Consider the following 115343-nt stretch of genomic DNA (forward strand, 5'->3'; position numbering starts at 1 on the left):
TGTCATTGGTAAGTACAAAATAGCGGACAATTCCCGTATCTATAAAAGACAAATAATTCTCCAACTGACCGTTAGTTAGAATGAACTCGTTTGCAGAAAACTGACGTGTTTTGATACAGCTTAAAAACTCGGCGATATCCTTTTCTGAAAAGCCAAGTTTAGCAAAATACAATATTAATGAATTCATTTAAAGTGATTCAGTCTGATGTTTGTAGTAAAGATTCAAGTTTGTCAGGCATTTAAGTTATGCCGGTTCCCAAAGTTCAATTTTATTGCCTTCAGCATCCATAATGTGAACAAACTTTCCATAATCGTAGGTGGCAATATCATCAAGTACCGTTACACCGTTTTCTTTAAGCTGTTTGACAAGAGCTTCAATATGCTGCACTCTGTAATTAATCATAAACTCTTTTTTCGAAGGAGAGAAATACGCATCATCCTTCTTAAAAGGGCTCCATTGAAGAGATTCTACGACTTCAGGAGCATCTATTTTTCTGGATTCAAAAGTAGATCCCCAATCGTTAACTTCAAGTCCTAAGTTTTTGGCATACCAATCTCTGGTTTCCTTTGGGTTTTCTGAAAAAAAGAATATGCCTCCAACTCCCGTTACTTTTGGTGTCGGGTCAGAAGAGGAGGGATTGGTTTGATTTTTTTTGTCTTCCATGAGTTTTGTTTTTTATACTAAGATAAAACTATTCTTCTTTATTAAAACGGTTCCTACATCATCTTTAAAAAATTAGTCTTTCAATCCTTTTCCCTGAAGAATCTGATCCGTCATATTTTCTACCCTGGACGCTCTGGTTTTAGATTGTTTTGGGCTTGAAAAATACAGTAAGTAAGCCCGTTGACGACCTGGAGTTAAAGTGTTAAAAGCAATTTCAAGAGCCTTGTCTTCATCTAGTTTTTGTTGAAATTCTTCTGCAATCTCAAATTCGGATGTCTTCTTTAATTGTACTTTCAAACCGGCTTTTTCTATTTCAATGGCCTGATAAATATACGTTTTTAAGATTGCTTTCTGAGCTTTGATTTCGTCAAGACTCGTAAAACGAATTTGTCTTGCGGCCTGAACATTCTCGCTCTGCTGTATTAGAATTCCGTCCGTATCTTTCATTAAGGCTCCTTTAAAAAACAGAAAAGCACAATACTCTTTGAAAGAATGTATTAAAACAACATTATTGCCATGCAGCGTATAGCAGGCTGTTTCCCATTTTAATTCTTCTGTTAAATGGCAATCCAGCGCAATTTTTCGTAACTCTTCCAGTTCTTTTTGCCATTTTTCAGCATTCTCAAAGTAAAGATCAACTTTAGGGTTCATATGCTATTGTTATTAAAATTCATTAAACTCTCAAAGAGCCTCTAAAACCTCTGGCTGCATAATATGATTCAGCGCCATTATGATACACAAATACGGTATTGTAGCGAAAATCAGAAAACAATGCACCACCCAGTTTGCGAATTTCAGAAGGTGTAACAATCCAGCTTGAAGTTTTGGTATCAAACTTACCCAGTTTTTGAAGTTCTTTGTATTGTACTTCATCTAAAAGTTCAATTCCCATCTCTTCGGCCATATTTACAGCACTTCCGGCAGGTTTGTGTTCTTTTCTTTTTTCGAGTGCCTCATGATCAAAACACAGACTTCTTCGGCCTTTTGGACTTTCGGGAGAACAATCGAAGAAAATAAATTCTCCCGTTTTCTCGTCAAATCCAACAACATCCGGCTCGCCTTCGGTTCGTTCCATCTCATCGAGTGACCAGAGTTTCGCAGGATTTGCCTCCAGTTTTTGCTGAACATCATCCCACGCAAGACCTGTATGTCTCTTCATATTGTTCTCAAAACGGATTTGTAGTACTTTCAATAATTCTTCGCTTTGTTCTGTTGATAGTTTGTTTTTCATTTGGGTTTGATTTTTTAGAAGCTAAATGTTTTGATTGTAATAGTTTCACTGTTATGGATAGAAATTGACTAATTTGCTAAAATCGCTTTTCTTTCTAAAGGTCTGAAATACCAGGACACAATAGTCAAAACAATAAGCAATACCGGGCCAAATAGTTCTTTTGGATGATCTCCAACAACCAAATGCGAAAAAACAGCACCTGTCATGGTAAAGAAAAAGCCGGCATAGGCCCATTCTTTTAGTAATGGAAATTTAGGAATTAAGATAGCTGCGGCACCTAATAATTTCCAAATACCAATCAATGTTAAAAAATACACCGGAAACCCTAAATGCTGTATCATGCCTTCCTGTTCTTTTATTTTTAGCATTTGTACGATTCCTGTAGCAGTCATTCCTAACGCCAGCCATAATGTAGCAACCCAATAGATGATTTTGTCTCTTTTTTTCATGATTTTATAGTTTAGTTTAAGTTAGTTTAATTTAGTTTTTTGGAAGCGAATTCTTGTAATCTGTTGTGAGCCATATTGATTCCCTGAGCAAATGGCAGTTTTAGCATCTGATCTCTAAGTGCAGCAGATCTGTAAATAATATGCATTTTTAACTGACTGGTTTCTTCTGTTATCGCCTCAAATTCAAGAAACTCAAGTTGAACCGGAAAAGGAGAGTTCTCCATTTCAAATGTTCGCGTAATCTTCTGTTCCGGAAAAAACTCATGAACCACTCCATTAGCTTTAAAAACTACATTCCCTTTAGGGTCGGAAGTTTCAAATTGCCAGCTGCCATACTTCTTATTCTCAAGTTGTAGTACTTTGGTTCCCATCCATTGTTCAACAATTTCAGGCTCTGTATAAGCCATGAACAATAATTTTAGAGGAAGATCAAACTCTCTTGTAATTAATAAATCCTGTTGACCTTCTTCGGCAGTAATTTTCGTTTTTCGTTCCATAATTTGGTTATTCTTTCGGTTTATAGTTTTTCATGATATTTTCCAGTTTGTTAAAACGATCGTCCCACATTTGGCGGAACGGTTCTATAAAATCAGCAACTTCTTTCATTTTTCTGGCATTAGTAACGTAATAAATTTCCCTTCCATTTTGCGTTTGCTCCAGGAGTTCACATTCCGTTAATATTTGAATGTGTTTTGAAATAGTTTGTCTTGAAGAATTAAAATTCTCAGCAATAACTCCCGGAGTCATTGACTGGATAGCCACTAAGCTTAAGATTGCCCTTCGGGTAGGGTCGGCAATTGCCTGAAATACATCTCTACGAATTTCCATTGTGCAGTTATTTGACAGCAAATATAATGCAGTTATTTGACTGCGCAAAATTTTTGACACTATTTTTTAAAAATATTTTGTTGTAATGACAGTATTATCAATGTTTTATGGGCTTTCGGACGATGGAGTCGTAGAGTAGATAAGAAGTTAACGGCTCGCAATTTTAAATTCCATTCGGGCAAGAAAGAGTATAATTGCAATTTCCGCGAGAAAATAGAATACCGCTAAATAGGTTAGGTGGGTATAAAGATAGAGTAAGAGGCCTGCCGTGATACCACAGTACAACAGGTTTGCAAAAGCAATAATTTTTAGACAACCTCTCCAGTTCTCATTCGCAAACCAGTAACTCGCAAATGAAGATGCCATAAGCAAACAGGCTAAAACAGCAAGAAGATAAAGCGTTTTTTGGGGAACGCCGAAGTAGATTTCCAATTCAACCAATACTACGCCCAACAAAAGGGTAGAGAATAAAGCTCCTAAGCCGTCGATCAGAAATATTTTTTTCGAATTTAAAATCATAGGTTCTATTGGGGGCATTTGTTTTAGTTTATTAAAGCTAGGCTTAAAATATTAAATTACAATAGTTTGGCTCAAAAAAAAACCAAGTTAATGAAAGAATTCACTTTCAGAAGTGTTTGATTGCTTAAAAAGAGATTAGGGTATTACTCTAAATAAAAAACCACTCTTTCCGGTTTATAAAAGAGTGGTTTTACTGTTTTAAGGTGCAAAACATTATATTTTTTTGAGGGTAACTTTCATTTCTTTACTGTCTAGTGTCAGTTGATCTTCTGTTATGATACTTTCACAAGGGTAGGGAGTACCGGTTTCATCCTTTATTACTAAATTTTTACCACCTTTTGTTAAAGCATAAGTACCATTGTTAATTTCTTGAGTAAGATATCCGGTAACATGTCCGTCTTCCGTAAAGGTAAGTGTGCCTTGAGTTAGAATTACATTTTTCATAGAATCTGAAATCGGTAATTTAGGCTCTACAGCAGTAATTTTCCAGGAGTTCACTAATTTATTTCGACCTTTATGACATGAAATCATTAATACAGCCAGTAATGCAATTGCGAAGATAAATAATTTAGATTTTTTCATGATTTTGTGGTTATATGTTAAACTACAGAAAATTACAAAATTTATTCTAATTAAAAATCTAAAAATCAAATATTTATAAAATTACTATCACACATGAAAAAACCATAAATCTCAAGGGTTTTGTGCCTGAATAGCTTCAGAAAAACTAGTTTAAGGTGAGCTCTCCCAGAATTTCTTCGTACATAAAAGGGCCACCCGGATATTTGGCCGTATAGTCCAGGTTCATCCATACCTGTCCACGTTCGTCTATGTGGTAGTGAATTTTTTTACCATAACTTTCTTTTACAAAAAGCACATTTTTGATCAGGTAATTCACTTTTTCCAAGTCGATTGTTGAACCGATAAGTATTTCGGGGTAAATATGTCCTTTCGTATGAATCAATCGGGGAGTTCCGCCAATCGATCGAACTGCAGCGGCCATTAGTATAGAATGATCGTCGCAGTCGCCTGAAAAGTATTCTAAAGACTCACTCGCAGTTGCAATATAGTCCCCTTCTTTAGGATCATTAACATAATTCCAACGGCTGTTGATTTCTTTAAATACGGCAAAACACTGAATAATGGTTCTGTAGTCTGAATAACCTTTAAGGCCTTTAAAATGCTTAGAGGTAGCCATAATGGCAAAGTTTCGAACCTTTGGATTCTGATACTCTATCGCATTTATAATTTTGGATTTATTAGGAAACGGAAGTAGTTTTGCCACAATAATATCCTGTGGGAATGGATTGTCAGACATGGTGTAAATCATCGAATTGTAGTCTTCGGAGATTTCACTGAAGCCATAATTTCCAATAACCGACCCGTAGAACAATACTAATAAATATACTGCAATGCAGAGTATAATGATGGTTCTGAGCAACATTAGAAGAAAGAAAATTGCAGTAAAAACCAGTATAAAAATCAAAACACGATCTAAATTGAATGCCCATTGCAAATCGATTAGATTTTGATGCAATATGATAAAAATCGGAACCGTAATCAAAAGACTCAGCAGCATAATAATAATCCTGTCCCAGGGTGATTTCACCTGTAGTTTGGATTTTAACTGCGGAAAGTCAATTTTAGGAAATTTTATCATAAGATTCAAAAGCAGTTTTTACAGCGCTTTTACGGTTTCAACAAAAGTACTTTTTTTCTCAATAATTCCCAGATCAAATAACTGATTTTGAATTTTGATAAAAGCTTTCTCAGTCAGTTGCTTCTGAGACCATTGGGTTAATTTTAGCCACTCCTGAATGTCTTCTTGTTTTTGATTGAAAAGACTTGCCAGAGTTTTGTCAATATTTGGAATCTGAGCAAAATCCTGAGTTGTTCTATTGATTATCTCCAATATCTGCTCGACTATTTTGGGATTCTTTTTCAAAAACTCGTCTCTGATGGCAATTACAAACGATGGCCATGGCGTAGGGCAGTCACCAACTCTTCTAAAAATTCCTTTATCAACCAGGGGTTTCGTCATAAAACGCTCCCACATAAAATAATCGGCAGTTCCGTTAGTCAATGCTTCAACAGCGCCGTCTATCGTATTTATGATTTCAAACTGTAAATTATCGGTTTTCCATCCTTGCTCATGTGCATTGACATAAGCCATCAACTGTGATCCTGAACCCAATCGTGAAATGGCTGCTTTTTTATCTTTAAGATCTTTCACGGTCTCAAAAGTTGATTTTGCAGCAACATGAATCCCCCAAATCAAAGGTGATTGTACGTAGATCTGAACAATTTTACTTGGATTTCCTGCTGCAATATCTTTCAGAATACCTTCCGTCAGAATAACGGCAATGTCAGCTTCATCATTGCGAAGCATCTGACACATTTTACCGGTTCCTTCCGGAATGTCTTTCCATTGTAAATCAATATTTTCGGCTTCAAATTCACCATTTTCAATGCACATTTGCCATGGTAAATTGAAGTGCTCAGGAACACCTACAATTTTTACAGTTTTCATTCTAAGTTTAGTTTAAGTTGGTTAAGAGTATTCTAAGTGTATTGGGTGGGGTATTAATTTTTTAATAAATCGGTTCTGTGTTTGTCTGATAAACAAGGTTCGGCAAATTCAATTATAGCATTTGCTTCGTATTCTGATAATAAGTTTTTTACAATCGAATAATCGGTATTTTTTGCAATTTCGACTGCAAGAAAGGTATCGTTTAATGCTTCTGACAAACAATTGATTGCTTTTAATTTTTCGCGTATGATTTCTTTATCAAATTCTTTTTCAAGAATAAGAACCTGAACAATTGAGTTCCCTGAATGTTCTATGGTTTCTTTGTGAATAAAACACTTTTCATTTTCATCATATTCTGCTCTAAAGATATCATCTGTAGCAATTAAAGGACCGAAAAAGGGAATGTTATCCAGTTTAAAAAGACCTTTCTCTGAATCTAAAATTTCTGCCCACATGGTTTCCGACACTATTTCTTCCAGGTAAGTACTGTAGTATTTGAACAGTATTTTTTTATGTGTTTCTGCCATTATTTCATTTTATATTTTATTGCAACTTCTATTAATTGATCTGATCGATCACCGCTTTCAAAGGCGATATTACAATGCGATAACCGTCAGGATCTAAGAACATTTTTCCATTCTCGTTCCAGAAAGGGTTGGTTGCAGTTAAGATTGAGATGTTATTGCGTTCAATTCTGTCTATCAATTCGTTGTAGTCAATAATTGACTTTGGATAAAGCACAATTACATCATCTTCATCAAATGTATGATTTGCTTTTACTTTTGATTGTGTAAATTCAAAATGCCAGTCGGATTGTGGCATTCCAAGAAATACACCATCGTAATCTTTATGTTTCTCAAAGCTGCCCAAGAGTTCAAAACCAAGGACATTGATATAAAAATTAGCTATTTTTTCAATATTATCGGTATGTCGGGCAACTCTTAAAAACATAATTTTAGGATCTTATTTGATTAATATGATGTTCTAAATGTTCTACATAATCAGTCATTAAAAACTTTAAATCAATTACAGATGCATCGCTTAAAATGATCTCATAATTCAAAGCTTTTTCATCCACATTCTTCATGATCCTTACAATTTGACGGTTGATAGAAAACCAAAGTTGTGTGAGATCATTAATGTCCATGGTTTGATACTGATTTAAATTTACCAGATCCATTTGATTGTAAGGTCTGTGATAATAAGGTTTTTCCAGATAATTAATTTCTGTAAAACGAACCAGATTATGAATTCCTGAATCAACCAAATGTCCGATAACTTCTTTTTTTGACCATTTCCCGGGGTTTTTAGCTTCCAAAATTTCACTTTTCAGAGAAGGGAAATAAGCCGAATTATCCTTCAGTAATTTTTCAAACTTTAAAATAGCATTTTCCATGAATAATCTAATTTCTGAATGGATTATAGTATTGAATTAATTTCCTGCCAGTTTATCAAGGGTATACGCAATAAGTGCATCAACCGCTTTATAAGGATCCTCACTGAAAGTTCCCGAAGCACGATTGGCGATAATTGCATTTAACGAAAGCGCATTATGTCCTAAAAGAGCAGAAAGTCCGTATATCGCTGCAGTTTCCATTTCTAAATTGGTAATTCTTTGTTCGTCAAAACTAAAATTATCCATTTTACTATTTAATTCCTGATCCTGGATGTTCAAGCGTAAAACACGTCCTTGTGGTCCGTAAAAACCTCCGGCTGTAGCAGTGATTCCTTTGAACATTTGATCCGATTCAATAATTTTTTCCAGCTTTTCAGAACAAGCGATAGCATAAGGTTTTCCTTTTTTAGCATCCCAGTTCGTATGCTTGATGAAAGCTTCTTCGATATCAGCATTCGAAACTTCATCAATTAAGTAGGAGCGAAGCATGTTATCAAGTCCCAATCCGTATTTAGACATTACAAAACTGTCTACAGGAATATCGGTTTGTAAAGAACCTGAAGTTCCAATTCGTATAATATTCAAAGAAGTCAGATTTTCTTTTGGCTGACGTGTTTCAAAATCGATGTTTACCAAAGCATCAAGTTCGTTTATTACAATATCAATATTGTCAGGACCAATTCCCGTTGACATTACCGATATTCTTTTTCCTTTATAGATTCCGGTTTGGGTTTTAAATTCTCTTTTTTGTGTAGAATATTCAATAGAATCAAAAAACTGGGTGATTTTTTCAACTCTGTTTTGATCTCCTACGAAAATAATATCGTGCGCAATATGTTCAGGACGAAGGTTTAAATGGTAAACACTCCCGTCCGGATTAAGTATTAATTCTGAATTTTGTATCATTTTTTTTAAGGTTCTAAGTTTTTTTAAAGGTACTAAGACTCTAAGGTCCTGAGGTACTAAGTTTATTTGTTTCAAGTTTCAAGTTTCAGGTTGCTTTAACTTGAAACCTGAAACTTGAAACATTTCATCCGCCAACTCTTTTAGTTTTAAATCCTTTAGCTTTAAGGATTTCCATAATTTTATCCCGATAATCTCCCTGAATAATTATAGAGGCGTCTTTAAAAGTTCCGCCAACACTAAGTTTGGTTTTAATTTCTTTAGCCAATACTTTGAAATCTTCGTCTGATCCTTCGTAGCCTTCAATTATGGTAGTGGCTTTTCCTTTTCGTTTTTCGAATTTGCAAATCATAGGTTCCTTTTGGATATAAAGAACATGATCTTGTTCCTGAATCTCTTCAGGTTCATTGGATTCGACATGATCCGGAAACAAATTTTTTAATTGATCTTGTAAGTCCATAATTTTTATGCTAAAAAATAAATGCTAATTAAAGAAAGTATGTAAAAACCAAATTCCAAATCCCAATGATGAGTTTGGGATTTGGAATTTTTAAATTTTGGAATCTAATTTAGGTTTATTTCTTGATTAAACCTAAATCTACCAAGCGTTCGTATAAATAATCTCCAGCTGTAATATCTTCGAATTTCTTAGGATTCTCTGCATCAATACAGTTTTCCAAACAATCCAGCTTCATATCGCTTACCGGATGCATAAAAAACGGAATGGAATAACGAGAGGTTCCCCATAATTCTCTAGGTGGGTTAACTACCTGATGAATAGTTGATTTTAACTTGTTGTTTGTATGTCTTGATAACATATCTCCAACATTAATCACCAACTGATCGTCTTCAGCAATAGCATCAATCCATTCACCATCGTGATTCTGAACCTGTAATCCTTTACCCTGAGCACCCATTAATAAGGTAATTAAATTGATATCACCATGAGCAGCCGCGCGAATTGCATTTTCCGGCTCAGTAGTGATAGGCGGGTAGTGGATTGGTCTTAAAATAGAGTTTCCGTCTTTCGCATACTGATCGAAATAAAACTCATCCAGACCTAAATGTAAAGCTAAGGCTCTTAATACATAAACACCTGTTTTCTCAAGCATTTGATACGCCTCTTTACCTACAACATTAAAACGAGGTAATTCCGTAACATTTACGTTCTCAGGATACTCTGCTGCATATTTAGAAGAAGCATCCACGTACTGGCCAAAATGCCAGAATTCTTTTAAATCTCCCTCTTTGCGTCCTTTAGCATGTTCTTTTCCAAAAGATACATAACCTCTTTGTCCGCCAATACCGGGAATTTCATAATTATGCTTAGTTTCTACTGGCAAAGCGAAAAATTTTCTAATTTCGCTATAAAGCTCGTCTACCAACTGGTCGTCTAAAAAGTGACCTTTTAGGGCTACGAAGCCAATGTTTTCAAATGCACTGCCGATTTCATTTACAAATTTTTGTTTACGTTTCGGGTCGTCCGAAAGGAAATCACGTAAGTCTACACTAGGAATGTTTTGCATACTTTACATTTTTATTTAAAGATAAAAGGCGTTGTAAAACCTTTCAGTAACAAAGGTAGAGAATATTTTAGAATTCAATTTTAAAAGTTATACTAAAATTAAAATTTTCTAACAAAAAGCTATAAAATTGTTATATTTTTCTATATTTGAAATACTAAAAACTAACCGCTAATGATCTTTTACAGACAAGACCTAACTGACACTCAATTATTAGACTTATATAAAAAAATTCTCAAACCCCGATTAATCGAAGAAAAGATGCTCATCTTAATTCGTCAGGGGAAAGTTTCTAAATGGTTCTCCGGAATAGGGCAAGAGGCCATCGCAGTAGGAGTGACCTCTGTTTTAGATGATTCAGAATATGTGTTGCCTATGCACCGAAATCTAGGCGTTTTTACCAGCAGAAATATTCCGCTACATCGTTTATTCTCGCAATGGCAGGGAAAAGCAAACGGTTTTACAAAAGGAAGGGACCGCAGTTTTCACTTTGGCACTCAGGAATACAATATTATCGGTATGATTTCGCATTTGGGTCCGCAACTTGGAATCGCAGACGGAATTGCACTGGCGCATAAACTTAAAAAAGAGAATAAAATAACAGCAGTTTTTACAGGTGAAGGCGCTACCAGTGAAGGTGATTTTCATGAAGCGCTGAATATAGCTGCCGTGTGGAAACTACCTGTCATGTTTGTAATTGAAAACAACGGTTACGGGTTATCTACACCAACAAACGAGCAGTATTTTTGTGAAAACCTGGCAGATAAAGGAATAGGTTATGGTATAGAGAGTCATATTATTGATGGAAATAATATAGTGGAAATCTATAATAAACTGGCACAACTGAAAGAAGAAATGCAGAAAGATCCACATCCGGTTTTGCTGGAGTTTAAGACTTTCAGAATGCGTGGCCATGAAGAAGCGAGTGGTACCAAATATGTTCCGCAGGAGCTAATGGATGAATGGGCAGCCAAAGATCCCGTAGCGAATTACAAAAAGTATTTAATAGAAACCGGTGTTCTGACTACTGAATTTGACGAACAATTGCACAGTTCCCTTAAACAGGAAATTGATGAAAACTGGGCCATGGCAAATGCAGAGCCGGAAATCGTTCCGGATTATAGTGGTGAATTAGAAGATGTTTATAAACCTTTTGTTTATGAGGAAGTTAAATCTGATTCTGAAATAGCTAATATTAGATTTATTGATGCCATCAGCAGCAGTTTAAAACAATCGATGGAACGGCATGAGAATCTGGTGATAATGGGGCAGGATATCGCCGAATATGGCGGTGCCTTTAAAATTACGGATGGATTTGTGAAGTTGTTCGGGAAAGAACGTGTACGAAATACCCCAATTTGTGAGAGTGCAGTAGTTTCTGCCGGAATGGGACTGTCAATCAACGGCTGTAAGGCTATTGTCGAAATGCAGTTTGCCGATTTTGTTTCTACAGGTTTTAATCCGATCGTAAACTTGCTGGCCAAATCACATTATCGTTGGGGAGAAAAGGCCGATGTCGTGGTACGAATGCCATGTGGCGGTGGAACTCAGGCAGGACCTTTTCATTCACAGACCAATGAAGCATGGTTTACCAAAACTCCGGGACTGAAAGTTGTTTATCCGGCCTTTCCGTATGATGCAAAAGGATTATTGAATACTTCTATAAATGATCCAAATCCGGTACTGTTTTTCGAACACAAACAATTGTATCGCAGCGTTTATCAGGATGTTCCTGTAGATTATTACACTATCCCGTTAGGAAAAGCAGCTTTATTGAAAGAGGGGAACTCTGTTACTATTATTGCTTTTGGTGCCACGGTTCATTGGGCATTAGAAACGCTGAATAAAAATCCTGAAATAAAAGCGGATTTAATCGATTTAAGAACGTTACAGCCTTTGGATACCGAAACTATTTTTAATTCGGTTAAAAAGACAGGAAAAGTAATCATTTATCAGGAAGATACTTTGTTTGGAGGTATTGCGAGTGATATTTCGGCCTTGATTATGGAAGAATGCTTTGAACATTTAGACGGTCCTGTAAAAAGAGTAGCCAGTTTAGATTCACCTATTCCGTTTACCAAAGCATTGGAGGATCAGTTTTTAGCTAAAAATCGATTTGAAGATGTTTTATTAGAATTATTGAAATATTAATTACAAATAACAAATAGTTTTGCATAAAGAACATTTTTTTTATCTTTAAACCATAAAAAATATAACTTATGAAAAAACTGTTTGTTTCAATTTTTGCAATCACGGTACTTTTTTCCTGTAATAAGAATGGGAAGTCAGAGAGCGACAAAGCATTAGATACAAAATTCGACGCTTATAAGGATCGTTTTGTTACTGATTTATGGAAGATTAACCCGGGCTGGGCTTCGGCTGTTGGTTATCATAAACTGGATAGTGTTTTGGTTGTTCCGGATGCTGCTGAGGAAAAAAGACAACTTGATTTTGTTAATTCTGAATTGGATTCTTTAAAACAATTTAAACTTGAGGATTTGTCGGATAACAATAAGACAGATTTTCAAATGATAAAAAATCAGTTGGAAGCTACTGTTTTTAATATTAAAGAAGTAAAATCTTCTCAGTGGAATCCTTCTGAATATAATGTTTGTGGAGCTTTTGCGGAAATCTTAAATGGTAAATACGATTCATTAGAAGTTCGTTTACGTGCTTTCAACGCTAAAATGAATAATGTTCCTGCATTTTATGAAGCAGCCAAAAAGAATATTAAAAACCCAACAGTTGAACATACAGAGCTTGCTATAGCGCAAAATTTGGGCGGTTCTACCGTTTTTGACGTTGACTTGGCTGCGGCTCTGGAAAAAAGTAAATTAACTGCTGCCGAGAAAAAAGAAATGCTCGATAAGGGAATCGTTGCTAAAAAAGCAGTCGCAGATTATGCTGATTGGTTAAAGAAGCTAGACAACAAAACACCACGTTCTTTCAGACTTGGATCGGAATTGTTTGCTAAAAAGTTCAATTTCGATATCCAATCAAGCTATACAGCAGAGGAAATCTTCAAAGTTGCCGTAGATCATAAAAAAGATTTGCACGAAAAAATGTTTGTTTTGGCTGATAAACTTTGGAAAAAATACAAAGGAAATGAACCAAAGCCTGCTGATAAACTGGATTTAATCAAACAAGTAATTGATAAAATCTCTTTACAGCATACTACACCAGAGAAATTCCAGTCTGAAATTGAAAAACAAATTCCGGAATTAACAGCGTATGTTAAAGCAAAAGATTTACTGTATATCGATCCTTCAAAACCACTTGTAGTTCGTAAAGAGCCAGCTTATATGGCAGGAGTGGCAGGAGCTTCTATTTCGGCTCCCGGACCTTATGATAAAAATGCCAACACCTATTATAATGTGGGAAGCATGTCAGGCTGGACGGCTGAAAATTCAGAAAGTTACCTGCGTGAATACAACGATTATATCCTTCAAATTTTAAACATTCACGAAGCTGTTCCGGGACATTATACTCAATTGGTGTACAGCAATCAATCGCCAAGTATCATTAAATCTATTTTAGGAAATGGTGCTATGGTAGAAGGCTGGGCTGTGTATGCAGAGAAAATGATGTTGGAAAGCGGATATAAAAACTCTGATGAGATGTGGTTAATGTACTATAAATGGAACTTGAGAGCTACTTGTAATACCATTTTGGACATTAGTGTACATACTAAAAATATGTCTAAAGAAGCGGCTTTGGATTTATTAACTAAAGAAGCTTTCCAGCAACAAGCTGAGGCAGATGGGAAATGGAAACGTGTAACTTTATCACAAGTACAATTGTGTTCTTATTTTACAGGATACACCGAAATCTATAATTTAAGAGAAGAACTTAAAAAGAAAGAAGGAGATAAATTCAATTTGAAGAAGTTTCACGAGAAATTCTTGAGTTTTGGAAGTGCTCCGGTGAAATATATCAAAGAATTAATGTTGTCTGAGGAATAGACAGCAACAATTACGGCCGATTTTAAACTTATAGAATCGTCGTTTGTAAGATTTTGTTTTATTAAGTGTAAAACATTTTTTTGAGAACTGCGTCCTAATGGATGCAAAGTAAAAAGACTAACAGTTTATTTAACCGTTAGTCTTTTTTATTTTGAGGTTTAAATAGTAATTTATGTAAATCCGACAGGTTTTTAAAACCTGTCGGATTTGTTTTATAGGTTAAATTCTATTTTTATTTAAATTTTATTTCGACTTCGACTCTAATTCAAACAATTGCATCTGACTTTTCAAGCGGTCAATGAGTAAATTCATCATCCTTTTGTTGAGACTGGAGGAGTTTTGAATATAAGTTTCGTATTCTTCAAGGGTAAAAAGCGCCATTACGATTCCTTTTAGAGAATTTCTAAACTTAATATCTTTTTGAATGGAGTTTTCGATGGTTTGGAGTTTCTTTTCTACCGTGTACGAGTAAAAATCAGCTTTATTTTTGTTGACATAGTTAATGAAAACCGCAACAAATAAATCGTTCTGAAGTTTTAAAATGGGTCTAATGGTTTGATTTTGAAACAACTCATCCGCAGAAGATTGAGCACTTATGGTTCCTAAAGTTTCGCCTCTGAATTCTTTTAAAAAAGTGTCTCTTGCTTCCATGTTTTTTCTTTAAATTTAGAAAAAAATCCGATACAATTTTTTCTATTTAAGCTAAAAATGATGCAATTCCTTATTATTTTAAACTCCTGAACTTTGTTTGAAATGAATTTGCATTTTAAAACTTCAAAAATGATCAAAAAAATTATACTTTTTTCTTTATTGGCTCTTGTTCTAATTTCTTGTAATTCAAAAGAAAATAAAGAAGAGTACAAACATGCTGTTTATCGCGCGGTTCACAAAGGCGATACAGCAGTCTTAGACATTCGTATAAACAACAAGCGGTTTTTCGGCCGTTATGAAGTATTCTACCATAAAATTGGTAAAGATTCCGGGGATGTAAGAGGAGATATAAAAGGAGACACGTTAAGAGGGGATTATTTATTTAAATTTTATTTCGACTTCGACTCTAATTCAAACAATTGCATCTGACTTTTCAAGCGGTCAATGAGTAAATTCATCATCCTTTTGTTGAGACTGGAGGAGTTTTGAATATAAGTTTCGTATTCTTCAAGGGTAAAAAGCGCCATTACGATTCCTTTTAGAGAATTTCTAAACTTAATATCTTTTTGAATGGAGTTTTCGATGGTTTGGAGTTTCTTTTCTACCGTGTACGAGTAAAAATCAGCTTTATTTTTGTTGACATAGTTAATGAAAACCGCAACAAATAAATCGTTCTGAAGTTTTAAAATGGGTCTAATGGTTTGATTTTGAAACAACTCATCCGCAGAAGATTGAGCACTTATGGTTCCTAAAGTTTCGCCTCTGAATTCTTTTAAAAAAGTGTCTCTTGCTTCCATGTTTTTTCTTTAAATTTAGAAAAAAATCCGATACAATTTTTTCTATTTAAGCTAAAAATGATGCAATTCCTTATTATTTTAAACTCCTGAACTTTGTTTGAAATGAATTTGCATTTTAAAACTTCAAAAATGATCAAAAAAATTATACTTTTTTCTTTATTGGCTCTTGTTCTAATTTCTTGTAATTCAAAAGAAAATAAAGAAGAGTACAAACATGCTGTTTATCGCGCGGTTCACAAAGGCGATACAGCAGTCTTAGACATTCGTATAAACAACAAGCGGTTTTTCGGCCGTTATGAAGTATTCTACCATAAAATTGGTAAAGATTCCGGGGATGTAAGAGGAGATATAAAAGGAGACACGTTAAGAGGGGATTATCATTTTATCTCTAATGGCGGAAACTGGAAGAGAGTTCCTTTAGCCTTGCTAAAAAAAGACAATAAACTGTTCTTAGGAAAAGGAGTAATCGGAATTTATTTTAATCTTCCGCTTTTTATGCCTGAAGTACCAATCGAGTATGATGAGTCAGAATTTGTTTTTGAAAAAGTTAAGGAGTAGTTTTTTGTTTATTTGTTTCAGGTTTCAGGTTTCACGTTGTTATTAGGTTTATTGACGAAGTCAAAAACCTGAAACCTGAAACGTGAAACGTGAAACAAAACTTTTCTTAATCAAATCTACCAATCTTCGAAGGCAGTTCAAATATCTCAAGATCGAAATATTCTACAGATGCCATTACGTGATCAAAAATATCGGACATAATATATTCGTAATTGGCCCAGCGTTTATCGCTCGAAAAAGCATAAATTTCTAATGGAACTCCATTCGCAGTCGATTGCAGTTGACGGCACATCATGTGCATGTCTTTGTTTAAACCGGGATGTGTCACCAAATATTGCATGATATATTTGCGAAACAATCCTAAATTGGTCATGTTTCGGCCATTAAGTGCCAACGTTTTATCAACTCCGCGTATCTCATTGTATTTGTCGATTTCGGCTTGTCTGGTCTCGATATAAGAAGAAATCAATTGCACTTTTTTCATCTGATTCAAATCTTCGTCATTCAAAAAACGAATGCTGCTGCTTTTGATCAAAACGTGTCTTTTAATACGTCGACCGTCAGATTTCTGCATACCGCGCCAGTTCTGAAAAGAATCAGAACTCAAAGCGTAGGTTGGAATTGTGGTAATCGTGTTGTCAAAATTTCGAACCTTAACGGTTGTCAGGTTAATTTCGATTACATCACCATCAGCTCCGAATTTATCCATCGTAATCCAGTCGCCAATACGAACCATGTCATTTATCGCAACCTGAACGCTTGAAACAAACCCGAGAATAGTATCTCTGAAAATCAAGATAATAATAGCCGAAAGTGTCCCTAAGATAGTCAGTAATTCACCTTGTTTGATTCCGAATAACTTCGAAATAATAATGGCAACCCCAAAAATCCAGAGAACAATCATAATAACCTGAACAAAACTGTCGATTGGTTTGTCGCTGTATTCCGGTTTTTGCTTTAAATAATCACGTAAAGCATTAAAAATGGTGCGGGTAATCCACAATCCCAACAAAACGATATAAACGCCCACTATTTTTCCAAAAACAGACTCCCAATATTCATATTTGTCCAGAATAATCGGAACAGCCTTGTAAATAAAGAAAAACGGAATTAAATAGGCCGTGTATTTTGTGGTTTTATTGTGAATGAGGTAATCGTCAAATTTTGTTTTGGTACGCTGCGCAAAGACGGCGGTTAGCGTAACCAAAACAAACTTTGCAAAATAATAAATGGCATAAGCCAGTATTACCATAATCGCAATATTAAAGACTAGACTCACATAAGACGCAATATTACGGCTCATGCCCCAGTCTCTAAAAATAGGGTATAAAAAGTTGAATATTTTATCCAAAAGTCTAGGCATTATTCTCCAGGTATTTTTTCTCTATATAAAAAGTTCCAAACGGAATAAGTGACGCTATCTGTATAATTGCAAAAGTTTTTAAATCCCAGTTTTGAGGTTTTTTAAGTAAAATAGCCAACAATACATATCCGATAAACAAAACACCATGTGTCATTCCCAACGGACGTAATAAGGTATGATAAAGTTCAGGATTATTGGTTTTGATGAAAAGCATATTGGTAAACAATACTAAATAAGAGATTCCCTCTAAAATTGCAGTAACTTTGAAAATCTTGAGCATATTCTATTTTTTGAGTTTAATACTAGCAAAATTAAGTATTATCGTTGGTTTTTGCAGTATGAATCAGGAAAGTAATTTACTTTTACAATCTTAAACTTTGATAATGAGTAAACGCGATTTAAAAAAATATCTTGCCGAATTAGATAAGGAACAGCTCGAAGAGCAAATTATCGAATTGTATGAAAAGTTTAGTCCTGTAAAAGTGTACTACGATTTTGTCTTTAACCCTAAAGAAGATAAACTATTGCAGGAATGTAAAGTAAAGATTTCACACGAATACTTTCCGATCAAAAAAGCAGGAGCTAGGAAACGTCCGAAAGCAAAATTGAGACGTTCGGTAGCGCAGAAATACATCAAACATTTTATTTTGTTAGGAGTTGATCCTTTTGTTGTTGCTGATATTATGCTTTACAATATAGAAATAGCGCAAACTTATTCGTCTCAAAATCCGGTTAAGCAGGATTTATTCTGTAAAAGCATCTTCAATTCCTTTGAGCAGGCCGTGAATTTTTCGATTTCCAATGGAATTTTACCGGATTTTAAAGAAAGAATCATCACCATTCAACAAGAAACTCTTCAACAAAAATGGATAAATAGGTACGATTTTGAGGCAATTTTAGAGAAAATCGACTAATAAAGTGATTCTCATAAAAAATCTTATTTAAAAAAAACATTTATTTTAGGTTAAAATAAAGTGAAAAACTGTTTTTTCGGTGTATTTTTGCAAAAATCCAAAAATAAACAATGTCTCAAAACACTTTAGAAATAGAAAGAGAAGAGAAAAAAGAACTTTATGCATATCAAAAAGGCGATATTGATGCCATTTTTGATCGTTTAGACAACGCTCCTCCGAAACATCATTTATTATATCAATTGCCAACAGGTGGTGGAAAAACTGTGATTTTTTCCGAAATCGTTCGTCGTTATTTAGCTAATAATGATAAAAAAGTGGTGGTCCTGACACACCGTATCGAACTTTGTAAGCAAACCTCAAAAATGCTAAAAGGGTTTGGTGTTTCCAATAAAATCATTAACAGTAAAGTAAAAGAATTACCGGACCAAAACGATTTCTCTTGTTTTGTGGCCATGGTCGAGACTTTAAAAAACCGTATCAATGACGAAAAACTACATTTAGATAACATTGGTTTGGTTATTATTGATGAGGCACATTACAATTCATTCCGAAAATTATTAAACTCATTCAAAAATGCTTTTATTCTTGGAGTAACAGCGACGCCTTTGAGTTCAAATATAAAATTACCGATGCACCAGAGTTACAATGAACTTATTGTGGGTGATACCATTAGTTCATTGATTGACAAGGGATTTTTGGCTCGTGCAACAACCTATAGTTATGATGTTGGATTAACCTCTCTTAAAGTAGGTATTAACGGAGATTATACCGTAAAATCATCCGATGATTTGTATACGAATACCATCATGCAGGAAAAATTGCTGCACGCTTATACAGAACGCTCAATAGGTAAAAAGACCCTGATTTTTAATAATGGTATCCACACTTCGTTATATGTTTATGAAACATTTAGAGAAGCGGGTTATGACATCAGACACCTTGATAATACCAGCAGCTCAGAAGAGCGTAAGGATATTTTACAATGGTTCAAAAAAACACCGGATGCGATTCTGACTTCTGTGGGAATCTTAACAACAGGTTTTGATGAACCAACGGTTGAAACGATTATTTTGAACAGAGCGACTAAGTCATTAACGCTTTATTATCAGATGATTGGTCGTGGATCCCGTAAATTACCCGGAAAAGACGAATTTACAGTAATCGATCTGGGGAATAACGCTGCACGTTTTGGTTTATGGAGTGAGCCGGTAAACTGGCAGCACATCTTTAAATCGCCTGAATTTTATTTAGAGAATCTTCGTGATGATACTGAGATTGAAATGTACTTTAAATACAGTATGCCGCCGGAATTGCGTGCTAAATTCAGTAAAACCGCCGATGTAACTTTTGATGTTGATGAAGAGCACAAGTTAATTATCAAACAAAATTTACGTTCAAAAGTGGTTTTAGACAAATCATTAGAACAGCATGCTTCCATGTGTGTGGACAATACAGAAACGCTACAAGAAGCAAAATCATTAGGAAAAGAACTTGATGATGATATAGAATGCCGTATCAAACGTTTTGCAAAATGTTTGAGTCAGTGTAGTAAAAACTACCGCGAATGGCTTCTTGACGATTATAAAAAGAACCTGACGTTATTAATAGGTAAGAAGTATCGTGAAAAAATCATGAACGAGCCGGACGAATAGAAAAATTTTGTTTCAGGCTTAAGGTTTCAGGTTTTTTTGGAATCTAAACAAAATTATATTCTTAAAAGGAGAAATAGCATTTTAGAGTAATTCATTCTATTGCGATTTCTCCTTTGCAAATTACCAGAAACTCATTTTTAAGTTATCAAAGCAACCTGAAACTTGAAACCAATAAAAACAAAATAAACAAAATAAAAAGATGTCTAAACAATTCTCATCATTCGGAATTTCAGCACCAATTTTAAAAGCATTAGGCGAATTGAACATTGTCGAACCAACAGAAATTCAACAAAAAACAATTCCATTACTTCTGGCTGAAACTCAGGATGTAGTTGGTTTAGCCAAAACAGGAACCGGTAAAACCGCAGCTTTCGGATTGCCGTTGCTGCAGTTAGTTGATACTGAATCTCCTGTTGTTCAGGCTGTCATTTTAGTTCCAACGAGAGAACTTGGACAGCAAATCTTTAGAAATTTAGAAGATTTTGGAAAACATATTCCAAATATTTCTATTGCTTCAATTTGTGGAGGAATTCCAATAAAACCACAAATTGAGCGATTAACACAACCTACACAAATAGTTGTAGCTACACCGGGACGTTTAATTGATTTGATTCAGCGCAAAGCGATTGATTTAAAACAAACTTCTTATTTAGTGCTGGATGAAGCCGATGAAATGGTTTCGATACTTAAAGAAAGTTTGGACGAAATCATTGCTGAACTTCCCAAAAAACACCGTACTTTATTGTTTTCGGCTACTTTACCGGGAACAATCAAACAACTGATTCAGAACTATTTGAATAAAAATGTAGTTCAGGTTAGCGCAAATATGGAAACTGCAGGTAATCAAGGAATTGATCACGAATATATTGTAGTGGATCCAATTGAAAAACTGGATGTTTTAATGCATTTCCTGAATTCAAAAGAGGGAGAACGCGGTATTATTTTCTGTAAAACCAAAGCAGCAGTCAATAAATTGGCAAAGAATTTAGCGATCAATCGTTTTTCTTCAGGAGCACTTCACGGCAGTTTGTCGCAAGGAATACGTGACAGAATCATGGAGCAATTTCGTGAAGGACATATCAATATATTAGTGGCTACAGATTTGGCAGCCAGAGGAATTGATGTAAAAGAGATTTCTTATGTGGTGAATTATCACTTACCTGACACTTATGAAAACTACGTTCACCGAAGCGGAAGAACGGCAAGGGCAGGAGCAAAGGGGCTTTCACTAACGGTTTTGCAGGAGGAAGAAGTAGTAGAAATTCCCGAATTTGAAGCAGAATTAGGAATTAAATTTACCAAATTCCAAAAACCGTCGGCTTTAAGTCTTGAAGAAAACAATATGCTTTTATGGGCCAAGCAGATTTTCAAAACAAAGCCCAATCATGATATGTCAACCGATCTGAAAACGAAGGTAAAGACTGTTTTTCATCATCTGACTAAAGACGAATTAATTGAAAAATTGATGGCCAGTTATGTTTTACAGAACAAAGTTGAAGTCACCGAAAAACCTGTTAAAAAATTCAAAAAGTAATATTCCGGCCGATTAACTTTGCTAATTTATGTTGTATATTTATAAGGTAATTTCACTATAATCCCAGTTAATATACAGCATATATGAAGATAGTCATCATAGGAGGTGGTTTTGCAGGAATCAATCTTGCAAAAGAGCTTGTTAACCATCCTCAGATACAGGTAACTCTTGTAGATAAGAACAATTATAACTTTTTTCCACCACTTATATATCAGGTTGCTACGGCTTTTTTAGAACCCTCAAGTATCAGTTATCCGTTTAGAAAATTCTTTGCTGGTAAAAAGAATCTTGAGTTTCGTTTAGGAGAATTGCTTTCTGTGGTTCCGGCCGAGAATAAAATTATTCTGAACAACGGAGAATTAACATACGATCATTTAGTTTTTGCAACCGGTGCTGAAACGAGTTATTTTGGAATGGAAAATGTAATGAAAAACGCCATTCCGATGAAAACGCTAAACGATGCCATCGAAATGCGTAATGCACTGCTTAAAAACCTTGAAAAAGCAGCAATTACCAAAGACATGCGTAAACGACGCAAATTATTAACTATCGTTGTTGCTGGAGGAGGCCCGACAGGTGTGGAAGTATCCGGAATGTTTGCCGAAATGCGCAAAAGTATTCTGTTAAAAGAATATCCGGAATTAGAAACATCAGCCAGTAATGTGTATTTGGTCGATGGGGGAGACGCACTCCTTTCGCCTATGAGTAAAGCTTCTCAGGAGGATACTCTGGATGCACTTACCAAACTTGGTGTTGTGGTAAAACTTCAAACACGTGTTGTTGACTATGTTGATGATACCGTTCATTTTGCAAATGGAGAAACAATTAAAACCAAAAACCTGATTTGGGCTGCCGGAGTTTCTGCTAAAATTTTTGAAGGAATCCCGGCAGAAAGTTATGGACGTGGAAAACGTATGGCGACAGATCAGTACAATAAAGTAAATGGTTTGACAAATATTTACGCTATTGGTGACACAGCCATCACAGCCGGTGATAAAAATTTCCCGGACGGGCATCCGCAAGTAGCGCAGGTGGCTATTCAGCAAGGATTAAATTTAGCCAAGAACTTTAAAGCAATGGTTCAAAACAAACCTTTAAAAGCATTTATGTACAATGACAAAGGTTCTATGGCGATTATTGGAAAAAATAAAGCTGTTGTAGATTTACCAAGTCCAAAATGGCATTTTAAAGGATTCTTTGCCTGGTTTATTTGGTTATTTGTTCATTTGATGTCTTTGATTACCTATAGAAACAGATTGAATACCTTCTGGAACTGGATGATTGCTTATTTCGCAAAAGATCAGTCTCTAAGAATGATTATCAGACCGGATAAAAGATCTTAGAGAATAAATCCCAATCTTTTAAATTCCAAGGAGAAAAAAGATACAAACTATACTAAAATAAAAAGCCAGAATCATAATAGAATCTGGCTTTTTTATGCTCAATCAAATACTCACAATTCATTGAATTTGGAATTTAAAAATTGGAGTTTAATAATCTTTAGTGACCAATCGTAATATCATCTTCCTCGGACAATTCTACTTTTTGTTTGATAGAAGGTTTGCTGATATTTAAAAAAATAAAAGCGGTAAGAGTAGTAGTGGTCATAATAGCTACCATTGGAGCTACAGAATCTTTAACGAAAACTCCAACAGCAAACGAAGCCAAAGCCCCAATACCCAACTGAATAGCCCCCATTAATGCTGAAGCACTTCCAGTATTTTTAGCAAAAGGTGCCAGAGTAAGTCCGGCGGTATTTGGATTCGAAATTCCCAGACATGCCAGAAATAAAAACAACATTCCGATAGTTTGATACAATCCCAAAAGGTCATTTAAAGCCAGAATTAGAAAAAGGATACTAATAACAGACTGTGAAATCAATGCTCCAAAGATCATCTGTTCACTAGAATATTTCTTCAATAATAGGGAGTTTAACTGACTTGAGCCAATAAAACTTAACGACATAAAAGCAAAAATCCAACCGTAAGTCTTGGCATCAACGTGGTAAATGTCCATGAAAATGATAGGCGAGGCCGCAACGTATGAAAATAAGCCAGAAAAAGCGATTGCACCTGTAAAGGCGTAAGTGTAAAACTGAGGCTCTTTAAAAACGCTGATAAAATTAGTGATAATCGGTTTTGGCTTTAAAGATATTGAAGTATCAGGCTTGTAAGTATTTGGTAAACCAATTTGTGATGCAATTAATATAGCAATTCCCATACACATTAGGATAAAAAATACGGTATGCCAACCATAATCTTCTGTAACATAACCTCCAATTGTTGGTGCCAGCATAGGAGAAAGTCCAACAACAAGCATTAATAAAGAGAATACTTTTGGAATGTCTTTTACAGGAAACAAATCACGAACCATCGCTACAGAAGCCACTGTGGCAGCACAACTACCAATGGCCTGAACAAATCGTAAAAGGATAAACGAATCAATATTAGTTACATAAATACATCCCAAAGAAGCCAGAATATAAACCATCAAACCTATAAACAAAGGTTTTTTTCGGCCAAAACGATCCAATAATGGTCCGTATAATAATTGTCCTGCTGAAATTCCGATAAAATAACTGGATAAACTCATGGATACTTTTGCTACCGAAGTGTGCAAATCCTTTGCTATACCTGAGAAACCAGGAAGATACATGTCTATTGAAAATGGGCCGAGTGCTGTTAAAGAACCTAAAATAAGGATAAGGGTAATGTATTTTTTTGTTGTCATTTTCTTAAAAAATTGCTTTTCATTTTTTGCAAAGGTAAAGATTTCATATCTTGTAGTGTAATTTAAACGTTTTTTAATAAAACGTTTAATTAGGTTACGCATTAATTGAACTATAAAAAAGCATTATTAACACTAATCTTAAATCAAAAATTATGAAAAATTACATTTTAGTATTCGCGCTTATTTTTACCACAATTTCATTTGCACAAACCATTACGTCCAAAAAAGAAGAAGCAAATGTAGAGCAGTACGCATTGCTGCAAAAAGTAAACAAATATTACCCGGACATTACTTTAAACAAAACCGTTACCAATTTTTATGCAGATGGCAATATTATTGACACGCATCAGGAGTTTGATTTGACAACTTCAAAATTTTCTAGCTACAAAATCGGACTTGAGCCGGATAACAAAAAATTGCTGTTTGAATACGTTTCTGATGAAACCGGAAAAGTTTACGGAGACGTAACCATTTTTAAAGGAAATGCATTGCGAACTACTTTCAATGAAAAAAATAATGAAATTAGCGTATCGCTGAACGGAAAACCAGTTTACCTGAAAAAGATAAAACAAAACTAAAACAATAGATTTTAGACTAAAAATTTAAATCAAACAGAAGCATTCGCTACGGTGAATGCTTTTTTGTTTTATAGAGGCTGTCCCAATACCAAGTGACTAAAATTAGCCACAGATTAGAAAGATTTTCACAGATTTTTTTTAATTGCGTATAAAATAGGTGTGAATCTGTAAAATCAGTGGCAAAAAACATTCTTAATACGTGTAAAGGATAGTCATATTGTTTTATATTTGAAGCTGATTGAATTACAAATACTTTTAAATCAAAATGAAGAAAATTTTCGTATTCTTATTAATGATTGTTTCTATAGCGTCCTATTCGCAAACCAATCGATTTACCGGAACCTGGAGCACTGAAAATTGTAAAACCTGCAGCAAAGAATATGTCCTGAAAATTAATATGGCGCAATCCAATAATAAAATATTTGGAACGGCCGAGATTACGAGCGACAATCAGAAATTTGTAAGCGGTGTTATGGAAGTTACGGGTAATGTATACGCGCTTGGCGAAAAAGCTCAAATTACCATTAAAGGCAAAGACGGTTCCGCAGGTGCCGTTTTATTTGCAAAGGATGATGTTTTACAATTCTCAAAAAGAGGCGGTGACGACTTAGTTCCCAAAGAAACGGTTCTGACCAAGTTGTACGAGTAGAACTATTTACCACATAGTCCCGATGCATCGGGATATTTCTATAAAAGAGTATTAAAAGAAAAACGTTTCTTACACATAGTAGTCTTTGTATGTTTTAGATAAGTGAAACGTCTTTTATGAGAGTGTTAAACCTATGTTTTTTTGGGTACCATGAAGTGGAAGAGAATAATATTATGTAAAATAGAACGTGTGAAATTATTATGATACAAGAATTGAATAATTGAAAAAGTTGGAATTTCAAGATCGACATTTTATAGAAAGTTAAAGACAAAAACCTTTACGTTGGATGAAATCCCGGAAATTGCCAAAATTTCTTTGTCCGGATGAGTTTTATATGCTGGAATTAAAAACAGAAATTGAACAAGCTAAAAATGATATTGATGCTGGTCGAATAATTACACATGACAAAACGCTTCAAAAAATGAATGAAAGAAAGAATATTTTTTAAAGGATGTATCACAGGCTGTAAATTCAGTTTATAAAATTTAGAAGTTTAGTTGAGATAATCCTGTCAAATATTATGGATGTAATTTTGCAGTATTTGAAAAATAATTTTCAAAATAATATTTTACGAGGATCTCAGCAAACAGGAATTAGCATGATATTTTTTAAACGACGTATCATAGACTAAAATTATGTTTTATAGAATTTGCAAGTTTAGCTAATGATCTTGTTGAACAATATGGATGCAATTTTGCCGTATTTGAAAAATAAATTTCAAAATAATATTTTATGAGAATCTCAGCAAGCAGGGCTTAGCATGATATTGAAATTTTAGTTTCTGAATGTTTGCAATATTTACTAATGAGTATCATAGTCTGGCAACAAAGCAATTCATTAAAGAACCTGTAAAGGCTTTAAACGCCAATAAATTAGTGATTATTTATCCTATACAATTTGACCTATAATTTATATTATGTAAAATAGAAAATCTAGAGAATTACTCTACTGTGATTCATTATCCTTCGAATATTTTCGATAAAGATTATTCTAATGCAAAAGAATCGATTCTCAGTGCTACTCTGTGCATGTACTTTCACCAATCCATATAAATAACTAATTTAAATTGAGTTTCAAAATTGCAATGAGCTGTTTTAAAAGCTTTAAAATGGTTATATTTAAGATTTCTTTAAAATAATTATATTCTGTATGGGATGCTTTCATTCTAAGACATAATTTTCTTATTTTTACATTCGATACTTTAAAAAAAATATCAACCGTATGAATACAATTGCTGAGCATATTGCAGATTTTTTAAAAGAATACCCGCCATTTGATAATTTAACTTTTCAGGAATTATCAGATATTGCAACTAACATTCGTGTGATCAATTTAGAAAAACATGCAGTATTATTTCAAAACAATGACCTGCTTCATGACAGCTTTTATGTTGTTGCTTCAGGTATTGTAAATCTGACCACAATTGCTGATGCCGAGGAAACGATTATAAACAAATGTCATGAAGGAGATATTTTTGGCTTACGTCCGTTTTTTGCCAAGAATAACTATATGATGACGGCTAAAGCTCGTGAAGAAAGTATTATTTATGCTATTCCAATTGCAGTTTTCAGACCATTCGTAGCGAATAATTCGGATGTTTTGAATTTTCTCTTGGAGAGTTTTGCTGTAAATTCAAGACACGCAAAGGACAATGTACATTCTAACGGAAAATTAATTTCTGATACCGCTTTTTATGTAGATCAGCAATCTGAAATGCAATACATTCAGTCTTTGGCTTACAATAATTCGCCGTTAACAACTGAATCCAACCACATTATCAAAGATGTGGCTATTTTGATGACCGAATCATTGGTAGACAATATTGTGATCTGCGAAAAAAACAATCCAATTGGTATTGTAACCAATGCCGATTTATCGTCTAAAATTGCTACAGGCCGCTATCCTATCACTGAAACGATTGATAAGATTATGTCTTCGCCGGTAGTTACGGTTATTGAAAATGTTTCTTTGGCCGAAGCACAATTACTAATGTTGAAACACAACGTTACTCATTTATGTGTTACCAAAGACGGTACAAGTAAATCTGCTGTAAAAGGAATTATTTCCGAGCATGATCTAATTGTCGCACAAGCCAGTAATCCGGGTGTTTTGATTAAGGAAGTAAAACGTTCTCAATTACCAAAAGATCTAAAACAAATCCGCGATCGTTTGTCTGATTTAATTCAGAATTCGATTCAGAAAAATATTCCAATTTCGCATGTCAGCAATATTGCAAGCGAAATTAATCTGGCTATTATTAAACGTGCTGTCGAGCTGTCTATTTTAGATTTAGGCTCCCCTCCTGCTCGTTTTGCTTGGTTAAGTATTGGTAGTCAAGGGCGTAAGGAGCAGCTTTTACTTACGGATCAGGACAGTATTCTGATTTTTGAAGACGTGGCACCGGACAAGTACAGAGAGGTAAAAGATTACTTTTTAAGACTGGCTAAAAGAACAACTTCAATCTTAGAAAAAGTAGGTTACGAACTTTGTCCAAACGGACATATGGGGAGTAATATGCTTTGGTGTAAGTCATTGACTGATTGGACGAAACAATACAACAGCTGGATGAATACTCCAGGTGAAAATAGTAATGATTTGAGTAGTATTTTCTTTGATTATGAGATTGTTTTTGGAGAACCTAAAATTGAAGAAGTGATCGAAAACGTGATCTTTAAGAATGCGGTAAACAATACTTTGTTTTTTGATTTCTTAGGGAATGATGCTCTAAAACGCAATTCTCCTTTAAGTTTTTTCAAAAAGTTTATTATTGAAGAAGAAGGACCTCACAAAACAAAATTTGATATTAAAACCCGTGCATTAATGCCTTTAATTGATTCAGCTCGTTTGCTGATTTTGAATGCTAATATAAAGGGAATTAAAAATACTTATTTGAGATTTAAACAATTAGCGATTACAGATTCTAAAAATGCAGAGATTTATTTAAGCTGTGCTGAAGCTTTTCTAACTTTGTCTAAATTTAGAACTGTTGAAGGTTTGAAAAATGACGATTCCGGACAATATATTAATTTGAGGGAAATGTCGAAAACTGATAAAGAAAAGTTAAAAAATGCCTTAACCCCAATGAAAGACCTTGAGGAATTAATTAAGAGTAAATTTCAACTTACACAATTCTCATAAGTATGCTAGACTGGATTAAAAATATCAATAAAGAGTATCCGGACTTTTGGAAGGAATACTTAACGAAATTTGAAGTTAAACCGAACAGATTTGTGGTGTTATCTACAGAAACTTCAGGTTTAAATCCGAATAAAGATGTTATTTTGTCTTTAGGCGCATTTTCGGTTACGGATGACAGCATTGTGATTAAAGACAATTTTGAAGCTGTTTTGCTGCAGTACAAATTTTTGCAGGATAATGGACTTTCTAATGAATTCATCATCGAAAGCAAAATGATGAAGATGCCGGAACCTGATGCGATAGAAGCTCTGATTAATTTTATAGGAAACTCTGTTCTGGTTGGGCATCATATTAATTTTGATATCGAAATGCTGAATGCAGCATTAGAACGTCTGGATTGTGGAAGATTGAAAAATGAAGCACTAGATATCGATATGATGTACCGAAAATTGATGGATATTAATGACAAACAGTTTTCTCTGGACGATTTAAGTGAAATATTCAAAATTCCGAAAAGCGATAGAAATTCGTCTGCAGAAGATGCGTATAAAATTGGCCTATTATTCCTTAAACTGAAATCGAGATTAGGAATTAAATAGAATGAATGAATCAAAAACATGTTAAAAAGAAGTAAGGAAATCACTGAAAAGTATTTCCTTTTTTTGGCTAAACATATTTGATATATCCGAAATAAAGGATCACTAATGAATGTTATAAATCCGATAATCCCAAGGTTTGGGGTTGTCGGATTTGTTGTTTTAAAGGTTTTTTGTTAGGTGAATAGCTGTTAGACTAAGCGCAATCAAAGTTTTTTAGTTTTGTACGCCTTCGATTTTACTTGTTTTTCATAGCGGCAGAAAGAAATGACGTAAATCCCCCTATTGTTGTCATTTACGTACAGTATTGCCTTTTGTAAGTAATCGCATCTTTGTCTTGTTAGTTTGATTAAAAATTAACAGAAAAAGTAAAACAAAATGACAACTATAAATTCTCATCTGGCTTTTAGCGGTAATTGTCTTAAAGTAAAGACGTTCTGTAGAAAATGTCTGAAGAGTCAGATTATATTTCAGGCCATTGGTGAATCTCCGGGATGTTTAACTTCACCGAAAATCAAAATTAGAAATAAATATAAAGACCTTTTTAATTAACCAATTTAACAAAAATGAAAATGATATTCGTAAAAATAATAACGGTATTGATAGCTATAGTTTCAATAGCTTTAGTAGTAGCAATGTTTACTAAAAATAAATATACTATAAGGAGAGAAATAATCGTCCATAAACCCAAAGCGGAAGTTTTTGATTTTATAAAACTGAATCGGAATCAAAAATTGTACAGTAAATGGCTATTGCTGGATCCTGCTACAAAAATCGAGATAACAGGTACTGACGGAACTGCAGGTTCTGTTCTGACTTTTGAAAGCAAACACCATAAGACTGGTAAAGGAGAATGGGAAATAAAAAAAGTAGAAAATAGCAGAATCGATTTTGAACTTCGTTTTTTAGCACCTTATGTATTTACGGCAAATGGACATATGCAAACAGAAACGTTAGCCGGAAATCAAACAAAGCTTATCTGGATTTACAATAGCGGAATGAACTGGCCAAAGAATTTTATGCTTCTTTTCTTTGATATGGATAAAATAATTGGAGCTGATGTAGAAGAAAGCCTAACGAACATAAAAACGATTGTCGAGAAATAAACTATAACTATTAAAACTAAAAAATTATGTCATTTCAAGCTTATTTAACCAATATTAAAACAAAGACAGGAAAAGGTCCTGATGATTTTAAAAAACTTTCAGATGAAAAAGGATTTTCAGTCAGTGGAGAATTAAAACCTGAAGTAAAAGCAACCGAAATTGTTAGCTGGCTAAAAACGGATTTTGATTTAGGTCACGGACACGCAATGGCTATTTATGCACTTCTTAAAGGATTAAGGAAGTAAAAAAAAATAGATATAAAAAAGCTGTCGAATGGACAGCTTTTTTTATTTTGTGAAGATACTAGATCCTCCCTTTTGTAATTTCGTCAACAATTTCAGGGTTTAGCAAAGTTGAAGTATCTCCAAAATTAGAAAAATCGCCTTCTGCTATTTTACGTAAAATTCTACGCATAATTTTTCCTGAACGTGTTTTAGGCAAGCCTGAAACAAACTGAATTTTATCCAATTTTGCAATTGGTCCGATGTGATCAGAAATATATTGATTGATCTCACGGCTAAGATTAGATCGGTCTCTAACTTCTCCTGTTTCTTTTAAGATTACAAAACCATATAAGGCATTTCCTTTAATGTCATGTGGGAATCCAACGATAGCAGATTCAGCTACTGCAGGATGTTCGTTAATGGCATCTTCAATAGGAGCTGTTCCTAAGTTGTGACCGGATACAATCACAACATCATCTACTCTACCGGTAATTCTGTAATAACCAACTTCGTCTCTTAAGGCACCGTCTCCTGTAAAATATTTTCCCGGGAAAGCAGAGAAATAAGTGTCTTTGTAGCGTTGGTGGTCACCCCAGATTGTTCTGGCGATTCCTGGCCATGGAAATTTAATACATAAACTTCCAACAACCTGATTTCCTTCAATTTCATTGCGTTTTTCATCCATCAAAACAGGTTGAATTCCCGGTAGTGGCAAAGTCGCGTAGGTTGGTTTAGTTGGGGTTACAAAGGCAATTGGCGAAATCATGATTCCACCGGTTTCAGTCTGCCACCAGGTATCCACAACCGGACATCTTTTATCTCCAACGTGATCGTTGAACCAGTGCCAGGCTTCTTCGTTGATTGGCTCTCCAACTGATCCAATTACTTTAAGTGATTTTAGAGGATACTTTTGGATATAATCTAAACTTTCTTTTGCAAGTGAACGAATTGCAGTTGGTGCTGTATAAAATTGTGTGATTTTATGTTTTTCAATAATGTCCCAAAAACGGCTAAAGTCAGGATAAGAAGGAACTCCTTCAAAAATTACAGTTGTTCCTCCATTTAATAAAGGTCCGTATAAAATATAAGAGTGACCTGTAATCCAACCTATATCAGCAGTACACCAGAAAATATCATTTTCTTCGTGATTGAAAACATTCTTAAAGGTATAAGCCGTATAAACCATATATCCGGCTGTGGTATGTACCATTCCTTTTGGTTTGCCCGTAGAACCAGAGGTGTACAGAATGAATAACGGATCTTCAGCATCCATTATTTCCGCAACACTATTATCTAAGGCTTTATCTAATAGAGGCTGTAACCATTCGTCACGGCCGTCTCTCATTTTAACTTCGTTATTAGTTCTTTTTACAACTAAAACTTTAGTTACAGACGGGCAAGTTTCTAATGCCTCATCAACAATTCCTTTAAGGTCAATGTTTTTATTACCTCTGTATCCTCCATCAGAAGTAATAACCATTTTACATTCGCAATCAATTATTCTGGCAGACACAGCAGAAGCTGAAAACCCTGCAAAAACAACAGAATGAATGGCTCCGATTCTGGCACAGGCTAATACAGCTACAGCCAATTCCGGAATCATTGGTAAATAAATACAAACTCGGTCTCCTTTACGTACGCCTTGCTCGCGCAAAACATTCGCCATTTTTGAAACTCTTTCGTATAATTCGTTATACGTTATATGTAAAGCGCTTTCTGAGGGATCATTCGGTTCAAAAATGATAGCCGTTTTTTCTCCTCTTTTGCTTAAATGTCTGTCGATGCAATTTTTGGTGATGTTAACTTTTGCTTCTGTAAACCATTTTACTTCCGCATCAGCCATATTAAAATCAACTACTTTTTCCCATTGCTGGTACCAGGTAAAATTTTCCTCAGCTATTTTTCCCCAAAACTTTCTAGGCTCTCTAATTGACTTATTGTAATGTTTAAAATACTGTTCTAAATTTTCAATTTTATAATAACTCATACGTTTTTAGAATTTTTTTTTATAAATGTATTAAATATCAGTCTATTCTTAAAATTATTTAATTCATAAATAATAGGAAAAAAAAACAGATATTGAAAAAAATATTACTTTTTAATAAGTATAATATAAAAAATGGCTTTTTGATGAAAAAAGACATTTTGCAAAAAAGGCACGATAAATGAATACCATGCCTTTTTAATTTTAACAATTTCAATAACAATTAATTTTGTAATTCTGTATTACAATCTTCCGCACTATTTTTGAAAATAGAAGCAACTTTATTAATTAAAATGAAACTTCAACAAGTACATTTATTGCTAAATATACCCCCTTCATTAGGGATTAGCTTCACTTAACTTACAGTCTTACTTTCAGAAGTTAAGTGAATGCAATTTGCATCTATATCCATTTTTCTTAATAAGTGCTTACTAATTCAAAAATATTACATCAAACGGAGATACAGAGCAGATTCCACAACCGTACGTGTGGTAATTCCCAATTTATTATCCAATTTTTTTCATTGCTGTCATTGATTCTCTCAACCATGCTCCTACTTCTTCGATAGGGTGTTGACGAACTTCTTTGTTTACAGCAATTAAAGTAGCATTGTCAACTCCATTTGAAGTAGAAAATGGTTTACCTATTACATTTGTTTCCACTGTTTTCATAAATTCTGTTAACAACGGCTTGCAGGCATGGTCGAATAAATAACAGCCATATTCAGCAGTATCCGAGATCACACGGTTCATTTCAAATAATTTTTTTCTTGCAATCGTGTTTGCAATCAAAGGTAATTCGTGTAATGATTCGTAATAAGCTGATTCTTCGATGATTCCAGCCTCTGTCATGGTTTCGAAAGCCAATTCTACTCCCGCTTTTACCATTGCAATCATCAGTACTCCGTTATCAAAATATTCCTGCTCTGAAATTGGAGCTTCTTGTGGAGCTGTTTTCTCGAAATTAGTTTCTCCAGTTGCAGCTCTCCATTTTAGCAAGTTTACATCATCATTTGCCCAATCGATCATCATGGTTCTGGAGAATTCTCCTGAGATAATGTCATCCTGATGTTTTTGGAATAACGGCCTCATAATGTCTTTTAATTCTTCAGCAATTTCGTAAGCCTCAATTTTTGCAGGGTTGGAAAGACGATCCATCATATTGGTGATACCTCCATGTTTTAAGGCTTCTGTAATTGTCTCCCATCCATACTGAATCAATTTTGAAGCATAAGCTTTGTCGATTCCTTTTTCCACCATTTTATCGAAACATAAAATAGAACCGGTTTGTAATAACCCGCAAAGAATGGTTTGTTCTCCCATTAAATCTGATTTTACTTCGGCTACGAATGATGATTTCAGAACTCCCGCTTTATGTCCTCCGGTTGCTACAGCGTAAGCTTTAGCCTGGTCTAAACCAAAACCGTTTGGATCATTCTCCGGGTGAACAGCGATAAGTGTCGGAACACCAAATCCTCTTTTGTATTCTTCGCGAACCTCAGAACCAGGGCATTTTGGTGCGCACATAATTACGGTGATGTCTTTACGGATTTGCATTCCTTCTTCCACAATATTAAATCCGTGAGAATAAGATAATGTTGCTCCGTTTTTCATTAAAGGCATTATGGCAGTAACTACAGCAGTATGTTGTTTATCAGGAGTTAAGTTGCAAACTAAGTCGGCAGTTGGAATTAATTCTTCATAAGTACCTACTTTAAATCCGTTTTCAGTGGCATTTTTATACGATGCTCTTTTCTCTGCAATTGCATCTGCACGCAATGCGTATGAAATGTCTAAACCGGAATCTCTCATGTTTAAACCCTGATTCAGACCTTGTGCTCCACAGCCTACAATGACAACCTTTTTTCCTGCCAGAGCCGAAATTCCATCTGCAAATTCTGATTGCTCCATAAATTCGCAAACTCCTAATTGTTCTAATTGTAATCTAAGTGGTAATGTGTTGAAATAATTTGCCATTTTTTTTAAAAATATTTAATGAATGTTGTATTTAATAATTGGTTAATAGATGAAATAATCCTATTGAAATGCTTCTAACATTGTTGAAATTTCCATTTTTTCTTTTGAAACAGATATCCTTCCTGAGCGAACAAACTGCATAATGCCATAAGGTTTGAATTTGGCATACAAATCTTCGATTTCAGAACGTCTCCCCGATTTAGAAATCACAAAGAAATCGCGGGAAACTGTGACAATTGTTGACTGACTATCCTTGATGATGTTCTGAATTTGTTTTTCATCAAATAACAGGCTTGAAGCAATTTTAAATAGAGCGTTTTCCAGATAAATGGTTTCTTCATCGGTGTGATAAAATGCTTTTATAACTTCAATTTGTTTTTCGATTTGCCCAACAATATTTTTGACCCATTTCTCCGTTGTTTCCACAACAATAATAAATCTGGAAACACTTTCTATTTCTGATTCAGAAACGTTTAGGCTTAATATATTAATGTGACGCTTTAAGAATATTCCTGATATCCTGTTTAACAATCCTACATTATTTTCTGAGTATACCGATATGGTAAATGTTCTGTTTTCCATTGTTTTTAGTTTTTTTTGTTTCAAGTTTCAGGTTTCACGTTTTACAACTTGAAACTCAAAAAACTTGAAACATGAAACTTTAATTTTAGCTTAATCTAATTTCAGAAACACATGCTCCCGTTGGAATCATTGGGAATACGTTGTTTTCTTTTTCTACCATAACTTCTAAGAAATAAGAATCTTTTGAAGCCAGCATTTCGGCAACGGCTGCATCTAAATCTTCCCTTTGTGTTACTTTTTTAGATTTAATATAATATCCTTCAGCTATCGCTACAAAATTTGGATTGATCATTTTAGTAGAAGCATATCTGTTATCGAAAAATAGCTCCTGCCATTGGCGTACCATTCCCAAAAATTCATTGTTTAGAATGACAATCTTTACAGGCACCTTAGTCTGAAAAATGGTTCCCAATTCTTGTATGTTCATTTGAAAACCGCCATCACCAATTATAGCCACTACTTCACGATCCGGTTTTCCCATTTTGGCTCCGATGGCTGCGGGTAAAGCAAATCCCATTGTACCTAATCCACCTGAGGTAATGTTACTTTTGGTAGAATTGAATTTTGCATAACGGCAGGCAAACATTTGATGCTGCCCAACATCTGAGACGATAATAGCATCCCCTTTTGAGTGTTTGTTTATCATTTCTATGGTTTCACCCATTGAAATTCCTTTATTATTGGTTGGATTTAATTCTTCTTTTATAACGGAATCGTACTCGATTCTCTTTAGCTCTTTAAATTCGTTATGCCATAAATCATGTGATTTTGCTTCGATTAATGGTAATAAAGCGGTTAAGGCTTCTTTTACATCTCCAAGAACAGCTATTTCTGTTTTTACATTTTTATCGATTTCGGCAGGATCAATTTCGAAGTGAATTACTTTTGCCTGTTTGGCATAAGTATTCAGGTTTCCGGTAACACGGTCGTCAAAACGCATTCCGAAAGCAATTAAAACATCACATTCGTTGGTTAGCAAATTTGGGCCATAGTTCCCGTGCATTCCCAGCATTCCCACGTTTAAGGGATGGTCTGTTGGCAAGGCTGAAAGTCCTAAAATGGTCCAGGCGGCAGGAATTCCTGATTTTTCAAGTAAAGCTTTAAATTCGGCTTCCGCTTTTCCCAGAATAATACCCTGTCCAAAAACAATAAAAGGTTTTTTAGCGCTATTGATTAAAGCAGCAGCTTCGGCCACTTTATCTAATTTTAGTTTCGGAACCGGAGTATAACTTCTGATTCCGGTACATTTTTCATAACTAAAATCGAATTGGTCAAACTGAGCATTTTTTGTAATGTCAATCAATACGGGTCCCGGACGTCCGGAACGCGCTATGTAAAATGCTTTTGCAATAATTTCAGGGATTTCCGAAGCTTCAGTTACCTGATAATTCCATTTGGTTACCGGAGTCGAAATTCCGATGATATCCGTTTCCTGAAAAGCATCAGATCCTAACAAGTGCTTCCCTACCTGGCCTGTGATACAAACCATTGGGGTTGAGTCGATTTGGGCATCTGCAATTCCGGTAATTAAATTGGTTGCTCCCGGTCCTGAAGTTGCAATGGCTACCCCTACTTTTCCTGTAGCGCGGGCATATCCTTGTGCAGCATGTGTAGCACCTTGCTCGTGACGTACCAACACGTGATGTAACTGATCCTGAAATTTATATAATTCATCGTAAACCGGCATGATCGCTCCTCCCGGATAACCATAAAGTAAGTCTACTCCTTCTGCTAACAAACATCTTATAACGGCTTCTGCCCCTGATATTTTCATAGTATATTGTTTTTTCAATGTCAAAAATCAATTTCAAAATTCAATGGCAATGTTAAAATCAATTTCAAACTGATTCTTTATATTTCTACTTTTTATTGCAATTGAACTTTGCTATTTTATTGATATTGTCATTGTTTTTTGAAATTGTTATTGTAAAATTATTTATCGGTAACGCAACCTGTTGAAGCGCTTGAGACTGATCTGGCGTATTTCAGTAAAACTCCTCTGTTTACTTTTAAAGGAGGCTGAATCCAACTCTCTTTACGAGCGGCGAATTCTTCGTCAGATATTTTCAGGTTGATTGTATTTTTTACAGCATCAATAGCGATTAAATCACCATCTTTTACCAGTGCAATACCACCACCATCATAAGCCTCTGGTGTAATGTGTCCTACCACAAAGCCATGTGAACCTCCGGAAAACCTGCCGTCTGTAATAAGAGCACAACTGCTTCCTAATCCTGCTCCAATAATGGCTGATGTAGGTTTTAGCATCTCAGGCATTCCCGGACCACCTTTTGGTCCACAATACCTGATGACGACTACATTACCGGGTTTAATTTTTCCGGCTTCAAGACCTGGAATCACTTCAAACTCACCTTCAAAAACAACCGCAGGACCTTCAAAATACTCTCCTTCTTTTCCGCTGATTTTGGCAACAGCTCCTTCAGAAGCAAGATTTCCATATAAAACCTGAATGTTTCCGGTTGGTTTTAAAGCTTTTTGTATTTCATGAATTACTTGTTGTCCATCTTGTAAATCCGGAGTTGAAGCTAAGTTTTCTGCCACTGTTTTTCCGGTTACAGTTAAACAATCTCCATGAATTAGTCCTACTTTCAATAAGTATTTCATTACTGACGGAATACCTCCTGCTTCATGAATGTCTTCCATCATGTATTTACCGCTTGGTTTCATATCTGCAAGTATAGGAGTTCTGTCATTTATCGCTTGAAAATCATCAAGTGTAATTTCAATACCAACGGAATGTGCCATAGCGATCAAATGCATTACGGCATTGGTTGAACCTCCTAAAACGGCTACAATTGTAATGGCATTTTCAAAAGCTTTACGAGTCATAATGTCTCTAGGCTTAATATCTTTTTCCAATAATGTTCTAATGGCTTTACCAGCAGCAAGACATTCGTCTCTTTTCTCCTGACTTAAAGCGGGATTTGACGAACTGTATGGCAAACTCATTCCCAGGGCTTCAATTGCCGAAGACATGGTATTAGCCGTATACATTCCGCCACAGGCACCTGCTCCGGGACAAGCATTTTGAATAACTCCTTTAAAATCCTCCGGAGTAATTTCATTTTTCACTTTTTTTCCTAGGGCCTCAAAAGCTGAAACAATATTCAATGTTTCCCCTTTCCACTTTCCGGAATGGATAGATCCTCCGTATACCATCAAAGACGGACGGTTCAAACGTCCCATGGCGATCAGAGCACCAGGCATATTTTTATCACAACCAGGAATTGCAATGATGCTGTCGTACCACTGCGCACCCGCAACTGTTTCAATAGAATCGGCAATTACATCTCTGGAAACTAAGGAATAACGCATTCCTTCTGTACCGTTCGAAATTCCATCACTTACACCAATGGTATTAAAAATAAGTCCGACCAGATTTGCATCCCAAACACCTTTTTTAACGTCTTTTGCTAAATCATTCAGGTGCATGTTGCAAGTGTTACCATCGTACCCCATGCTCACAATACCTACCTGTGCTTTTTTCAAATCTTCTTCAGTTAAACCAATACCGTACAACATGGCTTGCGCTGCTGGTTGTGTTTGATCTTGAGTGATGGTTTTGCTGTACTTATTTAATTCCATTATTGTGTTATTTTTTTAATTTTAATTCAAAAAAAAACCTTCCAGTATTTGGAAGGTTTATAATATAGTTTTTCAATTATATTTATACCATTCCCCGTGCATATGTGATAATCACATTTACAATAATGACAGAAATAGTAATAATAATTGAGATTTGCATCTTTCTTTTTTTTAGTGAGACAAAAGTATGAAAACTTAAAGGACTAAAAAAATAAAATCTCAACATTTTACATACTTCTTGTTATTTATTCAATTTTTAACAAAAAATATTAAACAATTGTTGATTGTCCAATGTGAACGTTGTCATTATTAAAATAGAGTAAGTCGTCTTTACTGAAGATAAAATTGGATACAAAGTCCCCTACTTCGTTTGTGCCGAACTTTGAATCCGGTTTTAAATCAACGGTTACGACTTTAAATTCGATTGCTTTTTCGACTGCTTTATAGATCATAGCAGCTTCTTTAAATAGACCAAAATGTTCTAATAACATCGCCGCTGATAAAATGGAAGCAATCGGATTGGCGATGTTTTTTCCTTTCGCCTGAGGATAGGAACCGTGGATTGGCTCAAACAAAGCATTCTTTTCTCCTAAAGATGCTGAGGCTAATAAACCAATAGATCCCGTTATTACACTTGCTTCATCTGATAGAATATCTCCGAACAAATTTTCGGTCAAAATCACATCAAATTGTTTTGGATTTAAAATCAATTGCATCGCTGCGTTATCTACGAACAAAAAGTCTAAAGCAACATCAGGATAACTTTGGCCTACTTTCTGAACGACTTTTCTCCATAAACGGGAAGTTTCCAAAACGTTGGCTTTGTCTACCATCGTAAGTTTCTTGCGTCGGTTTTGTGCTGATTTAAAAGCCAAATGTGCAATTCTGGTGATTTCTTCTTCTGAATATTCACATAAATCTGAAGCGTGTGTACCTTCCTCATTTAAGGTTTTAGCTCCAAAGTATGCGCCTCCGGTTAATTCTCTGAAAATAGTAAAATCAGCACCATCGATAATTTCTCTTTTTAACGGAGAAGCATCAATGAGTGATTTATAAGGTTTTATCGGGCGAATGTTAGCGAACAATCCCAACTCCTTGCGCAGTTTCAATAATCCTTGCTCCGGACGCACTTTCGCTGATGGATTATTATCGTATTTAGGATCTCCAATGGCTCCAAACAATACAGCATCTGTATTTAAACAAAGGTTTAATGTCTGCTCCGGCAAAGGATTTCCTGTTTTATCAATGGCAATGGCTCCCATGAGCGCCTCTTCAAAAACAAATTCATGATTGTACACCTCACCAATAGCATGTAAAGCTTTCTTGGCTTGTAAAATTACCTCTGGTCCAATCCCGTCTCCTGGTAAAACTGCTATTTTCAAATTCATAACGTCTCGTTCTTTATGTATTTAAACCCTTTTTTCTTATTCTATTCTCTTTATTCTATTCTCTTAGATCTTTGCTCTATTGAACTAGTTTCTGATTAATTCTCCCTGAATTTTAGCCGCTTCGATAATTTGATGAATATCAGCATCAATTACTTCTTTTTTAATATCGGCGAATTTCAAAAATTCAACGTATACGATATCCAGTTGCACTTTAGTAAGTTCATAACCTACTTTTTTAGCGCGGTAAGCCAATGCAGCTCTTCCGCTTCTTGCTGTCAATATAATAGAGGACTCATTTACACCTACATCCAGCGGATCCATGATTTCATAAGTGGCTCTGTTTTTAATCACTCCATCCTGATGAATTCCGGAACTGTGTGCAAAAGCATTAGCTCCTACGATGGCTTTGTTTGGCTGCACAATCATTCCCATACTTTCAGAAACTAAACGGCTCATTTCGTTTAATTCTCTTGTATTGATATTGGTGTCCAGATTTAGGTAAGGATGTTGTTTGAAGATCATTACAACTTCTTCTAAAGCTGTATTTCCGGCTCTCTCCCCTATACCATTTATAGTACATTCAATTTGTCTTGCTCCGTTGATAGCTCCTGCAATGGAGTTTGCTGTAGCCATTCCTAAATCGTTATGACAGTGACAGGAAAGGGTTACGTTTTCAATACCTTTTACATTTTCTTTTAGGTATTTAATTTTTGCTCCGTATTCTTCAGGCAAACAATAGCCTGTTGTATCCGGAATATTCAATACTGTTGCTCCTGATTTTATTACTTCTTCGCAAACTTTCGCAAGGAAGGCATTATCGGTTCTTCCGGCATCTTCGGCATAGAATTCTACATCTTCTACGTAGGATTTGGCATGTGCTACAGCAAATTTTGCTCTTGCAATGATGTCTTCCGGAGTTGTGTTTAATTTATGGAGTATGTGAGATTGAGAGGTTCCGATTCCAGTATGGATTCTAGGTTTCTTAGCGTGCTTTAAGGCAGCTGCAGCAACATCAATGTCGTTTTTTACGGCTCTTGTCAGACCGCAAACAGTTGCATTTTCTACAATTTTACAAATCTCAGAAACCGATAAAAAATCGCCTGGACTTGACACTGGAAAACCTGCTTCGATAATGTCAACTCCCATTTTATCAAGTCGTTCTGCGATAACTAGTTTTTGTTTCGTATCTAACTTACATCCCGGGACCTGCTCTCCATCGCGCAAAGTGGTGTCAAAAATTTGAACTTTCTCTCTATTCATATTCGTTTATTTAATGTAATTTCACATCTTGATAACAAATATATATTGTACTTTGCCGGCACGAAATTCATTTTAATGAAATTATACTGTTCATAAAACATTTTAAAGCAGGTTAATTAACTAAAAATCAATAAGTTATATTATTATATTTTACAATGGCTAACCATCAAAAAGATTTCTTATTTGTATTAATAAAATCACTTTCTAAATCCGAAAAAAGGCAGTTTAAGATTTTTGCAAGTCGTTTAGAGACGAGTTCGAATACCAAATTCATCGAATTATTTAACATTTTGGATAAGTCTGAAACTTATGATGAAAAGCTGATTCTCAAGAGTGGTATTATTAAAAAGGTTCAGCTATCTAATTTAAAATCATACTTATACAAACAGATTTTAGTGAGTATTCGCTTGAATATTCCGAGTCAGAATATTCGTTATCAGTTGCGGGAACAAATCGATTTTGCGGTTATTTTATACAATAAAGGTTTGTACAAACAGAGTTTGAAGATTCTGGACAAAACAAAACAACTGGCGCTTGAGAATGATGAGAAATACATGGCGTATGAAATTGTAGAATTCGAAAAACTAATCGAATCACAATACATTACGCGAAGTATTCAGGGACGCGCTGACGAATTAGTGATTCAGGCCAAAGAACTGAATTATCGCAATACCATTTCAAGTAAATTATCGAATTTATCGCTGCAGTTGTACGGAATCATGCTAAAAACCGGCTATGTAAAAAGCGACGAAGAGTACAAATACATTGACGATTACTTCAATAAGCATATTTCAAAATTAGACGAAAGTAAGTTTGGTTTTAGGGAAAAGTATTGGTTTTACAATGCTAATCTTTGGCGTAGTTTTCTGGTTCAGGATTTCTTAGCGAGTTATAAATATGCCTACAAATGGGTGAGATTGTTTTATGATAATCCTAATATGATTTACCTGAACCCGGTCTTTTTCTTAAAGGGGAATCATTATTTTCTGGAATCGTTGTATATGTTGAAATACAAGTCGAATTTCAAAAAATACCTGACGCTTTTAGAAGAAACCATTGCCGATCCAAGGTTTCCGGTAAATGATAATATTGCATCGCTTTCTTTTCTGTACGTTTATAATAATAAGTTGAACCTTCACATACTGGAAGGAACTTTTGCTGAAAGTGAATATCTTATTCCGGAGATTCTGCAGAAAATAAAACTTCACAGCGAACATCTTGATGAGCATCACGAGATGTTGTTTTACTATAAAATTGCCTCTATTTATTTTGGTACTGAAAAGTACAATGAATCGATTAATTATTTGGATAAGATCATCAACAATAAAAATCTGTCGATGCGTGAAGATTTAATGTGCTTTGCAAGACTTTTGTCCTTGATTGCACATTACGAATTGGGTAAGGATTATTATTTGGAAAATCATTTGAAGAACACGTATAAGTTCCTCTTAAAAATGAATGATTTACATGAGGTTCAGAAAGAGATTATCAAGTTTATGAAAAACCTGAATAACTTCTACCCTGCCGATATTAAAAAGGAGTTTATCAAAATGAGAGCTCGCTTTATCGAACTGGAGAAGAATACTTATGAGAAAAGAGCCTTTTTATACCTTGATATTATTTCATGGCTGGAAAGTAAAATCGACAACAAAAAGATCGCCGATATTATTAAAGAAAAGGCGAAGTTGAATAGTCGATAATAACTTAGATGATTAGTCAATTTGATAATCATTTTATACTGACAAACTGGATAGGTTCTTAAAACTTATCCGCTTAATTTTAATTAGACACAAAAAATCCCAAATACCTTTAGATTGGAATTTGGGATTTTTTATTGAAATTTATCAATCTTTTATTCGACTATATTCGAAGTTGTTACATAGAAATCTTTATCTACTTCGACCTTTCTGTCTTCATTAGTAGTTTTTTCAGACTGCCATTCGGTTGTTGGTTTTAACCATGTTTCCACTCCGTTTAATTTTACTCTTACGGGCATATCAAATTTAGAAACGCAATTGGTCCAGTGGTAACCGAAAGTTCCGTTTTTAAACATGTACTCAAAAACCGGGATTTTTGTTGTGGTTAAATATTGAGCAAATACTCTATTAAAATTAATTCCGGATTGTGTGTTGATATAATCCTCGATTTGCTTGCTTGTCACAGTTTGGTGATAGAAAGTCTTATTTAAACCTCTTAAAATCGATTTCCATTTGGCATCATCATTTATAATCTGACGCATCATGTGCAGCATGTTGGCTCCTTTTGGATACATATCACCTGATCCCTCGTTGTTTACGTCATAATTACCAATGATAGGTTTGTCGTTCTGAATCCCTTTACGGCATCCAATTACGTACTCTGCAGCGGCATCTTTTCCGTAGTAGTACTCCAGGAAAAGACTTTCAGAGTAATTAGTAAAGCTCTCGTGAATCCACATATCCGCAATATCCTTGTACGTGATATTGTTGGCAAACCATTCGTGACCTGATTCATGGATAATGATAAAATCAAATTTTAATCCCCAGCCTGTTCCGCTTAAATCACGTCCTAAATAACCATTTTTATAGCCATTCCCGTAAGTCACGCTGCTTTGGTGTTCCATTCCCAGATAGGGTACTTCGACCAATTTGTAACTGTCTTCATAAAAAGGATAAGGTCCAAACCAGTTTTCAAAAGCTTTTAGCATTTTTGGTACATCTTTGAACTGTTCCTTTGCCAAAGCAAGATTGTCTCTTAAAACATAATAGTTACAATCTAAATCTCCTTTTTCGCCTTTGTATACTTCTGAGAAATTAACATAATCGCCGATATTGATGTTTACACCGTAGTTGTTAATGGGATTTGAAACATACCAGTTGAAGGTTTTTGTTCCATCCTTTTCCTTTTTAACGCTTTTTAATCTTCCGTTTGAAACCTCAGTAAGGTCACCGGGAACGTTTACGCTGATCAACATGTTTTCGACTTCATCATACATATGATCTTTGTTTGGCCACCATACACTTGCTCCCAATCCCTGACAGGATGAAGCGATAAAATCTTTACCATTTTTGTCCTTTTTCCAGCTGATTCCGCCGTCCCAAGGTGCCTTCACGGCTTCTCTTGGTTTTCCTGTAAAACTTACTATCACTTCTTTGATATCGCCTACTTTTTGCTTTTCAGTCAGCGTAATAAAAAAGGCATTTCCGTCTCTTTTAAACTGTAATTCTTTTCCATCTTGTGTTACTTTCGTAATTTGCATTGGTTCCTGCAAATCAATCTGCATCTTATCGTATGGGGTTAAAACAGTATAACGGATTGTATTTGAACCTGAAATTGTTCTCTCTTTTGGACTCACTTTTATATCAAGATGATAGTATTTTAAATCCCACCAGGCTCTTTCTTTTGTGATGCTTCCGCGTAAAGTGTCCTGATGTGTAAAAATAGTTTCTGACTTATTCAAAAGTCCTTGTGCATTGGCAGTAAAGCCAAATAGAAAGGCGATACAAACGCCACCGAAGTATTTTTTCATATGAAACAGATATTTTCTTTTAGTCGAAATTAAGAAGGCTTTTTGAGCCGTTTACACTTCAACAAATGTAAACATTCGAATCAAGTTTTGACTGATTTAATAGAGAGGATTCTAGAAATTAATGTTAAAATTCGTTTATTCTTCTGTATTTTAGCCAATCAAATCCATATATGTCATTTATGAGAATTCTTAAAATTGCTATCCTGCTCTGTTTGATGTGCTCGATCACAACTTATTCGCAAAATATTCTTATTCCAAGAACTATTCAAAAAGTTACTATTGATGGCAATTTATCAGATTGGAAGACTCCTTTTCTTGGACCATTTGTGGCTCATGATTCCGGAAAAAAGGCGACCCAGGATACGTATGTTTCTTTTGCATGGGATAATGATAACCTATATATCACCTATCGTTCGATTGATTCTAAAATTATGGGTAAGACACAGCAAAAAGACACTGAAATTTTTAATACTGATGATTTGGTTGAAATTTTTATTGATGCAGACGGTAATGGGGAAAACTATCTCGAAATTGGCGTGAACGCCTACTCTTCTTATTATGATTTACTGTTAAAGTGTATCTCACCAGCTTGTGGCGGATGGAACATGAATATAGCGTTTGATGTTTTGGGATTGGAAACACAAAGCAAAATAACAAACGAAGGATTCAATACCGAAATTAAAATTCCTTTCTCAAGTCTGAATACGATTAAAAACGGTAATTTTTCAACACCAAAAGTGGGAACTAAGTGGCGAGGAAATGCTTTTAGAATTGATTACGGTAATACCACTGAATATGTTGCTTTACAAGCTTATAAAAGTTCTAAATTTGGTTTTCATCAACCACAGGAGTTTGCCGTTTTTGAGTTTGTAGAGTAACTGTCGGCTAATTTGTTTCAGGTTTCAAGTTTCAGGTTACCTAACATAACTTGAAACCTGAAACCTGAAACTAAACTTTTTACTTCTGACGCTTTTTCAGAACATCAACAACATCATTAAGCTGATAGCCTTTGGCTTGCAACAAGATTAGGTAATGAAAAAGCAAATCAGCACTTTCGCTAAGAAATAAATCATCATTATCATCTTTCGCTTCGATAACTACTTCTACGGCCTCTTCACCCACTTTTTGAGCAATTTTATTAATTCCTTTTTCGAATAGAGAAGCCACGTAGCTTTTCTCAGAATCAGCATTTTCCCTGCGAGTTTTGATGGTGTTTTCTAAGGTAGAAATAAAACCGTAGTTTTCTTTGTTTTCTTCCTGCCAGCAGGTGTCTGCTCCTGTGTGACAGGTTGGCCCTACAGGGATTGCCTGGATTAAAAGTGTATCTCCATCGCAGTCATTTTTGATGCTTACCAGGTTTAAAAAGTTACCGCTCTCCTCGCCTTTTGTCCACAATCTTTGTTTGGATCGGCTGAAAAAGGTTACTTTTTGAGTTTCTATTGTTTTTTGAAGTGATTCTTCATTCATATATCCCAGCATCAGCACATTCTTGGTTTCTGCATCCTGAATGATTGCCGGAATTAATCCGTGTGCACTTTTTATATCTACGTTCATAGTTATTTTAGATTTTAGAGTTCAGATTCTAGATTGCTGAATTCTTTTTGTTTTTTAATTATATCCTGCTCTTTTTATTTTAGACTTTAGATTTTAGAGTGCCGGTATCTTTTTTCTTTCTTCTATTTTCTTTCTTCTATTTTTCTATGCTCTAAACCCTAACTTCAACACCATTATTTCTAAGCTCTTCCTTCAAAGTCTTAATCTCAATCTCTTTAAAGTGAAAAACACTTGCGGCTAAGGCTGCATCGGCTTTGCCTTTCTTAAATGAGTCTACAAAATGCTGAATATTTCCCGCACCACCCGAAGCAATTATCGGAATATTAACAAGTTCTGAAAGTTTAGCAAGTGCCTCATTCGCAAATCCGTTTTTAGTACCGTCATTGTCCATCGAAGTAAACAATATCTCTCCTGCTCCACGTGCTGCCACTTCAACTGCCCAATCGAATAAATTGAGTTCGGTTGGTACTTTTCCTCCTACCAAATGTACGATCCATTGCCCGTTAATTTGTTTGGCATCGATAGCGACGACCACGCACTGACTTCCGAATTTCTGAGCCAATTCATTAATTAACGGTGGATTCTTGACTGCCGAGGAATTGATCGAAACTTTATCTGCGCCGTTGTTCAATAAAATTTCAACATCTTCAACGCTTGAAATTCCACCTCCGACAGTAAATGGAATATTGATCTTCTCTGCGACATTTCGAACCATATTAACAAGCGTTTTACGGCGTTCTTCAGTGGCTGAAATATCCAGAAAAACCAGTTCATCGGCACCTTCTGCTGAATACAGTTCTGCCAACTCAACAGGATCCCCTGCATCGCGAAGATCAACGAAATTAACCCCTTTTACGGTTCTCCCATTTTTTATATCCAAACAGGGTATGACTCTTTTTGCTAACATTTCTTTAAAGTGTTAATTAGAAAATTAGTTAATTATTCTATGTCACGTAATAAATTATCTAACTATCAAATTTTCTCATTTTCTATTTTATACTATTCGAATACTGGGCGAAGAAAAGTTCTCTCGTAACTTAGTATACAGCGAGAATCTTCTGCAATTTTAAAAGTTTCAATACATTCCTGATCTTCCAAAATTAACCTTCTATAGTTTTCGTATTCAGCTAAACTGGGAAAAGAAAACATTGCAAACGCAATATTATTAGCTCCTTCAGAAGGCATGAAGTAACCATGATGCTGACCACCAAATCGGTTTACTAATTTAATCCATCTTTTTCCGTAATCTTCGAAAACAGCCAGCTGGAAAGGATCTATTGTGTATTTTAAATGACAAGTAACCATATGTTTTTATTTTCTAATTATAAAATTTTCTAATTGTTTTAAGCTAATGCGTCCTTCGTAGATAGCTTTCCCGATAATTGTTCCTTCACAACCAAGTTCGGCTAGTTTAGGCAATTCATCGAATGTTGAGATTCCACCTGATGCGATTAGCTTAATTTCGACTCCGCTCGATTTGGCATTGCAGTTTTTTAAAATTTTGCGATACAAATCAAAACTTGGGCCTTCTAACATTCCATCTTTTGCAATATCCGTACAAATAACGTATTGAATTCCTTTGTTTTGATACTCCTGAATGAACGGAATTAAATCTTCGTCTGAATTTTCTAACCAGCCTGAAACGGCAATTTTTTCGTCTTTGGCGTCAGCGCCTAGTATAATTTTCCCGGAACCATATTGAGTGATCCATTTTTGGAATATTTCTTTATTTTTCACAGCAATACTTCCGCCTGTAATTTGGTTTGCGCCACTTTCAAAGGCAATTCTTAAATCTTCATCTGATTTTAAACCGCCTCCAAAATCAATTTGCAAGCTCGTTTGTGTCGCAATTTGCTCTAAGATTTTGTAATTGACAATTTTGCTTGACTTCGCACCGTCTAAATCTACTAAATGCAGGTATTCGATTCCGTGAGCTTCAAATGATTTGGCAACTTCGATAGGATTTTCATTGTAAATTATTTTAGTGTCATAATCGCCTTTCGATAAGCGAACACATTTTCCGTCGATAATATCTATGGCGGGTATTATTCTCATTTTTTTTTTATTTAAAGATTTAAAAATTAAATAATTTAAAGAGTTTCTGGGGTTAACCATTCAATCTTTAAATTTTTTAATCATTCAATTTTAGAAAGTTTTCAAGGATTTTCTCCCCAACATCACCACTCTTTTCAGGGTGAAATTGCGTTCCATAAAAATTATCTTTTTGTAATGCCGATGCGTACTCTACATCATAGTTTGTTGTTGCTATCATATATTGGCAATTTGGTGCGTAGAAACTGTGTACGAGGTACATAAATTCATTTTCGGCAATGTCTTTGAACAGATTAGATTTTAGATTATAAATCTGATTCCACCCCATTTGTGGTACTTTTACATTAGATGTAAATTTTATGACATCTACGTCAAAAATTCCTAAACCTTCCGTATTCCCTTCTTCCGTTGCATTACACATTAATTGCATTCCGAGGCAAATTCCTAAAACAGGCTGCTTTAAGTTCGGAATCAAACGATCCAAACCGCTTTCTTTCAGTTTGGTCATTGCTGAACTTGCTTCTCCTACGCCCGGAAAAATTACTTTGTCGGCCTTCTGAATTTTATCAGGATCATTGCTCAAAACCGCTTTAAAACCGAGTCTTTCTACTGCAAACATGATGCTTTGAATATTTCCTGCGCCGTAGTTTATGATTACTATTTTCATTAATAAAAGCTTTATGCTTTAGGCTTTAAGCTTTAGGCTTATTGCCTATTGCTTATAGCTTATAGCGTTTTACAACATTCCCTTTGTTGAGGGTAAAATCATTTTCTCCGTATCTCTTTTCACTGCTACTTTTATCGCTTTTGCGAAAGCTTTAAAAATTGCCTCGATTTTGTGATGCTCATTGGTCCCTTCAGCTTTGATGTTGATGTTTGCTTTTGCACCATCTGAAAATGATTTAAAGAAGTGAAAAAACATTTCTGTTGGCATTTTACCGACCATTTCGCGCTTGAATTCGGTTTCCCAAACCAGCCAGTTTCTTCCGCCAAAGTCGATTGCGACCTGTGCCAGACAATCGTCCATAGGCAAACAAAAGCCATAACGTTCGATTCCCAGTTTATTTCCCAGTGCTTTGGCGAAAACTTCTCCCAAAGCAATTGCAGTGTCTTCAATGGTGTGGTGTTCATCAACTTCCAAATCACCTTTCACCAGTATTTCTAAATCCATTTGTCCGTGGCGGGAAATTTGATCTAACATGTGGTCAAAAAATGCAATTCCGGTTTCAATTTTACTTTTTCCGGTTCCATCCAGATTCAAATTAATAAAAATGTCTGTTTCATTCGTTTTACGTGTAATCGAGGCTGAACGTGCTTCTAGCTTTAAAAACTCATAGATCGTTTTCCAATTCATTGTCTGAAGCACAATCGTTTGGTCTAATTCTTCCCGTTTAGAAGAAATTTCATTGCTCCCGATTCCGTCATTATCATTGATAAAAATAGCCTTCGCTCCCAGATTTTTAGCTAGTTCAACATCCGTCAAACGATCTCCTAAAACAAAAGAATTTTCTAAATCATATTCCGGGTTATCGATGTATTTTGTAAGCATCCCTGTTCTTGGCTTTCTTGTTGGGGCATTATCTTCCGGAAAAGATCTGTCGATGAAGACAGCATCAAATTTAATTCCTTCATTCTCAAAAGCTTTTAAGATAAAATTTTGTGTTGGCCAAAACGTTTCTTCCGGAAAACTATCCGTTCCCAAACCGTCCTGATTGGTAACCATTACCAATTCGTAATCTAGTTCGTTGGCAATTTTAGCTAAGTATTGAAAAGCTTTTGGATAAAATTCTACTTTCTCCAAAGCATCTAGTTGGTAATTTTCAGGTTCTAAAACAATCGTTCCGTCACGATCGATAAAAAGTACTTTTTTCATAGTTTATATTTTTGTTTTGCCACAGATTATATAGATTATAATGATTTTTTTATTCCTTGTGTTTAATTTTTCGCCACGAATTCACAAATTAAAACGAATTGAATTAGTGAAAATTCGAGAAATTTGTGGCAAAATAAAAATTCTTTTAATCTATATAATCTGTGGCAAGAAAACTTTGCGTACTTCGCGTAATTCTTTGCGAGCTTTGCGGTTAAGTTTTATTTCAATAATTTCAATTCTTTAATCAAAACAGCGTTTTCTTCCGGAATGCCAATCGTCAAACGAAGGCAGTTTTCGCATAAAGGCTGACTGGTTCTGTTTCGGATTACAATTCCTTTTTCAATTAACTGATCGTATCTTTTATTGGCATCGTCTACTTTTACCAAAACAAAGTTCGCTTCTGTTGGATATACTTTTTCTACAAAACTTACCTCAAGTAAAACTTTAATTAACTCTTCTCTTTGTTCAATAATTGAAGCTATTTCATTCTTTATTGTTTCTGGATTATTCAAACGATTTATAGCTCTCTGCTGGGTTAATTCGTTTACGTTATAAGGAGGTTTTATTTTGTTGAGAACCGAAATCACAGCTTCGGACGCATAACAAATTCCTAATCGGATTCCTGCTAGTCCGTAGGCTTTTGAAAGGGTTTGCGTGATGATCAAGTTTGGATATTCATCGATCTCCGTCAGCCAGCTTTCCTTTTTTGAAAAGTCTATATAAGCCTCGTCAATTACAACTAAACCCTTAAAATTCTGAAGTAGTTTTACAACGCTCTCATCTGAAAATGAATTTCCCGTAGGATTGTTTGGAGAGCATAAAAAGATAATTTTAGTAGAATCGTCAACAGTATCTAAGATTTGATCTACTTGTGGCTGAAAATCAGTTGAAAGTAGAACTTCTCTGTTCTCGACTGCATTTATATTCGCCAAAACGCCGTACATCCCGTATGTTGGCGGAAGCGAAATAATATTGTCTGTTTTAGGTTCGCAGAAAGCTCTGAAAAGTAAATCGAGAACTTCATCACTTCCGTTTCCTAATAAAATCTGGCTTGTTTTTACCTTATTATTCTTTGCCAAAATGGCTTTAACCGAAAGTTGTTGCGGATCAGGGTAACGATTTACTCCAGTTTGAAACGGATTTTCATTCGCATCCAGAAAAATCATCTCGGCAGTATCAAAGTCTTCAAACTCGTCACGAGCTGATGAGTACGGCTTCAAAGATTTTACATTCTCTCTTGTTATCGTGTTTATATCGAATTTCATTTTTTTATTTTTTTTTCTTTAGAGAATAGAGTATAGAGCCAAGAGTCAAGATGGTAGACTTTTTTGTCTGGTCAGTAGCTTCCGTATCCTTTACTTGTATGTTCTATAGTCTTTGCTCTATATTCTTGCTTCTATATTCTTGCTTCTATACTCTTGACTCTTTGCTCTATCCTCTTTCCTTCAAACTCTTTAATCGCAATGTAACTGCATTCTTGTGAGCTTGTAATCCTTCAGCTTCAGCCATAAGTTCGATCGCATTGCCAATATTTTGAATTCCTTTTTCGGAAATTTTCTGAAAGGTCATTGATTTTACAAAACTGTCCAGATTTACGCCGCTATAATTTTTGGCATAGCCGTTTGTTGGTAAAGTATGATTGGTTCCTGACGCATAGTCTCCCGCACTTTCAGGGGTGTAATTGCCTATAAACACAGAACCTGCGTTGATAATACCGTTACAGTAGAAATCATCGTATTGAGAGCAAATTATAAAATGTTCCGGTCCATACTCATTAATTAAATCTAAAGCGATTTGATCGTTTTCTACATAAATTAGCTTTGAATTTTCAATGGCTTTTTTAGCGATGGCTTTTCGGGGAAGTTCTTCAATTTGAACCTGGATCTCTTTTTCAACGGCTTCAATTAATCTTTTAGAAGTCGAAACCAGAATCACCTGACTGTCTGTTCCGTGTTCTGCCTGAGACAGTAAATCGGAGGCAACAAACGCTGGTACAGCAGTGTCATCAGCCACGACCAGCAATTCTGAAGGTCCGGCAGGCATATCGATGGCTACTCCAAATTGAGTTGCCAGCTGTTTTGCCACAGTTACAAATTGATTTCCTGGCCCGAAAATTTTATACACTTTAGGGATTGAGTTTGTTCCAAATGTCATTCCTGCAATGGCTTGAATTCCACCCACTTTTAAGATTTTGGTCACACCGCATAAAGTAGCTGCATATAGAATTGCAGGGTTTATTTCCCCGGATTTATCAGGCGGAGAACACAGTACTATTTCTTTGCAGCCAGCAATTCCGGCAGGAACAGCCAACATTAGAACGGTTGAAAACAAAGGTGCCGTTCCTCCGGGAATGTATAAGCCAATTTTTTGAATGGGTCTCTTTTCCTGCCAGCAGTTGACTCCCTCAGTTGTTTCAATTGAGATCTTATCGGTTTTTTGAGCACTGTGAAATTTATATATGTTTTCTTTTGCTAACTGAATAGCCGCTTTTAGTTCTTCTGAAATGCTACTATTGGCTTCCTGAATCTCCTCAGCTGAAACTTCATAGTTTTCCAGAGTAATTCCGTCAAAAATAGAAGTGTATTTAGCAACAGCTTCATCCCCTTTTTTCTGTACTTCTTTAAAGATTTCTTTTACTGTAACTTCGATATCATCGATCGTTTTAGTTGGTCGTTTTAGTATTTCTGACCAGGTATCTGGTTTCGGATTGTTTATTTTATTCATTTTTTTTATGCTTTATGCTATTAGCTTTAAGCGGTAAGCCTTAGGCTGTATGCGGTTTAACTATGGAATATTTTATTTAATTTTTTAGGCTTATAGCGTACTGCTTAAAGCCTAAAGCGTGCGAAGCACACTACAGAACCATTTTTTCAATTGGACACACTAAGATTCCTTCTGCTCCTTCCTCTTTTAATTGGTCAATTACATCCCAAAAGGTGTCCTTATCAATTACCGAGTGAACGCTGCTCCATCCTTCCTGTGCAAGTGGCAAAACGGTAAGGCTTCGAAGTACCGGCAGAATTTTTCCAATTGCTTCAATTTTATCGTTAGGCACGTTCATTAGGATGTATTTGGAGTTTCTTGCTCTTAAAACAGACTGAATTCTAAATTTTAAAGTATCAATATGTTTTTGAATTTCGGGAGATACTTTTGGCGAAACTGCCAGAACAGCTTCACTTTTAAGAATTACTTCAACCTCTTTTAAATTGTTCTTGAATAAGGTGCTCCCGCTTGAAACAATATCTACAATGGCATCGGCAAGTCCGATATTAGGAGCAATTTCTACAGAACCTGAAATTTGGTGAATATCAACTGTCAGTCCGAAAGAATTAAAATACTCGTTAACGGTATTAGGATATGAGGTTGCAACACGCAAACCTGATAAATCCTGTATCGAATTGTATTCAAAGGTTTTAGGGACTGCAACAGAAACTTTGCACTTAGAAAAACCCAGTTTTTGAATTACTTCAATTTGTCGGCCTTTCTCCACAAGTAAATTATCGCCAACGATAGCAAGATCTACCACTCCATCAATTAAATATTGCGGAATGTCTGAGTTTCGAAGGTATAAAACTTCTAAAGGAAAGTTGGAAGCTTCGGCTTTAAGCTGATCGTTTCCGTTGTTGATTGAAATACCACAATCTTTAAGAATTTGAATGCTGTCTTCGTTTAATCTACCTGATTTTTGAATTGCAATTTTTAATGTACTCATTTTTTTAGTTTTTTAGAATTAAATAGTCTGAGTACAAAGAAGTGGTATAAAAAAACCCGTTTGATGTACTCAAACGGGTTTTAAAATATGATGATTTACACGCATACCATTAACACATCGCCTGAGAGCAATAATGAAAATGATGATGATGTAATTGATTAGAAATCATGTCTTGTTTTGTTTTTTAATTCTTTGATTCGGTTGCAAATATAGTAGTTATTTTCATAAAAAAGCATTTTATATTTTAACTTAATGGCATTTTATTGTTAAAAAATCTTTCAAGGCTTAATTTTACAGGTCTTTCAGAAGCTATAAAAGGGCTTTTTTATTTTGATCAAAGTATAAAATTACAGTAGTACCTAGCCCTATTTCACTTTCCATTTTAAACTTGATATGAAGTAGTTCAGTTACCCTTTTTACGATAGAAAGGCCTAATCCGGTTCCTTTAATTTCCGGATGTTCCGTAGAATTGGATCTAAAGAACGGACTAAAAATAGCGTCTAAATCTTGCTTTGCAATACCAATACCGTTATCTGAAATTCTGCAGATTGTCTTTTCATGCTCTTCGGAAAGCAGAACAGTTACCTCTCCTCCACTGTGCGAATATTTAATAGCATTGGAAATTATATTTCTAAGTATGGTAATGACTAAAAAATTATCCGACTCAATATAATAATCCTGACGAGTATCAAATTTAATTTTGATCTGCTGATTGTTAATTCTTTCGGAATTTAATCTGAAAACGTCTAAAATTACCGCATTTAGATAAACAGATTCGGTATTGATATTTTTCTTCTGATTTTCAAAACGAGCCATCAACAACAGTTGATCTACAAGCATATTCAGATGGTCAACTTCTTTTATACAATAGTTGATCTTATCTTCGTATTCCTTATTGTCTCGAGGTTTACGAATCAATACTTCAAGTGTTCCTTTAATAACGGTAAGAGGTGTTCTTAGTTCATGAGAAGCATCAGAGGTAAACTCTTTTTCACGTTCAATTGCATGTTCAATTCGGTTTAAAAGATTGTTTATCGTTTTCGAAAGCGTGTACAATTCATCCTTAGTTCTCGGTAATGCAATACGTGTCTTTAAATTGTCTTTGGTGATAATTTTTGAGGTATTAATGATTTCATTGATGGGTTTTATGCTTCGTCCCGCAAAGAATCTTGCTATGAAAAACAACAGGATCAGAATGCCTAAAAAAGAAAGTGACATGATATCAAACAGGTTGTTCAATACCATTTTAGAATCGGCCAGAGACATGGCAACAATCACATATCCAATTTTCTTCTCCTTAAGATGAAGCGGAACCTGAATTTGTCGGATCGCATGGTCTCCCATTTTGGTGTCAAAGAGTTCAAAATCTTCAACAGAATCATTAAATTTAAGGGTTTGGGTTTTTAGATTCGGTGCTTTTTCAATGATTTTTTTATTCAGATCAAGGAACTCTACAAAAACGGGATTGACATCTACTGTGTTGTGCTCTCTTTCGTTCCATTCTTCCTCATCAATTAAAATTACTTTTCCCTTTACCTCTTTGATTTCCTGGAGGTGATTTTGAATTTCAACTTTTATTTTTTCATCAATATGACTGTAAACCGTGTGTTTTACAATAGAATAAATGACGGAGAAAACGGCTAAAATTAATAATCCCGTTGTAATGATGTAATTTAAAGCAATTCTGTTTTTAAAAGAAAGTTGTGTCATTTATAAATCGTTAGCGATATAACCGATACCGCGTATAGTTTTAATATAATCTTCTTCAATTTTTAAATTGAGCTTTTTTCGGATGGCATTCATAAAAACATCGATTACACCAGTGTCGTATTCGAAGTTTATTTCCCAAACATCTTTTAATATTTGATTTCGTGTGCAGACTTTTCCTTTATTCTGAATAAGATATTTTAATAGTTCAAATTCTCTCTGGGTTAGCGCAACTTCTTCATTGTTTTTTAGAACGATATGTTTTAACAAATCTATTTTAATAGTCCCCAAAGTCAAATCTTCTGAACCTTTTTGATTTCTAAAGTGTATTTTGATGCGTTCCACCAATTCCTCAAAGCTAAAAGGCTTTTTGATGTAGTCATTTGCTCCTGCTTTCAGGCCTTCTATCGTTTCCTGTACAGTATCTTTAGCGGTCAAAAAGATAATTGGGGTTTTCTGATCCTTAACTCTAATGGCTCTGCACAAATCTAATCCGTTAATTTTAGGAAGCATCCAGTCTAATAAAATCAAATCAAAGTGTTGGCTGTGAATCAGCTCAAAAGCTTTAGAGCCATCATTGGCTGTCGTAATCTGGTATCCTTCTTCCTGCAGACCTTGTTGCAAAAACTGAACAATACCTAACTCATCTTCAACGATTAGAATGTGCATTTTAATAGTGTAATTTTAGTTGAACTGTAATTATTTACCTTCAAAGATAAGACTTTTGAGGTCAGAAAGGACTTAATACCATTAGAATAGCCGAAAATTAACCTGCTTAAGTAAACCTTAAGTTAACACTAAGTAAGGCAAAAGCATAACTTTATTCTGAATTAATTTAATGGGATTATTTTTGTTTGAAAAAGAAGTCAAAATAGGTATTATTCTCATATTTGACTATAAAAGAGACTACTCGCAGTTTATCCTTAAAAAAAGTATGTTATTTTTACTAATTTTACAATCTTAAGCAAATGAATAACTCTTTTAAATTAATAATTATCTGAACTTAAAAAGCTATTAATGTCCCTCACAAAAAAGTTTTCCCCAATCTACAATCTGGCGATATTTTATTTTATCGTTAGTTTTCTGTTAAGAATTGTTTTGTTTTTTCATCCCATTACACAAAGTTCATTTACCATTATTCAGAGCTTAAAAATCTTTATACTTGGACTTGTTTCTGATTTTTTTGTTTTTGTTGTGGCAAGTGTTTTTTTATGGCTCTATCTGATTTTCATATCCAATTCTAAGTATAATAAACCTTCCGGTTATATAATTCTTGGGATTTTTGCGGTTCTCTTTATCTATGCAGCTTCCGGGAAAAGTATCTTTGACGAGTATGGAGGAGCTTTGCCAATGATCGTTATGATTTTCATCGGAATTAAGATGGCTCTCTTTGCTCTTTTATTGTTTCTGCCTAAGCTAAGGGATAAAATCAGATATTGGTTGTTTGCATTTGTAATTTTCCTGTATGTTTTACTAATTCTGCAAAATGGTTTAAGTGAATATTTCTTTTGGAATGAGTTTGGTGTGAAGTATAATTTTATTGCGGTAAATTATTTGATTTACACTACTGAGGTTATTGGAAATATTATGGAGTCCTATCCGGTAATTCCTTTGTTTTCGGCTTTATTTTTAGTCACCGGAATTGTGACTTACTTTATCCTTAAAAAATCCAGAAATTATATTGATCATATTCCAACTATAAGTGAAAAAATAAAAATTACTGCTATCTATCTTGGGGCATTTGCTGTTTCACTAATTGCGATTCCAACGCTGGCAAAAACGGAAAACTCAAAGAATGTTTTTGTTAACGAGTTACAGGCTAACGGTATATACAAATTTTACTTAGCATTTGAGAACAGTAAACTTGATTACTTTGATTTTTATAAAACGTTGCCTAATGAAGAGGCTTTTGCGCTTCTAAAACAGCAGTTCGCTACTATTAAAGGAAACAGTACTAAAAGAACTATTACCGGAGATTCGCTTGAAAATCATAAAAATGTGGTGCTGATTACTATCGAAAGTTATAGTGCCGATTTTATGAAGATGTATGGAAATGAGGAAAACATTACTCCTTTCTTAGATAGTTTGGCTCAAAAGAGTCTTCTTTTTACCAATTTATATGCTACCGGAAACAGGACAGTTCGCGGACTGGAAGCGGTTACTTTATGTTTGCCTCCAACTGCCGGTGAAAGCGTTGTAAAAAGAGAAGACAATAAAAACAAATTTTCTACCGGAGCTATTTTTAAGAAAAAAGGATATAAGGTGAAATATTTGTATGGCGGAGATGCTTTCTTTGATAATATGCAGGATTTCTTTTCCGGAAATGGTTATGAAATTGTAGACAAATCAAGTTTTGCACCTGAAGAAATTACCTTCTCCAATGTTTGGGGTGTTTGTGATGAAGATATGTACAATAAAGCGATAAAGGTTATGAATGCTGAGGAAAAGGAAAAAAGACCTTTCTTTAATCACATTATGACGGTGAGTAATCACAGACCTTTTACGTATCCAAATAATAAAGTTGATATTCCGGGTGATGCAAAATCTCGTGAAGGCGGTGTAAAATATACGGATTATTCGTTGAAAAAATTCTTTGAAATGGCAAGCAAACAATCTTGGTTTAAGAATACCATTTTTGTAATTGTAGCCGACCACTGCGCCTCAAGTGCAGGAAAAACCGAGCTTCCTTTAGATAAGTATAGAATTCCGGGGTTTATTTATGATCCAAACGGAAAACCTCAAAAATACAATCAGTTAATGTCGCAAATAGATGTTATGCCAACACTCTTTGGGTTATTAAATTTTAATTATGAAAGTAAGTTTTTTGGTCAGGATGTTTTAAAACCGGATTATAAACCCAGAGCTTTTATTGCCACCTATCAGGACATGGGACTAATTAAAGACAATGTTCTGACGATTTTGTCGCCTAAGCAACAGGTAAAACAGTTTAATGTGCAAATTAACCCGAAACCAGGTATTGCTCCTGAATTTCAAATTGATTACAACGAAACTCCGATGAAAACAGAGAGAGCTGATTTAATAAAAGAAACCATTTCTTTTTATCAAACAGCTTCCTATATGCTTAAAGAGAAGAAGTATCAGCGTTAGTTTTCAGTCTCAGTCGCAGTATTCAGTCGTGCTCACAGTTGAATGCTGCTTACTATTGCGGTATTGATCGCAGATGAAGTCTAAAATAAAATTAAGCAAGAAATATTACAAAAAAAAACAGCCTCAGATTCATTAGAATTTGAGGCTGTTCTCATTATAATAATTAGCTATAATCTGTAAACTAAACACAGTACAGAGACTGAGACTGAATACTTATAAAGTAAACTATTTAATCATTCTGATTTTTCATTCCAAATAAGTTTCCTTGTTGAAATAATCTGGCATCATCTTTTAAGGCTTGATTATTTCTTTGTGTAAGCTCAAATGCATCTAAATCACTTAAATCCGGTTTTCCTGCATTTACCCATGCTGTGTACCAAAAACTTGCTGTTGCTGCAATGGCTTTTTTCATTTGATTCTCCACCATTCCATTTAATTCTTTGTGCAGTTTTTTAGCATATTCGTCAGAGAAAATAGCTGTATTGTATTTGCTCTTTAGTACTTTCCCATCAGCATCCATTTTAAAAGTCTCATTTTCCGGAGTTGTTGTTCTTAGCTTTTTATCTACATCCAGCAAAGGCTGAACTAAACTGTGAGTATCATTAATCATGTCCCAGGTTGCTTTGTGAACATCCTCATAGTACTGTGCTTGCGGAACGTTTAGTCTGTAGTTTTTAACAAACAATTCAGGAAGTCTGCTTTCCCAAAGGGAATGAATTCCTTTTTGATCGCTTAATTGTCCGTCATGATTTGAAGAGGTATGCAATGGCATGTGTGCATCACCAACGTAATGACCTAAATCTGCAGCTAAAAACAAGATTTCAGCTCTGTTCTTCTCTTTAAAAGCTTTTGTCAATTTTACCATCATCTCTTCGATGTACCAAGGCAGGATTCCGTTCTCGTTTAAGAATTTGGCATCGTATTTTTGCTTTGCTGCTTCTAGAGTCTGTGGGAAATCTGCTGGGTTACCAAAGCTCTCCATGTCAAAATAATGTCTTGGATTTTCGTCTTTATAATTTAAGGCATATTTTCTAATGTCCGGTACAGAGGCTTCCTGTGTAATAAAATCTATATGATTATAGAAGAATACCTGAAGCGGGTGTGGCAAAGCCATAACTGCGGCTTTATTAATACGTTCGTGACCAACCATCCCCCAGGATAATGTCAAAAAACCAATTGCTAATGCGAATAATGCAATTAGTCTTGGTTTCATTTTTAAGTTTTTCATTTTTATTTTTGTTAGAGGTGCAAATTTATTTTATTTATGTACATTTCAAAGGGAATAATCGTAAAGATTGCAAAATTTAGCTTCATTTATTTTTTTTGAATCCGAAGTAATTGAAATTCAAATTAAAAGTTTCTTCGTAAATTCGCTACTTTTTATCTAAATCTAAAAATATGCGCCTCATTTCTATAGGAATTCTTTTCCTGCTCTTCACTTGCAGCGGTTTTGCACAAGAAGATATTGTCGAATTGAAAAATGTTCAGGATACGATTCTGATTACCAAAAGAACATTACAGGTAGCGGATCCTTTCAATTCGGTGAAAACAATGCAGCAATTGTTTCCGGGTAAACTATACAGTCTCTCCGATCATAATACTTTTATAAGCTGGAAATGCAGCACATGCAAGCCTGTCGCCTATATTGATGTCAATGGTGTCGAAGGTGATCAGTTGTTTCCTTATGAAAATGGCGTTGCAACGAGGGTTTTAGGCACTCTTGATTATACAGATTCTAAAGGGAATCAGTTTAAATTGCTGCTTTTTAATCATTCTTTTTATGACGAAGACGGGTTGCAGACCGGAAGATTTTCCGGCGGACTTGTTGGCGTAGCCAAGTTTGCTAAAAACAACCAAACCTGGCAAATGAGGTCTTTTCAACCTGCTATTGCGGCTTTTGGCTCTTTTGCTCAGGCGCCTTCTCCAAAATTGGTAGAAATTGGAGAAGATCAGTACGCCTTTACACTCACCCATGTAAATGGTGGTGCGGGCGGTCCATTTGAAGGGATTCTCTATCTGATTGCCGGATTTGACGGAAGGTACCAGCCTATTTTAGAGTCTTACAATTACAAACTCACCAATGTAGCGAGCGTAGAATGGTCCGGTTCTTACACCGTCGTAAAGGATACAAACAAAAAACACTTTAGGGATATTATCGTTAAAACAAACGGCTCCTTTAGTAAAGCTGCCCAGGCTAATGATGAATTTGAAGTCATTTTACCTGATGAAATAGCTGCAATGGCCAAAACGAAGAAGAAGTTTAATTTCGAGATCGAAAGACGTTTTTCGTTTAAAGGGAAACAGTATAAGCTGGTTGATAAGCCTGTTGTTAGATTCTCGAATGTGAAATAGCTATTTCTCTTTAGTGGAAAAATAGTATCGACACAAGCCCCAGAACTGCAATAAATATCCAAAGAACAACTCCTTGTAGTAAAGGTTTAGCGCCAACTGATTTTAAAGTATTGACACTTAAAGTTGCTCCTATCAGGAATAAAGTTATCGTAAGACCGATTTTGGCAATCGAAACAATATGTGGTGCTATAACAGCCGTTTGTGGCACATAAGTATTGAAAAGCATGGCGAGAATGAATAAACCTATGAAATACGGAATCTTGATTTTAGAGTTTTTATTCTTAAAAAGCACAGCGGTTAAAAGAGAGATCGGTATAATCCATAGGGCTCTGGCCAATTTTACAGTAGTTGCAATCTGAAGTGCTTCCGTACCATATTTGTTGGCAGCGCCTACTACAGAACTGGTGTCGTGAATCGCTATGGCGCACCATAATCCAAAGTCTTTCTGCGATAAGTCGAGTTGATGTCCAATAAAGGGGAACACAAACAATGCTACAGAGTTCAGAATAAAAATAACTCCCAGAGCGATTGAGGTCTGATTCTCATTAGATTTAATTACCGGTGCAATAGCCGCAATGGCGCTTCCTCCGCAAATAGCGGTTCCGCAAGAAATTAAATGGGAGGTTTTCTTCTCGGTTTTGAATGCTTTCCCTAAGAAAGTCCCTAAAAGTAAAGTGCTGAAAATGGATAATACAGTAAGTAAGAATCCTTCTTTTCCGGCAGAGAGCGCTGCAGTCGCATTCATTCCGAAGCCTAAACCTACCACTGAAAATTGAAGTAAAAAAGTAATCGCTGTTGCATTGAACTTTTCAAATGGATTTCCGAAGACATTTACCAGAATGACTCCTAATAGTAAAGCTAATGGAGGTGAAATGATTGAAAATAGGCATAGAACAATTATGAAAGCAAAAATTGCCTGTTGCGTATAAGGATTAATTTCAAAAAAATGTACCGATGTTTGTTGTTTCGTTTTCAAAATAAGTAATTTGATATTTCTTGTACAAAGGTCTGTCGTTTATATCAAAATCACCAATCGTAAAACGCGATAGGCTATAACTCTAAGTTATAATAAGAAGACAAATTTTGGATAAAAAGCTCTGTTAATGCATTTGGTTTACCCAGTAAGGTAATGATATAGAAGTAGCGTTCAATAGATAAGTTAGCAATATCAAGCACCATTAATTCATTGTTTTTAAGCTCTTTATCTACTGCATGTATGGACATAAAAGCCAGACAATCCGAGTTTAGAAGATACGATTTAATGCTTTCGGTGCTTCCTAACTGCATTTCAATCTGCAGATCACTTATTTTTACCCCAACCTGTTTCAGAGAGTATTCTATAACTTCAAGTGTTCCTGATCCACGCTCACGAGTGATGAATTTCATCGATTTTAAATCTTCCAATGAAATTTCATTCTTTTTGATCAGCGGATTTTTGGTATTGCACACCAGTACGAGTTCGTCTTTTAAAAACGGAGTATATTTAATCGATTGGTTTTTGGATTGTCCTTCAACAATTCCTATTTCGATTTCTTTATGGATTAAGGCATTCTCAATTTGTTCTGTATTTCCGTTGAGCAAATTGACTTTAATGTCTTTCTGTTTTTGATGAAAACGTGCTAATACCGGTGAAATGATATACTGAGAAATCGTTGTACTCGCTCCCAGCCTCAGTAATCCTTGACGATCGCTAATAAAGCTGCTCATTTCGAAGTCTATTTCACGATAGATTTCAAAAATGTTTTTGGTGTGTTTGAGCAGAATTTCTCCTGCCGGAGTTAAAGCAATTTTGGAACCGTTTCGTTCGAAAAGCTTGGTTTTATAAGTTTCTTCAAGTTCCTGAATGTGTTTGGAAACCGCTGGCTGTGAAATATATAATTCAGTTGCCGCTTTAGTAAAGTTAAGACGGAGTGCAACGGTGTAGAATACTTTTAGCCTGAAATCCATTGTATTACTTAGTTTTGTTTCATGTTTAAAGTTTCAAGTTACGCAAAAAAATGTTTTTTTGTGCTACCAAACTTTTTTACTATTTAAAGTAATCCATTGTATTTACGGATAAACCATTCTGCAGTAAATACCAAAGCAATTAAAATCAACAGCCAAACCCAATCAATTAAAGGTGTTTTGGTGGAAATATTTTTTTCGATCGATTTGTATTCTTTGTTCTCTATAAGCTGTTGAATAAGTTCATCTGCCTGATTTTCAAAGAAAGCTTTTCCGTTGGTTTGTAAGGCTAATTGTTTTAATTTCTGAACATCCGGATTTACAAATTGCTTTTCGATATCAAAATCTAAAATTTCAAAGTGACCTGAGTAAGAAGTATTGGTGTTCAATTCTTTTACTGTGAAATTGTACTTTCCGGTGGCCAATCCATCCAGATTTACCGAAAAAGAGTTATTTCCTTTTAGCAAGTCATAGTTTTTTACCTGTTTGGTTGCTGCATTTGTTACGGTAATTGTAAGTCGTGCTTTTTCATCAAACTCATAGTTTTTATTAAAGTACTGTGCATTGATCACAATAGCCTCACCGGAATTGTAGAAGCTTTCGTGTGTAACTACCAAAGATTTTTTGGAAGTAGTTGAAGCGAGATACTGAATAACCTTATCTATAAAAACGTCATACTTCTCAAAAGACTGATTGTCAATATGGCTTTGTAAACGCCATTTCCAGCTGTTTTCTCCTAAAAGAAAAGCGGTTCTTTTTGCCTGATTCTCTGTAAAGGCCAGTAAGGGTGCATTTGTAGAAACATTTCTAATTTTTGAAGAAAGCAGTACCGATACATTTCCATTAGTGGTCACCGTTCCAAATAAATTTTGCAGTGGTGGAAAATTTTCAAAACCTATATTGTCTACAGCAAACAGATTAAACTGTGATTCAAATTCTGCCAGATAATCTTCTCTCTGACCACTCATTTTAAATACCAGATTTTTTTGCTGCTGATTCAAATAATTAAAGTCAGTGTTGTTACCGGTTATGATAAAAGTGTTTACTCCCGCTAGCTTATTGTTATCAAAGATGGCTTTGAATGCTGTCGTTGGCTGGTATAAAACCAAAACAGAAGCTTCTTGCAGCTGATTGATATCGTTTGGCTTAACCAGAATCACTTTACGCTGTGCATTCGTTTCAATCGAACGTTTTAATGCTGCAATATCGGGATGATTTATAGCAGAAACGATTGCAATCGTTGACTTTTGATCAATGATCTCGACAGCAAAATTTTTGATGTTATTGTAGCTGTTTTTCTCTTTGATATTGGAAGAAACTGCTGCTTTAAAAATTTGTAAACCTACTTTATCAGCCGGTAAAAGTAAGTTTAAGGTTGCTGTCTTTTTGGAAGGAGAAAAAGAAACTTTTTCTTTGGCAACTACCTTACCTCCTTGTGATATGGTAAAATCAGCATTCGTAGCTTTGTCTCCTGCGTATTGAAGAAATACTTCTACCGGAAATTTATTCTTGTGAAAAGCGTATTTGTTTACGTTAAGCTGATTGATTTTAAGATCTAAAAAAGTGGTTGTATCTCCCACAACCAAAGGATAAACTTTATTAACAGGATCAAAACGATAGACATAATCGTTTCCTGTAGTCTGATTTCCGTCAGTTATAATTACGGTTGGAAAAATCAGGTTTTTATTGATGCTTTTTAGATTTTTGGCAACTTCGTCAAGATTGGTTTGTTTTCCTTTGAAATCAAACTTCTCCGAAAGTTTAAAATCGGCATCAAACTGGTAGGACTGAATTTCGAATTTATCCCGAAGCGCAGGATTCGACATCAATTTTTGATGCAATTCTATCACTTTTTTATTTGAATTTAAAGCAGTAATAGAACTTGAATTGTCTACAGCAATTGCAAGCGGAGTTTTGGTAACTTCCAGTGCATTTTTGGTCATTATTGGGTTTATTAGTAAAAGCAATAATCCAAAAATGGCTAAAAAACGTAAAAAAGCCAAAAACCAAATCACATTGGATTTGTTTTTGGCTTTAAAAAAATATTGAAAATACGACAAACCAACTGCGATTACTAAAGAAAGTAATATTAATAGAATCGTATTTGTAGTCATATTTTATGAATTGAAAGATTAAAAAAATTTAAAAATTAAAAGATTGAAAAATTAGTAATCTTTAAATTTTTCAATTATTGAATCCTTAAATTATTTTTAGGTAAGCATTCCTCCACAAACATTAAGTACTTGTCCGGTAACATACGCACTTAAGTCTGAAGCTAAGAAAAGACAAGCGTTAGCAACATCTTCTGCGCTTCCTCCTCTTTTTAACGGAATTCCTTCTCTCCATCCTTTTACTACATCTTCGTTTAATTTTGCAGTCATCTCCGTTTCAATAAAACCAGGCGCGATTGCATTGCAACGAATGTTACGGGAACCTAACTCTAATGCTACAGATTTAGTAAAACCAATTGCACCTGCTTTTGAAGCGGCATAGTTAGTTTGCCCTGCATTTCCTGAAACTCCTACTACTGAACTAATATTTATGATAGATCCTGAACGTTGTTTCAAAAAGGTTTTTTGAATTGCTTTTGTCATATTAAAGACAGATTTCAGGTTTACATCAATAACCTGATCAAAATCTGCTTCAGACATACGCATTAACAGGTTGTCTTTTGTAATTCCGGCATTGTTAATTAAGATATCTACGGTTCCGAAATCAGCTAAAACTGCATCAACAAAAGTTTGTGCTTCATTAAAATCGGCAGCATTTGATTGGTATCCTTTTGCTTTAATTCCTAAACCGTTCAATTCAGCTTCTAAAGCTTCTGCAGAAGCTACAGATGAGCTGTATGTAAAAGCAACGTTTGCGCCATGTTTAGCAAAAACTTCAGCAATTCCTCTTCCAATTCCACGACTAGCGCCTGTAATAATGGCAACTTTTCCTTCTAGTAATTTCATATTCAAAATTAATGTTAATATTATTTCCAGCTAACCAGCTATTTACTTTCTCCTGAGAAAAAGAGTAAAAAACAGTGCTGTGAATGACTTGTCAAATATATGATAATTCCCTTTTTAAAAAAATTACTCTTAGTATAATTTGCGATTTAGGACGATTCTTTAGCAATAATCATAAAAAAACCGTTTCAAATTATGAAACGGTTTTTCTTAATCTATAAAAAAATGTTCTTTAAAAGTCATTTATTCAACTTTTAGCATCGGTTGAATATCTTTCTTTAAGGATGACACATCTTTAAAACTACTCACAAATCACACCATCTATCGTTGCTCTGCATATTGGTTCTGCAGGTGTTATCGGTGGAAGCATAATACACGGCCCATTATAAGGTAATGGTGACCACGGTACAGTACATCTTACTCCACCGCTTCCGTTTACTTCTTTTAGTTCTTCTTTACCTAGTACTTCAACTCCTGCGAAATTTAAAATAGTTTTTAACATCATAAAATTGGTTGTTTAATAGTTGGTTAGCTCAATCATTTTTTGTCCGTTGAGTTTCAGACATAAACATATTCTTAAATAACATATTAGTTCTCTTTCTAAATCATATACAACGAGTTGTTCTGATTTCTCACTTAAAAAAGCAGCCCGTAAGGGCTGCCTCAACTCAAAATAAAAATAAAATAAAATAAATAAAGACAAAACGCATTGCAGTTTGTAGCTGCTCTTTCTAAAAGACTACAATGCATTTTTTTAGGTGCAACTTAAAGCAGCCAGGTTGTCATTCTAAATGAACTTGACGCACTGGTAAACGTATAAACGGTATTGGTATATCCTAACTTGAAGTTTTCTTTCTTGACATAAACACCAGTTGTATTGACAAGATTTTTATCAAAATTTGCCAAAAATGCAGGAGCTGCAACGGTTGTGTTTCCGTTCCAAGACTTATGTTTTAGAATGATCTTCTGGTTCGGTGCGTCTTCTACAACATCTATGTAGTGAAAAATTGCTGCCTGACCACCTGTAAACGTATAGTAAATGAAATTTCCAAGCGAGTGATTCAAATAAAGCTGAACAGATGATATGGCTACACCTTTAGGTAAACTTGCATTAATTTTTGCTAACTCATTTACAAACAATTGCGAGTTTGTTGATGCATCTTCTGTATAATCGTCAACATAATAACCAAATCTGGCATAAATTTTCCCCGGAAGCAATATCTTATAATCATCTGTTAATCTTGGTGGGACATTGCTAAATTTAAGAGTTGCACTTACTCCACCAGTTCCAGTTGCCACAAAATTGTTAGTAGCGGAATCATACACAAAATTAGTTAGCTTTTGACCTTTTACTGTAAGTGCCGGTTTTACTGTAGCTCCGGTTGGTGTAAAAGCCAAAGCTAAATTTTGAACGTCATTTGATCCTGCTACTAATGATGTTGCCACTCCAAAACGCGCAGCTGTATTGTAGTCAAAATCATAGTTTTGTACCGTAGATCCGTCATTTATTTGCAATAATCTATAAAGGGGACTTACCTCATTTCCTGTTATGGCATTTATTATTGGCGTGTTTTTAGGTAAATCTGTCCAATCTTTTGCTGTCGCTTTTACAAAACGAACTTCGTGTCCATTTCTATTGGTTTTAAAAATAATGTCGCCATTTTTCTGTCCATAATAAAAGAATTGAAAATCTCCTAAATATCCTTTGGCTAAAAGAGCCGCTGTAGGAGAATTATTCGCATCAGACAAAAGATGTATTCTATTTTCCGTTGTAAAAACTAAACTTACAGTGCTGCCAACCTGAATTTCGTACTGACTTTTGTAAGTACCTGTCAGGCTATTAAAATCGGAAGCCATATCTACTTTTCCTTCCGGAAGAAATTTGAATAAATGTGTCCAGCCTCCTAATTGTGTGCTGTCTGTGTAATAAACGGCTTTCCATCCTTCTGAAGATGAAAGTAGAACATCATTCAGTTCTTTTTGACGAGAACTTAATCTTTCGGTAGCATTTTGATCAAATTTAGCGTCTACTTCTGTGCTTGTACAAGATCCCAGAAATAAAGCTATCAAAGAAATCGCTAAATACTTATATATATTTTTTGCTTTCATAATATTGCTTTTTATAAAATTTATTGTCCTTAGTTATTAACTACAACATCAGTGTTTTTTTGAGCTTCATCTCTTAAAGCATAGAAATCTATATTAAAAGAATCCTTATAATACTTTACAACCAATGCTTCTTTTGCTTTAATATTTGCTTTAGCTGTAGCATCTGTTACACTTGCTAAGATGGCATCATATTCAGCTTTTGAACTTGTTAAAATTGTAGCGGCAGTTTCGGCAAAATCTTCGTAAATATTCAATCTTGCATAACTGGTTATGAAACCTAATGATCTTGAAGTTGAAAGTGCTTCTGTGTACCATGTAGAAGTATAACCTACCGGAGTTAACTTAGACCAGGCCTGTTCGTCAAATGGCTTAGTTTGGTTTAAAATATGCACATATTCATGTTGAATGGTGTGAATAAACTGTGTAACATTGGCTCTGTTTTTCTTATTAAGTTTATCTACCTCAAATAGTGTAACTCTTTGACCAGCTTCTGCTAATCCGAGTGTTACCGTTCCGTTAGTGTTTAAATTAACACCACCAACAAGTACAAATTCTCTGGGAGCAATTTTCTTTACAAAATTCACTCCGCCAATCTTGGTGTAGCTATCTACCCAGATTTTTTTTACAACTTCCATTGCCGGTTGAACTTTATCTACTTGAGGAGGAAATAGATATTTAGTATTATCAACTAAATTTTGATTCCACTCATAGTATACATTTATGTTATAAGGATCTAAGAAATTGGTCCCAATCCATTTATCTAAATCTGTTTTTGACAGTGCTGAAAAATCAAATTGACTTTCTTTTGGCTGTACTTCATGGGCACAGGATGCAAGAAGTAAAACCCCTGCCATTAGTGCTATTTTATATGTTTTTACTATTTTCATACTATACTTTAATTAAAAATTATCTAGGATTTTTTTCAATACCATTATCTGAAGCTCTAAGCGGAATTTGTAATGCTCTTCTATTATCATCTTTCTCCAGAACGTTTTTTCGAATTACTTTACCAAACTCAAGTGTATTATGAGTTACAACCAGATTAAAACGTTTAATATCGAACCATCTAAGTCCTTCACGTAAAAAGTCTTTTCTTCTTGCCTCTGCTATTGCTTTTATGTAGGAAGCCTGAAGCGGGCTTAAGGTATAGAATGGAGTATACTCATTTGTGATTACCGGATATTTAGCTTGTACTACTGATTCATTCAAGACATCTGTTGTAGCATTGTATCCTGATGTTCTGGTTCCTAAAAAGAATCCCAGTTCTGTATTGGCTTCTGCCATTCTGTTTTTCATCACCAATGCTTCAATTCTGTTCAAATATAACTCGTCATTGCTAAGTAAAACAGTAGCAGTGTATGGCACTCCAATACCAGATGTTAAGTTGGTAACTTTAAAATATTCGTAAAGTTTAGGAACCACAACTAGTACTCCACTATAATACTGACCCTGAGCTTTTATTAGATTTGGTTTACCCCACATATTGGTTTGATTACCTAATATTTCATCTGATTTATTTCCAGCAAGAGCAAATCTGTATGCACCTGCTCTGTTTGCAGTTGAATTAGGATAAGCAATTAACAGATTGGTTTCTTGTTCTGCTTTAGAATATTCTAAAGGCATTTGGGAGAAAGGAACAGCGTTAAAAGCAAGGTAACTTCTAATTTTAGTTGGTTTAGAGCCAAGTCCTTCAGAAAATTCAAGAACTTTATCCCAGTCCCCTTTTATTAAGTAAAAACGACATGCCAAAGCCCTGGCAGCATCCCTGTTAAAATGAAATTTAGGTTCTTTATAATCATTTGTTACATATTTCAAACCTTCTGTAATGTCCTGCTCAATAAAATCAAAAACTTCTTTGACAGTATTACGTTTGTACTTCACTAATAATTCTGTTTCTGGTTTTGTAATGTACGGAACTCCCAAATCTGTTGAGGCTGTTGTAGGATTGTAGCGATTTGCCCATAATGAAACCAACATAAAATGAGAATAGGCTCTCGCGATCAATGCCTCCCCTCTTTGTGGATTTAAACTTGTTGGACTGCCTAATTTTTCAATCGCATCCAATGCCTGATTTGCTGCTGCTATAGCTTCGTACGATCCGGTCCAAAAATCATTTTCGGTATCTGTTCCGATCTGATTTTGCATTTCCCAATTATAGCTATTATCATTATTTACATTCGCAGCCTGTTTTAACTCACTGTCAAAAACATTATCTGACATGGCTTCAGCAAGTGCAAAATAAGAAGAGCTAGGATAGGCTGTAACTAATAATTCAGATATTTTCTCAGGTGTATCTATCTGCGTTCTGTTATCTGGTACTTCTGAAAGGAAATCATCACAACTGCTAAAACCAATCAGTAATAATAGTGATAGTGTTATTTTTATATTTTTCATAATCAATTTTAGTATTAGAATGAAATATTTATTGCAAAAGTATATTGTGCTGTAATAGGGAAAGCTACCCCTCCGGTATTACGGAATTCAGGATCTTGTCCGTTTAATTTTTTGTCTGAATAAATCAGCCATGGATTAACCGCAGAACCTTTTAAAGTAAAGGTGCTAACTCCTAACTTTCTTTTAAAATCACTTGGGAATTCCCAGCCAAGAGAGATATTTTTTAATCGTACAAAGTCACCACTTGCAATTCTCTCATCAGAAAAATTATAGGTGTTGTATGCAATTTGTAAGTTATTAGCTCCGTAATTCCTGTTCAACAATTGATCTGCAATAACCGGCACATTTGTATATTGTTCGTCACCTGGATTAATCCATCTGTTAGCAAATTCTTTTGTGAAAACGGTCTGATCTGTGTAAACATTATTATACACAGGATTCAATCTGATTTTATTTCCTCCTGATCCTACTATGAAAACATATAATGACCAGTTTTTGTAAGTAAACGTATTAGCAAGACCAATAGATTTATTTGGCTCAACAGATCCCTCATATTTTAAATATTTCATTACATTATTAGTATCCTGAAAATTAGCTTCTGTAATATTATTTTCAGCACCATCCTGTAATTTAAAAGTTGGTAATCCTTCAGGATTCAGTCCCGTGAACTGATAAGAATAAAGTGAGTTTCTAGGATGCCCTACTGTGTTACCTCCGTTGGAAGCTATCAAATCAAATACTGCTGGTCTGTTGGCTAGTTTTGTAATTTTTTGATCATAAACAGATAAGTTTAATGTTGTAGACCATTTAAAATCTTTCGCAGCAATATTCTGAGTAGTAAAACCAAACTCAATACCTTTAGTTTCCATATCGGCATTGTTACCCTGTTTAACAGATTGTCCTCCAACACCGGAAGTAATTACATAATCAATAAGATCAAATGCTTTACGGCTGTAAACATCTGTAGTTACTTGTACTCTGTTTCTAAACAATCCAAGATCGAAACCAATATTGGTTTCAAATTGTTTCTCCCATGTCAAATCAGCATTCTGCAAATCAGAAATATTTATTGCATTTTCTCTGTCACCTGTGTTAAAACGGTTAGTGATAAAACTTCTGTAAATAGCCAATGAATTTGTAGCAGGACCTGCCGTTGCTGTTAAACCGTATGAAGCTCTAAGTGCTAAAGTGTTTACAGATTCAACATTCTTCATGAAATTTTCTTCTTTAATGTTCCATTTACCACTTAATGTGTAAGTAGGAAGCCATCTTGATGATCCTGTATCTCCTTGTCTGTTAGACCCGTCATAACGACCAGTAATAGATCCTGTATAACGACGATCGTAAGTATATCCAACTTTTCCAAAGAAACCAACTGTTCTCTCTCTTTCAGCTCCAAAATCGTAGTAAGAGTTTCCTTCGTTTACTAACTTTTCAATTAATTTTGGGTCAATAAAAGCACTAAGCCCTTTTTCATACTGAATTCCTGCAGCAGTAAAATTGTCATTATTTCTGTCTACTGATCTGAACTCTGTACCAAAGAAGCCTTCTAATTCATGTTTATCATTCAATGTGTTTCTGTAAGTAATACTATTTCTAACATTATAAGAAGTCATGTCGTTAGTGTATTTTCTTAAAAATCCACCATTTGGCAATACAGATATTTTCGGTGCGGTTAAATCATTTGGATTTTGGTATAAGAACACATTATCCTTTTGAATTTGAGTATTTAGAGTCGCACCAACTCCTGCATTATATGCCCCTACTACGTTTGAATCTTCGTAAATTTTGTGCTCTCTTGATGTATTAGCATAACGTGCAGAACCTGTAAAGTTATAGGTTAAGTTTTTGTTTATTTTATAATCTATGTCAGCTTGAAAACGAATATCGTTTACTTTTATCCCCATAGTATTATTTTTCAACTCCTTTAAGATGTTCATAGGAGCCCAGTTGTTTTGGTAGTATTCGTAATTACCATTTTCATCATAAGGTCTAAGCGTTCTGCTTGTACTTAATACATAATTAAATGGGTTAATATCAAAATCTCTGGTTATCTTACCAAATACAGCATCATTTTTACTTTCGTACGTACCCGGAGCTTCCTGATCACGTATAGAAGCAAGTGTTGATAAAGTAATATTTAATCTGTCGTTGATAAAGAATGTTCCTTTTAAGTTTGATGATAATTGTTTCACATTATCAGCTAAAGTCCATCCCGGATCTGTATAGTATCCTAGAGAACCATAAAAAGTATTATTTTTTCCACCCCCTGAAAAACTTAAAGAGTGATTCTGTGTGATAGATGGTCTGAATAAAACTTTAAACCAGTCTGTATTTGCTAATTCATATTTTTGCAAAAATTCATTGATGTATGGCTGCTCATTTCTAACACCATACTGACCATTTGATTCATTATAGCGGTTAACTTCTTTAGCCAAAATACCATAAACACCACTAAATCTTGCAGTAATAGACGAACTTTGATTAAGATAACCTTTGGTTCTCATCTCTTGAAAAATACTCATCGATTCCTGAGAATTTAGAATATCATACTGAGTATAACTTGGTACAGTTCTAACTGTGTTTTCAACAGAATAAGTCACTTTTAGAGGAGAATCTCTACGTCCTTGTTTAGTAGTTACAACCACCACCCCATTTAACGATCTTGAACCATAGATTGAAGTAGCAGATGCATCTTTTAGAATTTCAATACTTTGAATATCATTTGCATTCAAACCTGCTACAGCAGAACTTAATAATGTTGCTGAGTTTCCAGATGCTAAATCAGCAAATGAAACGTTGATAATATCTTCTTGTACAACCCCATCAATAACCCATAAAGGTTTGGTATCTCCAAAAATAGAAGAAGATCCACGAACCGTAATTTTTGGCGTCGAACCAAAAGATCCCGTAACGTTTTGTACAGTAACACCGGCAGCTTTACCTTCAATCATTCTGCTTACATCTACAACACCATCGACTTTCAATTCACTGCCGGAAATTTTACTGATTGCCCCCGTAAAAGTTCTTTTTGAAGTTTTTTCATAACCTGTGGTTACTACGACTTCCTTTAGATTTTGTCCTGCTTCATTTAAAACGATAACCGGATTTGTATTGCTTATTCCTATTTCTTTTGTTTCCATTCCAACATAAGAAATTACAAGTCTGTCACTGTTAGTCGGCATTTCGATAGAAAATTTACCATCAAAATCTGTTAATACCGCAATCTTAGTTCCTTTCGCTAATACAGTAGCTCCAGGTAGCGGACTGCCACTAACATCTGTAACTGTACCCTTAATAATCGGACCTGCAGCGGTTAAGCTTTCAAATACTGAATTTGATGTTTCAGCACTTGTAAAAGGAACTGCTGATGCATTTTTCTGTAGAATTATCTGATTGCTGACTTCAGTGTAAGTGATATTAAATGGTAATAAAATTCGATTCAAAATACTCGACAAAGTTTCATCGTTAGCATCTATACTAACTTTTTGATTCAGTTGTGGTAATCTTGAATTGTAAGAAAACTTTACATTTGCAGACTTTTGTAATTTAGACAAGGTGTTGTCTAAAGTTAAATTTGTAATATTAATTGTAACTTTAGTATCTAATTTTTTTTGTCCATTTACATCATTTGCCATGGCAACACTTGAAAACACAAGTGCCAGAACAAACTGAAATAGTGTTATTTTCATGATTCGATGGAGTAATCGTTGTTTAACAACTGGTTTTTTCATAATTTTGGTTTGTTTTGATTAATACTGATTCGAGTGTATTTTAAGAAACATCCTCAGTTACTCTTTACAGAGAGTAATTTGATTCATCTAAGTGTCGATAATGTTACAGCATTTCGGCACTTTTTTTATGCATTTTCTTTTACATAGGCGTTATTATTATTTGTTTTGGTTATTTTAGGTTGTTCATGTTTTTTCTTTGTTATTTAAAACTCAACTTTACAATTACAGTTGCAAAATGAGTTTAGTTACATCCATCAGATATGATAACGATTTGATTTCCATTCATTTCAAAAGTCGTCTTGTTGCCAATACTGTTACAGACAATTTTTAGCTTTTCCATCAAAGGCTGATCACTAAGAGATGTTGTAAGGTGACAGTCTTTCAGCTTGTTTTTTGGATAATCGATGTCTACAAGGTAAGCCTGCTCTATCGTTTCAAAAATTTGTGATACCGGAATATCGGTAAACTCAAAGCTGAGCTGTTCAATATTTCCGACACTACGGGTAAGGACTATATCCTGAGTGATATTTGTAATTTTATTAAAGCTTAAATCTTTTCGCTGAAAACGTAACGCCTGATTAGGTAACAAAACAACTTCATCATCGTCTGACTTTGCAACCAAATCGTTTGATTTTACTTTTACTTTACCGGTGCGAACCAAAACTTCAACATCAGGTTGGTCAGAATAGGCCTTGACTCTAAAACTAGTTCCAACTACCTTCGTAACAATTTCATTGGCGTAAACAAAGAAGGGCTTTTTTGGATTTTTACTAATTTCAAAGAAGCCTTCACCAGATAAATACACCTTTCTTTCGTTTCCGGTAAAGATCTTAGGATAACTCAGTTTACTATTAGGTTGTAATAAAACCGAACTACCATCAGATAAAGTAATAATTTGAGCTTTGTCTGAATTATTGGTTTGTTCAACCAGTCCTTCATTGTTTTCACTAATTAACTCATTGTAGGTTACTTCTTTGCTATTAGGAATTATTTGATTGTTATACAACCAAACTGATCCTAAGCCAATAATTAAAGCAGCGGCAATACCACTAAGAAAATATTTCTTAAGAAATTTTATTTTCGAACTTGGGGTTGAATTGTTCTGATTCTCTTTCTCTTCGATTTTAATCCAGGTGGCCTGCAAAGCATGATGAAGATCTACAGGAGATATCGTCTGATCCGGCACTTTCATGGCCAACAATAATAATCTTGCATCTTCTACCAGCTTAGCGCGCTGACGACTCTCTAAAGTCCATTCTTCCCAACTATCATTGTCTATTTTGGATAAAATCCATGACTGAAATGATTCATCAGATAAGAAATCTTCAATTTCGGTATATGTATTACGTTTTTGCATCTAGAAATAGGGTTACAAAAACATAGAGGACGGCTTTCTTATTATATACTCACCAAATTGTGATTTTTTTTTAATTCTGTATAAATAAAATTAAAAAGTTGTTGAGGAAAGAAGAAGAATTAACGAAACACTACCCTTCCATTCCTTGCGAAGAGTAAGTAAACCGCGGTGTAGTAAGTTACTTGCTGATTGATAATTTACTTCCAGCATATCGGCAATTTGATCAACCGTTAAGCCTTGATGGTATCTTAAATATAAGGCCTCTTTTTGTCGTGCCGGTAAATTGTTTAATAATTTATTCAAATGAATTACTTTTTCTTTTGTAGCATAATCATCATCCATGAGATCATGTTCTACAGAGAACTCTAAAAGAAAAGCAATTGAATCTGTGCTTGCGGACTTGCGAAAAATATGATCACGTTCGTATAAACGTGCAATACGCTTGCGTACACTTGATAATAAATAGGCTTTTACTACAACCGAACTTTGAAGCCCATTCTTGTAAACCCAAATATCTGTAAAAACATCCTGAACACAATCCTGTACCTTTTCGGCATTCGGAGAAAGTGAATTTCCATAATTTACCAAATCACCATAGTATTTTTCAAACAACAAAGAGAATGACTTTTCATCTCCATTTTTCAAGTTAGTCCAAAGCGTAAGATCGTCCGATGTTTTGAATTGTAGAGTTTTGGTATTCATATAAAATTGCAATAGAATTCTTGAAAATAAGCACTTGTTTTTAACATAAAGAATAAGATTTTTTAACATTATTCTTTACATCTATGCGATAAATATATAAAAGCAAACATATAAAACAAATTTTTTTATAAGAGAAATATAAATATTTAACATTTGGAAAGAGCTTTTTTTATTGACTTAACGGGGTTTAGCACATAAAAGTAAAATTTAAGCTAATCTTTTATTTTATCTAAATGTCAGATTTTACAGCCATAGTTCTTTAGCTTTTTTTTAACAATAGCTTAAATGATTTGTTTGTATTTTATTCTAAAGTAGTACCTGCCGATCAAAAAAGTAACTATTCCAAATTCAAATATTAAGCGACAAAACATTGGACTCAAGCAGTACTAGAATCGCTATAATATCTGACAAAAAAGATATTTTACCGGTTTCTCACACCTAGTAGCCTCTGTGTGTTTTCAATAAGTAAAATACCTTTTTTAAAAGTATCAAATCTATGTCTCTATATGTAAAAAAAAAGCCTCACTAAAATATTTAGTAAGGCTTTTGACGATTTTATATTGAAGTTTTCTTTTAGAAAGCTACATTCCATCTAGGTAATTTTGCATTTTCATCTAAGAAATTTTGCAAAACCTGTCCTTCTACTGTAGTTGGAATTCCTTTTGAATCTGCATTGAAAGTTTCGAACCAAACTACTTCAAGAGCAGCAATATTCTCTAATTTCATTTGTGCCGGCCAAGAGTATTTTCTTCCCGTTTTTGCAAATTGATGTCCGTTTACAATTTTATCGTACAATCCGCCGTTTTTGCTTTTCAAAGTACCATCATTCTGAACAGTTCCGGTAGATCCTACCATGATCAATTCTTTTGCATTTCCTTCAACTGCATAAACTACAAAAACACCTGCACCTCCTTCAGGAGCGTTACAAACTTGTTCTAAACTGTCTTCAATTGTAAAAGTAAAGCTACTGCTTACTTTAAATTTTTCTAATTCTTTGTACATATTTTTATTTTTAAGTTTCTAAGATGCTGAGATACTTAGATACTAAGTTTTTTTGATTTATCCCTCAGGACTTTAAATGTAAAAAAGTCTCAACAGAATATTGAGACTTTTTTGGAATTTATTATTTTAAATACCCGGGATTATCCAAGTACTTCTTTTACTTTTTTACCAATTTCAGCTGGTGAATCAACAACGTGAATTCCGTTGTCTCTCATGATTTGTTTTTTAGCAGCAGCAGTATCATCAGAACCACCAACAATAGCACCTGCGTGACCCATTGTTCTACCTGCTGGAGCAGTTTCTCCGGCAATAAAACCAACAACTGGTTTACGGTTACCATCAGCTCTTACCCATTTAGCAGCATCAGCTTCTAATTGACCACCAATTTCACCAATCATAATGATGATTTCAGTTTCTGGATCGTTCATTAATAATTCAACTGCTTCTTTAGTTGTAGTTCCAATAATTGGATCTCCACCAATACCAATAGCAGTAGTAATTCCTAAACCTTGTTTTACAACCTGATCAGCAGCTTCGTAAGTTAAAGTTCCTGATTTAGAAACGATACCAACTGTTCCTTTTTTGAAAACGAAACCTGGCATAATACCAACTTTAGCTTCACCCGGAGTAATTACACCAGGACAGTTTGGTCCGATTAATCTTGAATTTCTTTCTTTAACATAGTTATTAGCTTTAATCATATCAGCTACAGGAATTCCTTCAGTAATAGCAATAATTACTTTAATTCCAGCGTCAGCAGCTTCCATAATTGCATCAGCAGCAAAAGCTGGCGGAACAAAAATGATAGATGTATCAGCTCCGGCTTGTTCTACAGCATCTTTTACTGTGTTAAAAACCGGACGGTCTAAATGGCTTGTTCCTCCTTTACCCGGAGTTACACCACCAACAACATTTGTACCGTACTCAATCATTTGAGAAGCGTGGAAAGTTCCTTCGCTACCTGTAAATCCTTGAACAATTATTTTGGAATCTTTATTAACTAAAACACTCATGATATATATTTTATGTAGTTTTTAAAATTGTGATGCAAAAGTAAGGTTTTGTAACGTATTTTAACCTTTTTGTCTTTAAAAAAATTAAGAAAATTGACTCATTTGATAACCGCGATATAATTTATCATCTTTTATTTGCCAAATTGTGGCAAAATGAGCTAATAACATCTCTTCTCTGGGGTTCTCAATCGTTTTTACAAAGTGAGAATATCGTATTGAAACTAAGTCTTCTTCGGCAATGATATGGCTAATTCTAACTTTCGAGCGAACATAAGCGCGACTAAGCTCATTGGCCATAGCCATCATAGAATCATAATCCATCTCAATCAATCCTTTGGTGCTGTTCCAGTCTAACTTTACTTCGGGATGTAAGTAAGTTTTCATGATTTCGCTATCAATTAAGGCATCTGACTTGTAAAATTTTTGAACAAATTCTTTTATAGACATAATTACTTCAATTTATTTAGAATTTCAGGAATCTTTTTGATATTGGCCATTTGTTTTAACTTTTCTCTCGATTCTTCGATTGGAGTTCCGAAATAAGATTTTCCTCCTTCAACCGATTTGGTAACTCCAGTTTGCCCCATGATAACAGCCTTTGCTCCTATTGTGATGCCACTGGTCGTTCCTACCTGTCCCCAAATGGTAACTTCATCTTCAATTACTACACATCCGGCAATACCGGTTTGTGACGCAATTAAACATTTTTTACCAATTACAGTATCATGTCCAACATGCACTTGATTGTCCAATTTTGTACCTTCGCCAATAGTGGTATCACCGGTAACACCTTTGTCAATCGTACACAGTGCTCCTATGCCAACATTGTCTTCGATAACTACTCTTCCTCCGGAAATTAACTGATCGAAGCCTTCAGGACGTTTTTTATAATAAAAAGCATCGGCTCCTAAAATAGTTCCGGCATGAATCATTACGTTGTCGCCAATTACGGTATGATCGTAAATAGTAACATTAGGGTGAATCAGACAGTTTTTACCAATGGTAACATTGTTTCCGATAAAACAGTTGGGCTGAATTATAGTACCTTCTCCAATAGTTGCAGAGAGTGCAATCGACACATTTGTGCCTTGAAATGGTCTGAAGTGTTTGGTTAAGATATTAAAATCTCTGAAAGGATCATCAGAAATTAGAAGGGCTTTACCTTCAGGACAATCTACTTTTTTGTTGATTAAAACTATAGTAGCAGCCGATTGTAAAGCTTTGTCGTAATATTTAGGATGGTCAACAAAAACAATATCTCCGGCTTCAACGACATGTATCTCGTTCATGCCTAAAACTGGAAAGTTTTGGTCACCAATAAATTCGCAATCAAGCAAATTTGCAATTTCTTGTAAAGAATGACTCTTTGGAAATTTCATATATTTATTTAGTTTTCAGTCTCAGTTTTCAGTCTCAGTTTTCAATCTGCATTAACAAACTGATAACTGCGACTGAAAACTGAAAACTTATAAAAACTACTCCTTTACACGCTCCATGTAAGAACCTGAAGCTGTATCAATTTTAATTTTATCACCTTCGTTGATGAACAAAGGAACGTTTACAGACGCTCCAGTTTCTACTGTTGCGCTTTTTGTAGCATTTGTAGCTGTATTTCCTTTTACTCCCGGCTCAGCATAAGTAACTTCAAGAATTACAGAAGATGGCATATCTACAGATAAAGGTAAGTCAGTTTCAGTATTTACCTGAACCATTACACTAGTTCCTTCTTTCAATAATCCCGGAGCATCTAGAATGTTTTTATTTAAAGAAATTTGCTCAAAAGATTCTGTGTTCATAAAATGAAACTCATCACCTTCAGCATATAAAAACTGGTAATTATGTGTTTCTACACGAATAACGTCAATTTTATGTCCAGCAGAAAATGTATTATCCAATACTTTACCTGATGTTAAACTTCTTAATTTTGTTCTTACGAAAGCAGGTCCTTTTCCAGGTTTTACGTGAAGAAATTCAACAATTTTAAAAATATCGTGGTTGAATTTAATACACAATCCGTTTCTAATATCTGATGTAGATGCCATTTTGTTTTTGTTTTATTTATTTCTTGTTGAATCGTTGAATCGTTTAACTGTTTATTCCTATAAACGATTCAACAAATAAACGATTAAACTTATTTTAATAGTTTCCGGAATACCCTTTCATGATTCCTCTTGACGAATTTCGGATAAAATCCAGAATCTCATCTCTTTCAGGAGTGGCTTCCATTTCAGCTTCAATGATGCTTAAAGCTTGTGTCGTGTTGTAATTCTTTTGATACAAAATTCTATAGATTTCCTGAATTTCTCTGATTTTCTCAGTACTGAAACCTCTTCTTCTTAAACCTACTGAATTAATCCCTACATACGACAATGGTTCTTTTGCTGCTTTTGTATAAGGAGGAACGTCTTTTCTAACCAATGATCCACCTGAAATCATAGCATGATCTCCGATATGAATAAACTGATGAATCGCTGCCAAACCACCAATTACAGCATGGTTTCCAACAACTACGTGGCCTGCCAGGGCAACTCCGTTTACGATAATGGCGTTATTCCCAATTTCGCAGTCGTGCGCAATATGAGCATATGCCATAACCAAACAATTATTTCCAAGAATAGTTTGTCCGGAGGCTACTGTACCTCTGTTGATCGTAACACATTCTCTAATCGTACAGTTATCTCCAATAATAGCTAGAGAATCTTCTCCGCCGAACTTCAAATCTTGTGGTACCGCAGAAATAACCGCTCCCGGAAAAATATTGCAATTTTTACCAATACGGGCACCTTCCATGATCGTCACATTTGAACCAATCCAAGTACCATCACCAATAATAACATTATTGTGAATTGTTGTAAAAGGTTCAATTACAACATTTTTAGCGATTTTAGCGCCAGGATGAACATATGCTAATGGTTGATTCATATGTATTTTTTATATTTTAAATTAAAATAGTCTAATTTGGGCAACAAACCTAAACAATAAAATTGATTATTTATTATTGTTTTCTCGCAATTTGAGCCATTAATTCTGCCTCGGTCACTAATTTTCCATTTGCGTAAGCATTTGCCTGCATATGACAGATTCCTCTTCTGATTGGAGAAATCAACTCGCATTTGAAAATTAAGGTATCACCCGGCAATACTTTGTGTTTGAATTTGACATTATCAATTTTCATAAAATAAGTCAAATAATTTTCAGGATCCGGAACTGTGCTTAAAACCAAAATTCCACCCGTTTGTGCCATTGCTTCCACAATTAATACCCCCGGCATAACCGGTGCCTCTGGGAAATGTCCAACAAAGAAATTTTCATTCATGGTCACATTCTTCAAACCAACCACATGACGATCAGACATTTCGATAATTCTGTCAATCAACAAAAATGGAGGTCTGTGAGGAAGCATCGCCATGATTTTGTGAATGTCCATCAATGGCTCCTGATTTAAATCATAAACAGGTACATGATTTCTTTGTTCTATCTTGATAATTTTAGCTAACTTTTTAGCAAACTGTGTATTTACAAAATGCCCTGGTTTGTTAGCGATAATTTTTCCTTGTATACGAACTCCGATAAGAGATAAATCTCCAATTACATCAAGAAGTTTGTGTCTAGCTGCTTCGTTTGGATAGTGTAAAGTAAGATTATCAAGAACACCATTTGGTTTTACCGAAATTTCATCTTTCCCGAAAGCTTTCTTTAAATTCGCCATCGTAGACTCAGAAATTTCTTTGTCTACATATACGATTGCATTATTTAGATCACCACCTTTAATTAAACCGTGCTCTAGTAATGACTCTAATTCGTGTAAAAAACTAAAAGTTCTTGAACTTGCAATTTCATTCTTAAAATCAGCTATACTTTTCATAGTAGCATTCTGAGTGCCTAAAACTTTAGTACCAAAATCTACCATTGTAGTCACCTGATAATCGTCGCTTGGCATCACCAAGATCTCGCTTCCGGTCGTTTCGTCTGTAAATGATATTACTTCTTTTACTACATAAACGTTACGTTTAGCGTCTTGCTCTTCTATTTCAGCTTTTTCAATTGCTTCCACAAAATATTTTGAAGAACCGTCCATGATAGGAAGTTCTGAAGCGTCTAATTCTATAATAACATTGTCAAGATCACATCCAACTAATGCCGCCAAAACATGTTCAGGAGTTTGAATTTTTACGCCAAGTTTTTCTAAATTAGTACCTCTTTGCGTATTAACAACATAGTTAGCATCAGCCTCAATGACCGGCTGACCTTGCAAATCTACTCTTACAAAAGTGAAACCATTATTTATTGGAGCAGGTTTAAAAGTCATTGTAACTTCTTTCCCAGTGTGTAATCCAACGCCTGTTAGTGAAATTTCATTTTTGATGGTCTTCTGTTTAACCATTATTTCCATTTTTTGGGTTTATTATTTGTTTTTTTAATTCTTCTACTTCGGAAACTATTTTAGGCAGATTCTTGAAATGAACATACGATTTGTTAAAATCAGTATAACCAAGAGACGGTGTCCCTTGTAGAATTTCATCATCTTTAATGTTTCTTGCTACTCCTGATTGAGCCTGCAATCTCACATTATTACCTATAGTCAAGTGTCCTGCGATGCCTACTTGTCCGCCAATCATACAGTTCTCGCCAATTTTAGTTGAACCTGCCACTCCTGATTGCGCTGCAATTACGGTATTTTTGCCAATTTCAACATTGTGTGCAATCTGAATCTGATTGTCTAATTTAACTCCTTGTCGGATAATCGTCGAACCAAGAGTTGCTCTGTCGATGGTAGTGTTAGCGCCAATATCAACATTATCTTCAATAATAACATTACCAATTTGTGGTACCTTACTATATACTCCTTCATCATTTGGTACAAAACCAAAACCATCCGCACCAATAATAGTTCCGGAATGAATAGTGCAATTGTTACCAATTATAGTTTCGGAATAAATTTTAGCACCTGCAAAAATATACACATTATCACCAATAACAACATTATCTCCAATAAAACTGTTCGGATAAATTTTTACATTGTCGCCCAGAACCACATTTTGCCCAATATAACTAAAGCTTCCTAAATACAGATTCTCCCCATATTTAGTTCCTTCTGTTATAAAAGACTGTGCTTCTATACCGTTTTTGTTCAATTTAACCTGATTGTAAAACTGTAAAAGTTTAGAGAAAGAAGCATAAGCATCTTCCACTTTTATTAAAGTTGTAGTGATTTCCTGTTCCGGAATAAAGCTATCATTAACAATTGTTACAGATGCTTTAGTAGTATATATGTGGTTGATATATTTTGGATTGGCCAAAAAAGTAAGCGATCCCTCCTCACCTTCTTCTATTTTAGATAACCGAGAAACTTCTACATTGGGATTCCCAACAACTTCTCCTTCTAAAATTCCCGCTATTTGTTCTGCTGTAAATTTCATTGCGACAAAAATATAAAAAATAGATTTTAAATGTTAATTTTAGATAAGTTGTTTTGGGAAACAGATGTAATATTTTGTCACCAATTTAGATAACGACCTCAAATTCAATTGATCAGACGCTTCTACAACATCTTCAATTGTTTTGTCTTTTTTGAAAATTCGTATGGGCTCAGCTTCTTTGCTATAAGCCTGGTTTTTAATTTTTCCGCCAAAAATAAAATATCCGGCTTCTAATTGTGTAATATGATGTTCGTTAGCAAATTCTTCCTTCAGCGATTGTAATTCTTCGGCAGGTATTTTTTCTGCGGTAAGCTTGATTTTAAGTAAATCTCTATTAATAAGCATTTTACTTAAAGTTGAAAGTATAAAATCATTGTGTTTTTGCCAGGCTTTTAAAGCACTAATAATATCAAAATCATCCAATTGGGAGAATAAATCTAATTTTTCAGCATCAAAATCCTTCAGAGTGACTCTGTTCTTCATAAAATACAAAAGCGGCTCACTGCAGGGCAAAACTGTACCTTTTAGAGTAAGTTCTTTAGCTCTTTTTAATACCTTCATCAAAATCAGTTCGGCCACGAGACTCGTTTTATGTAAATAAGCCTGCCAGTACATTAATCTTCTTGAAAGCAGGAACTTTTCGACAGAATAAATTCCTTTTTCCTCAATTACCAAAACACCGTCAACTACATTCATCATCTGAATCAAACGTTCAGAATTTACATTTCCTTCAGCTACACCGGTATAAAAACTGTCTCTTTTTAAATAATCCATTCGGTCCATGTCGAGCTGACTTGAGATGAGCTGCAACATAAATTTTCGGTGATAATCGCCTTTGAAAACCTGAATAGCCAGACTCAGTTTTCCCTCAAACTCTTCATTGAGTTTGTTCATAAACAGCAGCGAAATGGCTTCATGATGCACATCTTCTACAATACTTTTTTCCATGGCATGCGAAAAAGGCCCGTGACCAATATCGTGCAGTAAAATGGCAATATACAATGCATTCTCTTCTTCAGCCGAAATTGCAACTCCTTTAAAACGAAGTGTATCTACTGATTTTTGCATTAAATGCATGCAGCCTAAAGCATGATGAAAACGCGTATGATTGGCACCGGGATAAACCAAATACGACAAACCCATTTGCGAAATACGGCGTAAACGCTGAAAATACGGGTGCTGAATTAAATCGTAAATAAGTTCGTTCGGTATGGTGATAAACCCGTAAATGGGATCATTGAATATTTTTAACTTATTGATATGAGTCACTATTTGGTTATTTTTAGGTGAACAAATATAAGTAATTAACCATAAACAACTTTGCGTTTTTTACTTAAAAATCAACAAATGTTCCCTTTGAAAATCAATATAATAACATTACATTAAGTAGATTTTCAGAAAAATTAACCATTCTTAATTCTGAATTTTATACTATATTTAATACTTTTTAAGTTCTATACTTCTAAATTGCATTAAAAATTAAATCGTTTATGGACAAGATAAAAATACTTTGGGTCGATGATGAAATCGATCTTTTAAAGCCACATATATTATTTCTGGAGAAAAAAAACTACACTGTAACGACCTCTAACAATGGTTTAGATGCGATTGCATTATTTGAAGAAGACAATTTTGATATTGTTTTTTTAGATGAAAATATGCCCGGAATGAGTGGTCTGGAAACACTTTCGGAAATGAAAGAGAAAAAATCAGCTATTCCAATGATTATGATTACCAAAAGTGAGGAAGAGTATATCATGGAAGAAGCTATTGGCTCCAAAATTGCCGATTATCTCATAAAACCGGTAAATCCGAATCAGATTTTGTTAAGTCTGAAGAAAAATCTGGATCATTCGAGGCTAATCTCTGAAAAAACGACATTAGATTATCAAAAGGAGTTTAGAAAAATATCTATGGAGTTGGCTATGGTTAATTCTTTTGAAGATTGGATTGAACTTTATAAAAAGTTAATTTTCTGGGAATTAGAACTCGAGAACATCAACGATCAGGCGATGATAGAAATTCTTGAATCTCAGAAAGTAGAAGCCAATTCGCAATTCGGAAAATATATCGAGAGAAATTATGAAGACTGGTTTGCTCCGAAGGCAGACAAGCCTGTTCAATCGCACAATTTATTCAAAGAATTAGTAGTTCCGGAAATTAAAAAGAAGGACAAACCTATTCTATTTGTGGTAATTGACAACCTGCGTTATGATCAATGGAAATCTTTTGAAACCGTAGTTTCCAATTATTATAAACTGGAAAAAGAGGTTCCGTATTTCTCCATTCTTCCAACCGCCACCCAATACGCCCGTAATTCAATCTTTTCAGGTTTATTACCGATAGAGATGGAAAAACAATTTCCGCAATATTGGAAAAATGATGTTGAAGATGGTGGAAAAAACCTTTTTGAAGCCGAATTTCTATCGGCGCAATTAAAACGTTTAGGTTTAAACATTAAAGAGGATTATTTCAAAATTACGAATTACGCCGGAGGGAAAAAACTGGCAGAAAACTTCAAAGCTTTAAAAGGAAACGACCTTGTAACCGTAGTTTATAATTTTGTTGACATGCTGTCGCACGCCAAAACTGAAATGGAAGTGGTAAAAGAACTGGCTTCAGATGATAAAGCCTATCGTTCACTCACTTTAAGCTGGTTTAAAAACTCTCCTCTGCTCGAAATTATTCAGCAGGCACAACTTTTAGGTTTTAAATTGATTTTGACAACAGATCACGGTACTATTAATGTAAAAAATCCGTCGAAAGTGGTTGGAGATAAAAATACAAGTTTAAATTTGCGCTACAAAACCGGTCGTAGTTTAACCTACGAACAAAAAGATGTATATGTCGTTAAAGAGCCTAAAACAATTGGTTTGCCAGCGATTAACATGAGTAGTTCGTTTATTTTTGCTAAAAATGATTATTTTTTGGCTTATGTAAACAACTACAACCACTATGTGAGTTATTATAAAAACACTTACCAGCACGGAGGGATTTCCTTAGAAGAAATGATTATTCCGTTTTTGGTATTTAATCCGAAATAGAAAAAGTTCTCAGTCACGGTTTTCAGTCTCAGTTTATAGCTGAGACTGAAAACTGAGACTAATTAAAACAAACAAGAAATGAACATCGTTTTTTCATTAGATCAAATTAAAGAAGTAGCAACGCAAATTTTAGCAGCAAATCCAAAAAAAATCATTCTTTTCAATGGGGAAATGGGTGTTGGAAAAACTACCTTAATCAAACAATTGTGTAAAAACCTGGGGGTTCAAGACGCAACCAGTAGTCCAACCTTCTCTTTAGTTAATGAATATTATACTTCTGACAATCAAATTGTTTATCATTTTGATTTTTATAGATTAAACAAAGAAACTGAAGCACTAGACATGGGAGTTGACGATTACTTGTATTCCGGAAATTGGTGTTTTATTGAATGGTCTGAGAAAATTGCAAGCTTACTCCCGGAAGAAACTTCAACCATCACAATTGAACTGCTGGCAGATGGAAAAAGAGAATTAAAATTATCCTAAAACTTTCAACAGAAGTCGAAAGGTCTACATAAAGACACTAAGAATATAAAGATGAATGCCCAAAATACTGTAGAAATAATCTCTTTTTCAACTGATTTAAAAGAACACATTAAGATTCTAAATCTGGAATGGCTTAAAAAGTATTTTAAAGTAGAAGAAAAAGACGAATTGGTACTTTCTAACCCACAAGAAGAAATTATAGATAAAGGCGGACTAATCTTCTACGCCAGATATAACGGTGAAATTATTGGAACTGTTTCCTTAATGAAAGTTGATAACACTACCTTTGAATTGAGCAAAATGGCTGTTTCAGATCAGGCACAAGGTCTTGGAGTTGGAAACAAACTGTTAACACATTGCATGGCTGTTGCAAAAGAAAACAATATTAAAAAGCTGTTTTTGTATTCCAATCGCATATTACTTCCTGCGCTTCATTTGTACCAGAAATTTGGTTTTACTGAAGTTCCTTTAGGTGACGTCACTTACGAAAGAGCGGACATAAAAATGGAGAAAATTCTGTTGTAATTCTTAAACAACTATTAGCAGAATTTTTACATTGATTTTAAAACTTTTTACGTAATTTGTACTCTTAATTTTTTGCACAACCCATGTCAATTACCTTAACTCCATTTACGAAACAGCAATTGTTGCCACAAGAAGAAAAACTTGAAATTGGCCGATTCAAAAGTGAGCTTTTTATAGGAATTCCTAAAGAAACAAGTTATCAGGAACGTCGTATTTGTCTGACTCCGGATGCTGTTAGTGCGTTGACATATGAGGGACATAGAGTAATGATTGAATCAGGAGCCGGAGAAAGTTCCAGTTACACTGATAAAGAATACTCTGATGCAGGAGCTGAAGTAACAAATGACACAAAGAAAGTCTTTGGTTGCCCAATGCTTCTTAAAGTAGAACCTCCTACAACAGCCGAAATTGAAATGATTAATCCCGAAACCATCATAATTTCGGCCATTCAATTAAAAACTAAGAAGAAAGCATACTTTGAAGCTTTAGCACAGAAAAAAATAACGGCACTGGCTTTTGAATACATAAAAGACGAAGATGGCTCGTATCCTGCCGTAAAATCACTAAGTGAAATTGCAGGAACAGCTTCTATTCTTATTGCTGCCGAATTAATGATTACGGACGAGTTTGGAAAAGGTCTTTTGTTTGGTAATATTACCGGAGTCCCTCCTACTGATGTTGTTATTCTGGGTGCCGGAACCGTGGGTGAGTTTGCTGCAAAAACTGCCATAGGACTGGGTGCAAATGTGAAAGTTTTTGATAATTCAATTACCAAATTACGCCGTTTGCAAAACAGCCTTAACCAACGTATTTTTACTTCAACGGTACAGCAAAAAGCGCTGCTAAAGGCTTTAAGACGTTGTGACGTGGCGATTGGCGCCATGCGTGGTAAAGAGCGTTGCCCTATTATTGTTACGGAAACAATGGTTGAACACATGAAAAAAGGTGCTGTAATTGTAGATGTGAGTATTGATACCGGAGGTTGTTTTGAAACTTCGGAGGTTACCACTCACGAAAAACCGACCTTTATAAAAAGCAATGTGCTGCACTATTGTGTACCTAATATCCCTTCCAGATATTCTAAGACAGCTTCATTATCCATAAGTAATATCCTTACTCCTTATTTGCTTCAAATTGCAGAAGACGGTGGTCTGGAAAGTGCTATACGATGCAATAAAGGATTAAAAAACGGAATTTACATGTATCACGGAATCCTGACCAGTAAAGCAATTGGAGAATGGTTTGATTTACCGGACAACGATATTAATTTACTTGTATTTTAAAGGAACTTTAATGTACCTTTGCAAAAATTATATTTCATGAAGTTCGTACATCGTTTTGCATATTATTTGGTTGGTTTGGTTATGGGATGCTTTTTTGTAGCCCTTGTGTTCAGTGGAAAAGACACACGTTGCAATTACTTTCCAAACGCCAGAGTTTTAAATAATTTACGCACTAAGCCTTTTCAGTATTCCGAAAAAGCAATTCAGACTTTAAATGAAAAATGGGTTGACACCGCAGATATTAAAAGCACACTGACATTTGGTGATGTTGATTTTGACAAAAGCAATGTTCCTGTAAACAAAGGAAAACTTTATATAATCGAAGGAAAAACAGCTAAAAATCAAGAGATAATTTTAAAAGTAGTCAACTACGAGAACAAAGCTATTCTGGAAGAGATTATTAAAAAAGACACAAAAGAGTAAGTGTGTCATTTTAATAATTAGCAACAATCAGTTTTTGTTATAAAAGCTGATTTTAACTAGCTCTTCGTTTCTACAGCCAGTCGATTTCTTTGATTGCTTTGGATTTCAAAAAATCATTGGTTTTGCTAAAATGTTTGTTTCCGAACCATTTTCCCTGATTAGCACTCATAGGCGAAGGATGTCCGGATTCTAAAACACAATGTTTAGAACGATCAATTTTAGCGCCTTTTTTGTGAGCAAAGCTTCCCCATAACAGGAATACAACATTCTCTTTTTGATCCGAAATGGCTTGAATTACGGCGTCTGTAAACAAATTCCACTTCAAATGTTTATGACTATTTGGACTGTCTTTGCGAACTGTCAAGGAGGCATTTAAAAGTAAAACACCTTGTTTTGCCCACTTTTCAAGATTACCTGATGTTGGCATAAAGATTGAATCGAGATCGTCATTTAGTTCCCTGTAAATATTTCGCAGTGAAGGCGGAATTTTAACGGAATCATTTACAGAAAAACTCAATCCATTCGCCTCTCCTTCTCCATGATAAGGATCTTGTCCTATGATGACAACTTTTAAGTTTTGAAAAGTACAGGTATTAAAAGCAGAGAAAATCAATTCTTCAGGTGGATAACATGTATGTGTTTGATACTCAATTTCTAAAGTTTTCATGAGCTCAGAAAAATAAGTTTTTTGATTTTCATCTTTTAATACCGTTTCCCAATCAGGAGAAAGATTGATTTTCATTTTTTAAATTTTATCACAAATTAAGCAAAGTTTTTTTCAAAGTACTAATTAATAGTACTATTTCGTTTCAAAACTTTGTAACTTTGAACCTTTACAACTTACGATATATAATGATATCTATAACCGAAAAAACATTACAAGATTTACAATTTCCTACAGTACTCGAAACCATCTCAGCAGGCTGTAATACTGATATAGGAAAAGAAAAAGCTTTACAAATAACACCTTTTAGAGATCAGGAAACTTTGATGCAGGCTTTAATGCAAACATCAGAATATGTTTCCTCTTTTCAAAATAATAACGCCATTCCCAATCACGGGTTTGACGCCATAACTCACGAGATAAAGTTCCTGGCAATTGAAGATAGTTTTCTTGAAGTGGGAAGCTTTAGAAAAATTGCTACACTCTCTTCTACTTCAAACTTTTTACTAAATTTCCTTAAAAAGTTTGATGATTATTATCCAAATCTAAATGCTAGAGCTTCACGTGTTGAATACACAAAAGATATTGTGACCACTATTGATGCTATTGTGGACAAATATGGTGAAATAAAAGACAATGCTTCACCGGCTTTATTAAGCATTCGTCAGGGTATGAACCTGATTCGTGGTAAAGTAAACCAAAGTTTCGGAGTCGCTCTTACACAGTACAATAGTTTAGGTTATCTTGATGATATAAAAGAAAGTTTTGTGCAAAACCGAAGAGTTTTGGCGGTTTTAGCCATGTATCGACGAAAAGTTAAGGGCTCTATTTTAGGAAGTTCGAAAACCGGAAGTATTGCTTATATCGAACCTGAAGCTACATTAAAATATTCCAGAGAATTAGCCAATTTAGAATACGAAGAGAAGGAAGAAATTACCCGAATTTTGAAGCAATTATCCAATGCAATTCGTCCGTACTTGCCTTTATTAATTGAATATCAGGATTTTTTGAGTGATATTGACGTTGTTGCCGGAAAGGCAAAGTATGCGAATCGAATCAACGGAATCCTGCCTACTATTACAGAAGAAAGAAGGTTGTTTTTCAGAGAAGCGTATCATCCGATTTTATACCTGAACAACAAACAGAAAAACGAAGTTACTCATCCACAAACCATTGAACTAAAGCAAGATAATCGTATTATCGTGATTTCGGGACCTAATGCGGGTGGAAAAACAATTTCACTAAAAACAGTAGGTTTGTTACAATTAATGCTGCAATCCGGGATGCTTATTCCGGTTCATGAACGAAGCGAAACATTCTTGTTTGACAGGATTTTAACAGATATTGGAGATAATCAATCTATTGAAAATCACTTGAGTACATATAGTTACCGATTAAAGAACATGAACTACTTCCTGAAAAAATGCAACAAGAAGACTATGTTTCTAATTGATGAATTTGGTACAGGGTCTGATCCGGAATTAGGAGGTGCTTTGGCAGAAATATTCCTGGAAGAATTTTATCATCGTGAAGCTTTCGGAATTATAACGACTCATTATTCCAATCTAAAGATTTTGGCTAATGAATTGCCATATGCAACCAATGCCAACATGATGTTTGATGAAAAAACTTTAGAACCTATGTACAAACTGGCTTTAGGTCAGGCCGGAAGTTCATTTACTTTTGAAGTAGCTCTAAAAAACGGAATTCCTTTTGGATTGATTAATCGTGCTAAAAAGAAAATTGAAGTAGGTAAAGTTCGTTTTGATAAAACAATTGCTACCCTTCAGAAAGAGCGCTCCAAGCTTGAAAAAACTTCTCTTAATCTAAAAGAGGAAGAAACCAGGGCTCGTGAAGAAAGCAAAAAGATGGAAAACATCAACGTTAAGATCAAGCAAAAACTGGAAAGTTATCAGGAATTATACGATAGCAATCAGAAAACGATTTATATCGGTCAGAAAATTGAAGATATTTCAGAGAAATACTTTAACAACAAAAACAAAAAGGAACTTATTGGTGAATTTTTGAAAATAGTTGAGATTGAAAATTCAAAACGTAAAAAGGCGACTCCAAAAGAAACGAAAGCAATAATTGAAAAGAAAAAAGAAGTAATTGCTGAAATCACAGTTAAGGTAGAGGAAATTCGAAAAGAGAAAAAAGAAAAGAAACTTAAACCTGTAGTTGAAAAACCAAAACCAATTCTAAAAGTTGGTGATCGTGTAAGAATGCTCGACGGAAGATCTGTTGGAAGTATTGATGCTATCGAAAAAAATAAAGCAACAGTAAATTACGGCATTTTCACTTCGAAAGTCAGTTTAGATGAGTTGGAGTTGGTTGAAGCGGTTAAAAAATAATAAAACTTACGTTTTTCTTGGTGAAATTCAAAATAAAGCGATTTAAAGCGCTAATTCTTTAAAAACGAATAAGAAGGTCGTTATGTTTTAAAATTGCTGTAAAATTATTTTATTAAAGCTGTTTTTGATCTTCAAAAACTATTAAAACTAAAAAAGTAATAGATAATAGAAATAATTATATTATTCTATCAAAATACCATCTGTTTAAAAAATGATTGATTTACCCGCAAATAAAAAAATAGTTCTCTTCGATGGCATCTGCAATCTCTGCAACTCTGCCGTGCAATTTATAATCAAGCATGATAAAAAAGACATTTTTAGATTTGTGGCTTTGCAATCAGAATTAGGAATTTCGATTTGTAAACATTTGGGGATTAGTTATGCAAAAATGGACAGTATTCTATTATTCAATCCTGACTCTGCGTACTTTTACAAATCATCTGCAGTAATAGCTATTGCAAAAGAATTTGGTGGTCTTTGGAGATTATCAGAAATTTTCAGAATTGTTCCCATTTTTATCAGCGACCGTATTTATGATTATGTCGCCAAAAATAGATACAATTGGTATGGTAAAAAAGAAAGCTGCATGATTCCGACAGCGGAATTGAAAGCTAAGTTTCTTTAGAAAATTTCAATTTTTAAATTCCAAATACCAATTTGACGCAATATTATCATTGCGCAATATTTGTCATTTCGAGCAACGAGATATCACATTTGCAAATCGACAAAGATCGAAGAAATGTTATATGTAATAATAAAAAATCCCAAATTCACAATAACTGGAATTTGGGATTTTTTTATTGAAAGTTTAGATTTTACTATCTAATCAATTTTCTGTATTTCAGACGTTTTGGAGTTAAATCACCACCAAGACGTTTCTTTTTGTTTTCTTCATAATCAGAGAAACTTCCTTCAAAGAAATAAACTTCAGAGTCTCCCTCAAAAGCAAGAATGTGTGTACAGATTCTATCTAAGAACCATCTGTCGTGAGAAATAATTACAGCACAACCAGCGAAGTTTTCTAAACCTTCCTCAAGTGCACGAAGTGTATTTACGTCAAGGTCATTCGTAGGCTCATCCAGTAAAAGTACGTTTCCTTCTTCTTTCAAAGTCATTGCTAAGTGCAAACGGTTACGCTCTCCACCGGACAACATTGATACTTTTTTGTTTTGCTCACCACCTCCAAAATTGAAACGTGATAAATAAGCTCTTGAGTTTACCTGCTTACCTCCCATCATTACCAATTCCTGACCGTCAGCGAAATTTTCCCAAATTGATTTGTTTGGATCAATGTTAGAGTGTGACTGGTCAACGTAAGCAATTTTTACAGTTTCACCAACTGAAAATTCTCCACTATCAGTTTGTTGTTCTCCCATAATCATTTTGAAAATAGTCGACTTACCGGCACCGTTTGGCCCAATAATTCCAACAATTCCCGCCTGTGGTAAAGTAAAGTTCAAATTATCGTACAATAATTTATCCCCAAAAGCTTTTGCTACATTTTTGGCTTCAATCACATTGGTTCCTAAACGCGGACCGTTCGGGATATAGATTTCCAGATTCTCATCCAGTTGTTTTTGATCTTCATTCAATAATTTGTCGTAGTTCTGTAAACGGGCTTTTTGTTTCGTTTGACGACCTTTTGCTCCCTGACGAACCCACTCCAACTCGCGCTCTAAAGTTTTTCTTCTTTTAGAAGCTACTTTTTCTTCCTGAGCCATACGGTTTGATTTTTGATCCAACCATGAAGAATAATTTCCTTTCCATGGAATACCTTCACCTCTGTCTAACTCTAAAATCCAACCCGCAACATTGTCTAAGAAATATCTATCGTGCGTTACGGCAATTACAGTTCCGGAGTATTGTGCCAAATGTTGCTCTAACCAAAGAACACTCTCAGCATCAAGATGGTTGGTAGGCTCATCCAAAAGCAATACATCAGGCTGTTGCAGTAACAAACGACATAGTGCTACACGACGGCGCTCCCCTCCTGAAAGGTTTTTAATTGGTGTATCTCCTTCCGGTGTACGTAAGGCATCCATTGCAATTTCAAGTTTTGTATCAATTTCCCAGGCACCAAGAGCATCAATTTTGTCTTGCAAAGCTGCCTGACGATCCATCAACTTGTCCATTTTATCCTGATCTTCATAGTTTTCAGGAAGACCGAACAAATCATTAATCTGATTGTACTCTTCTAAAACTGCCATGGTTTCAGCTGCACCTTCACGAACAATTTCGATAACTGTTTTAGAATCATCAAGTATTGGTTCTTGCTCTAAGTAACCAACAGTATAACCCGGTTGAAAAACAACATCACCCTGGTAGTTTTTATCAACTCCTGCAATAATTTTTAAAAGTGAAGATTTTCCGGAACCATTAAGTCCCAAAATACCAATTTTTGCTCCATAGAAGAAACTCAAATAAATATTTTTAAGAACTGGCTTGTCTGCTCCCTGATAGGTTTTACTCAATTTTTGCATTGAGAAAATTACTTTCTTATCGTCTGACATTTGATTTATTTTTATGTTTATTTTTTTTGTGATTCTTTAGAGAAATCTACTTAGATATATTTTAAACTCTTCCTTTCAAAGCGTTAAAAACCCAGGCGTTTGCAATAAAACCAACTCCGGTTGCAGCAAATCCCCAGCCAGAAACGTCTCTGTATCTAAAAGCGCCAAGACCTATAAGTAACAAACCCATAAGTACCATTATAAAAGTAGCCCATCCCAGGATGGTATTTTTATTCATTCCCATAATTGCTTTATTAGTATTTTAAAAGTAGTAATTTTTTAGAGATGCAAATATCGTGAATTTCCATAGATCTTAAAGTGTTTTTTGTACAACATATTTTAAAATTGTTTCATACAAAATATCTGGATCAACCGGCTTATCAAGTTTTTCTAAAATTTTAGCCCTTTGAAAATCATCGTTACCTATGTTTTCGCAAATGGCCGTTAAAGCTACGATTGGTATTTCAGGTTTTAAATTACTAATAATTGCCGATGCCTCAAAACCGTCCATAACGGGCATCATAATATCCATCAATATTATTGCATAATTTTTAGCTTTAACTTTCTCAACTGCTTCAAGTCCATTATTAGCGACATCACATTTAAAACCTTTATTGATTAAAATTTTCTTAGCGATCAGCTGATTCATTTTATTATCCTCAACTAATAAAATCTCGATATCTGTAAGTTGTTCAATTTGTCTTTCAACATTATTAAAAACAATTTCATGATGGTTTTCTTTAGAAATTTCAAAATCAATTACAAACGAAAAAGTAGTTCCATCGCCTTTTTTAGATTTAACTTTTATCTGGCTTCCAAAAAGTTCTAACGTTCTTTTTATAATGGACAACCCCAGACCACTTCCGCCGTAATTACTATTGATCTCAGTCGATTCCTGTATGAATGGTTCAAATATTTTGCTTTGTACATCTTCTGAAATTCCAATTCCCGTGTCAGAAACTTCAAATTTAATGCTTTCTTTACCATTAGCAGAATCAATTAATTTTGCTTTTAAAGTTATTTCGCCATTTTTAGTAAATTTCGCAGCATTCGTCATCAACTCCATAATTACCTGAGTAAATCTTATTTCGTCACACTTTAACATATGTGAAATTTTATCATCAAAATCAAGTACGATTCTATTCTGGTTCAGATTATTGATTCTAAACATTTCAATGATGGAGTTTAATATTATTTCCAGGTTAATGTCTTTGTATTCTAAGCTAACAGTATCATGACGTTTTAAATTTTTAAAATCTACCATATTATTGATAAAGCCCAGAAGATAATCTGAAGAAAAATTTAAATTTTTAATATAATCTTCCTTTAGAAGTTCCGATTTTTCACTTTTAAGCAAATATGCTGTTCCTTTAATTGTATTTAAAGGAGTTTTCAATTCATGCGTTACCACATCAAGAAAAGTATCTTTTATTTTTGATGCCTCATTCAACTCTCTGTTTATTTTTTTTAACTCTAAGTTTTTCTTCTGTAGAATTAAATTGACCTTCATTTTATATTTAGATGCTCTAAATTGAATTATAAACAGAACTGTCAATATCAGAACAATCAACAATGCAAAAATCAGCAAATAATTTTTATAAGATTCACTTACGCTTTCAAGTCTCGCTTCATTAATTTTCCCTTTATTCTCAATATTTTTTATTTTTAAAGTATTATTTAGCTTGTTTGATTTTTGAACAAGCCTCATTTTATACTGATTGAGTTTAACATATTCAGACACTGAAATTTGGTACAACTTTGCCGCAGTTTCCAGGTCTCCTATATTGTAATAATACATTGCTTTTAATTCATTCAGCTTAGCTCCATAAGGAAACCTTCCGTCTTTAGTATTCGTTTTCGTTTCTTCTGCAAGTGTCAGATATTTGTATACGCTGTCATTTTCTTTTAAATGGTAATAATCTTCAGAAATGAAGAGATATAAATTTGGTATCTTGAAATTGTTCTTCTCGAATGTATTGCTTTTCTTAATGTTTTCAAGCGAAGTCATCGCAAAATCAATAGATTTCTTATAATCTTTAGAGGTTTTATAATAAACGGAGAGGTTGTAGTTTATATTTATATTATCCTCATAGTTGCCATATTTTTTTATTAATCTTTGCGCTTTCAAATCATACTCATGCGACAATGCCTTACTGCCTTCATAATATCTCAGATCACCAAGAGATTCATGCAGTAGGGCTAACTCACGCTTGTTATTGTATTTCTTTAAGATTTGAAAATTTTCAAGAAGATAAGCATTTGGGGTTCCAAAACTTCGCAAATAGGAAATCAGTTTAATACTCTCTCTGTGAAAGAACAAAAGATTTGCCGTGTCTTTTTTTGTTTTCAGATAAGCTTTTGTTTTATTTAAGATTTTAAGTCCTAAAAGATGATTTTCAACATTCTCTGTTTGGATTAACTTTTTTATACTATCAATCTTTGACAGAATAATGTCTGAGTTTGTTTTTGAGAAAATCTGAGACTGCGAATGACTCTTAAAACCAATTAAAAGACAAACAAATAGCGCAAGAATAGTCCTTATTCTTGAAATGCGTAAATTTAAAGTAGATGGGGCCACCGAAATTTTTTATATAAATTATTCAGGTAATATAGTAAATTTAGATTGTTTTTACCAAAATTTTAATACATTATATACTACTATTATGACAAATTATTCCTGTAGCCATATTAATTTTATGTATTTAGTAAATGAAAAACTAAATATTCCTTGTCAGTAGCGATTTTAAAAATCAAAATTTAAAGTGATTAAATTAGGGCATATTGATACATTAATTACACATGAAAGTATTTATAACAAGTTAATACTAAATCACTTAATTGAATATCTTATATAACATTTCTTTTAATAAATCGGATTGTGGTAATGCATTGGCTCCTACTCCTTTGCTTTTAATGTCAACATCACGCAGTGCGCCTACAATCTGGCTCACTTTTCGCATCGGATAGTTTTTTATTGCTAAATCATACTCTTTTAAAAAATAGGGATTGACCCCAATGGCTGCTGCAACATTTTTAGGATTTTTATCTTTAAGTCCATGGTATTTTAAAAGTTGAACAAAGAAACCGAATACTAATCCCGTCGTCATTACTAGTGGATATTCTTTAGGATTGTGGGCGAAATTCTCCGCAATCTTATAGGCCTTCAACTGGTTTCGTTCGCCTATCGCTTTTCGCAATTCAAAAACATTATAATCTTTGCTGAAACCGATATTTTCTTCGATATGCTGGGGCGTAATAACGGTTCCCTGTGGCAGAATGATTTGTAATTTTTCTAATTCATTATTAATCTTACTCAAATCGGTACCCAAAAATTCTACCAGCATTGCATTGGCTTTTGGGTCAATTGTATATTTCTTTCCGGCAAGCACACGTTTGATCCAGTCACCAACCTGATTTTCGTATAATTTCTTACTTTCATATACAATTCCTTTCTGAGCCAGTAATTTGGTTACTTTTTTTCGTTTGTCCAGCGTTTTGTATTTGTAACAAAAAACCAACACGGTTGTTTCCATCGGATTACCCACATAAGACTCTATTTTATCAATTGTTCTCGATAAATCCTGTGCTTCTTTGACAATAACAACTTGACGATCAGCCATCATAGGATAGCGCTTGGCCGTTGCTACAATATCTTCAACCGATACATCTCTTCCGTATAAAACGGTCTGATTGAATCCCTTTTCTTCCTCAGCGAGCACATTCTGTTCAATATACTCCGATAATTTATCAATATAATACGGCTCTTCGCCCATTAAAAAATAGATCGGTTTTATATTTCCGGCTTTTATGTCATTAACAATTTTTACAACTTCGTCCATTAAAAATTTTGTTTCAAGTTTAAAGTTTCAGGTTAACGTTTCAATAACCTGAAACTTTAACCTGAAACCTGAAACTATTTTATATTTTTGCTTTATGCTTAAACTTAATTTCCCAACCTATACTTTCCGATTCAAAAATAGCGAAAATAAAGTGTCTATTTTTGATGAAATCAGGAAAAAATTTATCATTCTTACTCCGGAAGAATGGGTTCGCCAACATGTAGTTCAGTTTTTAATGATTGAGAAAAAGTACCCTAAATCACTTATAAATGTTGAAAAAGTTCTTACTGTCAATGGTTTAAGAAAGAGGTATGATGTGGTAGTCTTCAATTCTGATGGCTCTATACATATATTGGTAGAATGCAAAGCGCCCGAAGTTAAAATCTCTCAGGCAACTTTTGATCAGATTGCCCGTTATAACATGACAATGCAGGCACGGTTTTTGAATGTCACAAACGGACTGAATCATTTTTACTGTCAGATGGATTTTGAGAATGAAAAATATCAGTTTTTAAGAAGCTTACCCGATTATAAAGAATAGAATAATATTAAAATAAATAAGAATTACTTTTGGATAAAATAGCTGTTGTAATTTTAAACTGGAATGGCGTAAAATTGTTAGAGCAATTTTTACCTTCTGTTATCCGATTTTCTGAGGGTGCTCAAATTTATGTTGCTGACAATGCTTCAACGGATCATTCTATAGACTTTGTTAAAAATAATTTCCCTTCCATAAAAATAGTTCAAAACAATGGCAATCATGGCTTTGCTAAAGGTTACAATGATGCTTTGCAACATATTGATGCTGAGATTTATGCTTTAGTAAATTCAGATATTGAAGTTGCTGAGAACTGGCTTAATCCTATCCTTGAAACTTTTGAAAATGAAAAACTAACCGCAATCATTCAGCCAAAAATTCTGGACTATAAAAATAAGGAATACTTTGAATATGCAGGTGCGGCCGGTGGTTTCATTGATAAGTATGGATTCCCATTTTGTCGTGGTCGCATTTTTGATACGATAGAGAAAGATAATGGGCAGTATGATGATAATTGCGAATTGTTTTGGGCTTCCGGAGCTTGTTTCTTCATCAGAAGTGAAGTTTACCACGAACTCGGAGGTTTTGACGAGACCTTTTTTGCTCATCAGGAAGAAATTGATTTGTGCTGGCGTGCTGCAAATGAAGGACACGTGATTAAGTATGTCTCCGGTTCCACTGTTTATCATGTTGGAGGTGCAACTTTACAGCAAGGAAATCCAAGAAAAACTTTCTTGAATTTTAGAAATTCATTATTAATGCTTGTTAAGAATTTACCTAAAAAGAGACTATTCTTCGTGATTTTCTTCCGAATGGTTCTGGACGGAATAGCGGGTATTCGTTTCCTTACTCAGGGAAAATTTGGCCATACTTATGCTATCCTGAAAGCTCATTTCTCTTTTTATTGCATATCTTTAAAGTACCTTAAAAAGCGTAAAGATTTCCAGATACAGGAATACTATATGGTTAAAAGTATCGTTTACTTGTATTACCTGAAGAAATTACAGGTATTTAAAGAAATCTTTAACATTAATCAAAATATTAAGAACTAAATTTGTAATCAACGTTTAATTAAATATAATACCTATGAGAAAAATAGTTATCGCACTATCAGTACTAATGGCCTTAACTTCGTGTGTATCGAAGAAGCAATATGCTGCTTTAGAAGCTAAGAACAAAGAGATACAAGATTTATTAAACTCTTGCACAGTTAAATTAAATACTTGTTTGGAAGAAAAAGCAGGATTAGCAGCAACTGCTGAAAGCTATAAGCAACACAATCAGGATTTAATCAGTACTTCTAAAGACTTAACTGTTTTAACTACTAAAGGAGCTGAAAATCTTGAGAAATCTTTAGAAAGTTTAAAAGAAAAAGATTTAAAAATATCTAGACTTCAGGATGCATTAACTAAGAAAGACAGTGTAACTTTAGCTTTAGTTACAAGCTTAAAAGGAGCTGTTGGAATCAATGATCCGGATATCGAAATCAACGTAGAAAAAGGAGTTGTATTTATTTCTATCGCTGATAAATTATTATTCAAAAGTGGAAGTTATGACGTAAGCGACAAAGCAAAATCTGTTTTGGCTAAAGTTGCAAAAGTAGTAAACGACAAACCTGATTTTGAGTGTATGGTTGAAGGTCACACAGATGACGTTCCTTACAAAAGCAATGGAATTATCTTAGACAACTGGGATTTAAGTGTTAAACGTTCTACTTCAATCGTTCGTGTATTAAGCAATGAACTTGGTGTAAACCCTGCTAAATTAATCGCTGCCGGTAGAAGTTCTTATGTACCATTAGTTGCTAATGATAGTGCTGAGAATAAAGCCCGTAACAGAAGAACTCGTATTGTAGTTATGCCAAAAATCGATCAATTCTACGATATGATTGAAAAAGAAATGAAGAAACAAGCGAAATAATCTCGTTTTTACATACTTTATTAAACAGAAAAAGCAGGTCAATTGACCTGCTTTTATGTATTCTTAATTTTTTAATAACCAATTAAATATAAATCAAGAATAGCATTATTTTTAAATTAACTAACTAAATTTTAACAAATCTAAAGTTAGTCAATTATTTTAGATAATTATATCATTTAAGTTTTTTTTTACAAATAGCCTTTCAAAGGGCTTTTTTTTTTGTTTTATAACGATTCTATACCATAATTTAACGGTAGCATATCCGCAACTTTCTTTTCTGTAATTTTCCCTAAGAAAAGGATACTGTCAATATTTGAGTTGTTTCCATATTTATAAATATAGAACGAATTTGTCTGAAAAACTATTTTGGATGTTTCGGTATTGTTGTATATGAGATTGTATGAAGCTACAATATTTTGCAGATTCTCTTCATTTTTACTTTCTCCTTTTGGCTGGCGTAAAACTTCAACTTTTACAGAATCATTTTCATTAGTAATTTTAAAACGTTTAGTGGAATCTAAACTATTAGAATCATTTGTTAATAAAAATTTATCTGAACCCCAGTTATTGCTTGCAAAATTCCTAAAAAACTGCAGTTGTGATCCTTCAAAAGCTTTCTCTCTTCGTCCTAGTATTTCTGAAGAATGTTCAATCTCGATAAATCGACTTACCCCTTGATAAAAATTATTTACTACATCTTTAGAATCGATACTTATTTTATTAAAAGTAATTTCAAAACCTACTAATTCATAATCAATTCTATATCCCAATGAAGTATTTACAATTGACAAAGGTTTATCCGATGAAGCTATTAAAAGCAACTTCTTTTTATCGTATTTAAAATGAATATCGTCTTCATTTTTTATTATAGTGGATTTTGCATTTTTTGTTGTACCTAAAAAGTATTCCTTAAACAATTTTAACTTTTGCTTACGCGTAAATAAATCGTTCTTGTTTATCACAACTTCTCTAAGTTCATTTTTTGAAATTTTCATTTTTATATCTAAGGACTTGCTTGCATCGATACTTGTAAGGTACTCTCTTTCATATCCTACAAAACTTATAACTAAGATTCCATTAGAATTAGGCTCATATTGCAAGGCGTAATTTCCATTTGAGTCTGAAATAGTTGAAATTGTAGTTCCGTCAAAATAAACATTCACACCTTCTAAAGGGATGTTGTCTTTTCCTGTAATCCTGCCTCTAAGGGTATTTTGTGAAATTATACTGATTGAAACAAATAAGAAAAAAAATAAAAAGGGGGTTTTCATAAAATAATAAAGGTTTGATTAATTTTTAGCTAATTAATCAAACCTTTTTATATAATCCTATAAAATTATCACTTTTTATCTTACAAAATATCAAGATCACCTTTTCCTTCTCTCACCACTACCGGTTCATGTTCTGATAAATCAATAATTGTAGAACCTACGTTATCACCGTATCCGCCATCAATAACCAAATCGACCAAATTTTGCCATTTTTCAAAGATCAGTTCAGGATCTGTGGTGTACTCAATTACGTCATCTTCATCACGAATAGAGGTTGATACCACCGGATTTCCCAGCTGACGAACAATTTCAAGAATAATATTATTATCTGGCACACGAATACCTACCGTTGTTTTCTTTTTGAACTCTTTAGGAAGATTATTGTTTCCAGGCAGAATAAAAGTATATGGTCCCGGTAATGCTCTTTTAAGAATTTTAAACGTTGATGTATCAATCTGGCGCACATAGTCCGATAAATTACTTAAATCGTGACAAATGAACGAGAAATTTGCTTTCTCTAATTTGACGCCTTTTATTTTTGCAATTTTCTCTAAAGCACGCGAATTGGTAATATCACAACCTAAACCATAAACCGTATCAGTTGGGTAAATCACCAAACCACCGCTCTGGAGTACTTTTACCACTTTGGCTATTGCAGCTTCACTGGGTTTGTCCGAATATATTTTTATGAACTCAGCCATTTTTTTAGAATAAAGAAGTTAGATTATAGAACAAAGACTGATCTTTAGTTCTTTTTAAATTTTTAAAATAAACAACAACATTACAATTACAATAGATTTAGAGAATCTTTATCCTTTTGAAAAGTAATGAAAAATTGAGAGCGTTGAAAATCAAATCCAGTTATAAAAAATTAAATTTCTTTAAAAATCTATTTTCTATCCTCTTTTCTCTACACTCTTTCTACCCTACAACATCTAATTTAGCAAATCTTAACAACAATTTCTTGATTCCGCCTACTTCAAATTTTATTTCAGCTTTTTTATCAGCACCAACACCTTCCATGTTGACGATTTCACCTTTCCCAAAACGTTCGTGCATCACAATATTTCCAATGGTGAGCTTATTATCAAACAAATTGGCAGCTCCATTGTTTGGACTGGTACCGGTAACGGGTTTTAATTTTCGAATATTCAAATCCGATTTTGGCTCGTTGGCTGTAACATGTTTAGGGGGTGTACTTCCTACAGGTTTCACCAATCGCAGTTTCGACTTATCGATATCTCCAAAAATATCTCCATCAATTGGAGATTTGTAGCGATAGTTGGTTTCGGCTGGTGTTAAATATTCCAGGTACTGCCCGTCAATTTCTTCAATAAAACGAGATGGTTCACTGTCGGTCAGTTTTCCCCAACGGTAACGTGACTGCGCATAGGTCAAATAAGCCTGATGTTCAGCACGAGTAAGCGCTACATAAAATAAACGACGTTCTTCTTCCAATTCACTTCGCGTACTCATACTCATCGCACTTGGGAACAAATCTTCCTCCATTCCTACTACAAAAACGTGGGGGAATTCAAGTCCTTTAGCAAGGTGAATCGTCATTAACGCCACACGATCTTCATCAGAAGTATCTTTATCTAAATCTGTAGCCAATGCCACATCTTCCATAAACTCAGACAAAGCTCCTCTTGCACCATCAACCTCTTTTTGTCCTTCAGTAAAATCTTTTAAACCATTTAAAAGCTCTTCAATATTTTGAATTTTAGCCATTCCTTCCGGTGTGGCATCTTTCTTTAATTCCTGAACAAGTCCTGTTTTCTTAGCAACATGATCTGTAACATAAAAAGCATCCTGATTTTGATCGATGACCTGAAAACTCTGAATCATCGTAACAAAATCTCTGATTTTGTTCTTTGTTCCGGCATTTAATTTTAGATCGATTTTATCAATATTAACCATTACTTCCCAAATCGAACGTTTGTAATGATTTGCCGCAATCGTAAGTTTTTCAACGGTTGTATCTCCAATTCCGCGTGCCGGATAATTGATTACACGAATCAATGCCTCTTCGTCTTTCGGATTGATTACCAAACGAAGGTAACACAAGACATCTTTAATTTCTTTGCGCTGATAAAAGGATAAGCCGCCGTAAATTCGATACGGAATATCTCGTTTACGAAGTGCATCCTCCATCGCACGTGACTGTGCATTGGTGCGGTACAAGATTGCAAACGAACCATTATGTAGTTGGTTTTGCATCTTTTGTTCAAAAATCGTACTGGCTACAAAACGTCCTTCTTCGGCATCTGTTAAACTTCTGTGGACTTTAATTTTTCCGCCAAAATCATTTGCTGTCCAAACTACTTTATCAAGTTTGGTTTTATTATGTTCCATCACCGTATTTGCTGCTTCCACTATATTTCGGGTGGAACGGTAGTTTTGCTCTAAACGAAACATGATTACGCCTTCGTAATCTTTCTGGAAGTTCAGAATATTATTGATATTCGCTCCACGGAAAGCATAAATACTCTGAGCATCGTCTCCAACCACACAAATATTCTGAAATTTATCAGATAACGCTCTTACGATCAAGTATTGAGAGTGGTTCGTATCCTGATACTCATCCACCAGAATATAACGAAAACGGTTTTGATATTTTGCTAAAACTTCTGGAAATCTGGTCAATAACTCATTTGTTTTCAATAGCAAATCATCAAAATCCATAGCGCCGGCCTTAAAACAGCGCTCAACGTATTGCTGATAAATTTCTCCTAAACGCGGTCTTTTTGCCATGGCATCGGCTTCAACCAATTCAGGATTATTGAAATAGGCTTTAACTGTAATCAGACTGTTTTTGTAATTTGATATACGACCTAAAATCTGTTTTGGTTTATAAATATCCCTATCCAGCTGCATTTCTTTTATAATAGAAGAAATCAGTCGGGCAGAATCCTGAGAGTCATAAATCGTAAAATTAGAAGGATACCCCAGATGGTCTGATTCTGCACGAAGAATACGTGCGAAAATCGAGTGAAAAGTTCCCATCCAGAGGTTTTTTGCTTCAGAAGCTCCCACAATATCTGAGATCCTGTGCTTCATCTCACGGGCTGCTTTATTGGTAAAAGTAAGCGACAAGATATTGAAAGCATCAATACCCTGAGCCATTAAATAGGCAATTCTAATTGTTAAAACACGGGTTTTTCCCGAACCTGCACCAGCAATAATAATCATTGGCCCGTCTTTTTTCAAAACAGGCTGTCGTTGCGCTTCATTGAGCTGGTCAATGTACTTTTGCATGAAATTTTTCTCCATAGTGATGCAAAATTAAGAATTATAGCTTTAATAAGCTACTAAGAATCTAAGGTTCTGAGGTACTAAGTTTTTTGTTTTTCTAATAATATAGATTATCAGGCACTAACCTATTTAGTGAGCATGTTTATCTAAACTTTCAAGAGAATTAGTTATTATAATGTATGAAATTTATTAATAGTTATTTATTAGAAACGAAAACCAACGAAAAACTTAGACCCTCAGAATCTTAGCAACTCAGCACCTATTTATAGAAGACATCATAAGAAAATCGGATTAACGTACCAATTACTACCACTAAAAAGAAAACGCGAATAAAACCATTTCCTTTATTAATGGCGAGTTTTGCACCAAGCCACCCGCCGAGTCCGTTGCTTATCGCCATAGGAATTGCGATTGTCCAGATTATTTTTCCTTTTATCATAAACAGACAGATCGAACCGAAGTTGGTAGCGAGATTTACCATTTTGGCATTTGCAGACGCGTGAAGAAAATCAAATCCTAAAAGCGCTATAAAAGCAACCACAAAAAAACTTCCGGTTCCGGGACCGATAAAGCCATCATAAAAACCAACAATTATACTGATGGCAACTGCGTACAGTATTTGTATTCCGGCCGAATGATCTTTAGCTTCGTGTTGTCCGAAATTCTTCTTGGCATAAGTATAAATCAGTAAAAGTGATAACACAACCAATAAAAGAGGTTTCATAAAATCATTACTGACGTAGGTTAAGAGCGTAGAGCCCAGAAATGCAGAGGGAACAGCTAAACACATCATAATTATTAAAAGTCTCCATTGAATTACAACTTTTTTGAGGTATTGAAAGGCTGCGAAAGAAGTTCCGGTAAAAGCGGGTAACTTCAGAGTACCTATAACGGTAGAAACCGGTAAATTTGGCAATAGAATCAATCCCATTGGTGTTTGAATTAATCCGCCGCCGCCTACTATGGCATCAATAAATCCTGCCGCAAAAGCAGCTAAACAAAGTAAAATTATTATGTAGGTGTCCATTCAGGCTGTATTTGAAGTAGTTTTAAAATCTCATCACAAAAGTATGCTTCCAGTTTGTTTATTACAATAATTTTAAAGTGGATTTCTCCCTGAAAAGTATATTTTTGCTAAAAATTTAAACCCAATGGATTTTACAAGAATTATAGAATTAGCCAGTTACACTTTACCTGCTGTCGTTACCGGATTTGTTGCCTACAGTTTTTTTGAACTGCACATTAAGAATTTCGATAAAAAGCGTAATTTTTTACTAAACAAAGAAGCACATAAAGAATCTTTGCCTATACGTTTACAAGCTTACGAACGTATGACTTTATATTTAGAGCGTATCAATCTGACCAAATTACTGATCCGAATCGCTCCTATCTCAAATGAAAAACACGATTACGAGAATTTTGTGATCGATCAGATCGAACAAGAGTTTGAGCACAATTTAACGCAACAAATTTATATGTCGGATGAATGCTGGACCATTATTACCACAGCAAAAAATTCAACCATACAAATCATCCGTAAGACTGCCATGAGTGATCGTGTAGACAGTGCTGATAAATTGCGTGAAGTAATTTTAAATGATTTATTAGAGAAACAATCCCCAAGCAATGCAGCTTTGGCGTATATCAAGAATGAAGTAGCGGAACTTTTCTAGATTCTTAGATTGCTGGATCTTTAGAGTATTAGATTTTGAAGTTAAACCTTATGATGAGTTTTTTATTTCGAATAATCCAATAATCTAAAGATCCAATAATCTAAGTTAGTCTAACAAACTAAGAAGTCTAAGAAAGACTATCTGTTATCACTCATAACTTCAGATTTATTCTGGGCATATTCATAGCCTTGTTCCCACCACTCTTTCATGACTTCCTGATTGAAGATAAGGGCGTTATCGGTTAGTTTTGTTGGAGTGTAGTACAGATTAAGTTTTACATTTTTATTGTTTGCCAGAAGCTTCCCAATAGTAATATCATGCTTTTCGACCTGATCTAAAGCAATTCGGAACAAATCGATCATTAAAGAAAATGGATTCTTACCGATAACTGTTTTATCCATATTTACCTCAGTTTCCAGAATAATAACGTCAATTTCTGTTGCCCCGCGATTAATGGCTTCACGGATTGGAACTAAGCTTGCAAAACCTCCATCCCCGTATTCGTAGTTGTTTTTCTCAACAAGACTCATAAAAGGGACATAATTACTGGAAATCCAGGACCATTCACAGAATTCTTCATAAGTACAATCTTTCACTGATTTGTATTCTGCCTCATTCTTGGTAAAATTAGTTACTGTTATAACAATGTCACTGTCCAGTTTTTTTAGTTTATTGAAATCTGATATAGAAAAATTATTCTTTATGTACCTCTTTAAACCTTTACTTTCACCGAAAGTACGTTTTCCTTTGAAAAACTGACGTAATACGTTAAAATGATTTATGGTTACAATGTCTACTCCGTCTTTATTTTTAACGACAAATGGACAAATATTAAAAATACTGGCCATGGTAACATTGGTATAAACAGAGTGAATTTTCTTAATGTGCCCTAAGGCCAAATGAGGTATTAGCAAACTACCGGTCGAAGTACCAATAAACAAATCATACTCATGATTCTTCTCTTCGATCAGGTATTGTGCCACACCGCCGGCAAATGCCCCTTTACTTCCCCCACCAGAAATAACCAATGCTCTCATATTTTTTTAAGTTGTGCGTTTTAAGCTAGGAGTTAAAAGTATTCAATTGTACTTTTTTACAACTACTCCACTCTGTTTTTATTACTACTAAAAATTGCTATTTTTTTATTTCCTCTGCCAACAAACGTTTTAGTTGAAATTGTTCATCGGGGTTTAAATTAGTCAAAATTCTTTCAAACGAAGCACGCAAATCTGTATTTTTTAGCAAAAGTCGGATTGTATCTCTCCCAAACTTTGAAAATTGCCACATGTGATGAGTTGTCGCAGAAACTAAGTTCGTTAAAACAGCATCATTGATAATCTTAAAAGCAATCAGTTTTTCTAAAGCATTTTGCCTGGTAGTAGCTTCATATTTTGCAGAAGAAAAAGCTATTAACTCCGAAATTAAGACTTCTGAATCTTTTGCATAATTAGGTGTTGAAAGTCCTAATGAAAGCCATAGCGTTCTTAAATTGTAGTCGTTAAAACCAACCCAATTTTTTGATTTGTCCAAATATCGGGTACGGTGCTCAGGAAAGTTTCTCCATAACCAGTACAAAGCAACTTCTTGTGTTTGATATGATTTATCGTCTAGCAAGTTTTCATATTCCGCCCTGAAGTCTTCCGGGATTTTAGTCAAAGAAGCCGCAACTGCCTGCCGAATCTGAAGGTCATTTGTTTTCAGAGCTTGCAATAATAATGCTTTCTTTGATTCGTATTTTTCATTTTCTAATTGATTAACAATAGCTTCTTTTACAGAAGAGTAAATATCTGAATCTAAAGTTTTACTTAAAAAATCCACTTTCTCTGCTAAAGCTGTCTTTTTTAATTTATCAACTTCTAATCGAACCTGAATCGATTTGTTTTTACTCAATAAAGTATTGGCCGTTGCTGTATCAAAAACAATTGATTCCAACCAGGTTTTCTGAAATTTATCCAAATCAAAGTCAGATACCTTTTTTATTTCATCAAAGAAATTTTGTGTATTTACCGTTTGATAAGCGTACTTTTTAAGATAACTCTTTATTGCTTTTTTGAATGCTTTATCGCCAATAGATTCATGTAATACAAATAATGCCCAGGCTCCTTTTTCATAAAAAGTCAAAGAGCTGGCTTTTGCATTTAAAACCGGAATAGAATCGGTCCTGGAGGCAAATTTTATTTGTTGTGCGGTATCGTATAATTTGGAGTAAAAAAAATCATCGCCATAAATTTCTCTTTCGGCCAGAGCTGCAAAATAAGTAGCAAAACCTTCCTGGAGCCAATGATGTGTACTGCTTTCGGCTGTGATAAGATCACCAAACCAATGATGTGCTAATTCATGTGCGTCTACATTGGTATAATTTCGATCTTCAAAACCAATAGAATCCACTACATAACGCGTAGCAAAAAGTGTTGAAGTGGTGTTTTCCATACCGGCATATAAAAAATCACGTACCGGAATTTCGCGATAGATTTCCCATGGATATTTAACGCCTATTTCTTTCTCCAAAAAATCAAAAATACGTTTAGAGTAACGGTACGTTGGTTCAAAACGATCTGCATCTTTGTTTTCCAGATAATACTCTAACGGGATTCTGGATTTTGCTCTAAGCTCTTTCTTGTCATACTTTCCTATGGCAAGCATCAGAAGATAAGAACTCATTGGTTTCTCCATTTTATACTGCCAGTGTGTTTGATTGGTGTTTATTTTTTTACTTTCTAAAATACCATTCGAAATGACCTGATAAGTACTATCGTAGGTTACTCCTAAACTAAATACGACCTTTTCGTTTACATCATCAAAACTTGGAAACCAATTGCTGGTATACCTTCCCTGCCCTTGTGTCCAGATTTGTACTTCTGAGTTGTCCATATTCACAAAATACAGGGCCTGTTTTGGCTTGGCGCTGTATTGAAAAGTAAGATGATTTTCTCCCTTTTGGAAATTACCGACAATCTTCAGTTCTTTATCTGTAGTTATAAAAACTGTTTCTCTGTTATCTATCTGAACATTAGAAAATGCCATATTTTTTGCATCAATCCTGATCGTATCAATTGGTTTCAGAATCTCAAATTGATAATCGACTGTACCTGAAATTGTTTTTTCGACAGCATTTACAGACAATTGTCCGGAAACGGTTTTAAAATCAACAAATTGTGTTTGCTGTGCAAAAGTAAAAGCGGTAAAAAATAAAAGAGTATATTTCATTGAACCAAAATTGAGGGCGAAATTCCAAAGTTACAAAGGTTTGACAAACAAATCGAAGGAAAGTTGTAAGTTTACCAGACAAAATTACAACAGCATGCCAAGACCTAAAAAAGCTTTGTTTAACTGGAGCAGCGGAAAAGATTCTGCTCTTGCCCTTTATAAGATTTCACAAAATCCTGAATTCAAAATTGAATGTTTACTGACAAGTGTCAATCAGCAATACCAGCGAATTTCAATGCATGGTGTTCGTGTAGAACTGTTGGAAGCGCAAGCCAAAAGTCTGGGTATGCCTTTGAAAATTATGCAAATCCCGGAGATGCCTACGATGGAAACTTACGAAGGTGTGATGAATGAAACCTTACTTGAATTAAAAAATCAGGGAATTACACATTCCATTTTTGGGGATATTTTTTTGGAAGATCTACGAAAGTATCGTGAGACTCAATTGGCTAAAATAGATTTTGAAGGTGTATTTCCTCTTTGGAAAATTCCTACTCAGGATTTAATACAAGAATTCATTGCCCTTGGATTTAAAACGATTGTGGTATGTGTAAACGAACGGTTTTTAGATAAAAGTTTTGTGGGAAGAATTATCGATCAGGATTTCATTAACGACTTACCTGAAAACGTGGACGTTTGTGGTGAAAATGGCGAATTTCATACCTTTACATTTGATGGTCCTATTTTCTCAGAACCTGTTTCTTTTGAGATTGGTGAAATCGTTTACCGCAAGTATGAAAAGCCTAAAACTCAGGAAGCCTCAAATACTGCTTGTGATACCAATTCCAGCGATGCTTTTGATTATGGATTTTGGTATTGCGATTTGATTTAAAACGAGAATATGTTCACGAAAGAAAATTCAGAAATAAAGAAAATTTTATCTTTTCTTACTGAAATTGGAATAGATGTAATTGAAAAGGAATTGAATGATACTTTTCTGCCAGGTTTAGATTTAGGTCCGAATTGTGTTGTTATTGATTATGATAAATTATTATATCCGGGTGATATTTTGCACGAAGCGGGGCATCTTGCTGTAACCAGTCCTTCCGACAGAAAACTCGTCGGAACCGAAAAAATAACCTCCAACTGGCCCACTGAAGCCGAAGAAATGGCTGCTATTTTATGGTCTTTTGCCGCATGTTTATATTTAAAATTACCAATCGAGCTGGTTTTTCACCCCGATGGTTATAAAAATGATTCTGAATGGCTGATCTCTAATTTTACTTCAGGAAATTTTATTGGCCTGCCTTTTCTTGAGTGGATCGGTCTTACTTTAGGTAGTGATAGCGCCACTAAAGAAGGAAAACCGGCTTTTCCGACGATGCTAAAATGGATGAGAGAATAGATTGTTAGATTTTTAGATTGTTAGACTAGCTTAGATCTTATTAGGAATAAATTATGAAAAACTAGTCCTCTCGGGACTCTGTCTTTCTTTTTTCTTCAGTCAAGGTCCAAGAATCTAATAATCTAACATTCTAATAATCTAAAGATCTAAACATACATGTTCAGCAAATTGGTAACAGTATTCAGGTTACGCATTGTTCCTATTACATTTAGTTTTTTCTCAATGTATTTCAGTTCTAATCTTGTTTTTCCGGCACCGATATCATATTTAATATAAATACGGTTTTCATCAATACTAGCTTCATCAGGCTTAAATTGACTGATTTTTAAATCGTGTATGCTTTCTTTTTTCAAAGCAATCGAAACAAAAACAATGTAAAGTTTCTTGATATCAATATCTTTTTCTTTTAAAAATGGATTATTGGAAAAGCACAATTCCAGGTCTTCTTTAGCAATTACAATCACAGGAACTTCATGTCCGAAAACTTTAAAAATCTCCTGTTTGATCATAAAACCTACTTTTGAAGGACTTTCTTCTTCTGTATCCACAAATACATTCCCGGACTGCAGATAAGTGCGTACGTTTTGAAAGCCCATGTTTTCTAACATTATCTTCAAGGCTTCCATTTTTATCATGTTGTGACCGGAAACGTTGATCCCGCGTAAAAGTGCTAAATGTGTAGTCATTTTTATAAATTTTATTCAAAGATAGAAATTTCGATTTTGTAGAGACCTTGAACTCCCAGAGAATTACTCGTCGTCTTCACCTATTTCAATATCAAAACTGATTAAGAAATCATTCAGTCGTTCTTTGTATTTCTTTTGAGCCTCGCTTACAATTTCTTTTGTTTCTTCATTGGTTTCTAACGGATCAAGACTGAACTCCTTTTTAACCCATTGTTGAAACTCTTCCTTATTCTCATTCTCTTCATAATACTCTTCGTCTTTGTAAAAATAAGCCGAATCGAAATCAACTGAAATTTCAGTATCTAAAGTGAGAAGATGAATTAGTTTACTAGTATTTTCGGCTACTATATGAATACCTCCTTCATCGCCGAACACGACTATCGGGCAATCGTTTAAATCCTCATTTATCAACCAGTAAGCATACGAGCTTCCGGAACCGTTGGCTCCTGCAAACTCGATAAAACTATTGTAAAACGCTTCTTTCTCCGACCATGTTTTTATACCAGTCTTGTCTTCTGTAATGGTCAAACCAAAACATTCCGAATAAGTTTCTGGGCCATATTTCTGCTCAAACTCGTACAACTTTACTAAATCTGTTGGCAAAGCGTATTTACCAAACTGTACAGCAAATTCTTCTAATGAAAAACTGTTATCGTATTCTTCATCCTCCTCTATTTCGACATCATCTTCCTCTTCAGCCTCTGAAGTAAGAAAATAAAAAGCTTCTATTACAGCACGTTTTACACAATAAAACTCGATTCCGTTTGTCGTTTCATCATTCATCCATTGGTATTTCGGATTTCCCTCTTCATCCAGATATTCGAGAATCAGTGTAATTTCTTCAGTATCATGACACCATAAACCACGCATTCTAATATTAAATCCGTTTCCAATTTCTTCTGAAAGCTGACTGTATTTCTTTCCTTCATAATCAAAAGAAACAAACAAATGTGTGGTATTTCCAATATTGCTGTAAAGTCTTTCCTCTGTTTTGAATTTTTCCATCTCAACTATCGTTTCTACAGCCTCTTTAAACTGAGCGCGAAAATCAGTATACAAATACTGATCTGATTTACTTTGATCGACAATTGAAAGCCCTTTGTTAAAGCAATCATCATAGTAATTATTACCCAGGATCTCCGTGCCATCATCGGAATATTCAATAAAGGAATCATTTACGATATCACTCAATCGGTGTGTTGAAGGAAGATAATTTTCAATCGTTACGATTGACCCGTCAGTATCAGTCAGATTGCTGCAAATCAAAACATCAGGTCTGCCCACATTAACAATTGCCTGAACATTGGTAAAACGTTCAAAATGCATCCACATATCATCACTGTAGATTAACCAGGCGGTAACATCACCCTTTACAAAAAGTTCTCCATGATTGTATTCTCCTAAAAGGGAATCGCATTTTAAGCCGCCACCTAAATAATGTACACTTCCAAACAAAGTAATGTTTGTAGTGCTTGTTTCTCCTAAAACAATCAGAGCAGGTGAATTATCTGTATCAAAAGAACTAATAAGTTTTTTAACTGTTAGATTGCCTTTGAAAATAAATCCGAGTATAAAAACATCCGGATTTTCATCTGTGCTGTAATCCATTTCAAACGTATCCATTTCGACATCATCTTCCGCTAAGAGAAATATAGGATTGTCTTCGTAATCCGGAAAACGCCAGGTATCTTCAAAAACATTGTATATTTTTTGATTGTTAAAATCAGTAAGATCGCCAATAATAGTGTTGGCTTCATGTCGGTTAATCACTTTGAAAGTCACACCTGCAAAATTCATGGTTTCAAAAGGAACTTTTTCTTCGTTAGTCATTATGTAAGGTTTTGGTCTAAAAACATCTGAACAAATCTACTCAATATCTTTATTTATTAAAATAGCCAATGAATTATTTCAGACTTTCAAATTTCCCAATTAAAATTTATCTTCGCAGTTATGAAATCGATTCGAAGATAGAAAATAGAGCAAAGAGGCAAGATTATAGATTTTACTCTAAAATCTTGACTCTTTGTTCTATACTCTTTATTCTTTGCTCTATACTCTAAAAATCTAAAATCTACAATTACTGAAATGTCCAACAATCTCCTTGAAACCCCCATTGAATACCTAAAAGGCGTTGGTCCCAGTCGTGGGCAGCTGCTTCGAAAGGAACTTGGAATTCATAAGTATGGAGATTTGGTTAATTTTTTTCCGAACAGATATATAGACCGAACGCGTTACTATAAAATTAACGAACTTCAGAATACAGGTTCTGAGGTGCAGATTATTGGAAAAATAATCAATATTAAAACCGTCGAATTTGCAAAGAATAAAAAGCGGCTGGTCGCTACTTTTGTAGACGATACGGGGCAAATGGATCTAAACTGGTTTCAGGGGCATAAATGGATTCGCGAAAGTCTGAAACTGAATGAGGTTTGTGTAATTTTTGGAAAATGTTCGTTATACGGAAGTCAATTTAGTATGGCGCATCCGGAAATTGAATTGTGGAGCGAACATGAAAGAAGTCTTCGTTCGGCCAT

At 34.5% G+C, this 115343-nt stretch carries 108 protein-coding genes (2 of these 108 running past the window's edge); 33 read left to right on the forward strand and 75 right to left on the reverse strand.

Annotated elements, in window-relative coordinates:
• The 17 genes from BHE19_RS16530 to BHE19_RS16610 all read right to left on the reverse strand — a co-directional run.
• Positions 1-187 carry the 5' end (the start) of a Crp/Fnr family transcriptional regulator gene (locus tag BHE19_RS16530; protein ID WP_070908044.1) on the reverse strand. It extends 377 nt beyond the left edge of the window, so only the first 187 of its 564 coding nucleotides appear in the window; its start codon is at positions 185-187; its stop codon lies beyond the left edge, outside the window.
• A 57-nt stretch (positions 188-244) separates the two neighbouring features.
• Entirely contained in the window at positions 245-664 is a 420-nt protein-coding gene (locus BHE19_RS16535; RefSeq protein WP_070908045.1) for a VOC family protein, read from the reverse strand.
• 72 nt (positions 665-736) lie between these two features.
• Entirely contained in the window at positions 737-1315 is a 579-nt protein-coding gene (locus BHE19_RS16540; RefSeq protein ID WP_070908046.1) for a YdeI/OmpD-associated family protein, read from the reverse strand.
• A gap of 22 nt (positions 1316-1337) precedes the next feature.
• On the reverse strand, positions 1338-1895 hold the full coding sequence (locus tag BHE19_RS16545; protein WP_070908047.1) for a DUF4256 domain-containing protein: 558 nt from the start codon (positions 1893-1895) through the stop codon (positions 1338-1340).
• A gap of 68 nt (positions 1896-1963) precedes the next feature.
• Positions 1964-2344: a DoxX family protein gene (locus BHE19_RS16550; RefSeq protein ID WP_070908048.1), complete on the reverse strand. Its 381-nt coding sequence runs from the start codon at positions 2342-2344 to the stop codon at positions 1964-1966.
• 26 nt (positions 2345-2370) lie between these two features.
• On the reverse strand, positions 2371-2841 hold the full coding sequence (locus BHE19_RS16555) for an SRPBCC domain-containing protein (protein WP_070908049.1): 471 nt from the start codon (positions 2839-2841) through the stop codon (positions 2371-2373).
• A 7-nt stretch (positions 2842-2848) separates the two neighbouring features.
• The gene (locus BHE19_RS16560; protein WP_070908050.1) at positions 2849-3172 is read right to left on the reverse strand and encodes an ArsR/SmtB family transcription factor; all 324 of its coding nucleotides are present in this window, start codon (positions 3170-3172) and stop codon (positions 2849-2851) included.
• A 147-nt stretch (positions 3173-3319) separates the two neighbouring features.
• Positions 3320-3709, reverse strand: a complete 390-nt coding sequence (locus BHE19_RS16565) for a hypothetical protein (RefSeq protein WP_070908051.1) — start codon at positions 3707-3709, stop codon at positions 3320-3322.
• A 195-nt stretch (positions 3710-3904) separates the two neighbouring features.
• Positions 3905-4273, reverse strand: coding sequence for a hypothetical protein (locus BHE19_RS16570; protein WP_070908052.1), 369 nt, complete (start codon positions 4271-4273; stop codon positions 3905-3907).
• A gap of 145 nt (positions 4274-4418) precedes the next feature.
• Positions 4419-5351: a transglutaminase gene (locus tag BHE19_RS16575; RefSeq protein ID WP_070908053.1), complete on the reverse strand. Its 933-nt coding sequence runs from the start codon at positions 5349-5351 to the stop codon at positions 4419-4421.
• Between the two features lie 18 nt (positions 5352-5369).
• Positions 5370-6221, reverse strand: a complete 852-nt coding sequence (locus BHE19_RS16580) for a substrate-binding domain-containing protein (RefSeq protein ID WP_070908054.1) — start codon at positions 6219-6221, stop codon at positions 5370-5372.
• 53 nt (positions 6222-6274) lie between these two features.
• Entirely contained in the window at positions 6275-6748 is a 474-nt protein-coding gene (locus BHE19_RS16585) for a DUF4265 domain-containing protein (RefSeq protein WP_070908055.1), read from the reverse strand.
• A gap of 31 nt (positions 6749-6779) precedes the next feature.
• Positions 6780-7172: a VOC family protein gene (locus tag BHE19_RS16590; protein ID WP_070908056.1), complete on the reverse strand. Its 393-nt coding sequence runs from the start codon at positions 7170-7172 to the stop codon at positions 6780-6782.
• 4 nt (positions 7173-7176) lie between these two features.
• Positions 7177-7617 carry a DinB family protein gene (locus tag BHE19_RS16595; RefSeq protein ID WP_070908057.1) on the reverse strand — a complete coding sequence of 147 codons (441 nt, stop codon included), beginning with the start codon at positions 7615-7617 and terminating at the stop codon, positions 7177-7179.
• A 36-nt stretch (positions 7618-7653) separates the two neighbouring features.
• Positions 7654-8523, reverse strand: a complete 870-nt coding sequence (locus BHE19_RS16600; protein ID WP_070908058.1) for a nucleoside phosphorylase — start codon at positions 8521-8523, stop codon at positions 7654-7656.
• A 124-nt stretch (positions 8524-8647) separates the two neighbouring features.
• Positions 8648-8980, reverse strand: coding sequence for a translation initiation factor (locus BHE19_RS16605; protein ID WP_070908059.1), 333 nt, complete (start codon positions 8978-8980; stop codon positions 8648-8650).
• Positions 8981-9095: 115 nt separating this feature from the next.
• A complete protein-coding gene (locus tag BHE19_RS16610; protein WP_017498286.1) occupies positions 9096-10046 on the reverse strand; it encodes an isopenicillin N synthase family dioxygenase in 951 nt (316 codons plus the stop codon).
• Positions 10047-10217: 171 nt separating this feature from the next.
• On the opposite strand from BHE19_RS16610, the gene BHE19_RS16615 reads away from it, so the two are divergent.
• Entirely contained in the window at positions 10218-12194 is a 1977-nt protein-coding gene (locus BHE19_RS16615) for an alpha-ketoacid dehydrogenase subunit alpha/beta (protein WP_070908060.1), read from the forward strand.
• Between the two features lie 68 nt (positions 12195-12262).
• Complete coding sequence (locus tag BHE19_RS16620; RefSeq protein WP_070908061.1) at positions 12263-14005, forward strand: DUF885 domain-containing protein; 1743 nt, start codon at positions 12263-12265, stop codon at positions 14003-14005.
• Between the two features lie 243 nt (positions 14006-14248).
• Here BHE19_RS16620 and BHE19_RS16625 read toward each other — a convergent pair whose 3' ends face one another.
• On the reverse strand, positions 14249-14656 hold the full coding sequence (locus tag BHE19_RS16625) for a glyoxalase (RefSeq protein ID WP_070908062.1): 408 nt from the start codon (positions 14654-14656) through the stop codon (positions 14249-14251).
• Between the two features lie 129 nt (positions 14657-14785).
• Here BHE19_RS16625 and BHE19_RS16630 point away from each other — a divergent pair, with 129 nt between their 5' ends.
• Positions 14786-15085, forward strand: a complete 300-nt coding sequence (locus BHE19_RS16630) for a hypothetical protein (RefSeq protein ID WP_233431387.1) — start codon at positions 14786-14788, stop codon at positions 15083-15085.
• On the opposite strand, the gene BHE19_RS16635 is transcribed toward BHE19_RS16630, so the two are convergent.
• Positions 15046-15453: a glyoxalase gene (locus tag BHE19_RS16635; protein ID WP_070908062.1), complete on the reverse strand. Its 408-nt coding sequence runs from the start codon at positions 15451-15453 to the stop codon at positions 15046-15048. The two genes, BHE19_RS16630 and BHE19_RS16635, sit on opposite strands and share 40 nt — an antisense overlap.
• A 129-nt stretch (positions 15454-15582) precedes the next feature.
• Between BHE19_RS16635 and BHE19_RS16640 the strand changes: the two genes are divergently transcribed.
• Positions 15583-16011 carry a hypothetical protein gene (locus BHE19_RS16640; RefSeq protein WP_070908197.1) on the forward strand — a complete coding sequence of 143 codons (429 nt, stop codon included), beginning with the start codon at positions 15583-15585 and terminating at the stop codon, positions 16009-16011.
• 106 nt (positions 16012-16117) lie between these two features.
• Here the strand turns inward: BHE19_RS16640 and BHE19_RS16645 are convergent, their stop codons facing one another.
• Both BHE19_RS16645 and BHE19_RS16650 read right to left on the reverse strand, forming a co-directional pair.
• Positions 16118-17374, reverse strand: a complete 1257-nt coding sequence (locus tag BHE19_RS16645) for a mechanosensitive ion channel family protein (RefSeq protein WP_070908063.1) — start codon at positions 17372-17374, stop codon at positions 16118-16120.
• Positions 17367-17654, reverse strand: coding sequence for a DUF3817 domain-containing protein (locus BHE19_RS16650; RefSeq protein ID WP_017498293.1), 288 nt, complete (start codon positions 17652-17654; stop codon positions 17367-17369). The genes BHE19_RS16645 and BHE19_RS16650 overlap by 8 nt, the downstream gene beginning before the upstream one ends.
• A gap of 103 nt (positions 17655-17757) precedes the next feature.
• On the opposite strand from BHE19_RS16650, the gene BHE19_RS16655 reads away from it, so the two are divergent.
• The 4 genes from BHE19_RS16655 (at position 17758) to BHE19_RS16670 (ending at position 22817) form a co-directional block, all read left to right on the forward strand.
• Complete coding sequence (locus BHE19_RS16655) at positions 17758-18288, forward strand: DUF6155 family protein (RefSeq protein WP_017498294.1); 531 nt, start codon at positions 17758-17760, stop codon at positions 18286-18288.
• Between the two features lie 110 nt (positions 18289-18398).
• A complete protein-coding gene (locus tag BHE19_RS16660; protein ID WP_017498295.1) occupies positions 18399-19940 on the forward strand; it encodes a DEAD/DEAH box helicase in 1542 nt (513 codons plus the stop codon).
• 199 nt (positions 19941-20139) lie between these two features.
• Positions 20140-21474 (forward strand): DEAD/DEAH box helicase, encoded by a 1335-nt coding sequence (locus BHE19_RS16665; protein ID WP_070908064.1) that lies wholly within the window; start codon positions 20140-20142, stop codon positions 21472-21474.
• An 83-nt stretch (positions 21475-21557) separates the two neighbouring features.
• A complete protein-coding gene (locus BHE19_RS16670) occupies positions 21558-22817 on the forward strand; it encodes an NAD(P)/FAD-dependent oxidoreductase (RefSeq protein WP_070908065.1) in 1260 nt (419 codons plus the stop codon).
• A gap of 157 nt (positions 22818-22974) precedes the next feature.
• Here the strand turns inward: BHE19_RS16670 and BHE19_RS16675 are convergent, their stop codons facing one another.
• Positions 22975-24204: a multidrug effflux MFS transporter gene (locus BHE19_RS16675; RefSeq protein ID WP_070908198.1), complete on the reverse strand. Its 1230-nt coding sequence runs from the start codon at positions 24202-24204 to the stop codon at positions 22975-22977.
• 152 nt (positions 24205-24356) lie between these two features.
• On the opposite strand from BHE19_RS16675, the gene BHE19_RS16680 reads away from it, so the two are divergent.
• The 7 genes from BHE19_RS16680 to BHE19_RS16710 all read left to right on the forward strand — a co-directional run bounded on the left by BHE19_RS16680 (position 24357) and on the right by BHE19_RS16710 (position 30516).
• Positions 24357-24782 (forward strand): hypothetical protein, encoded by a 426-nt coding sequence (locus BHE19_RS16680; protein WP_017497466.1) that lies wholly within the window; start codon positions 24357-24359, stop codon positions 24780-24782.
• A gap of 265 nt (positions 24783-25047) precedes the next feature.
• The gene (locus BHE19_RS16685; protein WP_070908066.1) at positions 25048-25431 is read left to right on the forward strand and encodes a hypothetical protein; all 384 of its coding nucleotides are present in this window, start codon (positions 25048-25050) and stop codon (positions 25429-25431) included.
• A gap of 286 nt (positions 25432-25717) precedes the next feature.
• Complete coding sequence (locus BHE19_RS22830; protein WP_165607931.1) at positions 25718-25879, forward strand: hypothetical protein; 162 nt, start codon at positions 25718-25720, stop codon at positions 25877-25879.
• A 773-nt stretch (positions 25880-26652) separates the two neighbouring features.
• A complete protein-coding gene (locus BHE19_RS16695; protein WP_017497470.1) occupies positions 26653-28569 on the forward strand; it encodes a DUF294 nucleotidyltransferase-like domain-containing protein in 1917 nt (638 codons plus the stop codon).
• A gap of 2 nt (positions 28570-28571) precedes the next feature.
• Positions 28572-29168 (forward strand): 3'-5' exonuclease, encoded by a 597-nt coding sequence (locus BHE19_RS16700; protein ID WP_017497471.1) that lies wholly within the window; start codon positions 28572-28574, stop codon positions 29166-29168.
• 563 nt (positions 29169-29731) lie between these two features.
• Positions 29732-30271 (forward strand): SRPBCC family protein, encoded by a 540-nt coding sequence (locus BHE19_RS16705; protein WP_070908067.1) that lies wholly within the window; start codon positions 29732-29734, stop codon positions 30269-30271.
• Between the two features lie 26 nt (positions 30272-30297).
• Positions 30298-30516, forward strand: coding sequence for a DUF4287 domain-containing protein (locus BHE19_RS16710; RefSeq protein WP_070908068.1), 219 nt, complete (start codon positions 30298-30300; stop codon positions 30514-30516).
• A gap of 58 nt (positions 30517-30574) precedes the next feature.
• Here BHE19_RS16710 and acs read toward each other — a convergent pair whose 3' ends face one another.
• From acs to BHE19_RS16745, 7 genes are all read right to left on the reverse strand, one after another.
• Positions 30575-32482 carry an acetate--CoA ligase gene (gene acs / locus BHE19_RS16715; RefSeq protein WP_070908069.1) on the reverse strand — a complete coding sequence of 636 codons (1908 nt, stop codon included), beginning with the start codon at positions 32480-32482 and terminating at the stop codon, positions 30575-30577.
• Between the two features lie 503 nt (positions 32483-32985).
• Positions 32986-34455, reverse strand: coding sequence for a ketol-acid reductoisomerase (gene ilvC / locus BHE19_RS16720; protein ID WP_070908070.1), 1470 nt, complete (start codon positions 34453-34455; stop codon positions 32986-32988).
• Between the two features lie 60 nt (positions 34456-34515).
• Positions 34516-35037, reverse strand: a complete 522-nt coding sequence (ilvN, locus tag BHE19_RS16725) for an acetolactate synthase small subunit (protein WP_026110090.1) — start codon at positions 35035-35037, stop codon at positions 34516-34518.
• An 85-nt stretch (positions 35038-35122) separates the two neighbouring features.
• On the reverse strand, positions 35123-36811 hold the full coding sequence (gene ilvB, locus BHE19_RS16730) for a biosynthetic-type acetolactate synthase large subunit (protein ID WP_017497477.1): 1689 nt from the start codon (positions 36809-36811) through the stop codon (positions 35123-35125).
• A 158-nt stretch (positions 36812-36969) separates the two neighbouring features.
• Complete coding sequence (ilvD, locus tag BHE19_RS16735) at positions 36970-38643, reverse strand: dihydroxy-acid dehydratase (RefSeq protein WP_070908071.1); 1674 nt, start codon at positions 38641-38643, stop codon at positions 36970-36972.
• Positions 38644-38912: 269 nt separating this feature from the next.
• Positions 38913-40031 carry a 3-isopropylmalate dehydrogenase gene (gene leuB, locus BHE19_RS16740; RefSeq protein ID WP_070908072.1) on the reverse strand — a complete coding sequence of 373 codons (1119 nt, stop codon included), beginning with the start codon at positions 40029-40031 and terminating at the stop codon, positions 38913-38915.
• Positions 40032-40115: 84 nt separating this feature from the next.
• Positions 40116-41291: a 2-isopropylmalate synthase gene (locus tag BHE19_RS16745; protein ID WP_017497480.1), complete on the reverse strand. Its 1176-nt coding sequence runs from the start codon at positions 41289-41291 to the stop codon at positions 40116-40118.
• A gap of 155 nt (positions 41292-41446) precedes the next feature.
• Between BHE19_RS16745 and BHE19_RS16750 the strand changes: the two genes are divergently transcribed.
• Positions 41447-42991 carry a hypothetical protein gene (locus tag BHE19_RS16750; protein WP_017497481.1) on the forward strand — a complete coding sequence of 515 codons (1545 nt, stop codon included), beginning with the start codon at positions 41447-41449 and terminating at the stop codon, positions 42989-42991.
• A gap of 152 nt (positions 42992-43143) precedes the next feature.
• On the opposite strand, the gene BHE19_RS16755 is transcribed toward BHE19_RS16750, so the two are convergent.
• Positions 43144-44799, reverse strand: coding sequence for a M1 family metallopeptidase (locus BHE19_RS16755; RefSeq protein ID WP_070908073.1), 1656 nt, complete (start codon positions 44797-44799; stop codon positions 43144-43146).
• Between the two features lie 179 nt (positions 44800-44978).
• Between BHE19_RS16755 and BHE19_RS16760 the strand changes: the two genes are divergently transcribed.
• Complete coding sequence (locus tag BHE19_RS16760; protein WP_070908074.1) at positions 44979-45677, forward strand: carbohydrate-binding family 9-like protein; 699 nt, start codon at positions 44979-44981, stop codon at positions 45675-45677.
• A 79-nt stretch (positions 45678-45756) separates the two neighbouring features.
• On the opposite strand, the gene hisIE is transcribed toward BHE19_RS16760, so the two are convergent.
• From hisIE to BHE19_RS16820, 11 genes are all read right to left on the reverse strand, one after another.
• The gene (gene hisIE / locus BHE19_RS16765) at positions 45757-46359 is read right to left on the reverse strand and encodes a bifunctional phosphoribosyl-AMP cyclohydrolase/phosphoribosyl-ATP diphosphatase HisIE (RefSeq protein ID WP_317040066.1); all 603 of its coding nucleotides are present in this window, start codon (positions 46357-46359) and stop codon (positions 45757-45759) included.
• A gap of 145 nt (positions 46360-46504) precedes the next feature.
• Entirely contained in the window at positions 46505-47260 is a 756-nt protein-coding gene (hisF, locus tag BHE19_RS16770; RefSeq protein ID WP_070908076.1) for an imidazole glycerol phosphate synthase subunit HisF, read from the reverse strand.
• 92 nt (positions 47261-47352) lie between these two features.
• A complete protein-coding gene (locus BHE19_RS16775) occupies positions 47353-47658 on the reverse strand; it encodes an NIPSNAP family protein (protein WP_017497486.1) in 306 nt (101 codons plus the stop codon).
• A gap of 6 nt (positions 47659-47664) precedes the next feature.
• Positions 47665-48408, reverse strand: coding sequence for a 1-(5-phosphoribosyl)-5-[(5-phosphoribosylamino)methylideneamino]imidazole-4-carboxamide isomerase (gene hisA, locus BHE19_RS16780; RefSeq protein WP_070908199.1), 744 nt, complete (start codon positions 48406-48408; stop codon positions 47665-47667).
• A 76-nt stretch (positions 48409-48484) separates the two neighbouring features.
• The gene (gene hisH, locus BHE19_RS16785; RefSeq protein WP_070908077.1) at positions 48485-49072 is read right to left on the reverse strand and encodes an imidazole glycerol phosphate synthase subunit HisH; all 588 of its coding nucleotides are present in this window, start codon (positions 49070-49072) and stop codon (positions 48485-48487) included.
• 69 nt (positions 49073-49141) lie between these two features.
• Positions 49142-50278, reverse strand: a complete 1137-nt coding sequence (gene hisB / locus BHE19_RS16790) for a bifunctional histidinol-phosphatase/imidazoleglycerol-phosphate dehydratase HisB (protein ID WP_070908078.1) — start codon at positions 50276-50278, stop codon at positions 49142-49144.
• 218 nt (positions 50279-50496) lie between these two features.
• Positions 50497-51543: a histidinol-phosphate transaminase gene (gene hisC, locus BHE19_RS16800; protein WP_070908080.1), complete on the reverse strand. Its 1047-nt coding sequence runs from the start codon at positions 51541-51543 to the stop codon at positions 50497-50499.
• A gap of 166 nt (positions 51544-51709) precedes the next feature.
• Positions 51710-53002, reverse strand: coding sequence for a histidinol dehydrogenase (hisD, locus tag BHE19_RS16805; RefSeq protein ID WP_070908081.1), 1293 nt, complete (start codon positions 53000-53002; stop codon positions 51710-51712).
• 130 nt (positions 53003-53132) lie between these two features.
• Positions 53133-53990, reverse strand: a complete 858-nt coding sequence (gene hisG, locus BHE19_RS16810) for an ATP phosphoribosyltransferase (RefSeq protein WP_070908082.1) — start codon at positions 53988-53990, stop codon at positions 53133-53135.
• A gap of 309 nt (positions 53991-54299) precedes the next feature.
• Positions 54300-55700 carry a sensor histidine kinase gene (locus BHE19_RS16815; RefSeq protein WP_070908083.1) on the reverse strand — a complete coding sequence of 467 codons (1401 nt, stop codon included), beginning with the start codon at positions 55698-55700 and terminating at the stop codon, positions 54300-54302.
• Positions 55701-56366: a response regulator transcription factor gene (locus BHE19_RS16820; RefSeq protein ID WP_017497493.1), complete on the reverse strand. Its 666-nt coding sequence runs from the start codon at positions 56364-56366 to the stop codon at positions 55701-55703.
• Positions 56367-56714: 348 nt separating this feature from the next.
• On the opposite strand from BHE19_RS16820, the gene BHE19_RS16825 reads away from it, so the two are divergent.
• Positions 56715-58805: an LTA synthase family protein gene (locus tag BHE19_RS16825; RefSeq protein ID WP_070908084.1), complete on the forward strand. Its 2091-nt coding sequence runs from the start codon at positions 56715-56717 to the stop codon at positions 58803-58805.
• 229 nt (positions 58806-59034) lie between these two features.
• On the opposite strand, the gene BHE19_RS16830 is transcribed toward BHE19_RS16825, so the two are convergent.
• Positions 59035-60033, reverse strand: coding sequence for a zinc dependent phospholipase C family protein (locus BHE19_RS16830; protein WP_070908085.1), 999 nt, complete (start codon positions 60031-60033; stop codon positions 59035-59037).
• Between the two features lie 170 nt (positions 60034-60203).
• On the opposite strand from BHE19_RS16830, the gene BHE19_RS16835 reads away from it, so the two are divergent.
• Positions 60204-61157 (forward strand): glycoside hydrolase family 68 protein, encoded by a 954-nt coding sequence (locus BHE19_RS16835; protein WP_070908086.1) that lies wholly within the window; start codon positions 60204-60206, stop codon positions 61155-61157.
• Between the two features lie 10 nt (positions 61158-61167).
• On the opposite strand, the gene BHE19_RS16840 is transcribed toward BHE19_RS16835, so the two are convergent.
• The 20 genes from BHE19_RS16840 to BHE19_RS16935 form a co-directional block, all read right to left on the reverse strand.
• On the reverse strand, positions 61168-62133 hold the full coding sequence (locus BHE19_RS16840) for a YeiH family protein (protein ID WP_070908087.1): 966 nt from the start codon (positions 62131-62133) through the stop codon (positions 61168-61170).
• 74 nt (positions 62134-62207) lie between these two features.
• Positions 62208-63104 carry a LysR family transcriptional regulator gene (locus tag BHE19_RS16845; protein WP_070908088.1) on the reverse strand — a complete coding sequence of 299 codons (897 nt, stop codon included), beginning with the start codon at positions 63102-63104 and terminating at the stop codon, positions 62208-62210.
• An 83-nt stretch (positions 63105-63187) separates the two neighbouring features.
• Positions 63188-65215, reverse strand: coding sequence for a hypothetical protein (locus BHE19_RS16850; protein ID WP_070908089.1), 2028 nt, complete (start codon positions 65213-65215; stop codon positions 63188-63190).
• A 96-nt stretch (positions 65216-65311) separates the two neighbouring features.
• Positions 65312-66058 carry a 3-oxoacyl-[acyl-carrier-protein] reductase gene (gene fabG, locus BHE19_RS16855; protein WP_017497500.1) on the reverse strand — a complete coding sequence of 249 codons (747 nt, stop codon included), beginning with the start codon at positions 66056-66058 and terminating at the stop codon, positions 65312-65314.
• A 298-nt stretch (positions 66059-66356) separates the two neighbouring features.
• Positions 66357-66560, reverse strand: coding sequence for a hypothetical protein (locus BHE19_RS16860; RefSeq protein ID WP_017497501.1), 204 nt, complete (start codon positions 66558-66560; stop codon positions 66357-66359).
• Positions 66561-66820: 260 nt separating this feature from the next.
• Positions 66821-68164, reverse strand: a complete 1344-nt coding sequence (locus tag BHE19_RS16865; protein ID WP_070908090.1) for a DUF4302 domain-containing protein — start codon at positions 68162-68164, stop codon at positions 66821-66823.
• Positions 68165-68193: 29 nt separating this feature from the next.
• Positions 68194-69051: a zinc-binding metallopeptidase gene (locus tag BHE19_RS16870; RefSeq protein ID WP_017497503.1), complete on the reverse strand. Its 858-nt coding sequence runs from the start codon at positions 69049-69051 to the stop codon at positions 68194-68196.
• Between the two features lie 19 nt (positions 69052-69070).
• Entirely contained in the window at positions 69071-70558 is a 1488-nt protein-coding gene (locus BHE19_RS16875; RefSeq protein ID WP_017497504.1) for a RagB/SusD family nutrient uptake outer membrane protein, read from the reverse strand.
• 14 nt (positions 70559-70572) lie between these two features.
• Positions 70573-74292 carry a SusC/RagA family TonB-linked outer membrane protein gene (locus BHE19_RS16880; protein ID WP_026110092.1) on the reverse strand — a complete coding sequence of 1240 codons (3720 nt, stop codon included), beginning with the start codon at positions 74290-74292 and terminating at the stop codon, positions 70573-70575.
• A 241-nt stretch (positions 74293-74533) separates the two neighbouring features.
• Entirely contained in the window at positions 74534-75649 is a 1116-nt protein-coding gene (locus BHE19_RS16885) for a FecR family protein (protein ID WP_070908091.1), read from the reverse strand.
• 90 nt (positions 75650-75739) lie between these two features.
• On the reverse strand, positions 75740-76351 hold the full coding sequence (locus BHE19_RS16890; protein WP_017497507.1) for an RNA polymerase sigma factor: 612 nt from the start codon (positions 76349-76351) through the stop codon (positions 75740-75742).
• Positions 76352-76924: 573 nt separating this feature from the next.
• Complete coding sequence (locus tag BHE19_RS16895; RefSeq protein ID WP_070908092.1) at positions 76925-77353, reverse strand: hypothetical protein; 429 nt, start codon at positions 77351-77353, stop codon at positions 76925-76927.
• 140 nt (positions 77354-77493) lie between these two features.
• A complete protein-coding gene (gene sucD, locus BHE19_RS16900; RefSeq protein ID WP_017497509.1) occupies positions 77494-78366 on the reverse strand; it encodes a succinate--CoA ligase subunit alpha in 873 nt (290 codons plus the stop codon).
• 84 nt (positions 78367-78450) lie between these two features.
• Positions 78451-78813 (reverse strand): nuclear transport factor 2 family protein, encoded by a 363-nt coding sequence (locus tag BHE19_RS16905; protein ID WP_070908093.1) that lies wholly within the window; start codon positions 78811-78813, stop codon positions 78451-78453.
• Positions 78814-78815: 2 nt separating this feature from the next.
• A complete protein-coding gene (locus BHE19_RS16910; RefSeq protein WP_070908094.1) occupies positions 78816-79745 on the reverse strand; it encodes a UDP-3-O-(3-hydroxymyristoyl)glucosamine N-acyltransferase in 930 nt (309 codons plus the stop codon).
• Between the two features lie 96 nt (positions 79746-79841).
• A complete protein-coding gene (gene efp / locus BHE19_RS16915; RefSeq protein WP_070908095.1) occupies positions 79842-80408 on the reverse strand; it encodes an elongation factor P in 567 nt (188 codons plus the stop codon).
• Positions 80409-80502: 94 nt separating this feature from the next.
• A complete protein-coding gene (gene lpxA, locus BHE19_RS16920; protein WP_017497513.1) occupies positions 80503-81288 on the reverse strand; it encodes an acyl-ACP--UDP-N-acetylglucosamine O-acyltransferase in 786 nt (261 codons plus the stop codon).
• A gap of 73 nt (positions 81289-81361) precedes the next feature.
• Positions 81362-82750, reverse strand: a complete 1389-nt coding sequence (locus tag BHE19_RS16925; RefSeq protein ID WP_026110093.1) for a bifunctional UDP-3-O-[3-hydroxymyristoyl] N-acetylglucosamine deacetylase/3-hydroxyacyl-ACP dehydratase — start codon at positions 82748-82750, stop codon at positions 81362-81364.
• Entirely contained in the window at positions 82743-83786 is a 1044-nt protein-coding gene (gene lpxD, locus BHE19_RS16930; protein ID WP_017497515.1) for a UDP-3-O-(3-hydroxymyristoyl)glucosamine N-acyltransferase, read from the reverse strand. Before lpxD ends, BHE19_RS16925 begins: the two co-directional genes overlap by 8 nt.
• A gap of 39 nt (positions 83787-83825) precedes the next feature.
• The gene (locus BHE19_RS16935; protein WP_070908096.1) at positions 83826-85055 is read right to left on the reverse strand and encodes an HD domain-containing protein; all 1230 of its coding nucleotides are present in this window, start codon (positions 85053-85055) and stop codon (positions 83826-83828) included.
• A gap of 221 nt (positions 85056-85276) precedes the next feature.
• Between BHE19_RS16935 and porX the strand changes: the two genes are divergently transcribed.
• The 5 genes from porX to BHE19_RS16960 all read left to right on the forward strand — a co-directional run bounded on the left by porX (position 85277) and on the right by BHE19_RS16960 (position 89547).
• Positions 85277-86830, forward strand: a complete 1554-nt coding sequence (gene porX / locus BHE19_RS16940; RefSeq protein WP_070908097.1) for a T9SS response regulator signal transducer PorX — start codon at positions 85277-85279, stop codon at positions 86828-86830.
• A gap of 78 nt (positions 86831-86908) precedes the next feature.
• Positions 86909-87316 carry a tRNA (adenosine(37)-N6)-threonylcarbamoyltransferase complex ATPase subunit type 1 TsaE gene (tsaE, locus tag BHE19_RS16945; RefSeq protein WP_017497518.1) on the forward strand — a complete coding sequence of 136 codons (408 nt, stop codon included), beginning with the start codon at positions 86909-86911 and terminating at the stop codon, positions 87314-87316.
• 51 nt (positions 87317-87367) lie between these two features.
• On the forward strand, positions 87368-87841 hold the full coding sequence (locus BHE19_RS16950; protein ID WP_070908098.1) for a GNAT family N-acetyltransferase: 474 nt from the start codon (positions 87368-87370) through the stop codon (positions 87839-87841).
• 83 nt (positions 87842-87924) lie between these two features.
• The gene (locus tag BHE19_RS16955; RefSeq protein ID WP_017497520.1) at positions 87925-89124 is read left to right on the forward strand and encodes an alanine dehydrogenase; all 1200 of its coding nucleotides are present in this window, start codon (positions 87925-87927) and stop codon (positions 89122-89124) included.
• A 36-nt stretch (positions 89125-89160) separates the two neighbouring features.
• On the forward strand, positions 89161-89547 hold the full coding sequence (locus BHE19_RS16960) for a DUF4258 domain-containing protein (protein WP_017497521.1): 387 nt from the start codon (positions 89161-89163) through the stop codon (positions 89545-89547).
• A 70-nt stretch (positions 89548-89617) separates the two neighbouring features.
• Here BHE19_RS16960 and BHE19_RS16965 read toward each other — a convergent pair whose 3' ends face one another.
• Positions 89618-90289, reverse strand: a complete 672-nt coding sequence (locus BHE19_RS16965) for a uracil-DNA glycosylase (RefSeq protein WP_070908099.1) — start codon at positions 90287-90289, stop codon at positions 89618-89620.
• A 110-nt stretch (positions 90290-90399) separates the two neighbouring features.
• On the opposite strand from BHE19_RS16965, the gene BHE19_RS16970 reads away from it, so the two are divergent.
• Positions 90400-92565 carry an endonuclease MutS2 gene (locus tag BHE19_RS16970; RefSeq protein WP_070908100.1) on the forward strand — a complete coding sequence of 722 codons (2166 nt, stop codon included), beginning with the start codon at positions 90400-90402 and terminating at the stop codon, positions 92563-92565.
• 211 nt (positions 92566-92776) lie between these two features.
• Complete coding sequence (locus BHE19_RS16975) at positions 92777-93190, forward strand: thiol-disulfide oxidoreductase DCC family protein (protein WP_070908101.1); 414 nt, start codon at positions 92777-92779, stop codon at positions 93188-93190.
• 193 nt (positions 93191-93383) lie between these two features.
• Here the strand turns inward: BHE19_RS16975 and ettA are convergent, their stop codons facing one another.
• The 4 genes from ettA to holA all read right to left on the reverse strand — a co-directional run bounded on the left by ettA (position 93384) and on the right by holA (position 98914).
• Positions 93384-95075 carry an energy-dependent translational throttle protein EttA gene (ettA, locus tag BHE19_RS16980; RefSeq protein ID WP_026110094.1) on the reverse strand — a complete coding sequence of 564 codons (1692 nt, stop codon included), beginning with the start codon at positions 95073-95075 and terminating at the stop codon, positions 93384-93386.
• Positions 95076-95136: 61 nt separating this feature from the next.
• Positions 95137-95319 carry a CAL67264 family membrane protein gene (locus tag BHE19_RS16985; RefSeq protein WP_017497526.1) on the reverse strand — a complete coding sequence of 61 codons (183 nt, stop codon included), beginning with the start codon at positions 95317-95319 and terminating at the stop codon, positions 95137-95139.
• A 69-nt stretch (positions 95320-95388) separates the two neighbouring features.
• Positions 95389-97356 carry a hybrid sensor histidine kinase/response regulator gene (locus BHE19_RS16990; RefSeq protein WP_123923435.1) on the reverse strand — a complete coding sequence of 656 codons (1968 nt, stop codon included), beginning with the start codon at positions 97354-97356 and terminating at the stop codon, positions 95389-95391.
• A 553-nt stretch (positions 97357-97909) separates the two neighbouring features.
• Positions 97910-98914, reverse strand: a complete 1005-nt coding sequence (gene holA, locus BHE19_RS16995) for a DNA polymerase III subunit delta (protein WP_070908103.1) — start codon at positions 98912-98914, stop codon at positions 97910-97912.
• A gap of 94 nt (positions 98915-99008) precedes the next feature.
• Between holA and BHE19_RS17000 the strand changes: the two genes are divergently transcribed.
• The 3 genes from BHE19_RS17000 to BHE19_RS17010 are packed head-to-tail and all read left to right on the forward strand — an operon-like array spanning position 99009 to position 101372.
• Positions 99009-99455 carry a type I restriction enzyme HsdR N-terminal domain-containing protein gene (locus tag BHE19_RS17000; protein WP_070908104.1) on the forward strand — a complete coding sequence of 149 codons (447 nt, stop codon included), beginning with the start codon at positions 99009-99011 and terminating at the stop codon, positions 99453-99455.
• Positions 99456-99484: 29 nt separating this feature from the next.
• Positions 99485-100504, forward strand: a complete 1020-nt coding sequence (locus tag BHE19_RS17005; protein WP_070908105.1) for a glycosyltransferase family 2 protein — start codon at positions 99485-99487, stop codon at positions 100502-100504.
• A gap of 34 nt (positions 100505-100538) precedes the next feature.
• The gene (locus BHE19_RS17010; RefSeq protein ID WP_017497531.1) at positions 100539-101372 is read left to right on the forward strand and encodes an OmpA/MotB family protein; all 834 of its coding nucleotides are present in this window, start codon (positions 100539-100541) and stop codon (positions 101370-101372) included.
• 224 nt (positions 101373-101596) lie between these two features.
• Here BHE19_RS17010 and BHE19_RS17015 read toward each other — a convergent pair whose 3' ends face one another.
• From BHE19_RS17015 to BHE19_RS17030, 4 genes are all read right to left on the reverse strand, one after another.
• Positions 101597-102643 (reverse strand): carboxypeptidase-like regulatory domain-containing protein, encoded by a 1047-nt coding sequence (locus BHE19_RS17015; protein WP_070908106.1) that lies wholly within the window; start codon positions 102641-102643, stop codon positions 101597-101599.
• Positions 102644-102723: 80 nt separating this feature from the next.
• Positions 102724-103344: an L-threonylcarbamoyladenylate synthase gene (locus tag BHE19_RS17020; protein WP_017497532.1), complete on the reverse strand. Its 621-nt coding sequence runs from the start codon at positions 103342-103344 to the stop codon at positions 102724-102726.
• A 220-nt stretch (positions 103345-103564) separates the two neighbouring features.
• Positions 103565-105901 (reverse strand): ATP-dependent helicase, encoded by a 2337-nt coding sequence (locus BHE19_RS17025; RefSeq protein WP_070908200.1) that lies wholly within the window; start codon positions 105899-105901, stop codon positions 103565-103567.
• Positions 105902-106157: 256 nt separating this feature from the next.
• Positions 106158-106925, reverse strand: a complete 768-nt coding sequence (locus BHE19_RS17030) for a sulfite exporter TauE/SafE family protein (protein WP_070908107.1) — start codon at positions 106923-106925, stop codon at positions 106158-106160.
• A 124-nt stretch (positions 106926-107049) separates the two neighbouring features.
• Here BHE19_RS17030 and BHE19_RS17035 point away from each other — a divergent pair, with 124 nt between their 5' ends.
• Positions 107050-107571: a DUF7935 family protein gene (locus BHE19_RS17035; RefSeq protein WP_070908108.1), complete on the forward strand. Its 522-nt coding sequence runs from the start codon at positions 107050-107052 to the stop codon at positions 107569-107571.
• 137 nt (positions 107572-107708) lie between these two features.
• Here the strand turns inward: BHE19_RS17035 and BHE19_RS17040 are convergent, their stop codons facing one another.
• Together BHE19_RS17040 and BHE19_RS17045 are read right to left on the reverse strand one after the other, a co-directional pair.
• A complete protein-coding gene (locus tag BHE19_RS17040) occupies positions 107709-108608 on the reverse strand; it encodes a patatin-like phospholipase family protein (protein WP_017497538.1) in 900 nt (299 codons plus the stop codon).
• Positions 108609-108705: 97 nt separating this feature from the next.
• Positions 108706-110778 carry a M1 family metallopeptidase gene (locus BHE19_RS17045; protein ID WP_070908109.1) on the reverse strand — a complete coding sequence of 691 codons (2073 nt, stop codon included), beginning with the start codon at positions 110776-110778 and terminating at the stop codon, positions 108706-108708.
• Positions 110779-110872: 94 nt separating this feature from the next.
• On the opposite strand from BHE19_RS17045, the gene BHE19_RS17050 reads away from it, so the two are divergent.
• Positions 110873-111610: a Dph6-related ATP pyrophosphatase gene (locus tag BHE19_RS17050; RefSeq protein ID WP_070908110.1), complete on the forward strand. Its 738-nt coding sequence runs from the start codon at positions 110873-110875 to the stop codon at positions 111608-111610.
• A 9-nt stretch (positions 111611-111619) separates the two neighbouring features.
• Positions 111620-112123, forward strand: a complete 504-nt coding sequence (locus BHE19_RS17055; RefSeq protein WP_017497541.1) for a hypothetical protein — start codon at positions 111620-111622, stop codon at positions 112121-112123.
• Between the two features lie 146 nt (positions 112124-112269).
• Here BHE19_RS17055 and BHE19_RS17060 read toward each other — a convergent pair whose 3' ends face one another.
• Both BHE19_RS17060 and BHE19_RS17065 read right to left on the reverse strand, forming a co-directional pair.
• Positions 112270-112809, reverse strand: a complete 540-nt coding sequence (locus BHE19_RS17060) for a DUF1697 domain-containing protein (protein ID WP_070908111.1) — start codon at positions 112807-112809, stop codon at positions 112270-112272.
• A 63-nt stretch (positions 112810-112872) separates the two neighbouring features.
• Complete coding sequence (locus BHE19_RS17065) at positions 112873-114639, reverse strand: hypothetical protein (protein WP_070908112.1); 1767 nt, start codon at positions 114637-114639, stop codon at positions 112873-112875.
• A gap of 255 nt (positions 114640-114894) precedes the next feature.
• On the opposite strand from BHE19_RS17065, the gene recG reads away from it, so the two are divergent.
• Positions 114895-115343: the beginning of an ATP-dependent DNA helicase RecG gene (recG, locus tag BHE19_RS17070; RefSeq protein ID WP_070908113.1), read on the forward strand. It continues 1660 nt past the right edge of the window; only the first 449 of its 2109 coding nucleotides appear in the window; it begins with the start codon at positions 114895-114897; its stop codon lies off the right edge, out of view.

The sequence above is a fragment of the Flavobacterium tructae genome, from assembly GCF_001853485.1.
Lineage (GTDB): Bacteria > Bacteroidota > Bacteroidia > Flavobacteriales > Flavobacteriaceae > Flavobacterium > Flavobacterium tructae.

Coding starts and splice junctions, on each gene's coding strand:
- BHE19_RS16535 (WP_070908045.1), bottom strand. CDS start 664: ATGGAAGACAAAAAAAATCAAACCAATCCCTCCTCTTCTGACCCGACA.
- BHE19_RS16540 (WP_070908046.1), bottom strand. CDS start 1,315: ATGAACCCTAAAGTTGATCTTTACTTTGAGAATGCTGAAAAATGGCAA.
- BHE19_RS16545 (WP_070908047.1), bottom strand. CDS start 1,895: ATGAAAAACAAACTATCAACAGAACAAAGCGAAGAATTATTGAAAGTA.
- BHE19_RS16550 (WP_070908048.1), bottom strand. CDS start 2,344: ATGAAAAAAAGAGACAAAATCATCTATTGGGTTGCTACATTATGGCTG.
- BHE19_RS16555 (WP_070908049.1), bottom strand. CDS start 2,841: ATGGAACGAAAAACGAAAATTACTGCCGAAGAAGGTCAACAGGATTTA.
- BHE19_RS16560 (WP_070908050.1), bottom strand. CDS start 3,172: ATGGAAATTCGTAGAGATGTATTTCAGGCAATTGCCGACCCTACCCGA.
- BHE19_RS16565 (WP_070908051.1), bottom strand. CDS start 3,709: ATGCCCCCAATAGAACCTATGATTTTAAATTCGAAAAAAATATTTCTG.
- BHE19_RS16570 (WP_070908052.1), bottom strand. CDS start 4,273: ATGAAAAAATCTAAATTATTTATCTTCGCAATTGCATTACTGGCTGTA.
- BHE19_RS16575 (WP_070908053.1), bottom strand. CDS start 5,351: ATGATAAAATTTCCTAAAATTGACTTTCCGCAGTTAAAATCCAAACTA.
- BHE19_RS16580 (WP_070908054.1), bottom strand. CDS start 6,221: ATGAAAACTGTAAAAATTGTAGGTGTTCCTGAGCACTTCAATTTACCA.
- BHE19_RS16585 (WP_070908055.1), bottom strand. CDS start 6,748: ATGGCAGAAACACATAAAAAAATACTGTTCAAATACTACAGTACTTAC.
- BHE19_RS16590 (WP_070908056.1), bottom strand. CDS start 7,172: ATGTTTTTAAGAGTTGCCCGACATACCGATAATATTGAAAAAATAGCT.
- BHE19_RS16595 (WP_070908057.1), bottom strand. CDS start 7,617: ATGGAAAATGCTATTTTAAAGTTTGAAAAATTACTGAAGGATAATTCG.
- BHE19_RS16600 (WP_070908058.1), bottom strand. CDS start 8,523: ATGATACAAAATTCAGAATTAATACTTAATCCGGACGGGAGTGTTTAC.
- BHE19_RS16605 (WP_070908059.1), bottom strand. CDS start 8,980: ATGGACTTACAAGATCAATTAAAAAATTTGTTTCCGGATCATGTCGAA.
- BHE19_RS16610 (WP_017498286.1), bottom strand. CDS start 10,046: ATGCAAAACATTCCTAGTGTAGACTTACGTGATTTCCTTTCGGACGAC.
- BHE19_RS16615 (WP_070908060.1), top strand. CDS start 10,218: ATGATCTTTTACAGACAAGACCTAACTGACACTCAATTATTAGACTTA.
- BHE19_RS16620 (WP_070908061.1), top strand. CDS start 12,263: ATGAAAAAACTGTTTGTTTCAATTTTTGCAATCACGGTACTTTTTTCC.
- BHE19_RS16625 (WP_070908062.1), bottom strand. CDS start 14,656: ATGGAAGCAAGAGACACTTTTTTAAAAGAATTCAGAGGCGAAACTTTA.
- BHE19_RS16630 (WP_233431387.1), top strand. CDS start 14,786: ATGATCAAAAAAATTATACTTTTTTCTTTATTGGCTCTTGTTCTAATT.
- BHE19_RS16635 (WP_070908062.1), bottom strand. CDS start 15,453: ATGGAAGCAAGAGACACTTTTTTAAAAGAATTCAGAGGCGAAACTTTA.
- BHE19_RS16640 (WP_070908197.1), top strand. CDS start 15,583: ATGATCAAAAAAATTATACTTTTTTCTTTATTGGCTCTTGTTCTAATT.
- BHE19_RS16645 (WP_070908063.1), bottom strand. CDS start 17,374: ATGCCTAGACTTTTGGATAAAATATTCAACTTTTTATACCCTATTTTT.
- BHE19_RS16650 (WP_017498293.1), bottom strand. CDS start 17,654: ATGCTCAAGATTTTCAAAGTTACTGCAATTTTAGAGGGAATCTCTTAT.
- BHE19_RS16655 (WP_017498294.1), top strand. CDS start 17,758: ATGAGTAAACGCGATTTAAAAAAATATCTTGCCGAATTAGATAAGGAA.
- BHE19_RS16660 (WP_017498295.1), top strand. CDS start 18,399: ATGTCTCAAAACACTTTAGAAATAGAAAGAGAAGAGAAAAAAGAACTT.
- BHE19_RS16665 (WP_070908064.1), top strand. CDS start 20,140: ATGTCTAAACAATTCTCATCATTCGGAATTTCAGCACCAATTTTAAAA.
- BHE19_RS16670 (WP_070908065.1), top strand. CDS start 21,558: ATGAAGATAGTCATCATAGGAGGTGGTTTTGCAGGAATCAATCTTGCA.
- BHE19_RS16675 (WP_070908198.1), bottom strand. CDS start 24,204: ATGACAACAAAAAAATACATTACCCTTATCCTTATTTTAGGTTCTTTA.
- BHE19_RS16680 (WP_017497466.1), top strand. CDS start 24,357: ATGAAAAATTACATTTTAGTATTCGCGCTTATTTTTACCACAATTTCA.
- BHE19_RS16685 (WP_070908066.1), top strand. CDS start 25,048: ATGAAGAAAATTTTCGTATTCTTATTAATGATTGTTTCTATAGCGTCC.
- BHE19_RS22830 (WP_165607931.1), top strand. CDS start 25,718: ATGAAATCCCGGAAATTGCCAAAATTTCTTTGTCCGGATGAGTTTTAT.
- BHE19_RS16695 (WP_017497470.1), top strand. CDS start 26,653: ATGAATACAATTGCTGAGCATATTGCAGATTTTTTAAAAGAATACCCG.
- BHE19_RS16700 (WP_017497471.1), top strand. CDS start 28,572: ATGCTAGACTGGATTAAAAATATCAATAAAGAGTATCCGGACTTTTGG.
- BHE19_RS16705 (WP_070908067.1), top strand. CDS start 29,732: ATGAAAATGATATTCGTAAAAATAATAACGGTATTGATAGCTATAGTT.
- BHE19_RS16710 (WP_070908068.1), top strand. CDS start 30,298: ATGTCATTTCAAGCTTATTTAACCAATATTAAAACAAAGACAGGAAAA.
- acs (WP_070908069.1), bottom strand. CDS start 32,482: ATGAGTTATTATAAAATTGAAAATTTAGAACAGTATTTTAAACATTAC.
- ilvC (WP_070908070.1), bottom strand. CDS start 34,455: ATGGCAAATTATTTCAACACATTACCACTTAGATTACAATTAGAACAA.
- ilvN (WP_026110090.1), bottom strand. CDS start 35,037: ATGGAAAACAGAACATTTACCATATCGGTATACTCAGAAAATAATGTA.
- ilvB (WP_017497477.1), bottom strand. CDS start 36,811: ATGAAAATATCAGGGGCAGAAGCCGTTATAAGATGTTTGTTAGCAGAA.
- ilvD (WP_070908071.1), bottom strand. CDS start 38,643: ATGGAATTAAATAAGTACAGCAAAACCATCACTCAAGATCAAACACAA.
- leuB (WP_070908072.1), bottom strand. CDS start 40,031: ATGAATTTGAAAATAGCAGTTTTACCAGGAGACGGGATTGGACCAGAG.
- BHE19_RS16745 (WP_017497480.1), bottom strand. CDS start 41,291: ATGAATAGAGAGAAAGTTCAAATTTTTGACACCACTTTGCGCGATGGA.
- BHE19_RS16750 (WP_017497481.1), top strand. CDS start 41,447: ATGGCTAACCATCAAAAAGATTTCTTATTTGTATTAATAAAATCACTT.
- BHE19_RS16755 (WP_070908073.1), bottom strand. CDS start 44,799: ATGAAAAAATACTTCGGTGGCGTTTGTATCGCCTTTCTATTTGGCTTT.
- BHE19_RS16760 (WP_070908074.1), top strand. CDS start 44,979: ATGAGAATTCTTAAAATTGCTATCCTGCTCTGTTTGATGTGCTCGATC.
- hisF (WP_070908076.1), bottom strand. CDS start 47,260: ATGTTAGCAAAAAGAGTCATACCCTGTTTGGATATAAAAAATGGGAGA.
- BHE19_RS16775 (WP_017497486.1), bottom strand. CDS start 47,658: ATGGTTACTTGTCATTTAAAATACACAATAGATCCTTTCCAGCTGGCT.
- hisA (WP_070908199.1), bottom strand. CDS start 48,408: ATGAGAATAATACCCGCCATAGATATTATCGACGGAAAATGTGTTCGC.
- hisH (WP_070908077.1), bottom strand. CDS start 49,072: ATGAAAATAGTAATCATAAACTACGGCGCAGGAAATATTCAAAGCATC.
- hisB (WP_070908078.1), bottom strand. CDS start 50,278: ATGAAAAAAGTACTTTTTATCGATCGTGACGGAACGATTGTTTTAGAA.
- hisC (WP_070908080.1), bottom strand. CDS start 51,543: ATGAAATTCGATATAAACACGATAACAAGAGAGAATGTAAAATCTTTG.
- hisD (WP_070908081.1), bottom strand. CDS start 53,002: ATGAATAAAATAAACAATCCGAAACCAGATACCTGGTCAGAAATACTA.
- hisG (WP_070908082.1), bottom strand. CDS start 53,990: ATGAGTACATTAAAAATTGCAATTCAAAAATCAGGTAGATTAAACGAA.
- BHE19_RS16815 (WP_070908083.1), bottom strand. CDS start 55,700: ATGACACAACTTTCTTTTAAAAACAGAATTGCTTTAAATTACATCATT.
- BHE19_RS16820 (WP_017497493.1), bottom strand. CDS start 56,366: ATGCACATTCTAATCGTTGAAGATGAGTTAGGTATTGTTCAGTTTTTG.
- BHE19_RS16825 (WP_070908084.1), top strand. CDS start 56,715: ATGTCCCTCACAAAAAAGTTTTCCCCAATCTACAATCTGGCGATATTT.
- BHE19_RS16830 (WP_070908085.1), bottom strand. CDS start 60,033: ATGAAAAACTTAAAAATGAAACCAAGACTAATTGCATTATTCGCATTA.
- BHE19_RS16835 (WP_070908086.1), top strand. CDS start 60,204: ATGCGCCTCATTTCTATAGGAATTCTTTTCCTGCTCTTCACTTGCAGC.
- BHE19_RS16845 (WP_070908088.1), bottom strand. CDS start 63,104: ATGGATTTCAGGCTAAAAGTATTCTACACCGTTGCACTCCGTCTTAAC.
- BHE19_RS16850 (WP_070908089.1), bottom strand. CDS start 65,215: ATGACTACAAATACGATTCTATTAATATTACTTTCTTTAGTAATCGCA.
- fabG (WP_017497500.1), bottom strand. CDS start 66,058: ATGAAATTACTAGAAGGAAAAGTTGCCATTATTACAGGCGCTAGTCGT.
- BHE19_RS16860 (WP_017497501.1), bottom strand. CDS start 66,560: ATGATGTTAAAAACTATTTTAAATTTCGCAGGAGTTGAAGTACTAGGT.
- BHE19_RS16865 (WP_070908090.1), bottom strand. CDS start 68,164: ATGAAAGCAAAAAATATATATAAGTATTTAGCGATTTCTTTGATAGCT.
- BHE19_RS16870 (WP_017497503.1), bottom strand. CDS start 69,051: ATGAAAATAGTAAAAACATATAAAATAGCACTAATGGCAGGGGTTTTA.
- BHE19_RS16875 (WP_017497504.1), bottom strand. CDS start 70,558: ATGAAAAATATAAAAATAACACTATCACTATTATTACTGATTGGTTTT.
- BHE19_RS16880 (WP_026110092.1), bottom strand. CDS start 74,292: ATGAAAAAACCAGTTGTTAAACAACGATTACTCCATCGAATCATGAAA.
- BHE19_RS16885 (WP_070908091.1), bottom strand. CDS start 75,649: ATGCAAAAACGTAATACATATACCGAAATTGAAGATTTCTTATCTGAT.
- BHE19_RS16890 (WP_017497507.1), bottom strand. CDS start 76,351: ATGAATACCAAAACTCTACAATTCAAAACATCGGACGATCTTACGCTT.
- BHE19_RS16895 (WP_070908092.1), bottom strand. CDS start 77,353: ATGTACAAAGAATTAGAAAAATTTAAAGTAAGCAGTAGCTTTACTTTT.
- sucD (WP_017497509.1), bottom strand. CDS start 78,366: ATGAGTGTTTTAGTTAATAAAGATTCCAAAATAATTGTTCAAGGATTT.
- BHE19_RS16905 (WP_070908093.1), bottom strand. CDS start 78,813: ATGTCTATAAAAGAATTTGTTCAAAAATTTTACAAGTCAGATGCCTTA.
- BHE19_RS16910 (WP_070908094.1), bottom strand. CDS start 79,745: ATGAAATTTCCAAAGAGTCATTCTTTACAAGAAATTGCAAATTTGCTT.
- efp (WP_070908095.1), bottom strand. CDS start 80,408: ATGGCATCTACATCAGATATTAGAAACGGATTGTGTATTAAATTCAAC.
- lpxA (WP_017497513.1), bottom strand. CDS start 81,288: ATGAATCAACCATTAGCATATGTTCATCCTGGCGCTAAAATCGCTAAA.
- BHE19_RS16925 (WP_026110093.1), bottom strand. CDS start 82,750: ATGGTTAAACAGAAGACCATCAAAAATGAAATTTCACTAACAGGCGTT.
- lpxD (WP_017497515.1), bottom strand. CDS start 83,786: ATGAAATTTACAGCAGAACAAATAGCGGGAATTTTAGAAGGAGAAGTT.
- porX (WP_070908097.1), top strand. CDS start 85,277: ATGGACAAGATAAAAATACTTTGGGTCGATGATGAAATCGATCTTTTA.
- tsaE (WP_017497518.1), top strand. CDS start 86,909: ATGAACATCGTTTTTTCATTAGATCAAATTAAAGAAGTAGCAACGCAA.
- BHE19_RS16950 (WP_070908098.1), top strand. CDS start 87,368: ATGAATGCCCAAAATACTGTAGAAATAATCTCTTTTTCAACTGATTTA.
- BHE19_RS16955 (WP_017497520.1), top strand. CDS start 87,925: ATGTCAATTACCTTAACTCCATTTACGAAACAGCAATTGTTGCCACAA.
- BHE19_RS16960 (WP_017497521.1), top strand. CDS start 89,161: ATGAAGTTCGTACATCGTTTTGCATATTATTTGGTTGGTTTGGTTATG.
- BHE19_RS16965 (WP_070908099.1), bottom strand. CDS start 90,289: ATGAAAATCAATCTTTCTCCTGATTGGGAAACGGTATTAAAAGATGAA.
- BHE19_RS16970 (WP_070908100.1), top strand. CDS start 90,400: ATGATATCTATAACCGAAAAAACATTACAAGATTTACAATTTCCTACA.
- BHE19_RS16975 (WP_070908101.1), top strand. CDS start 92,777: ATGATTGATTTACCCGCAAATAAAAAAATAGTTCTCTTCGATGGCATC.
- ettA (WP_026110094.1), bottom strand. CDS start 95,075: ATGTCAGACGATAAGAAAGTAATTTTCTCAATGCAAAAATTGAGTAAA.
- BHE19_RS16985 (WP_017497526.1), bottom strand. CDS start 95,319: ATGGGAATGAATAAAAATACCATCCTGGGATGGGCTACTTTTATAATG.
- holA (WP_070908103.1), bottom strand. CDS start 98,914: ATGGACGAAGTTGTAAAAATTGTTAATGACATAAAAGCCGGAAATATA.
- BHE19_RS17000 (WP_070908104.1), top strand. CDS start 99,009: ATGCTTAAACTTAATTTCCCAACCTATACTTTCCGATTCAAAAATAGC.
- BHE19_RS17010 (WP_017497531.1), top strand. CDS start 100,539: ATGAGAAAAATAGTTATCGCACTATCAGTACTAATGGCCTTAACTTCG.
- BHE19_RS17015 (WP_070908106.1), bottom strand. CDS start 102,643: ATGAAAACCCCCTTTTTATTTTTTTTCTTATTTGTTTCAATCAGTATA.
- BHE19_RS17020 (WP_017497532.1), bottom strand. CDS start 103,344: ATGGCTGAGTTCATAAAAATATATTCGGACAAACCCAGTGAAGCTGCA.
- BHE19_RS17025 (WP_070908200.1), bottom strand. CDS start 105,901: ATGCAAAAGTACATTGACCAGCTCAATGAAGCGCAACGACAGCCTGTT.
- BHE19_RS17030 (WP_070908107.1), bottom strand. CDS start 106,925: ATGGACACCTACATAATAATTTTACTTTGTTTAGCTGCTTTTGCGGCA.
- BHE19_RS17035 (WP_070908108.1), top strand. CDS start 107,050: ATGGATTTTACAAGAATTATAGAATTAGCCAGTTACACTTTACCTGCT.
- BHE19_RS17040 (WP_017497538.1), bottom strand. CDS start 108,608: ATGAGAGCATTGGTTATTTCTGGTGGGGGAAGTAAAGGGGCATTTGCC.
- BHE19_RS17045 (WP_070908109.1), bottom strand. CDS start 110,778: ATGAAATATACTCTTTTATTTTTTACCGCTTTTACTTTTGCACAGCAA.
- BHE19_RS17050 (WP_070908110.1), top strand. CDS start 110,873: ATGCCAAGACCTAAAAAAGCTTTGTTTAACTGGAGCAGCGGAAAAGAT.
- BHE19_RS17055 (WP_017497541.1), top strand. CDS start 111,620: ATGTTCACGAAAGAAAATTCAGAAATAAAGAAAATTTTATCTTTTCTT.
- BHE19_RS17060 (WP_070908111.1), bottom strand. CDS start 112,809: ATGACTACACATTTAGCACTTTTACGCGGGATCAACGTTTCCGGTCAC.
- BHE19_RS17065 (WP_070908112.1), bottom strand. CDS start 114,639: ATGACTAACGAAGAAAAAGTTCCTTTTGAAACCATGAATTTTGCAGGT.